Origin of the sequence: Pedobacter sp. MC2016-15 (assembly GCF_026239695.1) — a bacterium.
In the GTDB taxonomy this organism is placed as follows: domain Bacteria; phylum Bacteroidota; class Bacteroidia; order Sphingobacteriales; family Sphingobacteriaceae; genus Pedobacter.
The window spans coordinates 346,029-461,371 of the sequence record NZ_JAPIVS010000001.1 but is presented as its reverse complement, the minus strand read 5'-3'; the positions used below and the strand labels follow the sequence as shown (position 1 = coordinate 461,371).

At 42.0% G+C, this 115,343-nt stretch carries 114 protein-coding genes (2 of these 114 cut by a window edge); 81 read left to right on the top strand and 33 right to left on the bottom strand.

Annotation, left to right across the window (positions count from 1 at the left end):
* The 8 genes in view from OQY15_RS02130 to cobC are tightly spaced (at most 59 nt apart) and all read left to right on the top strand, a layout consistent with a single transcriptional unit that may run on beyond the window.
* Positions 1-238 carry the 3' portion of an ABC transporter substrate-binding protein gene (locus OQY15_RS02130; RefSeq protein WP_265787136.1) on the top strand. Its footprint begins 932 nt before the window's first position, so only the last 238 of its 1,170 coding nucleotides appear in the window; its start codon lies beyond the left edge, outside the window; it ends in the stop codon at positions 236-238.
* Between the two features lie 19 nt (positions 239-257).
* Positions 258-1,286, top strand: a complete 1,029-nt coding sequence (locus OQY15_RS02125; protein WP_265787134.1) for an iron ABC transporter permease — start codon at positions 258-260, stop codon at positions 1,284-1,286.
* Complete coding sequence (locus OQY15_RS02120) at positions 1,286-2,080, top strand: ABC transporter ATP-binding protein (protein WP_265787132.1); 795 nt, start codon at positions 1,286-1,288, stop codon at positions 2,078-2,080. Before OQY15_RS02125 ends, OQY15_RS02120 begins: the two co-directional genes overlap by 1 nt.
* On the top strand, positions 2,077-4,266 hold the full coding sequence (locus tag OQY15_RS02115; protein ID WP_265787130.1) for a TonB-dependent receptor: 2,190 nt from the start codon (positions 2,077-2,079) through the stop codon (positions 4,264-4,266). Before OQY15_RS02120 ends, OQY15_RS02115 begins: the two co-directional genes overlap by 4 nt.
* Before the next feature lie 59 nt (positions 4,267-4,325).
* Positions 4,326-4,919, top strand: coding sequence for a cob(I)yrinic acid a,c-diamide adenosyltransferase (locus tag OQY15_RS02110; RefSeq protein WP_265787128.1), 594 nt, complete (start codon positions 4,326-4,328; stop codon positions 4,917-4,919).
* 3 nt (positions 4,920-4,922) lie between these two features.
* The gene (locus tag OQY15_RS02105; RefSeq protein ID WP_265787126.1) at positions 4,923-5,429 is read left to right on the top strand and encodes a bifunctional adenosylcobinamide kinase/adenosylcobinamide-phosphate guanylyltransferase; all 507 of its coding nucleotides are present in this window, start codon (positions 4,923-4,925) and stop codon (positions 5,427-5,429) included.
* Position 5,430: 1 nt separating this feature from the next.
* A complete protein-coding gene (gene cobS / locus OQY15_RS02100) occupies positions 5,431-6,222 on the top strand; it encodes an adenosylcobinamide-GDP ribazoletransferase (RefSeq protein WP_265787124.1) in 792 nt (263 codons plus the stop codon).
* The gene (gene cobC, locus OQY15_RS02095) at positions 6,207-6,749 is read left to right on the top strand and encodes an alpha-ribazole phosphatase (RefSeq protein ID WP_265787122.1); all 543 of its coding nucleotides are present in this window, start codon (positions 6,207-6,209) and stop codon (positions 6,747-6,749) included. Before cobS ends, cobC begins: the two co-directional genes overlap by 16 nt.
* On the opposite strand, the gene OQY15_RS02090 is transcribed toward cobC, so the two are convergent.
* On the bottom strand, positions 6,733-7,554 hold the full coding sequence (locus OQY15_RS02090) for an MOSC N-terminal beta barrel domain-containing protein (RefSeq protein WP_265787120.1): 822 nt from the start codon (positions 7,552-7,554) through the stop codon (positions 6,733-6,735). The two genes, cobC and OQY15_RS02090, sit on opposite strands and share 17 nt — an antisense overlap.
* Before the next feature lie 105 nt (positions 7,555-7,659).
* Here OQY15_RS02090 and OQY15_RS02085 point away from each other — a divergent pair, with 105 nt between their 5' ends.
* The gene (locus OQY15_RS02085) at positions 7,660-8,460 is read left to right on the top strand and encodes a hypothetical protein (RefSeq protein WP_265787118.1); all 801 of its coding nucleotides are present in this window, start codon (positions 7,660-7,662) and stop codon (positions 8,458-8,460) included.
* Here OQY15_RS02085 and OQY15_RS02080 read toward each other — a convergent pair.
* Positions 8,447-9,667: a dicarboxylate/amino acid:cation symporter gene (locus tag OQY15_RS02080; RefSeq protein WP_265787116.1), complete on the bottom strand. Its 1,221-nt coding sequence runs from the start codon at positions 9,665-9,667 to the stop codon at positions 8,447-8,449. The two genes, OQY15_RS02085 and OQY15_RS02080, sit on opposite strands and share 14 nt — an antisense overlap.
* 195 nt (positions 9,668-9,862) lie before the next feature.
* Here OQY15_RS02080 and OQY15_RS02075 point away from each other — a divergent pair, with 195 nt between their 5' ends.
* The gene (locus OQY15_RS02075) at positions 9,863-11,290 is read left to right on the top strand and encodes a glycoside hydrolase family 125 protein (RefSeq protein ID WP_265787114.1); all 1,428 of its coding nucleotides are present in this window, start codon (positions 9,863-9,865) and stop codon (positions 11,288-11,290) included.
* Between the two features lie 367 nt (positions 11,291-11,657).
* Here OQY15_RS02075 and OQY15_RS02070 read toward each other — a convergent pair whose 3' ends face one another.
* On the bottom strand, positions 11,658-12,389 hold the full coding sequence (locus tag OQY15_RS02070; protein WP_265787112.1) for a DUF4397 domain-containing protein: 732 nt from the start codon (positions 12,387-12,389) through the stop codon (positions 11,658-11,660).
* A 199-nt stretch (positions 12,390-12,588) separates the two neighbouring features.
* Here OQY15_RS02070 and OQY15_RS02065 point away from each other — a divergent pair, with 199 nt between their 5' ends.
* The 14 genes from OQY15_RS02065 to OQY15_RS02000 all read left to right on the top strand — a co-directional run bounded on the left by OQY15_RS02065 (position 12,589) and on the right by OQY15_RS02000 (position 26,161).
* Positions 12,589-13,167: an RNA polymerase sigma factor gene (locus OQY15_RS02065; RefSeq protein WP_265787110.1), complete on the top strand. Its 579-nt coding sequence runs from the start codon at positions 12,589-12,591 to the stop codon at positions 13,165-13,167.
* Positions 13,154-14,485, top strand: a complete 1,332-nt coding sequence (locus tag OQY15_RS02060; protein ID WP_265787108.1) for a hypothetical protein — start codon at positions 13,154-13,156, stop codon at positions 14,483-14,485. Before OQY15_RS02065 ends, OQY15_RS02060 begins: the two co-directional genes overlap by 14 nt.
* Before the next feature lie 173 nt (positions 14,486-14,658).
* Positions 14,659-14,997, top strand: a complete 339-nt coding sequence (locus OQY15_RS02055) for a helix-turn-helix transcriptional regulator (protein WP_265787106.1) — start codon at positions 14,659-14,661, stop codon at positions 14,995-14,997.
* A 136-nt stretch (positions 14,998-15,133) separates the two neighbouring features.
* Positions 15,134-15,745: a TetR/AcrR family transcriptional regulator gene (locus OQY15_RS02050; RefSeq protein ID WP_265787104.1), complete on the top strand. Its 612-nt coding sequence runs from the start codon at positions 15,134-15,136 to the stop codon at positions 15,743-15,745.
* A 272-nt stretch (positions 15,746-16,017) separates the two neighbouring features.
* Positions 16,018-17,223: an aminotransferase class I/II-fold pyridoxal phosphate-dependent enzyme gene (locus OQY15_RS02045; protein WP_265787102.1), complete on the top strand. Its 1,206-nt coding sequence runs from the start codon at positions 16,018-16,020 to the stop codon at positions 17,221-17,223.
* 48 nt (positions 17,224-17,271) lie between these two features.
* Positions 17,272-17,724, top strand: coding sequence for a phosphatidylglycerophosphatase A (locus OQY15_RS02040; RefSeq protein WP_265787100.1), 453 nt, complete (start codon positions 17,272-17,274; stop codon positions 17,722-17,724).
* 1 nt (position 17,725) lies between these two features.
* Positions 17,726-18,097 carry a GtrA family protein gene (locus OQY15_RS02035; protein ID WP_265787098.1) on the top strand — a complete coding sequence of 124 codons (372 nt, stop codon included), beginning with the start codon at positions 17,726-17,728 and terminating at the stop codon, positions 18,095-18,097.
* A gap of 11 nt (positions 18,098-18,108) precedes the next feature.
* A complete protein-coding gene (locus OQY15_RS02030) occupies positions 18,109-20,697 on the top strand; it encodes a DUF5686 and carboxypeptidase-like regulatory domain-containing protein (RefSeq protein ID WP_265787096.1) in 2,589 nt (862 codons plus the stop codon).
* Positions 20,698-20,721: 24 nt separating this feature from the next.
* Entirely contained in the window at positions 20,722-22,059 is a 1,338-nt protein-coding gene (locus OQY15_RS02025) for a DUF4833 domain-containing protein (protein WP_265787094.1), read from the top strand.
* Positions 22,060-22,064: 5 nt separating this feature from the next.
* Positions 22,065-22,685: a sterol desaturase family protein gene (locus tag OQY15_RS02020; protein WP_265787092.1), complete on the top strand. Its 621-nt coding sequence runs from the start codon at positions 22,065-22,067 to the stop codon at positions 22,683-22,685.
* A complete protein-coding gene (locus tag OQY15_RS02015; protein ID WP_265787090.1) occupies positions 22,686-23,624 on the top strand; it encodes a phosphatase PAP2 family protein in 939 nt (312 codons plus the stop codon).
* Between the two features lie 37 nt (positions 23,625-23,661).
* Positions 23,662-25,035 (top strand): exodeoxyribonuclease VII large subunit, encoded by a 1,374-nt coding sequence (xseA, locus tag OQY15_RS02010; RefSeq protein WP_265787088.1) that lies wholly within the window; start codon positions 23,662-23,664, stop codon positions 25,033-25,035.
* Complete coding sequence (xseB, locus tag OQY15_RS02005; RefSeq protein WP_265787085.1) at positions 25,013-25,219, top strand: exodeoxyribonuclease VII small subunit; 207 nt, start codon at positions 25,013-25,015, stop codon at positions 25,217-25,219. The genes xseA and xseB overlap by 23 nt, the downstream gene beginning before the upstream one ends.
* A 24-nt stretch (positions 25,220-25,243) precedes the next feature.
* Positions 25,244-26,161 carry a hypothetical protein gene (locus OQY15_RS02000; RefSeq protein ID WP_265787083.1) on the top strand — a complete coding sequence of 306 codons (918 nt, stop codon included), beginning with the start codon at positions 25,244-25,246 and terminating at the stop codon, positions 26,159-26,161.
* Positions 26,162-26,178: 17 nt separating this feature from the next.
* Here the strand turns inward: OQY15_RS02000 and OQY15_RS01995 are convergent, their stop codons facing one another.
* Both OQY15_RS01995 and OQY15_RS01990 read right to left on the bottom strand, forming a co-directional pair.
* A complete protein-coding gene (locus OQY15_RS01995; RefSeq protein WP_265787080.1) occupies positions 26,179-26,541 on the bottom strand; it encodes a response regulator in 363 nt (120 codons plus the stop codon).
* 88 nt (positions 26,542-26,629) lie between these two features.
* Positions 26,630-26,992, bottom strand: a complete 363-nt coding sequence (locus tag OQY15_RS01990; RefSeq protein WP_265787078.1) for a response regulator — start codon at positions 26,990-26,992, stop codon at positions 26,630-26,632.
* Between the two features lie 148 nt (positions 26,993-27,140).
* Between OQY15_RS01990 and OQY15_RS01985 the strand changes: the two genes are divergently transcribed.
* From OQY15_RS01985 to OQY15_RS01975, 3 genes are all read left to right on the top strand, one after another.
* Positions 27,141-27,320: a histone H1 gene (locus OQY15_RS01985; RefSeq protein WP_265787076.1), complete on the top strand. Its 180-nt coding sequence runs from the start codon at positions 27,141-27,143 to the stop codon at positions 27,318-27,320.
* A 106-nt stretch (positions 27,321-27,426) separates the two neighbouring features.
* Entirely contained in the window at positions 27,427-28,419 is a 993-nt protein-coding gene (mgrA, locus tag OQY15_RS01980; RefSeq protein WP_265787074.1) for an L-glyceraldehyde 3-phosphate reductase, read from the top strand.
* A gap of 47 nt (positions 28,420-28,466) precedes the next feature.
* A complete protein-coding gene (locus OQY15_RS01975) occupies positions 28,467-28,853 on the top strand; it encodes an acyl-CoA thioesterase (RefSeq protein WP_265787072.1) in 387 nt (128 codons plus the stop codon).
* Between the two features lie 115 nt (positions 28,854-28,968).
* Here the strand turns inward: OQY15_RS01975 and OQY15_RS01970 are convergent, their stop codons facing one another.
* Positions 28,969-30,165 carry a C1 family peptidase gene (locus OQY15_RS01970; RefSeq protein WP_265787070.1) on the bottom strand — a complete coding sequence of 399 codons (1,197 nt, stop codon included), beginning with the start codon at positions 30,163-30,165 and terminating at the stop codon, positions 28,969-28,971.
* 143 nt (positions 30,166-30,308) lie between these two features.
* Between OQY15_RS01970 and OQY15_RS01965 the strand changes: the two genes are divergently transcribed.
* The 12 genes from OQY15_RS01965 (at position 30,309) to OQY15_RS01910 (ending at position 47,352) form a co-directional block, all read left to right on the top strand.
* The gene (locus OQY15_RS01965; RefSeq protein WP_265787068.1) at positions 30,309-31,343 is read left to right on the top strand and encodes a GTP-binding protein; all 1,035 of its coding nucleotides are present in this window, start codon (positions 30,309-30,311) and stop codon (positions 31,341-31,343) included.
* A gap of 56 nt (positions 31,344-31,399) precedes the next feature.
* Positions 31,400-33,940, top strand: a complete 2,541-nt coding sequence (locus OQY15_RS01960; RefSeq protein ID WP_265787066.1) for a M1 family aminopeptidase — start codon at positions 31,400-31,402, stop codon at positions 33,938-33,940.
* Positions 33,941-34,029: 89 nt separating this feature from the next.
* Positions 34,030-34,476, top strand: coding sequence for an antitoxin Xre-like helix-turn-helix domain-containing protein (locus OQY15_RS01955; RefSeq protein WP_265787064.1), 447 nt, complete (start codon positions 34,030-34,032; stop codon positions 34,474-34,476).
* Positions 34,477-34,485: 9 nt separating this feature from the next.
* Positions 34,486-34,959: an RES family NAD+ phosphorylase gene (locus tag OQY15_RS01950; RefSeq protein WP_265787062.1), complete on the top strand. Its 474-nt coding sequence runs from the start codon at positions 34,486-34,488 to the stop codon at positions 34,957-34,959.
* 51 nt (positions 34,960-35,010) lie between these two features.
* A complete protein-coding gene (locus OQY15_RS01945; RefSeq protein WP_265787060.1) occupies positions 35,011-35,880 on the top strand; it encodes an NAD(P)-dependent oxidoreductase in 870 nt (289 codons plus the stop codon).
* Positions 35,881-35,884: 4 nt separating this feature from the next.
* On the top strand, positions 35,885-36,793 hold the full coding sequence (locus OQY15_RS01940) for a hypothetical protein (protein ID WP_265787058.1): 909 nt from the start codon (positions 35,885-35,887) through the stop codon (positions 36,791-36,793).
* 10 nt (positions 36,794-36,803) lie between these two features.
* Complete coding sequence (locus OQY15_RS01935) at positions 36,804-37,433, top strand: methyltransferase domain-containing protein (RefSeq protein ID WP_265787056.1); 630 nt, start codon at positions 36,804-36,806, stop codon at positions 37,431-37,433.
* Between the two features lie 365 nt (positions 37,434-37,798).
* Positions 37,799-39,118: a TolC family protein gene (locus OQY15_RS01930; RefSeq protein ID WP_265787050.1), complete on the top strand. Its 1,320-nt coding sequence runs from the start codon at positions 37,799-37,801 to the stop codon at positions 39,116-39,118.
* 15 nt (positions 39,119-39,133) lie between these two features.
* Positions 39,134-42,418, top strand: a complete 3,285-nt coding sequence (locus tag OQY15_RS01925; RefSeq protein ID WP_265787048.1) for an efflux RND transporter permease subunit — start codon at positions 39,134-39,136, stop codon at positions 42,416-42,418.
* 53 nt (positions 42,419-42,471) lie between these two features.
* Positions 42,472-43,572 (top strand): efflux RND transporter periplasmic adaptor subunit, encoded by a 1,101-nt coding sequence (locus OQY15_RS01920; protein WP_265787046.1) that lies wholly within the window; start codon positions 42,472-42,474, stop codon positions 43,570-43,572.
* 51 nt (positions 43,573-43,623) lie between these two features.
* Positions 43,624-44,568, top strand: coding sequence for a helix-turn-helix transcriptional regulator (locus OQY15_RS01915; protein ID WP_265787044.1), 945 nt, complete (start codon positions 43,624-43,626; stop codon positions 44,566-44,568).
* Positions 44,569-44,787: 219 nt separating this feature from the next.
* Positions 44,788-47,352, top strand: coding sequence for a DUF5686 and carboxypeptidase-like regulatory domain-containing protein (locus OQY15_RS01910; protein ID WP_265787042.1), 2,565 nt, complete (start codon positions 44,788-44,790; stop codon positions 47,350-47,352).
* Here OQY15_RS01910 and OQY15_RS01905 read toward each other — a convergent pair.
* Positions 47,349-48,605 carry a BamA/TamA family outer membrane protein gene (locus OQY15_RS01905; RefSeq protein ID WP_265787040.1) on the bottom strand — a complete coding sequence of 419 codons (1,257 nt, stop codon included), beginning with the start codon at positions 48,603-48,605 and terminating at the stop codon, positions 47,349-47,351. The genes OQY15_RS01910 and OQY15_RS01905 overlap by 4 nt on opposite strands.
* Positions 48,606-48,655: 50 nt before the next feature.
* On the opposite strand from OQY15_RS01905, the gene OQY15_RS01900 reads away from it, so the two are divergent.
* The 3 genes from OQY15_RS01900 to OQY15_RS01890 all read left to right on the top strand — a co-directional run bounded on the left by OQY15_RS01900 (position 48,656) and on the right by OQY15_RS01890 (position 50,381).
* Positions 48,656-49,381 (top strand): DUF92 domain-containing protein, encoded by a 726-nt coding sequence (locus tag OQY15_RS01900; RefSeq protein ID WP_265787038.1) that lies wholly within the window; start codon positions 48,656-48,658, stop codon positions 49,379-49,381.
* A 121-nt stretch (positions 49,382-49,502) separates the two neighbouring features.
* A complete protein-coding gene (locus tag OQY15_RS01895; protein ID WP_265787036.1) occupies positions 49,503-50,186 on the top strand; it encodes a transporter substrate-binding domain-containing protein in 684 nt (227 codons plus the stop codon).
* Positions 50,187-50,222: 36 nt separating this feature from the next.
* Positions 50,223-50,381: a hypothetical protein gene (locus OQY15_RS01890; protein ID WP_265787034.1), complete on the top strand. Its 159-nt coding sequence runs from the start codon at positions 50,223-50,225 to the stop codon at positions 50,379-50,381.
* 22 nt (positions 50,382-50,403) lie between these two features.
* On the opposite strand, the gene OQY15_RS01885 is transcribed toward OQY15_RS01890, so the two are convergent.
* Positions 50,404-50,607: a hypothetical protein gene (locus tag OQY15_RS01885; protein WP_265787032.1), complete on the bottom strand. Its 204-nt coding sequence runs from the start codon at positions 50,605-50,607 to the stop codon at positions 50,404-50,406.
* Between the two features lie 187 nt (positions 50,608-50,794).
* On the opposite strand from OQY15_RS01885, the gene OQY15_RS01880 reads away from it, so the two are divergent.
* The 10 genes from OQY15_RS01880 (at position 50,795) to OQY15_RS01835 (ending at position 62,963) form a co-directional block, all read left to right on the top strand.
* Positions 50,795-51,577 carry a DUF1269 domain-containing protein gene (locus tag OQY15_RS01880; RefSeq protein WP_265787030.1) on the top strand — a complete coding sequence of 261 codons (783 nt, stop codon included), beginning with the start codon at positions 50,795-50,797 and terminating at the stop codon, positions 51,575-51,577.
* A 920-nt stretch (positions 51,578-52,497) separates the two neighbouring features.
* Positions 52,498-53,379: a cyanophycinase gene (locus OQY15_RS01875; RefSeq protein ID WP_265787028.1), complete on the top strand. Its 882-nt coding sequence runs from the start codon at positions 52,498-52,500 to the stop codon at positions 53,377-53,379.
* Positions 53,380-53,422: 43 nt separating this feature from the next.
* Complete coding sequence (locus OQY15_RS01870; protein WP_265787026.1) at positions 53,423-54,844, top strand: DoxX family protein; 1,422 nt, start codon at positions 53,423-53,425, stop codon at positions 54,842-54,844.
* 22 nt (positions 54,845-54,866) lie between these two features.
* Positions 54,867-56,939: a hypothetical protein gene (locus tag OQY15_RS01865; RefSeq protein ID WP_265787024.1), complete on the top strand. Its 2,073-nt coding sequence runs from the start codon at positions 54,867-54,869 to the stop codon at positions 56,937-56,939.
* 6 nt (positions 56,940-56,945) lie between these two features.
* The gene (locus tag OQY15_RS01860) at positions 56,946-58,403 is read left to right on the top strand and encodes an NAD(P)/FAD-dependent oxidoreductase (RefSeq protein ID WP_265788348.1); all 1,458 of its coding nucleotides are present in this window, start codon (positions 56,946-56,948) and stop codon (positions 58,401-58,403) included.
* Complete coding sequence (locus OQY15_RS01855; protein WP_265787022.1) at positions 58,393-59,667, top strand: putative sulfate exporter family transporter; 1,275 nt, start codon at positions 58,393-58,395, stop codon at positions 59,665-59,667. The genes OQY15_RS01860 and OQY15_RS01855 overlap by 11 nt, the downstream gene beginning before the upstream one ends.
* Positions 59,668-59,689: 22 nt before the next feature.
* Entirely contained in the window at positions 59,690-60,421 is a 732-nt protein-coding gene (locus OQY15_RS01850) for a cytochrome c (RefSeq protein ID WP_265787020.1), read from the top strand.
* Between the two features lie 110 nt (positions 60,422-60,531).
* Positions 60,532-61,815: a sulfite dehydrogenase gene (gene soxC / locus OQY15_RS01845; protein ID WP_265787018.1), complete on the top strand. Its 1,284-nt coding sequence runs from the start codon at positions 60,532-60,534 to the stop codon at positions 61,813-61,815.
* A 100-nt stretch (positions 61,816-61,915) separates the two neighbouring features.
* Positions 61,916-62,395 (top strand): sigma-70 family RNA polymerase sigma factor, encoded by a 480-nt coding sequence (locus tag OQY15_RS01840; RefSeq protein WP_265787016.1) that lies wholly within the window; start codon positions 61,916-61,918, stop codon positions 62,393-62,395.
* Complete coding sequence (locus tag OQY15_RS01835) at positions 62,379-62,963, top strand: hypothetical protein (protein WP_265787014.1); 585 nt, start codon at positions 62,379-62,381, stop codon at positions 62,961-62,963. The genes OQY15_RS01840 and OQY15_RS01835 overlap by 17 nt, the downstream gene beginning before the upstream one ends.
* A 36-nt stretch (positions 62,964-62,999) precedes the next feature.
* Here OQY15_RS01835 and OQY15_RS01830 read toward each other — a convergent pair whose 3' ends face one another.
* The gene (locus tag OQY15_RS01830; protein ID WP_265787012.1) at positions 63,000-64,193 is read right to left on the bottom strand and encodes a cation:dicarboxylase symporter family transporter; all 1,194 of its coding nucleotides are present in this window, start codon (positions 64,191-64,193) and stop codon (positions 63,000-63,002) included.
* A gap of 316 nt (positions 64,194-64,509) precedes the next feature.
* Between OQY15_RS01830 and OQY15_RS01825 the strand changes: the two genes are divergently transcribed.
* The 3 genes from OQY15_RS01825 to OQY15_RS01815 all read left to right on the top strand — a co-directional run bounded on the left by OQY15_RS01825 (position 64,510) and on the right by OQY15_RS01815 (position 66,656).
* Positions 64,510-65,463: a YafY family protein gene (locus OQY15_RS01825; RefSeq protein ID WP_265787010.1), complete on the top strand. Its 954-nt coding sequence runs from the start codon at positions 64,510-64,512 to the stop codon at positions 65,461-65,463.
* A gap of 323 nt (positions 65,464-65,786) precedes the next feature.
* Positions 65,787-66,284 (top strand): DinB family protein, encoded by a 498-nt coding sequence (locus OQY15_RS01820; protein ID WP_265787008.1) that lies wholly within the window; start codon positions 65,787-65,789, stop codon positions 66,282-66,284.
* A gap of 159 nt (positions 66,285-66,443) precedes the next feature.
* A complete protein-coding gene (locus OQY15_RS01815) occupies positions 66,444-66,656 on the top strand; it encodes a hypothetical protein (RefSeq protein WP_265787003.1) in 213 nt (70 codons plus the stop codon).
* 100 nt (positions 66,657-66,756) lie between these two features.
* Here the strand turns inward: OQY15_RS01815 and OQY15_RS01810 are convergent, their stop codons facing one another.
* From OQY15_RS01810 to OQY15_RS01800, 3 genes are read right to left on the bottom strand one after another with little or no spacing between them, the layout of a single operon-like run.
* On the bottom strand, positions 66,757-66,981 hold the full coding sequence (locus tag OQY15_RS01810; RefSeq protein WP_265787001.1) for a hypothetical protein: 225 nt from the start codon (positions 66,979-66,981) through the stop codon (positions 66,757-66,759).
* A gap of 51 nt (positions 66,982-67,032) precedes the next feature.
* The gene (locus tag OQY15_RS01805; RefSeq protein WP_265787000.1) at positions 67,033-68,037 is read right to left on the bottom strand and encodes a hypothetical protein; all 1,005 of its coding nucleotides are present in this window, start codon (positions 68,035-68,037) and stop codon (positions 67,033-67,035) included.
* A gap of 53 nt (positions 68,038-68,090) precedes the next feature.
* Complete coding sequence (locus OQY15_RS01800) at positions 68,091-68,459, bottom strand: helix-turn-helix transcriptional regulator (protein WP_265786998.1); 369 nt, start codon at positions 68,457-68,459, stop codon at positions 68,091-68,093.
* Positions 68,460-68,704: 245 nt separating this feature from the next.
* Here OQY15_RS01800 and OQY15_RS01795 point away from each other — a divergent pair, with 245 nt between their 5' ends.
* The 5 genes from OQY15_RS01795 to OQY15_RS01775 all read left to right on the top strand — a co-directional run bounded on the left by OQY15_RS01795 (position 68,705) and on the right by OQY15_RS01775 (position 71,620).
* Positions 68,705-68,914: a hypothetical protein gene (locus tag OQY15_RS01795; protein WP_265786996.1), complete on the top strand. Its 210-nt coding sequence runs from the start codon at positions 68,705-68,707 to the stop codon at positions 68,912-68,914.
* A gap of 56 nt (positions 68,915-68,970) precedes the next feature.
* The gene (locus tag OQY15_RS01790; RefSeq protein ID WP_265786994.1) at positions 68,971-70,137 is read left to right on the top strand and encodes a FecR family protein; all 1,167 of its coding nucleotides are present in this window, start codon (positions 68,971-68,973) and stop codon (positions 70,135-70,137) included.
* A gap of 151 nt (positions 70,138-70,288) precedes the next feature.
* On the top strand, positions 70,289-70,870 hold the full coding sequence (locus OQY15_RS01785; protein WP_265786993.1) for a sigma-70 family RNA polymerase sigma factor: 582 nt from the start codon (positions 70,289-70,291) through the stop codon (positions 70,868-70,870).
* 182 nt (positions 70,871-71,052) lie between these two features.
* Positions 71,053-71,268: a hypothetical protein gene (locus tag OQY15_RS01780; protein ID WP_265786991.1), complete on the top strand. Its 216-nt coding sequence runs from the start codon at positions 71,053-71,055 to the stop codon at positions 71,266-71,268.
* Positions 71,269-71,419: 151 nt separating this feature from the next.
* Entirely contained in the window at positions 71,420-71,620 is a 201-nt protein-coding gene (locus OQY15_RS01775) for a hypothetical protein (protein WP_265786989.1), read from the top strand.
* Positions 71,621-71,676: 56 nt separating this feature from the next.
* Here the strand turns inward: OQY15_RS01775 and OQY15_RS01770 are convergent, their stop codons facing one another.
* Positions 71,677-72,570 carry an AraC family transcriptional regulator gene (locus OQY15_RS01770; RefSeq protein ID WP_265786987.1) on the bottom strand — a complete coding sequence of 298 codons (894 nt, stop codon included), beginning with the start codon at positions 72,568-72,570 and terminating at the stop codon, positions 71,677-71,679.
* Positions 72,571-72,766: 196 nt separating this feature from the next.
* Between OQY15_RS01770 and OQY15_RS01765 the strand changes: the two genes are divergently transcribed.
* A complete protein-coding gene (locus OQY15_RS01765) occupies positions 72,767-73,054 on the top strand; it encodes a UxaA family hydrolase (protein WP_265786985.1) in 288 nt (95 codons plus the stop codon).
* A gap of 98 nt (positions 73,055-73,152) precedes the next feature.
* Positions 73,153-74,277: a UxaA family hydrolase gene (locus OQY15_RS01760; protein ID WP_265786983.1), complete on the top strand. Its 1,125-nt coding sequence runs from the start codon at positions 73,153-73,155 to the stop codon at positions 74,275-74,277.
* A 128-nt stretch (positions 74,278-74,405) separates the two neighbouring features.
* Here the strand turns inward: OQY15_RS01760 and OQY15_RS01755 are convergent, their stop codons facing one another.
* Positions 74,406-75,128, bottom strand: a complete 723-nt coding sequence (locus OQY15_RS01755; protein ID WP_265786981.1) for a hypothetical protein — start codon at positions 75,126-75,128, stop codon at positions 74,406-74,408.
* A 135-nt stretch (positions 75,129-75,263) separates the two neighbouring features.
* Here OQY15_RS01755 and OQY15_RS01750 point away from each other — a divergent pair, with 135 nt between their 5' ends.
* Positions 75,264-76,445 carry a M20 family metallopeptidase gene (locus tag OQY15_RS01750; RefSeq protein WP_322973274.1) on the top strand — a complete coding sequence of 394 codons (1,182 nt, stop codon included), beginning with the start codon at positions 75,264-75,266 and terminating at the stop codon, positions 76,443-76,445.
* Between the two features lie 90 nt (positions 76,446-76,535).
* Here OQY15_RS01750 and OQY15_RS01745 read toward each other — a convergent pair whose 3' ends face one another.
* From OQY15_RS01745 to OQY15_RS01725, 5 genes are all read right to left on the bottom strand, one after another.
* Positions 76,536-76,943 carry a MauE/DoxX family redox-associated membrane protein gene (locus OQY15_RS01745; protein WP_265786977.1) on the bottom strand — a complete coding sequence of 136 codons (408 nt, stop codon included), beginning with the start codon at positions 76,941-76,943 and terminating at the stop codon, positions 76,536-76,538.
* Positions 76,944-77,089: 146 nt separating this feature from the next.
* Complete coding sequence (locus OQY15_RS01740; RefSeq protein ID WP_265786975.1) at positions 77,090-77,668, bottom strand: Crp/Fnr family transcriptional regulator; 579 nt, start codon at positions 77,666-77,668, stop codon at positions 77,090-77,092.
* A 416-nt stretch (positions 77,669-78,084) separates the two neighbouring features.
* Positions 78,085-78,753 carry a glycosyltransferase family A protein gene (locus OQY15_RS01735; protein ID WP_265786973.1) on the bottom strand — a complete coding sequence of 223 codons (669 nt, stop codon included), beginning with the start codon at positions 78,751-78,753 and terminating at the stop codon, positions 78,085-78,087.
* Between the two features lie 64 nt (positions 78,754-78,817).
* On the bottom strand, positions 78,818-79,564 hold the full coding sequence (locus OQY15_RS01730; protein WP_265786971.1) for a glycosyltransferase family 4 protein: 747 nt from the start codon (positions 79,562-79,564) through the stop codon (positions 78,818-78,820).
* 22 nt (positions 79,565-79,586) lie between these two features.
* On the bottom strand, positions 79,587-80,012 hold the full coding sequence (locus OQY15_RS01725) for a hypothetical protein (protein ID WP_265786968.1): 426 nt from the start codon (positions 80,010-80,012) through the stop codon (positions 79,587-79,589).
* 151 nt (positions 80,013-80,163) lie between these two features.
* On the opposite strand from OQY15_RS01725, the gene OQY15_RS01720 reads away from it, so the two are divergent.
* Entirely contained in the window at positions 80,164-81,489 is a 1,326-nt protein-coding gene (locus OQY15_RS01720; protein WP_265786966.1) for an aspartyl protease family protein, read from the top strand.
* A gap of 48 nt (positions 81,490-81,537) precedes the next feature.
* Here the strand turns inward: OQY15_RS01720 and OQY15_RS01715 are convergent, their stop codons facing one another.
* From OQY15_RS01715 to OQY15_RS01705, 3 genes are all read right to left on the bottom strand, one after another.
* The gene (locus tag OQY15_RS01715) at positions 81,538-81,792 is read right to left on the bottom strand and encodes a hypothetical protein (protein WP_265786964.1); all 255 of its coding nucleotides are present in this window, start codon (positions 81,790-81,792) and stop codon (positions 81,538-81,540) included.
* A gap of 149 nt (positions 81,793-81,941) precedes the next feature.
* Entirely contained in the window at positions 81,942-83,246 is a 1,305-nt protein-coding gene (locus tag OQY15_RS01710) for a glycosyltransferase family A protein (protein WP_265786962.1), read from the bottom strand.
* 9 nt (positions 83,247-83,255) lie between these two features.
* Positions 83,256-83,540, bottom strand: coding sequence for a hypothetical protein (locus OQY15_RS01705; protein ID WP_265786960.1), 285 nt, complete (start codon positions 83,538-83,540; stop codon positions 83,256-83,258).
* Between the two features lie 460 nt (positions 83,541-84,000).
* On the opposite strand from OQY15_RS01705, the gene OQY15_RS01700 reads away from it, so the two are divergent.
* The 3 genes from OQY15_RS01700 to OQY15_RS01690 all read left to right on the top strand — a co-directional run bounded on the left by OQY15_RS01700 (position 84,001) and on the right by OQY15_RS01690 (position 92,442).
* The gene (locus OQY15_RS01700; protein ID WP_265786957.1) at positions 84,001-87,636 is read left to right on the top strand and encodes a SusC/RagA family TonB-linked outer membrane protein; all 3,636 of its coding nucleotides are present in this window, start codon (positions 84,001-84,003) and stop codon (positions 87,634-87,636) included.
* A gap of 11 nt (positions 87,637-87,647) precedes the next feature.
* Positions 87,648-89,042, top strand: a complete 1,395-nt coding sequence (locus OQY15_RS01695) for a RagB/SusD family nutrient uptake outer membrane protein (RefSeq protein WP_265786955.1) — start codon at positions 87,648-87,650, stop codon at positions 89,040-89,042.
* Between the two features lie 1,600 nt (positions 89,043-90,642).
* On the top strand, positions 90,643-92,442 hold the full coding sequence (locus OQY15_RS01690; RefSeq protein WP_265786954.1) for an FKBP-type peptidyl-prolyl cis-trans isomerase: 1,800 nt from the start codon (positions 90,643-90,645) through the stop codon (positions 92,440-92,442).
* Between the two features lie 423 nt (positions 92,443-92,865).
* Here OQY15_RS01690 and OQY15_RS01685 read toward each other — a convergent pair whose 3' ends face one another.
* Genes OQY15_RS01685 through OQY15_RS01675 form a run of 3 tightly spaced genes read right to left on the bottom strand, consistent with a single transcriptional unit; the run spans position 92,866 to position 94,553 of the window.
* A complete protein-coding gene (locus OQY15_RS01685; RefSeq protein ID WP_265786951.1) occupies positions 92,866-93,192 on the bottom strand; it encodes a hypothetical protein in 327 nt (108 codons plus the stop codon).
* Between the two features lie 15 nt (positions 93,193-93,207).
* Positions 93,208-93,924: a glycosyltransferase family A protein gene (locus OQY15_RS01680; protein WP_265786950.1), complete on the bottom strand. Its 717-nt coding sequence runs from the start codon at positions 93,922-93,924 to the stop codon at positions 93,208-93,210.
* The gene (locus OQY15_RS01675) at positions 93,897-94,553 is read right to left on the bottom strand and encodes a glycosyltransferase family A protein (RefSeq protein WP_265786948.1); all 657 of its coding nucleotides are present in this window, start codon (positions 94,551-94,553) and stop codon (positions 93,897-93,899) included. Before OQY15_RS01675 ends, OQY15_RS01680 begins: the two co-directional genes overlap by 28 nt.
* Before the next feature lie 212 nt (positions 94,554-94,765).
* Here OQY15_RS01675 and OQY15_RS01670 point away from each other — a divergent pair, with 212 nt between their 5' ends.
* Entirely contained in the window at positions 94,766-95,515 is a 750-nt protein-coding gene (locus tag OQY15_RS01670; protein WP_265786946.1) for a hypothetical protein, read from the top strand.
* A 16-nt stretch (positions 95,516-95,531) separates the two neighbouring features.
* On the opposite strand, the gene OQY15_RS01665 is transcribed toward OQY15_RS01670, so the two are convergent.
* Positions 95,532-95,786, bottom strand: a complete 255-nt coding sequence (locus tag OQY15_RS01665; RefSeq protein ID WP_265786944.1) for a hypothetical protein — start codon at positions 95,784-95,786, stop codon at positions 95,532-95,534.
* 171 nt (positions 95,787-95,957) lie between these two features.
* Between OQY15_RS01665 and OQY15_RS01660 the strand changes: the two genes are divergently transcribed.
* From OQY15_RS01660 to OQY15_RS01650, 3 genes are all read left to right on the top strand, one after another.
* Positions 95,958-96,521, top strand: a complete 564-nt coding sequence (locus tag OQY15_RS01660; protein ID WP_265786942.1) for a hypothetical protein — start codon at positions 95,958-95,960, stop codon at positions 96,519-96,521.
* Between the two features lie 23 nt (positions 96,522-96,544).
* Positions 96,545-97,270: a hypothetical protein gene (locus OQY15_RS01655; protein ID WP_265786935.1), complete on the top strand. Its 726-nt coding sequence runs from the start codon at positions 96,545-96,547 to the stop codon at positions 97,268-97,270.
* A 93-nt stretch (positions 97,271-97,363) separates the two neighbouring features.
* A complete protein-coding gene (locus tag OQY15_RS01650; RefSeq protein ID WP_265786929.1) occupies positions 97,364-98,926 on the top strand; it encodes a trehalase family glycosidase in 1,563 nt (520 codons plus the stop codon).
* Here OQY15_RS01650 and OQY15_RS01645 read toward each other — a convergent pair.
* From OQY15_RS01645 to OQY15_RS01635, 3 genes are read right to left on the bottom strand one after another with little or no spacing between them, the layout of a single operon-like run.
* Positions 98,921-100,123, bottom strand: a complete 1,203-nt coding sequence (locus OQY15_RS01645; protein WP_265786927.1) for a glycosyltransferase family 4 protein — start codon at positions 100,121-100,123, stop codon at positions 98,921-98,923. The genes OQY15_RS01650 and OQY15_RS01645 overlap by 6 nt on opposite strands.
* Positions 100,124-100,765, bottom strand: coding sequence for a glycosyltransferase family A protein (locus OQY15_RS01640; RefSeq protein WP_265786925.1), 642 nt, complete (start codon positions 100,763-100,765; stop codon positions 100,124-100,126).
* A 10-nt stretch (positions 100,766-100,775) separates the two neighbouring features.
* Complete coding sequence (locus OQY15_RS01635; RefSeq protein ID WP_265786923.1) at positions 100,776-101,489, bottom strand: glycosyltransferase; 714 nt, start codon at positions 101,487-101,489, stop codon at positions 100,776-100,778.
* A gap of 148 nt (positions 101,490-101,637) precedes the next feature.
* Between OQY15_RS01635 and OQY15_RS01630 the strand changes: the two genes are divergently transcribed.
* A complete protein-coding gene (locus OQY15_RS01630) occupies positions 101,638-102,504 on the top strand; it encodes a glycosyltransferase family 10 (protein ID WP_265786921.1) in 867 nt (288 codons plus the stop codon).
* Here the strand turns inward: OQY15_RS01630 and OQY15_RS01625 are convergent.
* Entirely contained in the window at positions 102,501-103,139 is a 639-nt protein-coding gene (locus OQY15_RS01625) for a glycosyltransferase family 2 protein (RefSeq protein WP_265786919.1), read from the bottom strand. The genes OQY15_RS01630 and OQY15_RS01625 overlap by 4 nt on opposite strands.
* A 123-nt stretch (positions 103,140-103,262) precedes the next feature.
* Between OQY15_RS01625 and OQY15_RS01620 the strand changes: the two genes are divergently transcribed.
* The 3 genes from OQY15_RS01620 (at position 103,263) to OQY15_RS01610 (ending at position 107,201) form a co-directional block, all read left to right on the top strand.
* Positions 103,263-104,120 carry a glycosyltransferase family 10 gene (locus tag OQY15_RS01620; protein WP_265786917.1) on the top strand — a complete coding sequence of 286 codons (858 nt, stop codon included), beginning with the start codon at positions 103,263-103,265 and terminating at the stop codon, positions 104,118-104,120.
* A gap of 22 nt (positions 104,121-104,142) precedes the next feature.
* Positions 104,143-104,856, top strand: a complete 714-nt coding sequence (locus OQY15_RS01615) for a hypothetical protein (protein ID WP_265786915.1) — start codon at positions 104,143-104,145, stop codon at positions 104,854-104,856.
* Positions 104,857-104,996: 140 nt separating this feature from the next.
* Positions 104,997-107,201 (top strand): alpha-galactosidase, encoded by a 2,205-nt coding sequence (locus OQY15_RS01610; RefSeq protein ID WP_265786913.1) that lies wholly within the window; start codon positions 104,997-104,999, stop codon positions 107,199-107,201.
* 63 nt (positions 107,202-107,264) lie between these two features.
* Here OQY15_RS01610 and OQY15_RS01605 read toward each other — a convergent pair whose 3' ends face one another.
* The 3 genes from OQY15_RS01605 to OQY15_RS01595 form a co-directional block, all read right to left on the bottom strand.
* Positions 107,265-107,522, bottom strand: coding sequence for a hypothetical protein (locus OQY15_RS01605; RefSeq protein WP_265786911.1), 258 nt, complete (start codon positions 107,520-107,522; stop codon positions 107,265-107,267).
* A 156-nt stretch (positions 107,523-107,678) separates the two neighbouring features.
* Positions 107,679-109,637, bottom strand: coding sequence for a glycoside hydrolase family 97 protein (locus OQY15_RS01600; protein ID WP_265786909.1), 1,959 nt, complete (start codon positions 109,635-109,637; stop codon positions 107,679-107,681).
* 60 nt (positions 109,638-109,697) lie between these two features.
* On the bottom strand, positions 109,698-111,221 hold the full coding sequence (locus OQY15_RS01595; RefSeq protein WP_265786907.1) for an alpha-L-fucosidase: 1,524 nt from the start codon (positions 111,219-111,221) through the stop codon (positions 109,698-109,700).
* Between the two features lie 301 nt (positions 111,222-111,522).
* On the opposite strand from OQY15_RS01595, the gene OQY15_RS01590 reads away from it, so the two are divergent.
* The 6 genes from OQY15_RS01590 to OQY15_RS01565 form a co-directional block, all read left to right on the top strand.
* A complete protein-coding gene (locus OQY15_RS01590) occupies positions 111,523-111,795 on the top strand; it encodes a hypothetical protein (RefSeq protein ID WP_265786905.1) in 273 nt (90 codons plus the stop codon).
* 543 nt (positions 111,796-112,338) lie between these two features.
* Positions 112,339-112,968 carry a DUF6266 family protein gene (locus OQY15_RS01585; protein ID WP_265786903.1) on the top strand — a complete coding sequence of 210 codons (630 nt, stop codon included), beginning with the start codon at positions 112,339-112,341 and terminating at the stop codon, positions 112,966-112,968.
* 122 nt (positions 112,969-113,090) lie between these two features.
* The gene (locus tag OQY15_RS01580; RefSeq protein WP_265786901.1) at positions 113,091-113,405 is read left to right on the top strand and encodes a helix-turn-helix domain-containing protein; all 315 of its coding nucleotides are present in this window, start codon (positions 113,091-113,093) and stop codon (positions 113,403-113,405) included.
* A 259-nt stretch (positions 113,406-113,664) separates the two neighbouring features.
* Positions 113,665-114,327, top strand: a complete 663-nt coding sequence (locus tag OQY15_RS01575) for a DUF6266 family protein (protein WP_265786899.1) — start codon at positions 113,665-113,667, stop codon at positions 114,325-114,327.
* 301 nt (positions 114,328-114,628) lie between these two features.
* Positions 114,629-115,285, top strand: a complete 657-nt coding sequence (locus OQY15_RS01570) for a peptidoglycan-binding protein (protein WP_265786897.1) — start codon at positions 114,629-114,631, stop codon at positions 115,283-115,285.
* Positions 115,282-115,343: the start of a hypothetical protein gene (locus tag OQY15_RS01565; RefSeq protein WP_265786895.1), read on the top strand. The gene runs 454 nt beyond the window's last position; only the first 62 of its 516 coding nucleotides appear in the window; its start codon is at positions 115,282-115,284; its stop codon lies beyond the right edge, outside the window. The genes OQY15_RS01570 and OQY15_RS01565 overlap by 4 nt, the downstream gene beginning before the upstream one ends.

Sequence of the window (115,343 nt, the reverse complement as noted above, 5' to 3'; positions counted from 1 at the left end):
GGGTTATGTGGATTCCAAAAAAGATATCCGCGCTACTGATGTCCGCTATGCCGACTTCAAGCCTTTCAAAACCGGTAAGATCTTTAACTATAACAAGAGGGTAAACGACCTCGGCTCAAATGATTACTGGGAGTCTGGTTCTGTAAGCCCGCATCTGATTCTGGCCGATCTGATCAGGATTCTTCACCCTGAACTTTTACCGCAACACCAGCTCTTTTACTATAAACAGCTGAACTGATTTCTCAAATTTTATAGTTTTGAATAAAGTAAAAATTACTGTTCTGCTATCACTTCTGGTGATAGCTTTTCTGCTTGATGTAGCATTGGGCTCCGTACACATCCCTGTAAAGGAAGTGATCAGCGTACTTTTTACAGCTGATTCCGTCAATGAAAGCTGGATCTATATTATTGAAAAGATCAGACTTCCGAAAGCCATCACAGCAATTGTTGTTGGCTGCGGACTCTCCGTGAGCGGTCTCCAGATGCAGACGCTGTTCCGTAACCCTCTTGCGGGGCCTTCCGTTTTGGGCATCACGGCCGGTGCAAGTCTGGGTGTGGCCCTGGTGATGTTCTCTGTGGGAAGCCTGACGAGTTTGTACACCATCCGGGAACTTGGCCTGTCTGGCAGCTGGCTGGTGATCATTGCATCCTCATTGGGCGCTGCGATCATCATGCTGCTGGTTGTGTCTATCTCTTCATCCTTAAAAGACAATGTAATTGTGTTGATTGTAGGGGTGATGATAGGCAATATCACCTTGTCATTAATCAGCATCTGGCAGTATTTCAGTGCACCTGAACTGATCAAGGATTACCTGATGTGGACTTTCGGATCTTTGGGAGGAGTAACAGGAAATCAATTGCTGATCCTGACTATTGTCATTAGTGTTGGCCTGGTGATATCTTTTCTTTCGTCAAAAATGCTGGATGCCCTGTTACTGGGCGACAATTATGCCCGCAGTATGGGGCTTACGGTAAAGCGTGCCCGCCTGATCATTGTCATCAGTACCAGTATTCTTGCCGGAGGGATTACTGCTTTTTGCGGACCTATCGGATTCATAGGCATAGCAGTACCCCATTTGTCGAGAGCCCTGTTCAATACATCGAGCCATCGCATCTTAATTCCAGCCTGCTGTCTCCTGGGAACGGTGTTGATGTTAAGCTGCGATATCATCGCTCAATTGCCAGGAAGTCAGACCGTCTTACCTATCAATGTAATTACAGCTTTAGTTGGATCACCTGTGGTGATCTGGATTATTGCGGGGCCGCGAAAACTACGGGGATTCTAATGGAACAGGCAATCTTAAACACTCATGCAGTGCATATTGGCTATCATGCCGGGAAGCACGTCGCTGGTCCGCTGAATCTGGCGCTGTTTCCGGGAGAGCTGATCTGCGTACTGGGGCCAAATGGCTGCGGAAAATCTACCTTGCTGCGCACTGTTGCAGGCTTGCAGCATCCCCTTTCCGGAGAGGTTATCCTGGCGGGGCAAGACATGGTGCAGCTAAAACCCAGGGACCTGGCAAAACAAATCAGCCTGGTGCTTACGGACGATATCCGTTCGGGAAACCTGGATGTCTACACTGTGATCGCATTGGGCCGCTATCCCTGGTCGGGCTGGCTTGGTATCCTCAGTGAGGCAGATAAAGCCGCCATAGACCATGCTGTTCAGGTTACGGGAACAGCCGGATTTCTGCACCGTAAAATCGATAGCTTGAGTGATGGCGAATGTCAGAAGGTCATGCTTGCAAGGGCTATGGCTCAGGATACCCCTTTGATTATTTTGGATGAACCTACAGCGCATTTAGATCTCCCCAGTCGTATTCAGCTGATGCGCCTTCTCCACAAACTCGCAAAAGAAACGCGCAAGGCGATACTGATTTCTACCCATGAGCTGGACCTTGCCCTGCAGGTCGCCGGTCAGATCTGGCTGATGGACAGTGCCGGACAGCTGGCGGCCGGACTGCCGGAAGAGCTGGTGCTCAATGGCGCATTCGAGCAGGCTTTTGGGAAGGACGGAATATCATTTGATATCGTCACCGAAACTACACGAAACATAAGAATCTCATACAACATTAAATGAATAAACATCTACACTTTTTATCTTTCAAAAACCTGCTGATCGCCGGAGTTTTTATGGGCAGTCCGGCATTCGCACAGGAAAAGAAAGCGGATAGTATAAAAACTAACGCCCTTGACGAAGTTGTGGTAACTTCTTTACGTACAGAAACCAAAAGGCGCGATGTGCCGCAGCATATTACCGTCATTACCAAACAGGCCATGGCACTTACCTCATCGGGAGAGGTAACTGATTTACTCAAGAAAAATTCTTCGCTGAGTATTATCCAGTACCCTGGTCTTTCTGCCGGGATTGGTATCCGCGGTTTCAGGCCACAAATCAGTGGTTTAAACCAGCGTTCCCTTTTACTGGTTGACGGCCGTCCGGCTGGTACAGTCAGTATCGCAACGATCAACCCTGCTGATATAGAAAGAATTGAAGTACTGAAGGGGCCTGCTTCGGCATTATATGGTTCATCCGCAATGGGCGGAGTAGTGAACATCATCACCAAAAAGTCTGCTGGTGATGTACACGGAAACCTATTTGCCGAATATGGTTCTTATGAGACTGCTAAACTGGGAGCCGATGCAGGTGGTAATATCACGAAGAAGCTGGATTTCAACTTGTCCTTTCTTACTTATGACAGGAACAAAAACATGAAACTCGGTAAAGGAAATCTCCTCCGCAACCTCTTTGACGCCAATAAAGCCACCAAAAACTACACAACTGGGCCGGTTGAGGTGGATGATAACCGTTCTGACGGACTCAGAAGGGATTATACCAGGCTCAACTATAATACCGGAAGCCTGCGACTGGGATATCAGATTGATGATACATGGAGGGTCGATATCAGGGGAGAACGTTTTGTCGCAAAAAACATTGAAGCCCCTAGCGATATTTTTTATGGCAATGCGCAACCCAGTACCAAAGATATTGAACGTCATAACGAGGAAGCAACATTATCCGGAAACTTCTCAAATCATAAATTATCCCTCAGAGGCTATACTTCCGAAGAGAACAACCTGAACTATACGCTTAGCTCAGGAGGAGCTAAGATTGCTCCCTATGCCTCTTTCAAAAGCGAAACGAGCTGGAAAGGGATACAGGCTAAAGACGCTTTAAGCCTTGGCAGGCACAACCTGATATTCGGCCTGGATTACAGCAGCGCATCGACCAGTTCACAATCGTTCCTGGCTACAGGAGCAGAAAGAGCACCTTTCTCGCCCAACTATAGCCTGAACTCTGCAGCTGCATATCTTCAGGGGCAGCTGAACTTTTTGGATAATCGTCTGATCATCAATCCCGGATTACGGATGGATTTAATTACATACAATGTAAAACAGACGCCCCTATTAAATACCTACGCTGGCGGAAAGCAAACCAATCCCTTTGTAAGTCCCAGTTTGGCCGCTCAGTACACCCTAATGAAATTGCTTACTGTGCATGCCAGCACCGGCCGTGCTTTTGTTACTCCTGATGCTTATAACGTAGCTGGATATTCTGAAATTCTCTCCGGAGGAAAGGCCACGGTGACCCAGGGAAATCCGGATCTTAAAAACGAAAACAGCATCTCATGGGATGCAGGATTAAGGATCGCTAAATCTGAGCTTGGCCTGAGCGCTGATATTACGTATTACAGTACTTCAGTTAAGGACAGGATTACTACGCAAAGGACCATTCCTCCGGCGACACAGCTGACGCCAGGAGGTCTTCAAATCAATAGCATCACCACCTACGTCAATGCAAATAAGGCAAATATCAACGGTCTGGAAGGAGAAGTGGCCTGGGATTTTGGACAACTGGCAGGTAAAAATTATTCACTTAAATATTTTGCCTTAGAGACCTGGACTATCAAAGCAAGGGAAGTCACTGTAGCTGCAGACGGCAGCAGAACGTTAAGAGATATCTACAATGTACCTGTATTTACTTTTAGCTCCGGACTTGAATACAATAACCTGAAAGGATTGGATCTGCGCTTGAGCAGCCGTTATGTGGGCAAGCGGAAGGATACAGATTTCAATGATCCCTTATCGCCGGAAATCGTTTACCCTGAATTCATGACCCTTGATTTTGGTGCTTCCTATACTTATCAAAAGAAACATACACTCAGTTTTCTGATGAACAATATCACCGACGAAAATTACTATGAAAAAAGAGGTTACAACCTCGCCGGCAGAAATTTCTCGGTCAGATATGGGCTGAGTTTTTAAAATTAAACCCGTAGCTTCATCGTTGTTAACAGAGGGATGAAGTTCATAAAAAAAATATAATGAAGATCTATACAAAAAAGGGAGATAAAGGTACTACAGGTCTCTTTGGTGGTAAAAGAGTGAGCAAAGATGGGGTGCGTGTAGAATGCATAGGGACATTGGACGAAGTTAATTCTACCATTGGTTTTCTCAGGGTAAAACTGGGTACTACACATGAATGGCAGCCCAAACTGCACAAGATTCAGAAAGATATGATGGATATGATGTCCCATCTTGCCCGTCCTTCAGATACAAAAAAAATCAATACCAATCCGATGCCGCTGGATGGCCCGGAATTTTGTGAAAGCTGGATTGATGAACTCGAAGGTGCAATGACGCATCCTTCAGATTATTTTATTCTTCCCGGAGGGAATGAAATTTCGGCACTATGCCATATGATCCGGACGCAGATGCGCAGAGGGGAGAGGAGGCTGGTCAGCCTGATTCAAACTGACGAAGTGGATGAAACCATTCCTGCATATATTAACAGGTTATCGGATCTGTTTTTTACACTGTCGCGTGCCGAGATGGACAAAGCAGGTGTTGCAGAAGAAAAGTGGCAGCTATTTCTCTACAAGCGTTTTAAAAATTCTGATCCCGCAGCTCAATCTTAGACTATGGTCATTTATGTAAGTGGTGGAGTAAGAAGCGGCAAAAGTGCCTACGCGCAGCAGCGGGCACAGGAATTGACTCAAGAGCCAGTATATATTGCTACGGCAAAAATATGGGATGAGGACTTCCGGCAACGGGTGAAACGTCATCAGGACGACCGTGGACAGGAATGGACCAATTACGAAGTTTACCGCGATCTGCATTTATTACCGCTGGAAGGCCGTACGGTAGTGATTGACTGTGTAACGCTTTGGCTCACCAATTTATTTATGGATCATGAGTATGATATTCATGCTGCTCTGGCAGATTTTAAACAGGAAATTGATCAGCTGACCGCATTAAATGCTACCTTCATTTGCATTTCCAATGAATTGGGGATGGGTATGCATGCAGAAACAGAAGTTGGGCGTAAATTTGCTGATCTGCAGGGCTGGGCTAATCAATATGTTGCTGCGAAAGCGAAAGAGGCTATATTTATGGTTTCTGGACTGCCATTATTTTTAAAGAAATAGCATGATCAAAAGGGAATTGAAACTTTTTTTAACGGCGCTGGCCTTTTACACCAGACTACCGGTACCAGCTTCGGTTCATGAAGATTATGCAGCCTTGTTGCCGGATGCCATCAGATATCTGCCAGTAATAGGCTGGATTGTAGGTATGGTTGCTGCAGCAGTTTACATTCTGGCAAATTACCTCTTTGGTAATGCCCTGGCGGTTTTGTTTTCGATGTTATCTACCATATTGCTCACCGGTGCATTCCATGAAGATGGTTTTGCTGACGTATGTGATGGTTTTGGCGGAGGCTGGACAAAAGAAAGAATTCTCGATATCATGAAAGATAGCCGTATCGGTACTTACGGAGCTACAGGTCTGATTTTTTTGCTCGCGATTAAATTCATTGCTACCATACAGGTCAGCACGAATGTCAATTCCATTGTTATTCTGGGGGTTTTTATGACGGCACAGTCGCTCAGTCGCCTTGCGGCCATCATCGTCACCTTCAATTATAGCTATGCCCGGATGCAGGACAGTAAGGCAGGATCTGCGTTGAAGGACGAAGCTAAATCATCCAACCTGGGGATCGCTGCTGTACTGGCATTATTGCCGCTGGCAGGTTTGATTTATTACACCGGTGAATCTTCCGTTGCTTATGCCTTACTCCCTGTAGCCTTCGTCAGTCATTATTCCGGCAGGTATTTCAATAAATGGATTGATGGGTATACAGGAGATTGTCTGGGTGCGGTTCAGCAGGTATCAGAAGTGGTCATCTATTTGTCGATCTTTCTCGCATGGAAATTTATCTGATCAGACACACGAGGCCTCAGGTCGAAAAAGGGTTGATCTACGGGCGATCGGATGTTGCCCTTGCCAGCAGTTTTTCCACCGAAGCGGCAGCTGTCCTGAAGCAACTTCCTGAAAAAATTGATGCGATTTATTCCAGTCCTTCTTCCCGTTGTACACTGCTCGCAGGAGCAATTGTAGCAGCATCCGGGTTTACTGGCAGATCTTATGTTACAGATGAAGCACTGTATGAACTGAATTTTGGCGACTGGGAAGGTCAAACCTGGGATACCATAGACAGGGCAGCATCTGAAGCCTGGATGAAAGATTTTGTACATCTCTCCCCGCCAAACGGCGAAACCATGCTCGGGATGGAACAACGCATTTCTCGGTTCTGGGACACACTCTTGCAGGAGTCGTATGATAAGGTTTGTATCGTTACACACGGAGGTGTGATCCGTATCATTCTAGCCCGTTACAGGGCAATCGGGCTCAAAGATTCTTTCTCTATCCCCGTTGCTATTGGAGAGGTTTTCAGGCTTTCGGTTTAAAGCTCTTTACACGAAGTTCGTCGCCCACACGGATCGTACCCAGTCCTTGGTGGATCAGATTCTGTCCGAACATCACCTTCTGATTCATGATGCGGTAAGCGGCCAGTGTTTTAAGAGGTTCTGCACCCTTTTCTCCTGTCTGCTGATCAATGGTAGTAAGTACACATCTTGCGCAGGGTTTTACCGCTGAAAATAGACTTTCACCCAGGTAGAATCTTTCAAAAGTATCTTCCACATGCGGCTCTCCACCAGTGAATACGAAATTAGGACGGAAGCGGTCCATCCTCACCGGTTCAGCAAGTCTTGCATTGAGGCCATCAAGCGAAGCCTGGCTGATCAACAAGCAGGGATATCCATCAGCAAAGCTCACAATTTCCTGATCGCGGGCATAACGCGGATCTACCAATCTCCTGGCATCCTCCGGCATTTGTACCAGTCGCAGGGACATTTTCATAAAATCGCTAAACCATCTACTTACTTCTTTGCTGACTTCAATACCGGTCGACTGATCGTCCCAGATGTTCACAGGAATAGGGATGCCTGTGGTTTCATCCACTGAAAAAGAAATCCGCAATGAGTGCTCTTTTTTGTGACTCACTGTGACCGTATTATCTGCGATACTTACCTGCAGCATAGCGAGTTCGAAGTGTTTTCGCTGGGTAACAAAAGTCCCTCCGTCATCGATGAGCATCCATTTCCGGTCATATTCCAGGCCCCTTTCCAGGATCCGGGATTGTTGAAGGCTGATGCCTCCCAATGATTTGATAGGATAGATATGGAGCTCGGATAAAAAGTGGGTATTCATTGTTTAAAGATACAAAAGATAATAAAACCAAAGAGATCTATTCATAATTTGCTAGCTTTGAATTGCGGAAGAAGGATAAATCTGACGGGGAGCAAATTAAAATACATGGGACTATTCGATATTTTCAAGAAGACTGAAGCACCAAAAGCGGCACAAACAGCAAAGACACCTGATACTTCAAAACCACTGCCTCAGGATAAACCTCAGGCAGTTCCGGGAGATCTCGAAAAAACGCAGATCGTGGCCACACTGCTTGAAGTACCAAGGGAAGAGAGAAATGAGCAATGGGTAAGCCAATTTCTGGCTGCCTTGCCACTGGCTGCCTTCCGTTGCGGAACACCACAGCTGATTGCGGGTCCGGATGGTTTCCCATACTTCCAGTTATTTGTGCCACAACCGGGTGAAGAATTTCAGTCCTACGTGATTGAAGAAATGATTAATGGTTTTCTTGTAGAAAGGGGATATGGTATCGTCCTTAATCCCGGGGCAGGACAGCCCGACTGGGTACTAACTTATGGTGATGTACTGAATTATCAACTCAACGGAAGTTTCTTTACCCTTGAAAGCCTTTTTAGCAATAGCAGTAATACTGAAGAAGTTGTTGCAAAAGGCGAAGAAGTAATGATAGGACAGCCTTCAGAGGCTATTCTTCCGGCACATACCAGAAAGTTGTTAAAAGATTTTTTTGAGCTCAATGGAGTTCTGGGGCCTAAAGTGATGCTGATGATGCGCAAAAATGGTGAAAATGTTAGTCAGGATCTGGCATTTAACATTACTCCGGATCTTTTTGAGTCAGAAGAACATTACAGGAATATGATGCAGACTGTTACCTGGTATCTTCCGAGACATTACTCTGTGGTGGGCCTGGATGAAAGCCATGTTGAAAATGGCTTTATGCCTTTGTAGTCAGCCAGTTTTTTCCTTCAGTAAACCTGGCCACCAGCATTGCCGCCACGGTATCGCCCGTTGAATTGAGCAGCGTTGCCATAGGATCTACCAGGGTGCCGATGATCATCGCCGGTGGAAGCGCTTCCGGTGGGAAGCCATAGGCAGAGATAAACAGCAATTCTCCTACATATCCTCCATTGGGAATTCCTCCTTCTACTATGCTCACCAGCACTGTCATACCGAGCGCCAGGACAATGGTTTCTATGCTGTCAAAGCCCTTTCCAAACAAAGCAAAGACAACAGCCATCTTAATAATTGATGAAATGCTTGAACCGTCTTTATGTAAGGTGGCTCCCAGGGGGATAGTTACGTTTGAGATATACTGAGGAATACCTATTTTTTCTGCCGCCTCGAGATTGGCCGGGATATTGGCGATACTGCTGCAGGTACCCACTGCAGTTGCTGATGGGACAATGTTATTTTTCCAGTATTTCCTGATACCTTTGATTCCTCCCGCTACAAATGCATAAAAGCTGAATAAAAAGACAAAGTAAAAAGCACCGACCCCATAATATATGCCTAAGGAACGCGCGTATGTGCCAAAAAGCTGGGGTCCAAAGATGCCCACCTGATAGGCAAAATAAGCACCAAGTCCGACAGGGGCAAGCTTCATGATGATCACGAATACGTTTTTAAAGATCTCATTACCCGATACCAGAAATGCGGAGAATGCAGCTCCGGCAGTACCGGCACGTAAGGTCGCAAAGCCGGTAAGAACAGAAAAAATGATCATGGCGAGCATGCTTTTGCGCGACAGTAATTCATAAAATTCACTGGTAGTAAAAAGCTGGGTAACCTGGTCGCCAAATGGTTTTTTATCAATTGTTTCAGTGAGTGTGGCAGCAGTCATCTGTTCATGAATTGGAAAGATCCTGACGGCAAGGATAGTCAGACAGGCTGAGATGATTACGGTGGCCAGGAAAACCAATCCCATAACGGTCATCATTTTACTCAGTTTATTGCTTTCCTTTAAACTACCGATAGCAGATGCAATCGAAAAAAAGACCAGGGGAATTACAGCGGTAAACAGCAGGTTCAGGAAAATTTCACCCACAGGTTTCAGTATGCTTACGCGCTGCCCGAATAACAGTCCTGCAATGCTACCTGCTATAATTCCCGCAAGTAGCCAGATGATTCCTTTGTAATTCGAATAAAAACTATTCATAATGCGAAGATAATCTTAAAAAGCTTCAATTAACAATTAAGACAAAGTTATACAGTTTAAATATTTATTTATTTTTTGTTTATTCTGGTTTGATTTTTGGGGTCAAAGGAGAGTTTTGGCTCGGATGTTCTTAAAATTTATATAATATTGAAGGAAATTCGGGTCATTGTAATAGTAGAAGCTTATATATCATTAATGGAAAGAAGATCTTTTGTGCAAAAGGCAGGGCTGTTAACTGCCGCTTTATTCTCGGGGAAAGTTTTATCATTCGCAGCGGAACCAGAATTTCCGGTGGTAAGGAGGGCTCAGGCATTACGCCGTTTCAATAGTAAGGCGGTGGAAAATCTGATCAATGATTTTACATCAAAAGTGAAAAATAAAGAACTTGCATGGTTATTCAATAACTGCTTTCCCAATACACTAGATACTTCTGTTACTTTTACCAATTTTGAAGACAGACCTGATACATTCCTGAGTTCCGGAGATATGGATGCGATGTGGCTTCGTGACAGCTCGGCACAGGTGTGGCCCTACCTTCCCCTGATGAGAAAAGATAAAGCACTGAAAGATCTTGTTGCAGGGGTAATTAACCGGCAGACTAAATACATACTGAAAGATCCTTATGCAAGCTCTTTCTTTAATGACCCTACCAAAACATCTGAATTTAAGGACGACCTGACCAATATGATCCCAGGCGTACATGAACGAAAGTGGGAGATTGATTCATTGTGTTATCCCATCAGGCTGGCATACCGGTACTGGCAGCAGACAAAGGATACCAGTCATTTCGATGCCAACTGGCAGGAAGCGATGAAAACAGTTCTGAAGACCTTCAAAGAGCAGCAGCGGAAGGATAACGATGGACCGTATCATTTTCAGCGGGCCACAGCATGGGCAACGGATAGTTTGGCTATGCAGGGCTTTGGTTATCCTGTAAAACCCGTAGGACTCATTTGTTCTGCATTCAGGCCCGGAGAGGATGCCACAGTATTTTCCTTTTTAATTCCTTCCAACTTTTTTGCTGTGGTCAGCCTGCGTCAGGTCGCAGAGATTTTCAGGGTAATCAAAGCAGATGAAAAAATAGCAGCTGAGATGGAAGCGCTGGCTATGGAGGTAAGACAAGCCTTGCAAAAATATGCGATTATTGAACATGAGACCTATGGCAAGGTGCTGGCATATGAGGTTAATGGTATGGGAAGTTATCACCTGATGGATGATGCCAGTATTCCCAGCCTGCTGGCGATGCCCTATCTTGGCGCCATGTCGATGAGTGATCCTGTTTACCTGAATACAAGGAAGATGGTGCTCTCGGCCGACAATCCTTTTTTTTATAAGGGAAAAGTTGCGGAGGGCGTAGGTGGTCCGCATATCGGTAAAAATATGGTATGGCCAATGAGCATTATTGCCCGTGCACTAACCAGTACAGATGAAGCAGAAATTAAACAGTGTCTGGCGATGTTGCAAAAGAGCCATGGCGACACAGGTTTCATGCATGAATCTTTTCATGTGGATAACCCACGGCAATATACCAGGGCAGCTTTTCCCTGGGTAAATGCAATGTTGGGAGAATTTCTGTGGAAGACCTATCAGGAACGACCTGATTTGCTTAATGCAGGTGCATAAAATGCAGCATAATTGTCATGTGAATATAATTAAGAACGGGGCTTAACATTAAATTAACATTAAGATAGGCATATTTGCGCATGTTCTTACAAATACTCGCCGGAGCCTTTTACCTGTTTACAATTATTGCCGCATTTAAAATGGAAACCCCATTGAAGGGGTTATTGTTTGTCCTGACTGTAATCGCAGTAAGTGGAATTCTATATCTTTTTATTCTTTTTCCCGGAATCTCGGGGATTTTGGTAACCTGCATGCTTGCAGCTTTTATTCTGAAACAAGGAAGCCGATAATAATGAACCGCCTGAAAGCACAATTCAGACGGTTCGGGCGATAAAAAATGCAGCATTACCTGCAAAGAAGCTGTGGATTATAACGCTGGATTTACCCTTGTAATTTGAAGGCGTTTCGCTGTATCAGTTGGTAACTGAGTTGCCAGACCTTTTGCCCACACTGTATAAACATCACCATCTTTTAACACAACATTTGGCAATGTCGCTACAGTCTCATTGGTAGCTGTGTTTTTTAGTGTCAGTGTAGTACTTGTTTTCGCTGGGACATACTTGAATGCAGAATATTCTCTATAGGCCCTGTTGTTAAAGGCAGTAGTGTCATCAGCCAGTGTCAGACTGTAGTTAGGGGCACCAGGAGATAAGTTAATAAAACGTACCTGAGCATTTCCTGACTTCAGGTTAGACCAGTCATCTCTCACTCTTAATACAGATACGGTGTCTCCGGAATTAGTCAGATAAAGTGAATGAAAACGGTCATTTTCAAGCGTGATCTTTTGAGTGCCAATGCTGGTAGAGTTACCTGCAACAGTTACTTTTGCTGTTTTGCTGCCCGGAGGAATCACCACGAAGTATCTTGTCACGTTTCCATACGCTAAAGGTAGGTTAGATGGCAATTTTTCATTATCCAAATAAAAATCTACCGATGTTTTAGTTGGAGAAGCATTCACTACAGAAAAGGCTGCTCTGTCCGGTATTGGCTGAGGATCATTGTGTGAGCAGGAACTTAAGATTGCAGCTCCTGATAACAGACCGAATAAAACGTAAGCTCTTCTGGATTTTTCAGATAGGAGGGTAAGATTAAATTTCATGTTTAAAAAGTTTAATTTGTAATATGTGTTCGGGGTGTAAAACGAACGGTTCTTGCATAACGCTACAGACTTTTTTGTAATTTTATAAAATGCAGGGTTTGTAGCGTTCTTGTTGCAGTATGCGTTTTACTGTCAAATGCTGCGTTCAACGCATAGAAATAATTAGAAATATTGTCAGTAAAGATAGGCTTAGCGTAGCGTGGATAAAAAAGATACAATGTTCCGGGAGATCATTGCGGCTCTGAGTGCCCGTGATGAGCGTATACAAGAACGTGTATATGTTCATTATTGGGGCTATCTCATGGGAGTATCCACCCGCTACTTCAAGGACAGGAATGTTGCCCGCGAAGTTGTGAATGACAGCTTTATTAAAGCCTTCAAAACAATGTACGATTTTAAGCATAATGGTGACCTCCTGGATTTTCAGAAGACATTTAAATCCTGGCTTTCTACCATTACCGTCCGTACAGCATTGGATAAAATACGTGCTAATAAAAGTGCGCTCACCTTTGTGGAGGAATATGATGATGTGCATGTCGGGCACGTGGATGTGGAGCAGAAACTCTTTGCAGAGGATATTTTGAAATTGATGAATGAATTGCCTGAACTTCACCGTGCTGTATTTAATCTTTACGAGATAGAGGGTTTCAGTCATGAAGAAATCGGATCAATGTTAACTATACCGGTGAGCTCCAGCCGTACTTATCTTACGCGGGCAAAACAAAAATTGAGAGAGCTTTATAAAAAAAGTATAAAAATTACAGATGGAACAGTCTAATAAAGAATTAATAAAGGAGATAGCTGATCTTTTCGAAGATTATGAGGAATCCTATGTTCCGGGCGAGTGGGAATCTTTCCAGAAACAGCAAAAAAAGAAATATCCCTTTTTACCTGCCTGGCTTAAAGTTGCTGCCGTGCTGCTCCTGATTGCTTCTGCGATTCCTTTTGGTATAAAAAAGTTTTTTCAGCATCAGGGAAATAGTGTTTCTACTGGTCAGGAGACTGTATCTGTTAAAAAGCCGTCAACTCCACTGAAAACTGCTGAACCTGCTCTGAATGTTCAGAAAAACACTTCTTACGCACAAAAGAAGGCATCACAAATCGCTGCTGCTTCTTCTGCAAATGTTCTTGCAAAAAGGCAGGCAGCACAAGGGGGGGGAGATATAAAGAATACGCAGTCTGAAACTCAAGCCGCTCCGGTATATGCAAATCAGGTGATTATACCTGTTAACCCACAAGTTTCTGCAAAGCCAGCTGAGATCATTGCTGCGTTGGAGAAAGAGCAGGTTCTGGCCCGGAATCAGGTGAATACAGCAGTTTCCGAGCCGGTCACTCCGGCTGCGAAAGACAGTACTGTACTTCCTGCTACAGCTAAATTAAGTACTGCAGAATTCTTACTTGCTGAGTCCAAAATGGCTGCAAAAAAAGAGAAAAAGAAAGCTGCGGTTTCCAAATGGGATTTTGGCCTGCAGGTAATGCCAACTGCCACGCGCACTAATGTGAACTTTGGGGGAGGGATTGTTACGGCTTATCACGTTTCTGATAAAATATCGCTGAGCTCAGGCGTCAGTCTGGTACAACTGGGCTCCGGTGAAAATGTGCCGGATGCCGGGCCTGCCATGCCTGCAAACGCTGCCTTCTCAAATGTGAGCAAAAATGCACAGGGAAGCCGTCAACTTTTAACCGTTGATGCCAGCATCAGAGCGATAGACATTCCGCTGGGTCTTGTTTATAAGGTAAATAAACACTACTATACAAGTGCAGGGGTGTCTTATTTCAATGTGATTAGTGAAAAAAGAAGTAATACTTATGCAGAAACCGTGCCCGTGAGCAGAATGAGCACTGATCCTTCTACCGGTGCAATGGAAAGTTATACTGCACTTGAAACCCAGCAGGTAGATGAGGTGGCCCCTGATCGTCCATTAAAGGGAAACGGTTATCTGGGATTTTTTAACTTCTCTATTGGTCGCCGGCAGAATATCTTTAAGCAATATAATATCCAGATTGAACCATTTATCAAGGTGCCAATTGGCAAGCTTTCTACTCAGGATCTCAACCTGATGAACAGTGGAGTTAAGTTCCAGCTTTCTTTCTGATTCATATCTTTTTCCCTTATAGGTAGCAATGGATAACCAGAAGTATACTGGTTATTTAGTGGTATAGAAATAATTCTTACAGTATTGCAATAAATTTCAATTTATTTTTGTAATATTAATGTTAATTAATTACTATTTTTATTTTCAAACAAACACCAATTAACAATTTGAAGATGAAAACACTCGGACAAAAATTTAAAATTCTCCGTCAGAAAAAAGGCCTCAATCAGATGGCGATGGCGGAATTGCTGGATATCTCCATCCCTGCCTATTCGAAGCTTGAAACCGGAATAACTGACCCTAATTTCAGCAGGATACATCAGATTGCCACTGTTCATCAGATCGATATCAGGCAATTGCTGAGCACAGGAGAAGATGAAAAGAGTGAGCAGGAGGGAGAGATCGAAAGGCTCAAACTTCGAATCGTTGAACTCGAATCCAACGTCATCCGTCTTCAGAGCAAACTCATAGATCTTTATGATAGAGAAGACCAAAGATCCAAAAAGGGATAGCTCAGAAACTTCACATTAATTTAATACGATTATCACAACAATGTCGAAATTGGTAATGGAGCTTTTTATTCAGAAAGTTTTATAATACTTTTGGACCATAATTGAATTTCGGTCTAAAGATTTATTATGATGGTGAATGGAAAAGGATGAGATTGTAATAGAGGAGATATTATCGGGAGCAAAAAAACTATTTGGCAAACATGGTTTAAAAAAAACAACCATGGAGGAGATAGCTACCGCTGCCGGTAAAGGAAAGAGTACGCTCTATTATTATTTTCCAAGCAAAAATGAGATTTTCGAGGCTGTTGTAGAAGATGAGATGAAGAATGTGGTAAAACGCATTCGGGAGGCTGTCAATGCTTCGTTGACAGCTAAAGATAAGCTCAAGGCATTTTTACAAGCGCAGATCACTTCCATCATTGGTTTTCATAGCTTTAGGGAAGTTCTTTTTGATGATTTACTGGCCAGCATGAGAATGTTGATCTGGATAAAATCAAGATATGAGCAAATCCAGATTGATATGATTAAGGAAATTCTGCTGGGTGGATGCCAGTCCGGAGAATTTAAGGAAATGTCTGCAGACCGGATGAATAAAATGTCTTTCGTTATGGTAACAGCTTTCAGAGGTCTTCACTTTCCCTTGTCAATTGAATTGTCTGAATTACAGACAAATGAATATTTCGACGAGATGATTGATATGCTGATAGCTGGTATTGGAAATGATAGTTTTAAAAAGAAAATAGAATAAATATTATGCTGACAAACATTGAATACATATCAAGTATATTCAATGTTGACAGACAAAAAAGAAAGCTGAAAACGTTAATTTCATTATTTGACAATAATATTATAGACTAAAATACGGTTATGGTCTAAGAATAATTTACTTTTGTCTATCTTAAAATTAACATATTTTTAATATATTAGATCATGTTTCATTGCGGTATTTTTAGTATCAATCTGTATATGAATAAAATAAAATTATGAATCTAGCTGAAGTAAACATTATACAATTCAGGCATGCGTAAAAAATTGGGCGATAGGATTGCAGCATTTCAGGATGCAAATGCAATTAAGGAAAAAGGATTATACCCGTATTTCAGATCTATAGAGTCAGCACAAGACACTGAGGTCATCATTGATGGAAAGAAAGTTTTAATGTTCGGGTCCAATTCTTATTTAGGATTAACAAATCACCCGAAGATCAAAGAAGCTTCCAAGGCCGCTATTCAGAGATATGGAACGGGATGTGCCGGATCAAGGTTCTTGAATGGTACGCTGGATATTCACCTGGAACTGGAGAGAAAGCTGGCTGCCTATGTAGGCAAAGAAGCAGCGGTTCTGTTTAGTACCGGTTTCCAGGTTAACCTGGGAGTGATTTCCTGTCTGCTGGACAGAAATGATTATCTGATTCTGGATGAATATGATCACGCATCCATCATTGACGGAAGCCGTCTTTCATTCTCGCGTTCGATTAAATATGCACACAATGATATGGACGATCTGCGCAAGAAACTGAGCAGGTTACCAGAAGATTCTGCCAAGCTGATCGTAGCTGATGGTATCTTCAGTATGGAGGGAGACATTGTTAAACTTCCTGAAATCGTAGCATTGGCAGAAGAGTTTGGTGCAAACATTATGATGGATGATGCACACAGTTTGGGTGTAATTGGCTTTAACGGTGCAGGTGTATCTTCTCACTTTAACCTTACAGACAAGGTAGACCTGATCATGGGTACCTTCAGTAAATCCTTAGCTTCATTGGGCGGATTTATTGCTGCCAGTGAAGAAACGATTGAATTCATCAAACACCGGGCAAGATCATTGATGTTCAGTGCAAGTATGCCGCCTGCTTCTGTAGCGAGCGTAATCGCAGCCCTGGATATTATTGAAGCCGAACCAGAACGTATTGATAAACTTTGGGATAACACGAACTATGCAAAAAAACTACTAACAGACGCAGGCTTTGATATAGGACATACAGACAGTCCGATCATTCCTGTTTATATCAGAGATAACGAAAAGACATTCCTTATTACCAATATTCTTCACAGAAACGGAATCTTCGTTAATCCTGTTGTTTCACCAGCTGTACCATCAGACTCATCGCTCCTCAGATTTTCACTGATGGCGACACATACTTTTGCTCAGATTGAGGAAGCTGTTGAAAAAATGTATGCTGCTTTTCAGGAAGTTCAGCTGATGCCTGCAAAGGTAAGTATATGACACACATAGCTGCCGGGAATGGCACGTTGGTGATTGAAAATTTTAGAAATGCTTTTTCATAAAATTACATCCACAAGCTTAGGCATAGGCTACATCGGTAAAGGGGCAGGGACTGCCGCTGCTGTTGTAACTTGCCTGGTGTGGTATGCTGCCCATCCCGACGGAAATAATTTTATACCCGCATTAATTGTCACAGTGCTGATATCGGCACTGGGCATCTGGTCCGGAAACGTTGTAGAATCCATCTGGGGTAAAGACCATAACCGGGTGGTGATCGATGAAGTAGCCGGGATGTGCATAGCATTGCTGTGGATCCCTGTTACTCCATTAAACGTTCTCATGGGACTTATACTTTTTCGATTTTTTGATATTTTAAAGCCGCTTTTTATCAGGCGCCTGGAAAACTTGCCTGGCGGATGGGGAGTGATGTTTGATGATATACTTGCAGGGGTTTATGCAAATATAGTTCTGCAGGTTATTTTAAGATTTATTCCTAACTGATATGGCGACTTTCGTAAAAGCTCAGGTCGCGTCTTTATCGGCCTCAATTATTGACTTTCTTACCACATTAGTCTGTACGCAGGTTTTTCATTTCTGGTATGTTGCTGGAAGTGTGATAGGTACAACGGCCGGTGGCGCAGTTAACTTTATGATGGGCCGCAATTGGGTGTTCGGAACAAAGGAGCGTAATATCAATGTCCAGATACTGAAATACATTTTGGTATGGACCGGAAATCTTTTACTGACCACCGCAGGGGTTTTCCTTGTTACTCATTACCTGCATGTAAATTACATCCTGTCAAAAATTATTGTCTCTTGTACAGTGGGAACAGGTTATAACTTCCTGATGCAAAAAAAATTCGTATTTATTTAACTGAGAACGCCATGAGCTTACATCGCTTCAACAAAATTATATTCACTCTTTCTTTAGTTCTTTCCTTCCTGGTATTTCAAGCATCAGCTCAAACTCCTGCACCAGTTGCCGTACCTTCCAAAACCATTGTTACAGGTGTAGTTACAGACGCCGCAGATAAAGATCCTATCCCATACGCTACTGTTCTTTTCAAAGGCACACAAATTATTACAAAAACGGATGCGGACGGTAAGTTTGTCATTTCTACCAGTGAATCACATGATCAGCTTCAAATTAGCTACGTGGGATACAAAACTGCTTTTATTCCTATTAAAGCCGGAGAAACACAGACCGTTAATGTAAAGCTGCAAAATGAATCTGAAAACCTGAAAGAAGTAACGATCACTTCCAATAAAAGGCCATCATACAGGAACAAAAACAACCCTGCAGTAGAACTGATCAGGAAGGTTATCGAAAACAAAGCGAAGAACCAGAATAAGAATTATGATCATGTAGAATATCAGCAGTACGAACAGATGTTGTTCTCGCTCAGCAATCTCTCAGATAAGTTCAAGACAAAACGTATTTTCAAAAATTATCAGTTCCTTTTCCAGGAGCAGGACTCAACAAAAATCGGAGGTAAAAATATCCTCCCTGTATTCCTGGAAGAAAAGGTTTCACAAAATTATCTGCAGAAATCGCCTGAGAAAAAGAAAACGATCTACACTGGTGATAAACACGTTAATTATGACGCGAAATTTATTGATACAAAAGGTTTAAGCAAATATTTCGAGAGGATGTATGCAGACCTCAATATTTATGAAAGTAATATCTCATTGATGAGCAATCAGTTTCTGAGCCCGATAGCGGATGCGTCTCCTACGTTTTATAAGTTTTTTATCACTGATACGGTTAAAACGAGTGTTCCTAACCTGATTGAGTTATCATTTATTCCAAGGAACAACACCGACCTTCTGTTTGAAGGTAAGATGTATATCACGATGGACGGCAATTACGCTGTACAGGATGCTTACCTGACGGTGAATAAAAATATCAATCTGAACTTTGTAAGGGCGCTGGAAGCCAAACTTGATTTTGAGAAAAATCCTGATGGACGCTACCACTTATCAAAAACAAATCTGATTGTAGATTTCGGGTTAAATAAGGCTAAAGGTGGCGGTTTTACGGGACAACGTACGGTGATTATCAAGGATTATGAGATCAACAAGCCACAGCCTGCAAGTGTATTTGAAGGACCGGCTTTAGCGACAGCTGCCGATGCAGAAAGCAAACCTGATCAGTTCTGGACAAGTCAGCGTACAGATACGACATTAAAGACAAACCTCAGTATCTATAAGAATATTGATACACTCCAAACGATTCCTTCCTTTAAAAGGACGGCAGACCTGCTGACGCTTTTCTTCGCGGGATACAAAAACTTTGGTCCTTTTGAAGTTGGTCCGGTAAATACTTTTTATAGTTTCAACAATGTGGAAGGCCTGCGCCTCCGTATTGGTGGTCGTACTACGCCTGAGCTCAGTAAACGTTATTATTTTGAAACTTATGGTGCCTATGGTTTGAAAGATGAAAAATGGAAGTATTTCCTGAGTGGTACCTACTCTTTGAATGATAAATCTATTTACGCTTTCCCGCAGAACTACATCAGGGGAAGCTTCCAGAGAGATGTAAAGATTCCTGGCCAGGACCTGCAGTTCGTACAGGAGGATAACTTCTTACTGTCATTCAAAAGAGGGCAGAACAATACCTTGTTATATAATGATTTCTATAAAATCGATTATATGCATGAGTTTGAAAATCACTTCTCTTATCAGGTGATTGCACGTAAATGGACACAACGCCCGGGAGGATCATTATACTTTAATAACTTCGAAAATAATACTGTCAATGCGGTTGATAACATTACTACCTCTGAGATCAATGTAAACCTGCGCTATGCTCCAAATGAGAAGTTTTACCAGGGGAAAATTTACAGGGTGCCAATCATCGATAAATTCCCTATTTTTACGATTAAGTATACAGCAGGACTGAAGGGCGTTTTAGGTGGACAGTACAATTATCAGAACATCATTGCCAGGGTAGATAAGCGTTTTTACCTGTCGCAATTGGGATATTCTGACGTGGCAGTAGAGGGTGGAAATACTTTTGGAAAGGTTCCTTTCCCTTTGCTCACCATTCACCGTGCTAACCAGACCTATTCATACCAGCTGGATTCGTATAACTTAATGAACTTCCTGGAATTTGTGAGTGATCACTATGCCAGTGTGAATATTGACCATAATTTCAACGGATTCTTCTTTAATAAGATACCTTTGATTAAGAAACTTAAACTGAGAGAAGCGATTTCTTTCAAGGCTCTAATGGGCGGACTCAGATCGGAGAATAATCCTAACAATGATCCGTCACTGCTTCAGTTTCCTAAAAATGATATAGGAGAGACCAGGACGTTTGAACTGGGAAGAACTCCTTATATCGAAGGTAGTGTAGGTATCGGTAATATCTTTAAGATATTACGTGTAGATATGGTGAAACGTTTTAATTACCTTGACAATCCTGAGGTTTCCGAATACGGTATCAGGGCAAGAGTTAAATTTGATTTTTAAAAGACAAGTATAAAAAATACAGTTATGCAAGCAATACCATTTCGTGATCGTCTACAGCAGGGGATCTATAAGGTCATTAACCCATTTGTGAAAGGGCTCATCCGCATGGGGCTTACACCGAATGCGGTAACTACCATTGGCCTGATCCTGAACATTGGCGTAGCGGTGATCTTTGTCTTTGGTGCCGAAGAAAGCAACAGGGGCGACCTGTCTTTTGTTGGATGGGGAGGCGCACTGGTACTTTTTGCAGGACTGTTTGATATGCTTGATGGCCAGGTGGCACGTTTAGGAAACATGAGTTCCAAGTTTGGTGCCTTATATGATTCTGTACTGGACCGTTACAGCGAACTGATTATGTTCCTTGGCATCTGCTATTACCTAGTATCGCATCACTATTTTTTAAGCTCGCTCTTCGCATTTATAGCGCTGATCGGTTCCATGATGGTAAGTTACACCAGGGCCAGGGCAGAAGGTTTGGGCATCCAGAGTAAAGGCGGACTGATGCAACGTCCGGAGAGGGTCGTAACTATTGGTATCTGCGCGCTTGCCTGTGGAATCACCGGTCATTACATTGGTGGTGGGTACAAAATATATGTACCGGGAATATCTTTCCATATTTTTGAAACGATGTCTATCTTCACGATTCCCATCACGATCATGGCCATCATGACCAATGTTACTGCGATTAACAGGTTGAGGGATGCGAAGAAAGTGATGGATGCCGCTGAGCAGCTGGAACGTGAAACCCTGGAAAAAAAAACTGAAAATAAGAGCCTGAAAGAGCAAGCTGTTCCGGTAGTTGTTGCCGGACTGATCTTCCTGGGTGCTGTCTTTAATTTCGGAAATCTCCATACAGCCTGGTCACAGACACAGGATCAGAGTAACCCATCGCCCTTAAAATTTCCGGTACCTAAAGGGATCTCACATCAGCTGTTTTACCTGCAGCGCGATCCCAATACGAATACCATTATCTATGAGCTGAATACCAGTTCTGATGGTCAGGTGGTGGAAGATAATCCTGTAAAGGTTTACTGGCTGCGCTACCAGGAGAATGGTGAGAAGAAAGATCTGGGTTATGTACAGCGCAAGTTTGCGTATGGGATAGATTCCAAATCTATCGGTAAGGATCAGTATGAACTTCGTTTTGTCTCTCATAAAAAGCTGCCATTGTATCTTGTCAAATCTGATGATGATAAAAAATATCATGTATATGTGACAGTAAATAACAAGAAGATTCAAATAGAACGTATATTTTTGCGCATAGAAGGAGGCTCCTTCTGGTTGCCGAACGTAAAGTATGTAGAGATCAAAGGATTGAACGCTGCGAATAATACTGCTATTACTGAACGGATAAAAATCTAAATACCATGAAGAAGAATTTTATTTCGAACTCCTCTGATTCTATCAGAATTTTCAAGAATGACCTTTTTGAAAGTCTTTCGAAAGTCCATTACTACGTGCCCCTGATTGTTTACATTCCGGTAATTGCTTTCCTTGGATGGAAGTCATTTTCGGATATGCATATGAGCGTGTTTTCATTCGCCGGATGGCTGCTCACAGGTCTTTTTGTATGGACCATCTCAGAATATGTGTTACACCGCTGGGTATTTCACTTTTATCCTAAATCTGAATTTGGACAGCGCATACATTTTATCTTTCATGGCGTCCACCACGATTATCCCAATGATGCCAAAAGACTGGTATTGCCGCCTTCAGCAAGTATTCCGATGGCACTGGCTTTATATTTCCTGTTTCTATACCTGTTGCCTGCGGGAACGATCTACGCTTTTTATACCGGATTTCTAATCGGTTACCTGATCTACGATATGACGCACTATGCGCTGCACCATGCTAACTTCAAAAGTCCTTTCTGGAAAAAACTGAAGCAGCACCACATGTTGCATCACTACTCAGACTCCAGCAAAGGTTACGGCGTAAGTTCTGCGCTGTGGGACAAAATCCTGGGTTCAGATTTTAATAAAAAATAAATGTCAGAACAGTTCGGGTCTAACAAACCATTCTATGCCATAAAAGACATCATGCTCATCACCCTGATGTCTGCCGTTTACCTCTGTCTTTCTTATTTTCTGGTAGGTTTTAACAGCAACCAGATCGTATTGGTGCTGCTCTTCAATACCTTGTATTATGCTTCGGTAGTGACCAGAAAGTTTATCCTTGGTTTCTCCATCTTCATCGTATACTGGATTCTGTTCGATTATATGAAGGCCTTCCCGAACTACCTTTTCAATGATGTGCACATTGCAGACCTGTATCACCTGGAGAAACATACTTTTGGTATCTTCTCTGACGGAAAACTGCTCACACCCAATGAATACCTGCGTATCCATCACTCAGCTGTGGTGGACATTATCGGGGGAATATTTTATCTGATGTGGATACCGGTTCCTCTTGCCTTTGCTGCTTACCTCTTTTTTCGCAAGAAGGAACTTTTCCTTCGCTTTTCTCTGACCTTTGTGCTGGTAAACATGACTGGCTTCGTCATTTATTATACTTATCCGGCAGCACCACCCTGGTATGTGCAGTACCATGGCTTCGTCTTCCTTGCACATACACATTCAAACCCGGCCGGACTGGTAAGATTTGACCACTTGTTGCATACGACAGTATTTGAATCGATTTACAGACAAGGATCCAATGTTTTTGCGGCAATGCCTTCTTTGCATTCCTCATATCCTGTGATCGTCTTATACTACGGTATAAAGAATAAAATGGGAGCGATGAATGTGGTTTTTGGTGTTGTCATGGTAGGAATCTGGTTTACAGCAGTCTATGCGAGCCACCACTATGTTCTGGATGTCCTGGCAGGAATTACCTGTGCAATAGCTGGTATTGCTCTCTTCAATTTGCTGATGAAACGGACCGCACTTGGGGCTTTCGTAGAAAAAATGCGTATGGTTATCGCTTAGAATTGTCTAAATTAGTGCTCTAACCACAGCAAAGAAATTGGCAGCACTACCCTCCATCAGACTATCAGAACTTACCGCACAGATTCATGACACCATCAATGGAGTTTTTGGAGCAAGAACGTTCTGGGTAATCGCCGATGTGACCAATCATACGTACAAGCCACAGAGTAATTTCCACTATTTTGAACTCGTAGAAAAAGACAAAGCCTCTGCAAAGATCCTGGCGAAGATGGGTGGCAGGGCCTGGGGAAATGCGGCAGTGAATATTTCCAACTTTGAGAAGGCAACGGGGCAGCAGTTTAAAAATGATATCAATGTTCTGGTGCAGGTGGCCGTACAGTATAATCCTGCGTTTGGTCTGCAGCTTAACTTGCTTGATATTGATACAAATTTCACGCTCGGGCAATTTGAACAGCAGCGTAAAGAAACGCTGGACCGTCTGCTAAGGGATAATGCTTCTTTTATCCGCCTGGAGAATGGTATTTTCCGTACGCGTAACAGTGATTTGCAGCTTAACCGTGTTTTGCAGCGTATAGCCGTGATATCATCTGATACTTCTGCGGGATATCATGATTTCAGGCATACGCTTGATCATAATACTTTTGGTTATCAGTTTGAGATAGATGATTATTTTGCCCTCGTACAGGGAGAAGGCAATGCAAAACAGGTGCTTGCACAATTAATTGCGGTTTTTGATTCTGGCAAGCCCTATGATGCACTGGTTATCATCAGGGGTGGGGGATCACAGATGGATTTTCTGATATTTGATAACTATGAACTTAACCGTGCTATCGCGAAATTCCCCATACCAATCATAACAGGAATCGGCCATCAGAAAAATGAAACGATAGCGGATCTGATGGCGCATACCTCTACGAAAACGCCTACAAAAGTGGCGGAGATGCTCATTGCACATAACAGGAGTTTTGAAGATGCCCTTATTTCGCTGCAGCAGCAGATGGTCATCCGGACCTTCCAGATGATGAACCATCATAAGGAACAGCTCAACAGGCTAAACCAGGTGACGATCAATTCTTCGAGGAACCTTCTTCATGAAAAACATCGGGACATCCTGAATCTTTCCGGAATGATCGTCACTAATCCCAGGATTATCATTTCCAATAAAAGAAAGGATCTGGATAATCTGGTGGCAAATTTGCGCTCGTTCAACAGGATGTATTTCATCAACCAGGCGAGGTATATTGGTCATTTTGAATCTGTTGTCAGGCTGATGAGTCCGCAGAATATATTAAACAAGGGCTTCGCCATAGTGAAAGTCGGTGGCGTGATTGTTGGTGATGGCACACATATAGAGCCGGAAACTGAAATGACAGTCACTCTCGCCACCGCAGAAATTAACACAAAGGTATTATCTAAAACATCACGTAATGGAAAAGAATTTGAACTATGAAGAAGCTTACCGGGAGCTTGCTGAAATTGCTGCCGAAATAGAGACTGAGGCAGTGTCTGTTGATGTTCTCGCAGAAAGGGTCAAGCGTGCCTCTGTGCTGATCGCCTTCTGTCAGGCGAAATTAAGATCTACCGAGACGGAGGTCAACAAAATTATAAAGCAGATGGAAAACCAACCCTTATAACTACCTTCGTTTAAAAATAAAGATATGTTAGTATACAGCGCAGAAGAAGAAGAAGCATTTTTTGATCAGATCGATCAGGTGTACGTACTGGCAGAGTCAGACCAAACTGAAGAGGCAGAGGAATTACTGCTGGAGATTGAAAGCGCAATTCCTGATCCCAAAGAGAATTGCAGCGTCGGAGCGATTATGCTCGACAGTATCTATGCTTTTTATGAGCAGACAGGTCAGCTGGAAAAAGCATTACCTTTTTTCCTGAAAGAGACCGGATTTCTGCAGGACAAAAGCAAAACAGAGGAGGTGAAAAATATAGTTCACTTCATCACAACAGGTAGCATTTATTATGCGTTGCAGGATTTAGATCATGCGAGGGTATATTTCAAAACTGCCTATAAATTGGGTAGTAAGAAGGTTTTTGCAGATTCACATCCTGATTTTCTTTTTATTGCACTGGCTGCCGATGAGGATTTTGAGGATTTTAAAAGAAACTTTGTGCCTGCAGAGGATGGAGATGACGAGCAGGACGAACTCACAGACGAACAGCAGAGCCTGATGGATGAGTACTGTGAGAAGGGTAATGCAGAAATGGATGACGAGAACTATGCTGTAGCTGCAGACTGGTTTACAAAGGCCTATGCTGTTTTGCCTGATCCAAAAGAAGATTGGGAAGCCTCAGGATATATCACTGCCTCTCTTGGCGATGCTTTATTTAATGAGGGTAAATTTGCTGAAGCAAAAGAACAGCTGCTCATAGCCCACGAGTTTTACAGTGGCGAAGAAAGTAATCCTTTTGTATTGCTGCGTCTTGGAGAAGCATATTATGAACTGGGCGATGAAAAAGCAGCGCTGGAATATTTATTGAAAGCCTATGAGATGGAAGGCGCGCAGCTTTTTGAAGATGACAAGAAATACCTGAAATTTCTGAAGAAACATCACAATATATAATGAAATGATAGCAGCGGCTAAGCAATCATTAGCTGCTGCTCAATTACAGACACGAGTAAAGAAACGTCAAAAGGTTTCGGCACCACTTCATCTGCACATATTTCCTTTACTACTTCAGCCTTAGGATGGGTAGAGAGTACGATGACAGGGATATTACTGGTATCTTCTGCTGCTTTTATAGCCTTGCATAATGCTGTACCTTCTGCTGTAGGGTGTATAATATCCAGCAAAATGGCATCCGGTCCGAAATCTTTGATATGATTAAAAACTTCTTTATCTGAACTGATCAGGTCAAGCTCATATCCCTCCTCACTAAGAATAATATCAATCAATTCAAGGATATCCTTGTTCTTCTCTAACACCAATATCTTTTTCTTCATAGGATCATTTTCATTCAGGATCAATCCGGAGGGTTTTATCCTGTGGGACAAATATATACAGAAAAAAATGATTACAATAAGAAAAATGTCACGATAAATGTTTGCTGATCAGATCCGTCAGGTCATCCAGGTTGAAAGGTTTACTGATAAATTCCTCTGCACCAGAACGTTTGATCGACTGATCTTCAGTGGCATGTGCAGACATGATGATCACGGGAACCTCTTGTGTTGCGGGTGATTTTTTTAGTTCGTGGCAGAGATCAAGTCCGTTTCCGTCGGGAAGCATGACATCCAGTAGAAGCAGGTCTGGTTTAAAGTCTTCTGCCTGCTGTCTGCGGAAGTCGGAAATGGAATCTGCGAGGGTAACTTCGTAACCCATCTCTGTAAGGATGTAACAAACTATGTATCTGATATCTTCGTCGTCTTCAACAATGTGTATCCGTTTTGTCATATAGAATTTTTAGCGTTAACTATTCAATATTGAATACGATAAAAAAAGGTTTTAGTATCACGGGAGAAAATAAAAAACATTTAAAATGAGTAAGTATGCATTTATTTCGTAAAAGTTATATATTTGGCACCATATTAAAGCTTAAAACATGGAAAAATTTACAAAATTAAAAGAACTGCTTGCTTCTGTTGAAGCTGACGTAGAGAAGTTTTACAATGCTGGAAACAGTGCTGCAGGTACAAGAGTACGTAAAGCAATGCAGGATTTAAAAGTTCTTGCTCAAGACATTCGTGCTGAAGTAACAGAGAAAAAAAATTCGGCTAAGTAAAATTAGCTCAACCTAACCTGAAGAGGGTATATCAGAACATTTGTACAGCAATCTTTCCGGTTGATCATACACTGCTTTGTTATATCCTCTTTTCATTTAATAGATTATGTCTTATATCGCGCATCCCGACCGCTATACAAATATGCAATACCGCCGCTGTGGTAAAAGCGGACTCAAACTATCTGCGATCTCACTGGGCCTGTGGCACAATTTCGGCCATGTGGATCAGTTTCAGAACTCTACCAATATTATCAAACTTGCTTTTGACAGTGGTATCACTCATTTCGACCTGGCAAACAACTATGGTCCGCCTCCGGGATCTGCCGAAGAAAATTTTGGGGCGATACTGAAACAGAATTTTGCTTCCTACCGGGATGAAATGATTATCTCTTCAAAAGCGGGATATACCATGTGGGACGGACCGTATGGCGATTGGGGATCAAAGAAATACCTGGTCTCAAGTATGGACCAGAGCCTCAAACGTATGGGGCTGGATTACGTTGATATTTTTTATCACCACCGTCCGGATCCTGAAACTCCACTGGAAGAAACGATGGCTACACTGGACCTCTTTGTGCGCCAGGGAAAAGCGCTGTATGTGGGGATATCAAATTATAAAGCTCCTGAAGCAGCAGCAGCAATCAAGCTGCTACGTGAAATGGGCACTCCTTGTCTGATCCATCAGCCTAAATATTCCATGTTTGAAAGGTGGATCGAAGAGGGCTTACTGGATGTTCTTGGTCAGGAAGGTGTAGGTTGTATTCCATTTTCGCCACTGGCGCAGGGGCTGCTTACCAATAAATACCTGCATGGTATCCCTGAAGATTCGCGGGCAGCAAAATCGACGGGCGCACTGCAGCAGGCCTCAATTACGCCGGAGGTATTAAAGCAGTTGAATGCCTTGAACACGCTGGCTTCAGAGAGGGGACAAACGCTTGCACAGATGGCACTGGCCTGGATTCTTCGTGATGCCAGGATCACATCTGTACTGGTAGGGGCGAGCAGGCCTGAGCAGCTGATGGATTCACTCAAATGCCTGGAGAACCTTGATTTTACTGATGCTGAGTTGAAACATATTGATGATACGCTTGCAGGATAATTGATATTGGCATTGACAGCCAATATTTTTTGATACAATTTATACATATGACGATAGAAGAAAAGATCAAAGCATCTGAAACGAGGATCTTTAAAGCAGTTTTTCCGAATACCACTAACCATTACGATACGCTGTTTGGCGGAACGGCGATGATGATGATGGATGAGGTGGCTTTTATCTGTGCCACGAGGTTCAGCAGACAGAAAATGGTTACGGTGAGCAGTGACAGGATAGATTTTACGCATCCGATTCCTGCGGGCAGTATAGTTGAATTAGTCGCTACAGTTAGCCATGTAGGAAATACGAGTATGAAGGTCAGGGTGGATATCTTTGTAGAGCAGATGTATTCGGAGCTGCGGGAGAAAGCAGTGAGCGGAGAGTTTTCTTTTGTTGCAGTGGACGAGCAGAAGAGGCCCACACCTATACGGAAATAATTTTTTGATAAAAAAAAGATGTGCTGATTCGCACCCCGTTCTTCATTTGATTCGATTGGTATCGATTCAAATAAATAACGCACGGTTTGAATCAGCACATTCTTTTTTTTATGGACTATAGTCCGAGCTTCCTGCTGATCGCTGCAGGGATACCACCTTTGTGCAGGAGGATCGCAGTAGTTTTGTATTTCACATAGTTTTTGGTAACATACAGATAGCCTTTGTAGTCGTTTGTTACACCCCATGAGTTTTTCACGATATAGTATTCGCGGCCATTCTGATCTTTGGCGAGGCCGATGATATGCATGCCGTGATCATCGGTAGTCTGATAGTTATCAAATGCCGCCTGACGGATCTCCTGTGTGATTTCCATCTCTGGCTTTGGAGCGCTGAAAAGCGAGGCAGTTTCTTCGGCTGTCATTTCATCAATAGGTTTTGCCGGTACATACGCTACGCCGTTTTTGTAGGAGAAAGACTTCTCACTAACATCGGTAGCCCATGCTACGGAATATCCTTTTTTCAGAGCATTGTCGATAGTTTCTGTCAGCTCATTTAGAGGAACATTGGATACCTGATCGAAAGACCAGTTATCAGGAACCAGCAAAGTGAATTTTGAATAGAACGGGTGATCGTTAAATGATGAAAGTTCAATATACTCATCCGGCTTGATGCCCACAACCTCCCTCGCGAAAGTCTGCGGTGTATAACTTTTACCATTGTAATCAAACTTCTCAGGCACCTCACCGAGGTAGGAATCGAGTACAGCTGTATAAGCTTTTTGCCAGTTTGGCGTTAAGGTTCCGTTTGCGTTTTTTACCACCGCTTCAAGCATGCCCGAAGTGATGGCACCCATCTCGGCAAATTTGTTCTTTTTCGTTCCATAATTCAGACCAGTATAATTGATCTGCGGTACAGCACCGTATTTTTTGTACATGTTAATGACATCATGCAGCGCACCGCCATCGCCTAGCGTTACTGCTCCATGCATACGCACATAGTTGATTCCTTTTTCTACATAGGCATTACGTGCGGAGAAGATCTGAGAGAGTACAACGGGTTTTTTACCCATCCTGATCATCTCAGACTCAAGGAAGGAGTTGGTAGAGTAGCTCCAGCAGGTGCCGGATGAACCCTGGTTTTGTACAGGCGTGTTTTCCAGGTTGATGATGCTGGTAAACTTAAAGCCGGAAGTGCTGTTGGCCGACTGGTTATTTTTTAGAGAGTTGACCAGATTGTCCTGGGCGAAACCAAATGAAGAGGTAAAGAGTAGTCCGGAAGCCAGGACCAAGGGCTTAATGAATGAAGTAGTCATATTGTTTTTTAATTCTGCAACCTAATTGCGTTTGTGTATCTTTGCCGGGCAATGTACATTATTTACTGTGTGTAAGAGAAAATCGAAAGGATTTTGCCCCTTGCGCAACATGAAAATTACGCATAAAAACTAGATGATAATAGATGAAAGCTAAAGAAGTAACCCTGCTGACCGGTTTTTTAGGTGCCGGCAAGACCACAGTGCTCAATGCGGTTATTGCAAAAAAGAAAGATACACGCTTTGCAATTATTGAAAATGAAATAGGCGAGGAAAGTATAGATGCGGGCCTGATCCTCCAGGGCGAAGATGACATCATGGAGCTCAATAACGGCTGCCTTTGCTGTACCTTAAATGATAATATCTATGAGCTGCTGAATAGCTTGTGGGACAGAAGGGATTCCTGGGATCACCTGATTATTGAAGCTACAGGTATAGCTGATCCGGCAAATATTGCGCATCCATTTCTTACCAGTGATAATGTAAAACGTGGTTTCGACCTGAAAAGAGTGATCTGCATTGTGGATGCGGAACTGATAGAAGACCAGCTGAAAGAACATCAGGAAGCGATTAAACAGATTGCCTTCAGCGATCTGATCCTCCTCAATAAAGTGGAGAAGGTGAGTGCTGAATATGTGAAGGAACTGCAGGCGATCCTAAAGGCCATCAATCCTTTTGCTGAAATCCTGATCGCCGAAGGGCAGAACTTCCCGGTAACCAAACTTTTTGCAAGGGAGCGTTTCGCAAATTTTTACAGCAACCCTAAGCCGGTTGCTATCCCAAAGGGAATCTTCAGCCTGAGCAATGCAACACCAGAAAAACAGCCGCTTGTGGCTTTCGGACCTTCCCATAACAGACACGAACACAGTGATATTGAGACCGTCCTGCTCAAATATAAGGAGAGTATGAACATCCAGGACCTCGAGCACCGGATGATGGTTTTTCTGATTGCGCAGTCCGCCAATGTGTATCGTGTAAAGGGCATTATATACAGTCACCAGTTCGAAAGCAGGATTATCCTGCAGACAGTAGGCAAATCGCTCGCTATCTCGCTTGGCGAAACCTGGCTGCCTGATGAGATACGTGAGACAAAAATTGTGGTGATAGGAAAAGATCTCAAATTATACGGTTTCGATAAAATGTTCAGAACCTGCCTTTATTCCCCTTCAGATATTGAATAATTGAGTTAAATTGCCACATGTTTCGTGGTTTTAAAACTGTATTTCCCATACTTTGTATGGCCTCTTTCTCTTTAGTGCTCTCCTGCTCATCGCGGAAAGCTGTCACAGATCCCCTTGTAGAACCTGGGGTAGGCCGGTCGCTCGCTATTTACCGTAAAGCAGTACTCAGCGATGTCCGGTACATGCTTGATCTGGATCTGCCTGTGCAGAAAGCAAAGCCCATTGCTGCGCATGAAACCCTGACTTTCAGCTTGAACAGTCTCAGGCTGCCCGTTCAGCTTGATTTCAAGGAAGATCCGGCAAAGATCAGCGGGATGTCCATTAACGGCAAGACTGTAGAAGTGGACTATCAAAAGGAGCATCTGCTGCTCAGGCCCGACTTGCTCAAAATGGGAGTTAACGTGGTGCAAATTGATTTTACAGCCGGGAACGGGGCACTCAACAGAAATCCGGATTACCTGTACACACTTTTTGTTCCGGACCGGGCGAGAACAGTTTTTCCGTGTTTCGACCAGCCAGATCTCAAGGCTGTGTATACGCTGACCTTACATATCCCACAGAGCTGGAAAGCCATTGCCAATGCAGAGCTGAGAGATTCCGTAATTGGCCAGAATGATAAAACCTATCATTTCAAGCCTTCAAACTTATTAAGTACCTATCATTTTGCTTTTGCAGCGGGTGATTTCAAGCTGCATAGTGCTACATTGAATCAGAAGAATACGCAATTTTTATACCGGGAGACGGATCAGGCCAAGATCACACCCAGCTTACCTGCAGTATATGCTATCCACAATTCTGCACTAAAATATTTCGAAAACTGGACGGGCATTCCTTATCCTTACCAGAAGTTTGGGTTCTTGGCTATCCCTGACTTCCAGTTTGGCGGAATGGAGCATCCCGGCGCCATCCAGTACAAAGCTTCTTCGCTATTCCTGGATGAGGGAGCTACAAAGGATCAGCTCAATTCCAGGAATACCCTGATTGCACATGAAACTGCACACATGTGGTTTGGTGACCTGGTCACGATGGACTGGTTTTCTGATGTCTGGATGAAGGAGGTTTTTGCGAATTTCATGGCAGATAAAAGTGATGAAGAGGCGGGAGGTCAGGATGCATATGCACTCAAATTCCTGATCGATCATTTCCCTGCAGCATATGCGGTCGACCGTACCAGTGGGGCAAATCCTATTCGTCAGCCCCTGGATAATCTTCAGGATGCGGGATCCCTCTATGGCAACATCATCTATCATAAAGCACCTGTGATGATGCAGCAGCTGGAGAACCTGATGGGAAAAGAACGTTTTCAGCAGGGCGTGAGAGAATACCTGCGCAAGTTTTCCAATGGTAATGCCTCCTGGCCGGATCTCATCAGGATCCTCGACCGTTATACTCCTTCTAACCTCCAGGACTGGAACAAAGTATGGGTAAACGAAAGTGGCCGGCCTGTCATCACTTACAGCCTCACTACGGAAGATTCAAAAATTAAACGTTTACAGCTCAGTCAGCGTTCAGAATATGGTCCCAGCCGTATCTGGCCGCAATCTTTTGAAGTCAGCCTTTTTTATCCCGGCAGCGTTAAAGTGATCCGTGTAAACCTGAACAAAGATCAGCTCGTACTCAAAGAAGCGGAGGGACTGCCGGAACCGCAGCTCATCCTTTTCAATTCTGCGGGTGATGGCTACGGAGAATGGCCTGTAGACCAGCGTCTGCCCGAACAGTTGTACAGCCTGCAGAAACCCCTGCACCGCGCTACAGCCTATATTTCCCTGTACGAGCAAATGCTGAGCGGCAAAGCCATCAGTCCTGCACGTCTGATTACCGTCTTTGGGAAGTCGCTCGAGAACGAACAGGAGGAGCTCAATATCAGGCTGCTCAGCAATTATCTCAGTACCCTTTACTGGCAGCTGAGTAGCCCTGCACAAAGAAAAGCCTTGTCCGGCACTCTCGAAAATCAGATTTGGACAGCCCTGTTAAAACAGAAAAGCAGCAACAATAAAAAGCACCTCTTCAAGGCTTATCAGGATATCTTCATGAGTGCCGAGGCCCGGAAGAGGATCTACCAGATCTGGGACAGTCAGCTGCCGCCTGCCGGCATCGTATTCTCTGAAGACGATTATACCAGCATGGCATTTGCACTGGCCCTGCGTGATGATGCTGATCCTGCACTGTTGGCGGTACAGAACGCCAGGATCACTAATCCTGACCGCAAGCGTCGTTTTGAATTCATCGTACCCGCAGTTTCAGGTGATAAATTAAAGCGCGATAATTTCTTTAACAGTCTGAAGTCATTGCCCAACAGGGCGAAGGAATCCAATGTGCTGGCAGCACTGTACTACCTGCACCATCCCTTACGCCAGGCATCCAGCATGCGGTATTTAAAGCAGAGCCTTGAGCTGTTGCAGGAAATCCAGTCTACCGGAGATATCTTTTTCCCGCAGTCATGGCTGCAGGCCACCTTCGGATCTTATCAGAGTAAGCCCGCGGCCGATATCGTGAGGGGATTTTTAGAAGCCCATCCCGGATACAATCCCCGGTTACGTGCTAAAATTCTGCAGAATACCGATAACCTGTTCAGGGCAGAGAAATTGCTGCATTGAGGTTGAAATGTCATATATGAACTTACAGCGAATAATTTCATCTTTGATATTGAAATTATTCGTACATTAGTATGGTAAACACAAAAGCTATGACAGTTCCACAGGTATTTCCTTTAGACAAAAGAACAGAAACCCTTCGTGTTAAGTTTGCTGCAATAGACGTGAGTGACGATATGAAGGTTTTCCAGTATGCAAGGCAGGGCCTTAAGCCGGGTCTGTTCTATGATTTTGCAGAAGCGATCAACGTTTCCAATAAGTCGCTCGCAGATATGATCAATATCTCTTCACGTACGATCAGCAACTACAAAGAGCAAAAAAAATTACTGGAACCAGTTTACGGAGAGCATCTGCTCAAACTCATCGGCCTTTATAAAAAAGGAGTAGAGCTGTTTGGTACCGTAGATGAGTTCAGCTACTGGCTCAACAAGCCCTTCTGGAACTCTAAAGAGCGTCCTATGGATTGGTTAACCACCCCCGGTGGAGTAGACCTTGTCACGGATGAGTTGATCAAAATGGCTTATGGCGATGCCGTCTGATCTTCGCTGATGGTCGTTTTTAGAATAGGGCATAAAAATTATGCAGGCACACTCCATGGTTCGGGCGTCAATGGAAGATGGGCGGCAGCAGGACGGCCGGTGATCTACTGTGCTGAAAATATTCCGCTGGCTTTTCTGGAGAATATGGTGCGCCGGCAGGGCGTAGGTTTCAATTATGATTTTAAGATCGTCTGTATCGAAATTCCGGACGACCTCCTGATCAGCAGTGTGGAAGAGCGTAACCTCGATCCCGATTGGCGCGATCCCTATGATTACAGTCATTGCCAGCCTCTGGGCAATCAGTGGTTTGATCAGTTACGGATGCCTGTACTGAAGGTGCCTTCGGCTGTGATGCCTGAATCGTACAATTACGTCATCAACACCCTTCATCCTGATTTTAAAAAGATAACCATCATTGCCGTCACAGATCTGGTTCCCGATATAAGAATTGAGGATATCCTGAAAAAATATCCGAGAGCATAACAAAGGCCATCTTCGGCGGCAAAAGAGAGAAACAAAACAAATACAATAGATATGAGTGAGAAATTGAACATCGGTTGGATCGGACTCGGCAATATGGGTACGCCAATGGTAAAAAATCTGGTTAAAGCAGGATTCGACCTTACAGTATACAACCGCAGTGCGGATAAAACAGAAGCCCTTGCCAAAGAAATAAACATCAAAGTAGCACATTCTCCTGCAGACCTTGTTGCGGCTTCTGATGTGATCTTCACGATGCTGAGTGACGACAATGCGGTAAAACAGGTCTATGAAGGTGAAAACAACGTTTTTTCTGTAGCTGCCGGCAGAGAGCTCACGATGGTGGATATGAGCACGGTATCCCCGGAGACTACAAAATACCTCGCAGGACTGTGCGCAGAAAAAGGAATCTCTTACCTGGATGCACCCGTAGCGGGCAGTGTAAAACCTGCTGAAGAAGCGCAACTGGTGATCATGGTTGGCGGTGATGAAAATGTGTATGAGAAGGTAAAACCTGCCTTTGATGCACTGGGCAAGATGTCCGTATATCTCGGTGAAAACGGGAAAGCCAATGTAGCCAAGTTGTCGGTAAATCTGATGCTGGGCATTGTAGCGCAGGGTTTGGCAGAAGCCGTAATCTTCGCGCGTAAAAATGGACTGTCGGCAGAGCAGTTGCTTCCGCTGATCAATGCCAGCGCAGTAGGGGGCGGAATGACGAAGATGAAAACTGAAAATATCATCAACAATGATTTCAAACCTGCCTTTGCGTTAAAGCTCCTCGAAAAAGATATCAGGCTTGCTACAGAGAATGGCATGGATACGCCGGTAGGGCAGTCGTTATACAGCACCTTGCAGGCAGCCAAAGCGAATGGGCATGGTGATGAAGATATGATCTCCGTGTTAAAGTTTCTCAGCGCAGAATAGAAATATGGGATTCAAGATTTTAAGGTTTATATTTTTTGGTAACTACTTCGTAGGCTTACTGGCCGTCGCCTTAACGATTGAATCCACCCTGCAGCTCGGATTACCCTTCAATTCTCTGAGCTATTATACACTGCTCTTTCTGGCACCCATTATTTATTATACCTATGCGTATATGGGTGCCAAAAGCAGCGAAAACACCCAAAATCCAAGAACGGCCTGGTATGGCAAACACCACAGGTTTATTTACTGGAGCCAGATCAGCCTCAGTGCCATCGCTTTTGTGGTATTCCTGTGGATGCTCAGCCGCGATTATATGGCCATACTGCAGCTTCCGCTGGTATACTGGATAACCGTGGCCGTTGTCATTGGTATGGCTATCCTGTACTATGGGCTGGTGCCCGTTTTCTTTTTTAACCTTAACCTCCGTAATACAGGCTGGTTAAAACCCTTCATCATCGGATTCATCTGGGCCGCTACCGCAAACCTGCTGCCGCTGATCCTGCTGAAAATAGAGTCAGCTGTAGATTTCACAGAATCCCCCTTATGGTTCTTTCTGTTTATCAAAAACTGGATGTTCTGCACCGTGAACGCCATCATGTTTGATATGAAAGATTATGAAATTGATTCCAATGCCCATCTCAAAACCTTTACGGTACGGATAGGTATCAGAAAGACCATCTTTTATATCCTCATCCCATTGCTGTTGCTCGGGATATTATCATTACTGGTCTTTGCCTATTTCCAGCATTTCGCCCCCGCAAGGATTATCATTAATCTGATACCTTTTATACTTACCCTGCTGGTGGCTTATTCAATGGATAACAAAAAGAATATTTTTTATTATTTGATAGTAATCGATGGGTTAATTATGGTCAAAGCCATTTGCGGCAGCCTGGGGATGTTACTGATATAAACGAAAAGCCATGCAGAACAACTACGACCCCATTGCCCGGTATTACGATGTGCTCAGCAGGCTGGTTTACTTTCGTGCACAGCTGAGAGCGCAGACCGATCAGCTGCACCTCATCCCGGCAAATAGCAAAATCCTCATCGCCGGTGGCGGAACAGGATGGATACTCGAAGAGATCAGTAAAATCCGTCCGGAAGGTTTGGAGATCACCTATATAGAGATCTCCGAAAAAATGCTTCAACTCTCCGGGAAACGAGATGTAAAAGCAAACCATGTCACTTATATCCACGCTGCTGCAGAAGATTTCAAAACTTCAGAAAGCTATGATGTCATCATCACCGCATTCCTCTTTGATAACTTCTCAAAAGATAAGATCAGCATCGTATTTGATATACTCAACAATACCCTCCGCGAAAAAGGACTCTGGCTCTTCTCAGACTTTTATTATACCGCCAGCGAAGGTAAGTTATGGCAAAAGCTCATGCTCAAAGCCATGTACTTTTTCTTCCGCTGCATTTCCAAAGTTGAAACCAACACCCTGATCAATACCGAAGCCATGTTTCAGCAGCATCACTATCACCAGATGCAGGTGAAAAAGTACTACTCCGGATTCATCAAATCCATAGTTTATCAAAAATCTTAATACCCTTTCAAAAAACTTATTTTAATCACATTTTAACTTAAGTGTAAAGCGAGTGTAACCACAATGTAACAGTACTATTGTAACAATCGTGCAGGTAATCTTTTTTGCAGCACCAGATGCCCTATATTAGAGAAATGGCGATTTAAACTCCTCCAGGCCACAATTATTTGAATTTAATAAGTATTGATTTGAACGGAATATGTTCCTGACCATGCTTGTCATTTACATTTGTTGTGTACTAATAACACTAAGTAGAACACCGATTTAATTTAATTGAATTAATGATGCCCCGATTACCCGTATCCACCCTTCTATGTTGTTCTTTTTTGTGCGCTAATATAGCTGTCGATGCTCAGACCTTAAATATGAAAGAGGCCATAAGTACTGCGATAGCGAATTACGGAACCATCAAGGCAAAAACTAACTACGTCAGCGCCTCTAAGGAGACTGTCACCCAATCCAAAAGAGAGTACCTGCCCAACTTCAGCCTGTCGGCGCAGAACGCTTATGGAACTGTAAACGGACAGACAGGGCCTTTTGCGCCCATCGGCCTTGGGCTCAATGCTTCATCGTCAGGGCCAACTCTGCCATCTCAGAGCTGGAATGCCGCTTTCGGAGCATTATACCTCAGCAATGTGAACTGGGAATTTTTCACCTTCGGACGTATCAAAGAGAGAATCAAAGTTTCCAAACAACAATTGCATCGTGACGAGAATGATCTGAGTCAGGAGATCTTCCAGCATGAGATCCGCGTTTCGGCTGCATACCTCAACCTGCTTGCTGCACAGCGCATCGCCAAATCGCAGCAGCGCAACCTGGAAAGAGCCATTGTATTTAAAGATAACGCAGTTGTCCGTGCTAAAAACGGACTGATCGCAGGCGTAGATTCGGCACTGGCCATCGCACAGGTTTCCAGCGCAAGGATGCTCCTTACCAACGCGATCGACCTCCAGCAGGAGCAGGCCAACAAACTAGGGGTACTTCTTGGTGTTACTGCCACAGATTTTACGCTGGATACCGCATCCATTAATCACGTGCCACATGCGATCTTATTAAAAGATACCAGCAGCAACCTCAGTCAGCATCCTACACTCAAATATTTCAGAAGCAGGGTAGATGTCAGCAATGAGCAAACCAACTATTACAAAAGGTTAATGTATCCAACCTTTACCTTCTCAGGGGTGTTACAGGGCAGGGGATCCGGTTTTGATCCTAACTATGCGACCAACCAGAATGCCTTTACACACAGTTACAGCGATGGAATCAATCCTACCAGGGGTAATTACCTGTTTGCCGTAGGGGTAGTGTGGAATTTAAGCTCCATCCTAAAGACCACCCCACAGGTCAGGGCTCAGCGTTACACCACCTACGGACTGGAGAACGAGTACAACCTCGCCGATCAGCAGCTGCATTCGCAACTGGCACTGTCTGAGACCAAGATTCAGAATGCCATGGCCAACTATATGGAAGCACCGGAGCAGGTAAAGGCTGCAGCACAGGCTTATCTTCAAAAGAGCGTCCAGTACAAAAATGGTTTAGCCACCCTCGTAGATCTTACACAGGCCTTGTTTGTACTCAACCGGGCAGAGACCGACAGAGATATTGCCTATACCAATGTATGGCAGGCGCTGCTGATCAAATCTGCCGCTGCGGGAGATTACAATCTATTTATTAACGAATTTTAAGCCGTTCCTCAAGATATGAATTTAATACGTTTCGCACTGCGCAAGCCTATCTCCATCATGGTGTTTGTTGCAGGGATGCTATTCTTCGGAATCAGCGCCATGACCAGCATCAAGGTAGATATCCTGCCACAGATGAACCTGCCGGTGATCTACATCGCGCACCCCTTTGGTGGGTATACTCCGGAGCAAATGGAAGCTTATTTCGGTAAGAACTATGTGAACATCCTGCTTTTCGCCAACGGCATCAAAAGCATTGAGACCAAGAACACACAAGGTCTGATGCTCATGAAACTCACCTACTATCAGGGAACCAATATGGCCCAGGCGGCAGCCGAGCTCAGTGCCTTGTCGACCAGGGCTCAATCGCAGTTCCCGCCGGGCTCACAGCCACCTTTCGTGATCCGTTTTGATGCCTCGTCATTGCCTGTAGGTCAGCTGGTACTCAGCAGTCCCACCAAAACCAATGATGAACTGCAGGATCTCGCCAACACCTTTGTGCGTCCATCCTTCACCGCTGTTCCCGGATTACTTGCACCGGCACCATCCGGAGGTAGCCCGCGTTCCATCGAGATCAACGTAGATCCCGGATTGATGCGTTCTCATAACCTTACTGTAGATCAGATTGTTAATGCCATTAAGGTAAACAACCAGACTGCACCTTCAGGAAACGTCAGGATAGGAGATATGAACTATATCACCCCTACAAATTATACGATCAATAAAGTAAAGGACTTTGAAAACATCCCCCTGTTTAAGGGCGCTGTGCAAAATATATATCTAAAGGATGTCGCTGTTGTGAAGGACGGTGCCGATTTAACACAGGGATATGCCCTGATCAATGGCAAGCGTTCCGTATACCTGAACATCGCAAAATCAGGCGATGCTTCTACCTGGGATGTCGTGAAAGGCTTAAAGGCCAATCTGGCAAAAATCCAGAACACCCTGCCGGAAGATGTAAAGCTTTCGTATGAGTTCGACCAGTCGGTTTACGTAATCAACTCCGTAGAAAGTCTGATCAAAGAAGGGGTAATCGGTGCGGTACTCACCGGATTGATGGTATTGTTATTCCTGGGTGACAGACGTGCGGCACTGATCGTAATCCTCACCATCCCGACGTCCATTATCTCGGGAGTACTCTTCCTCAAATTATTCGGACAAACAATCAATATCATGTCCCTCTCAGGTTTAGCCCTCGCGATTGGTATCCTCGTCGATGAGTCTACAGTAACCATAGAGAATATCCACCAGCATTTTGATATGCATAAGCCCAAGGCACTCGCCATCTGGGATGCCTGTAAGGAGATCGCCTTTCCAAAGCTGCTGATCCTCTTCTGTATCCTGGCGGTATTCGCCCCGGCATTTACCATGACAGGTATTCCAGGAGCATTGTTCCTGCCACTGGCGCTTGCAATTGGCTTCTCCATGATCGTGTCTTTCCTGCTTTCACAAACTTTTGTGCCGGTTATGGCCAACTGGCTGATGGTTGCACATCCGATCAAACATGAGAAAACCGACGACAGCATCACTGAGGATGAAGACCAGTTTAACCAAACGGGACTTAGCCTGGAATCGGAACATCACCTGGCCGACCAGAAAAAGATCCTCGTTGATAAAACGCAGTTCAATCACAACCAGAAACTGACCAAGTTTGACAAATTCAGAAATGGGTTCATGAACATCATCAACGGGATGTTCAAATACACCAAGACTGTGGTCATCACTTATATTGTACTCATCATCGGCCTTGCCGCATTGTTGCTGGTAAACATCGGGCGTGATGTACTGCCAAGAGTAAACGGCAGTCAGTTTCAGCTCAGGATGCGTGCCCCTGCAGGTACCCGTCTGGAGCGTACCGAGGAGATGTCCAACAAGATCCTTAAAGAAATCCAGAATATTGCCGGTGCAGAACACGTAGGTATATCCTCTGTGTATGTGGGGCAGCACCCTTCACAGTACTCTGTAAACCCTATTTACCTCTTCATGGGCGGTCCGCACGAAGCCGTTTTCCAGGTATCACTGAAAGAATGGGAAGGAGATATGGAAGAGTTCAAGGATGAGCTCCGTGCCCGCACCCGTAAGATGATGCCTGATGTAAAACTTTCTTTCGAACCTATCGAGATGACAGAGAAAGTATTAAGCCAGGGATCACCAACACCTGTTGAAGTCAGGATTTCAGGTAAGAATAAAAAGCTGAACGAAGAGTATGCGGGTAAGGTGCTTTCAAAATTGAAAGCCATCAATTACATGAGAGATGTACAGATTGCACAGCCATATAAATATCCTGCGCTGAACGTAAATATCGACAGGGTACGTGCGGCACAGCTGGGGGTCGACCTCAATGATATCTCCCGTTCACTGGTAGCCTCTACTTCATCATCCCGTTATACAGAAAAAAATACCTGGGTTGATCAGAAAGCAGGTTTATCCTACTCTGTACAGGTGCAGGTGCCTTTTAATCAAATGATGACCAAGGATGATATGGGCGAAATACCTGTGCTTCCAAATATGAGTAGGCCAACGCTCAGCGATGTAGCTACCATTTTGCCTGATACAACTTATGGCGAGGCCGATGACGTAGGTGCAACACCATTCCTGTCCGTTACGGCTAACATGCGTAATACCGATCTGGGAACCGCAAATAAGGATGTGAGCAAAGCCATTGCTACAATTGGCAAACTGCCGAGGGGAGTAACCGTTGAACAGATCGGTATGGGTAAAGTGCTTGATGAAACGTTGCTGAGCTTACAAAACGGACTGTTTGTGGCCATCGTGGTGATCTTCCTGATGTTATCCGCCAACTTCCAGTCGTTCCGGGTACCGATTGTGGTGCTTGCCACCGTACCGGCAGTAGTGCTGGGCTCATTGGTGGTGCTGATGCTCTGGGGTTCAACCCTCAACCTGCAATCTTACATGGGTATCATTATGTCGGTAGGGGTGTCTGTGGCGAATGCCGTGATGCTCATTACCAATGCGGAGGAACTCAGACAACAGAATGGGGATGCATTGAAATCTGCACGTGAAGCTGCAGGATTGCGCTTACGCCCGATCATCATGACCAGTGCGGCGATGGTTGTAGGTATGCTGCCAATGGCGATAGGAGAAGGAGAAGGTGGGGACGCGATTGCACCACTGGGAAGAGCTGTAATCGGCGGACTGATCGCTTCAACTTTTGCAGTACTGCTGATCCTGCCGATGGTATTTACCTGGGTAATGGGTAAAGTTCCTTTGAAATCACCGTCCTTAGATCCTGAAGATGAAGAAAGTGAACATTACATCAAAGGTTTACAGGAAGCCAAATAAAGCAACAGCACCCAGATATTTAAATAAGATTAAGAACATTAGATTATACATAGATGAACACAACGATATTCCGCCGCAGCACAGTTTTATTCAGCAGTCTTGCTTTTGCAGCTATTCTGAGCAGCTGTAGCCATAAGGAAGAAAAGAAGGACCCGGGGACAGCAGAAGTAGCCATCCCCACTTTTTCACTAAAGAAAGAAGCCATTTCCACTTCCCTGAAAATGCCGGGCGAACTGATCGCTTACCAGCAGGTAGATTTGTATGCCAAGGTGAGCAGTTTTGTGAAAACACTGAATGTGGATATAGGTTCGGAAGTGACCAAAGGTCAGCTGCTGATGACGCTCGAAGCACCGGAAACAACTTCGCAACTGGCTGCTGCAGAATCCAGGTTACGCTCGCAGGAAGCCATCTCCACTGCCAGTAAGGCTACGTACGACAGGTTGCTGGAAACAAGTAAAACTCCGGGAACCATTTCTACGAACGACCTGGATCAGGCGATAGCGAAAAGAAACTCCGACCTGGCACAGCTCAACGCAGCAAAAGCGGCCTACAAAGAAGTGGGAAGCACGATTGGCTACCTGCAGATCCGTGCGCCATTCAGCGGAGTAGTATCTGCGAGAAATGTGAACTTAGGCGCTTTTGTGGGGCCTACAGGTTCAGGATCTGCATTGCCGATCTTTACCATCCAGGAGCAGAAACACCTGAGGCTGGTGGTTTCCATTCCGGAATTGTATACCGGATACCTGACAGATGGGGATGTGGTAAGTTTCAGGGTTAAGTCTAAACCGGATGTGCTGTTTACAGCCAAAGTAAAAAGGTTATCAGGAGCCCTGGATTCGCGTTTGCGTGCAGAAAGAGTAGAAATGGATGTGCCTAACCTTGAGAAAAAGCTGCTGCCGGGCATGGTGGCAGATGTTTCTATTCCTTTGCCGGCAAATGTGAGCACTTTTATCGTACCTAAGGGTGCAATTGTAGACGGACCGGAAGGAATTTATGTGATCCGTGCAAAAGATAACAAAGCGGAGATCGTAACCATCAAAAAAGGTCGTGAAACGGATGATAAGGTGGAGATTTTTGGAGATATCGCTGAAGGTGATCAGCTCGTGACTCAGGCATCTGAAGAAATTCGTGCCGGACAACCTATCAAACCATAAAATTACAATCAAAACAGAGGGACATACTGGAATTTTGCGCAAATTTATGGCGTGAAGAAAAGTATGTCCCTCCTGGAATTCTATCAGATGTTTGCTGCAAACAGACCCGATGTGATTATTCCCAAATCTACCCTCGATGTTCCCAACGGGCATTTCAACGTTTTCAAACGTCTGGGCTACTGCACACTCAATCCTTCACCCTATAACAGAAGGGATTTTTATAAGATCTCCCTCATCCTGGGCAAGGGCGTCCTCCATTATCCGAATGAAAAAATTGTGATCGATGGCCCTGCGCTGCTGTTCAACAATCCTACTGTTCCCTATTCCTGGGAGACCACCTCCGAATTTCAGTCGGGCTACTTCTGTTTGTTCAATGATAGTTTCATGCGGCAGCATTCGCAGCGTACCAACGATTCTATGCTGCAGAAGATTCAGGATGTGCCTGTGTTTTATCTCGATGAGCTGCAGGTGATGGCTGTCAGCGCGATATTCGAGAAGATGCTGACAGAAATTGATACGGATTATCCTTATAAATATGATTTGATACGTAACTACGTTAATCTCATTATCCATGAGGCGATGAAGATGCAGCCGAGGGAGGATCCGGCAGGGAAGACGCACAATGCAGCATCACGTCTTTCATCACAGTTTTTTGAGTTACTGGAAAGACAGTTCCCAGTGTATTCTTCAGACCATGTGCTGGAGTTGCGCACGGCAAATGCTTTCGCAGAGCGATTAAATGTGCATGTAAACCACCTCAACCATGCCGTAAAAGAGATTACCGGAAAAACTACCTCGGATCATATCGCTAAGAGAATTGCCAATGAGGCGATATCTCTGCTCACCCATACCGAATGGAATGTTTCTGAGATCGGCTATTGCCTGGGCTTTGAATATCCGGCCAACTTCAACATGTTCTTCAAAAGGCAGATGACTGTCGCCCCAAAATCCTATCGTGAAGCACATCATGAGCTGAGCGGTCCGCGCAAAAGGTGAAAAAACAATTTGATAAATTCTTCGTTATCATTGCATAGTAGCAGTTGAAAAGCCTTCTTCAGGGTAATCAGCGTGATTTAACATTTTTTAACAGCTGAAAATCAACTGATACCTGTGAAATCGACTTAGGTCATTGGATTTGATGATTTTAGATCGTAGATTGTGAAATCAATATCCTGTTCAAGAATAGAAAAGACTTTTAGGCCCGGCGCGATACATATGAATGATATTAAAAAGAAGTCTTTTTATATACTTGTCTTATCAAATTTTTTCTTTTTTATCAGTGCTTCCGCCCAGAACACGATCGTAACTGGTATCATCACCGATGCTAAGGACAAATCTCCTTTGCCTTATGTGACGGTGTTGTTTAAAGGTTCACAGCTGATTACCAAAACTGATGCTGCCGGAAATTACAGGCTGAGCAATGCCGGGGCATTCACGCAGATACAGGTGAACTATGTGGGTTATAAATCCCAGGTGCTCAACATCAAAGCCAATACCACACAAACAATTGATATCAGGCTCCAGGAAGAGTCGCAAAGCCTCACAGAAGTGAAGATCAGTGGCGCCAAAAGAGCGCGGTACCGCAATAAAGATAATCCTGCCGTAGAGCTTATCCGTAAAGTTATTGAGCATAAGCCGATGAACAGGCTGGAGAGTGAGAAAACGGTGGAGTATCAGCAGTACGACTGGATGCAGTTTTCTCTCAGTAACCTCAGTGATAAGTTTAAGAATAAAAAGATATTCCGCAAATATCAGTTCCTCTTTGATGAGCAGGACTCCACAGCCGTTGGAGGTAAGAATATCCTCCCGGTTTACCTGAGGGAGCGGCTTTCCCAAAACTACTACCGCAAGAACCCGGAGAAAACAAAGGTGATCATGCTGGCGGATAAACATGTGAACTTTGATGAAAGCCTGGTGGATAACAATGCCATAGGTACATATTTCGAAAGGATGTATGCAGACGTGGATATCTACAAGAACAACATTACTTTCACCAACAGCCAGTTCCTGAGTCCGATTGCAGATGCGGCACCGGCATTTTATAAGTTTTTTATCACCGATACGGTCAAAACGCATACCCCGAATCTGATTGAGTTATCTTTCATCCCAAGGAATGAAAACGGGCTGCTCTTCGAAGGCCGGATTTATATCACCATGGATGGCAGGTACGCCGTGCAGGATGCCTTTTTAAAGACGGGCAAGGGGGTGAACATCAACTTCATCCGGGCGATGGAGGTGAAGCTGAACTTTGAAAAGGATACCGCCAGTAAGTATCATATGAGTAAAAGCCATCTGCTGGTAGATTTTGGTCTGGGAAAAGAAGGGGGCAGGGGTTTCAAAGGGGAGCGGACGGTAATCATCAAGGACTACAAATCCAATGTGGAGCATCCCGACAGCCTGTACCGCGGCGAAAGCCTGGTGCTTGCGCCTGATGCAGAAAAGCGGTCGGACCAGTTCTGGGCAGAAAACCGTCTGGATTCTTCGGCAAAGGATAAGATGAAGATCTACAGCAATATTGATACGCTGGGGCAAATGAAATCCTTTAAACGCCTGATGGATGTGGCTTCGATTCTGTTTATTGGTTACAAACAATTCGGCACGATAGACGTAGGGCCCTTTTATAGTTTTTACAGTTTTAATAACCTGGAGGGTTTCAGGCTGAGGTTCGGAGGAAGAACAACGACCGACTTCAGTACGCGCTGGTACTTCTCGGGATATGGGGCCTATGGCTTCAAGGACGAGAAATGGAAATATTATGGCAGTGCGGCGTACTCGTTGAATAACAAGTCAATTTATAAGTTTCCACAGAGTTTTATCCGTGTGAGTTATCAAAGGGATGTGGACATACCGGGCGACGAGTCTAAAACGGCGGTGCCGGAAGATAATATTGCTGCTTCGTTCCGGCGAGGCGTCAATAACCAGTTTATCTACAGTGAGTTTTACCGCGCGGAGTACATGCAGGAATATGCCAACCACTTTTCCTTCAATATTGGTTTCAGACGCTGGAGGCAAACTCCTGCAGGAACGCTGCTGTATGAGAGTTTCGACCAGAATAATCAATTGATACGTGCCGATCATATCACAAGTGCCGAATTCAACCTGGAGCTGCGCTATGCACCTAAGGAACGTTTCTATCAGGGCAAGACTCAGCGGGAGCGTACGATAGAGAAATATCCCGTGTTTGAACTGAACTTCGCCTCGGGCATGAAGGGGGCTTTCGGAGGGCAGTACGAATACCAGAACCTGATCGGAACAATTGATAAGAGATTTTATCTTTCACAGTTCGGCCGCTCAGATATGAGGCTCGAAGGAGGGTATATCTTCGGGAAGGTGCCTTTTCCGCTGCTGGATATTCACCATGCCAATCAGTCGTATTCTTATCAGGTCTACGCCTATAACCTGATGAACTTCCAGGAATTTGTGAGCGACCACTATGTGAGCCTGAATGTTGACCACAATTTTAACGGATTTATATTCAACAGGATACCCTTGTTAAGGAAACTAAAACTTCGTGAATACGCTACTTTTAAAGGGCTGATCGGCGGCATCAGGGATGAGAATGATCCAAATATTCATCGTAATCTGCTGCAGTTTCCAAAAAATGAAGAGGGCGTTGCCAGGACGTACTCGCTGGGTAAGGAGCCTTATATCGAAGGTAGTATAGGGATCGGGAATATCTTCAAGGTGCTGCGTCTGGATATGGTAAAGCGTTTCAACTATCTGGATAATCCGGGAGTATCGGAGTATGGGTTGCGGGCAAAGGTGCAGTTTGAGTTTTAAAATACTTCGTTCAGTCCTACAAAAACACCTCTGGCACCATAATTTCCTACACCGTAATCGATACACAGGTTGGAGCGGGTGTGTTTATCAAACAGGATGCGCAAACCTGCGCCCGCACCAGGTTCCCAATAATTGAACAGCTTTACGCCCGACTGGTTACTTGCTGTTTCTACGTTTAAAAAGGCTACCCCACTGATCAATTTATTCCTGGTAATGGGAAAGCGGTATTCCATCTCGTTATAAAAAAACGAAGGCCCTTTGAAACGGCTGATGGTGTAGGCGCGACCGAGTCGCTGGTTGACATCACTGCCTGTACCGGGCAACTCCAGATAGGGTACGGAGCCGTTTAGCAGGTATGATCCCCAAAGCCAGTAGGCGAGTACCTGCTCGGGGTTGTTGCGCGACAAACCCCAGTATTTCCTCACTTCAGTCTTCAGCTGTAAAGCGCTTTTTTCACTGCCCAGCCATTTCTGATTGGAACGTAGTATCAAATCCACATACAGCCCTTTGTACGGTCGGTAGGGCTGATCGCGCGTATTATACTGCAAATTGATCAGTAAGCCGTTGGCGTAATAACTATGCGGCGGATAGCCGTTTTTCATACTGTAATGATAATTGTATGTTTTGATACCTTCCGCACCATTCAGCTCTTCATCGATATCGCCATAGTAGTTAAATGTGAGTCCGGCGCCAGCGTAAAAGTTGGGCATAAAGCTGCGGTAAACGTATTCACTCAAGCGCATAAACTTATACCTGATCTGTATCTCCGGGGTTTTAAAACCGGTGCCCAGTCCATGATCCAGCACAATGGTTTTTCCGAGGTTATAACTTCCCTGGATATTCCATTTATTACCTCTGGTATAAACATTATGTGTCAGCTGCAGCAGGGCGAGCTCATTGGTAGAAATGGTGGCGAAAGCATCAAAAACTGATAAGGTGGTGTTATCGGGATCCCCAAGGTATTTCGTTCCGGATACATCGGCGCCAAAAGCGAAGCCTGTACTGGGGGTGTAGCCAATGGTGGGGAGCAGGGCAAGGCTGCCGCTCTTCTTGTTTCTGGGTGGCCTTTTCCTGAATTTCTGAAAGACCGCACGGTACACATCATTTACATCTGTTTGTCCTTCAGCCTCATGATCTACCGTATCTTTTGGTAACTTATACTTCGGGGTGGCGATCTCCTGTGCCAGTATCTGATTAAAGCCTGCAGAAAAGATAAAGACAATAAGTGCAGGCAGGCAGCGTTTTCTGAACACGGTGATCTGGTTTTATACGGTAAATATAATTAAAAAGATAACTTTGACTAGTGATACTTCAACTGAATGACCTTCCTGTAGTGCTGCTGCTGATTGCTGGTGTAGTTTTTAGCATTTACGCTAAAAAACTGACTCCTGCAGCTGCTTTCACAGGTTTGATATGTGGCTCTCTTCTTTATGCAGCTGCGGGTTATCCGGGTATCTTGATGCTGACGGTATTCTTTCTGGCTGGTACGATTGCTACAACCTGGGGCAGAAGGAAAAAGGAACTGCTCGATAAACCCGGGGATCATATACAGCGTAATGCCTGGCAGGTGCTGGCGAACGCAGGGATGGCGACTTTAATCGCAGTGCTGATGCTGCTCTTTCCAGCTTATCATTCTATACTATTGGTGATGCTCAGTGGCACTATCGCTTCCGCTATGGCAGATACGCTGTCCTCAGAGCTGGGTGTGCTTTACGGCAGCAACTTTTACAATTGCATCAGCTGGAAGAAAGACGAGCGGGGTCTCGATGGGGTGATCAGCCTGGAGGGAACGCTGATCGGTGCGGCAGGGGCGATGCTGATTGCGCTGATCTATGCGCTGAGCAATGGCTTTACTATCAGCTTTCTGATCGTTGTGATTGCTGGTATTGCAGGTAATTATTCGGACTCTTTTGTAGGTGCAAGTCTGGAAAGAAAGGGTTTGCTATCAAATGATCAGGTCAATTTTATCAGTACTGCATTCGCAGCGGTGGTAGCAGCGGTATTTTTTATGTTATTTTCCCTGGTTTAGTCTGCTCAGTGTAACAATGAAATCGATATATTGTACTTTATATGAATTTGATGTTAAATTCATTAAAATTGCCGGGATTAAAGGGTTTAGAGCCCGGTAAAACTTAAAATAGAATTAAAATATGAACCGAATTTTGAAGATTGGTCTGGATTCAGCTGCTCCTTTTCCCTTACACAGTGATTATAACTCCGCTAAGTTTGAGGGATTTGAGGTCGATATGATCTCTGCTGTTGCTGAACTGCTGGATCTAGAACTTCACTATGAGGTTTCTCTCTGGGCAACGATCCTCGAGAAATTATACAAGGGCGAGCTGGATATGATCTGCTCAGCCGTAACAATGACGCCTTCCAGAAAGATGATCCTGGAATTTAGCAAACCTTATTTACAGTTTCAGCTCTGCGCAATTGTAAATAAAGGGGTAATGTTAAACGACCTGAGTGACTTCACGAATAAAAAGATTGGGATCCGTATCGCTACAGACGCGGAAAAATATGTGATGTCTGCCTTCCCTTCAAATGTGACGGTGCATGCGGAAACTAATAATGAATTGTATAAGAAGCTGGTGGCGGGACGCATCGATGTGCTGATTGATGACTCTCCTATAGCCGGAGGTTTTCTGCATAAACATAAATCGCTGGAAATTGGTATGTTTATGCCGGGTACAGAATCTCAATATGCGATCGCCATGAAAAAAGGGGATGTGGTGCTGAAAGACCAGATCAACGGGGCATTGAATCTGCTGAAGGAGAATGGTACCTACGACAAGATTTTTAAGAAGTGGTTCAGCAATATCAGGCTGGTCTGATAATTGATAACCCTATCATATACCTATAGTAATTTCATGAACACGTACGCCTATTTATTGGACAAGAAGAAAGATAAGGACAAGGATAAGAAGTCTGATAAAAAAGATAAGTCCGATAAGGATAAAAAGAAGAAAAAGAAATGCTGCGAGAAATGGAAAAAGGGCAAACGCTGTAGCAATTGCCCTTTAGGTTAGTAATAGTTAATCAAGGTAAATTTTAGATCTGTGCTTTGATCTTTTTCATTGCATCAAGCACAATTCCGTTTAATCTTTGATCGGTCCTCAGATGACTATCATTGATCCACAGGTAGGTGTTCATCTCAATATCATATATAGCGGTTCTCGGACCATGTCCGGGACCCAAACTGTCAAAGTAGGTGTAACAATCCAGAACAGTAGCACATTTGCAGTACCAGTCCATATCCAAATCGTAATTTATATTTATTGCCAGATATCTCATTACATCGTAAAAGTAGGCATTTTGGTATTTACCTAAAAAAATATTACGCGAATCGCATTATTCCCTTGGTCAACGCTAAAAATCGGCAAACAATATCGACGCTTATTTCATTATCTTAGGTATAAACTATTAACCGGTATAGACGATTATGGAAAGAATGATTCAGGCGTTGTTTTCTACTGAAAAGGACGCATTTAAAGGTTTGCTTGCAATTCAGGAACTGAGTGCGGTGCATGATATATCATTGGGCGAATTTTATGTATTATCAAAAGATGAAAATGGTGGGGTCTCGATCCGCTCGGCAAAGGATGAAGCAGAAGGGTACAGTGCGATAGGTGGTGGTATCATTGGCGGGCTGATCGGTCTGCTGGCAGGTCCGCTGGGTCTGCTCGTAGGTATCGGGGCCGGAATGGTTGCGGGTGCTGCGGGGGATACGGCAAGGGCCGAAGGGATGTCGGATTACCTGGACAGGGTTTCTGCAAATGTGCCGAACGGGAAGTCGCTACTGGTAGCGCATGTTTGGGAGGATTGGGAAACACCGGTTGATACCGTGCTTGAGCCACTTGCAGATGAAGTGCACAGGTTTGATATCGATGAGGAGATTTATTCACCGGCATTGTCGGAAATTGAAGACTTGAATGCGAAGATCAAACATGCGGAGACGGAATTCCTGACTGCTGACGAGGCGCATCATCATGAGATGAATGAGAAGCTGCTGGATCTGAAGATCAAGCGCGAGGATTTGTTGAAGCGATTAAGCGGGAATGTAGATCATCAGGAGAAACAGTATACCACATGGGTGGAGAATGGGCATTCGCATCAGGCGGATCATGTTGATGAGGCGATTCATCAGAAGGAGAGGCATGATCGGTTGCAGAGTCGCATAGCGGAGCAAAAAGCGAGGCTGGAGCAATTGCGGAAGAATCGGTAATACTGGCTTGTTCTGGAGCGTTACAAAAAATATGACTGCTAATTTTCTCCTCAACATTTTGCGAAGAGTAGAATCTTGTTTGTTAAAAGTCAGTAGTCGTATTTTTTTGTCCGTTGCCTGAGTTTGCTCAATAGCATTACAAAAAATATGGCTGCTAATTTTCTCCTCAACATTTTGCGAAGGGCAAAATCTTGCATGTCGAAACTCAGCAGTCATATTTTTTTTGCAGGTTTTTTCAGGATTTCATGATTCAGTGACAGTTTGTTCAATAGTGTTACAAAAAATATGGCTGCTAATTTTCTCCTCAACATTTTGCGAAGGGCAAAATCTTGCATGTCGAAACTCAGCAGTCATATTTTTTTTCAGGTTTTTTCAGGATTTCATGATTTTGCAATAGTTTGCTCAAGAGTTATCAAAACATCAGTGGTCATTTACTTCGGTCATACTGATCAATTACTTCATTCACGTTCTCCATTTACAGCCGGCCGCGTCCATCAAAATTCATTAGTGGAAGGGCCACTCATGTGCTGTTCATAGCGCTTTAAGTGCATTTTTGTGTCTTTTTTCATAAAATCTATTAAAAAGGTAGATTTAATTGGTTTGTATAATATTATATACTACATTTGAAAAACAGAAGCACAAATAATTAACGTATTATCAGCAGAATCGCTATGAGCTCAACTTTACTTTTCATCAATTCCGGCCGATTCAACAGGGCAGGATCAGTAAATTCTTTTCAGCAGCAGCTGTGTTGTTGTTGATTCTCTTGTAATTACCAGAACTATTATTGTTTTTCGCAGCGCCCTGAGGGCATTGCCGAATGTATTAAACTATATGGCCATTGGCCGGGCTCCACTGTGAGCAAAATTCTGATTAAAGCAAAACGAAAATTGATGACCTCTTATCATAAACAACCGATTATGACAGCCTTTTTTAACAGCGTGGTACTGTATCTTATGGTGGCTACTTCTTCCGCTACTTTCGCGCAGCAACCCATACATATTGATACTGCTTCGGTGACTAAACATGGTCCTGAGCGCGGTTCACTACTGATTATCGGCGGCAATGTTGGCGAAACTCCATCTGTCTGGAATAAGTTTGTGTCGCTCGCAGGGGGCAGGGATAAAGCAAAGATCGTTGTGGTTACTGCAGCTGTGGGTGATTCTGCTGCGTACGACCAAAAAGATATCGAACTGATCAAAAAGATCACAGGCATTAAGAGTGTCACACTTTTACATACGGGCAGTCTGTCGGAAGCCAATTCAGAACGTTTTATCAAACCTATTCAACAGGCTACAGGTGTATACTTTTTAGGCGGTCGCCAGTGGAGGATCGCTGATGCTTATCTCAACACGCTGACGCACCAGGCATTTAATGATGTGCTGAAACGCGGAGGGGTAATCGCAGGAAGTTCGGCGGGGGCTTCAATCCAGGGCTCTTTTCTTTGGAGAGGGGATACCAGCGGACCGGATATCCTGGTGGGTGACCATACGCAGGGACTGGGCTTCCTGAAAAACTCAGCAATTGATCAGCATTTGCTGAAACGCAACAGGCAGTTCGATCTGGTAGATTTTATCCGTTCTTCCCCAAAGCTGATTGGTATCGGACTGGATGAAGCTACAGCAGTGGTGGTGCAGAAAGATACACTGGAAGTGGTAGGGAAATCTTATGTCGCAATCTATGATCATGATACGATCGTCAAGAAAAATATACCTTTTGTATTACTTCAAAGTGGTCAGAGTTATGATTTGAAAAATAGAAAGATAATAGCTCCGGTCAAAACTCCGAAAACCGCTCAATAAATTATTAACGCAATTATTTAATAACATCAATTCATAAAATAAGATGTTCAAAGATCAAATCAATAGTCAGGACAGCGCATGGAAAGGATATGAAAAGATACTTTTCAGGCTCGCTTTTATCTATTTCTTCCTGCAGGTATTTCCGCTCGACTGGAAATATTACCGCCATTTGTTTAGTATCAACTGGTTGGATGCGGGATTTGCTGAACTTTTTCAAGTGGCAAAATATACGCCTCAGTTTGTCTCCGGGAGCTACAATTCGCAGGACTGGGGACTGGCAACTTTTGCCGACTGGCTTTTTATTTTCATCGTCGCGGTTGCGGGCACGGTGATCTGGACGCTTCTGGATAAAAAAACGGAAGCTTACAGAAGGCTTTACGCATGGCTGAGGATACTGGTGCGCTACAGGCTGGGCATCGCATTGATTGCGTATGGTTTTCTGAAATTATTTGCGATCCAGGCACCGGCACCTTCACTGAGTAGTTTAAATACACCTTATGGTGATTTTACAACCTGGAAGTTGTTTTCTCTGAGCCTGGGGATTGTGCCGGGATATCAGGCTTTTCTTGGAGCAGTGGAGCTGATTGCAGGTATTTTACTGCTCTTCAGAAGGACTACGGTGATCGGGGCGACCATTATTATCTTTTTCACAGGAAATGTATTTATGTCTAACCTAGCCTATGAAGGTGGGGAGGTGGTGTACAGCTTTTACCTGGTGACGCTAGCTTTATTCCTCATCGTGTACGACCTGCAAAGGATTATCAGTTTGATTGTGTTGCATGTGCCTGTTGCTCCGGCTAAGCCTGCACTGATATGGACTGACCAGCTGAAGAGGGTACGGTTTGTATTGAAATCGGCTCTGGTGCTGGTCTTTGTAGTGATCTACGGTTTTAGTGCACATGGTGCTGCGGTTAAAGGAGGTTATCATTTTACGCATGATAAAGGTATCAAAGGATTAAAGGGATTATATACAGTGATATCATTTAAGCTGAATGGCGAGGATCGACCGTATTCACTGACTGATTCCTTGCGCTGGCAGGATGTGGTGTTCGAGAAATGGGCGACGTTCAGTGTGAAGGTTAATCATTCGGACGTAGTATCAAATGATAATATAGAAAGTGTGCCGGTAGGGCTTGAGCGTAGCTCTTTTGAGTCGACAGGCACAAGGGGTAGGGTATACTTTAATTTCAAAGCCGATACTGTACAGCAAACGTTGTCATTGATCAATACATCAGTTCATGAAAAAACGACGGCAGATGCGGCCCTTGATAAAACTTCAGCTTTATCCAGAAATGCGAATCAGGCAGCAGATGGTTTGCTGAAGTATCAGCTGGCTGCGGATTCTACAGTGCTGATCAGTGGTATAGTGAATGGCGAACAGGTTGAAGCCGTGTTGCAGAAAAATCCGAAGAAATATTTGCTGAAAGCCGCAGAAAAAGGCCGCTCAAGGGGCTTGAAATTATAAGATCATTAAAAAATTCAAAGATATGTCAGTTAACAATACTATATCTGGAAATATTGAAACTAGTAGCAGCCAGCCTGACAAAACAGGCAGAACAGGTTCTGGCTCTTCAGCCAGCAGCTCAAGTTTATCTGCAGGTGATGCTTCTGCTGAACAAGCACACGCAAATCCGTCAACAAATGCAAACAGTGCAAATTCATCTGCAGGTGATGCTTCTCCGGAACAAGCAGCTGCGAGCTCTCAAGCAAGTACAAATGCTGCTTCTGCAAGCGCTGAACCAACCAGCGCTGCTAACCAAACCAACACTGTCAACAGATCAGCAGTTGCTGCGCAAGTTCAACAGGCAGAGTCTGGCAGCAGCAGCCCGCAGAGTGCTTCTGATGCGCCGCCGCTGGTATGGAAATCTTATCAAAAGATAGCTTTCAGAATCGCCTTTATCTTCTTTATCCTGATGACGATACCGGAAAATCCGGGATGGTACACGCAGTGGTTCCAGTTCGACTGGACAAGCCTGCACTACCGTGATCTTTACGATATCGCAAGGTACCAGCCTTCCTTCATCAGAGGCGCAGGATTTTACGGTTACGGCGAATGGCTCGTCCTCCTGGCGGTCTCCACTGTTGGCGGACTCATCTGGACGGCGCTCGACAAAAAACGCAGGGAGTACAACGTCCTGTATTACTGGCTCACGGTGATCGTGCGCTACCGCGCGGCAATTGGCATCATCGGCTTTGCCTTCACCAAAGTGCTGCCCGTGCAGATGCCTTATCCTTCGACAGGAATACTGAACACCAATTTCGGCGACCTCACGGCACAAAAAATCTACTGGTTATCGATCAGTATCGTACCCTGGTACCAGGTCTTTGCCGGTGTCGTAGAACTTACCGCCGGAGTATTACTGTTCTTCAGAAAAACAGCAGTGCTCGGGGCTATCATTCTCTTTGGGGCATTGGGTGATATCGTGTATGTGAACTTTGCCTATGATGGCGGCGTGCATGTTTACAGCAGTTACTTCGTGCTTTTCGCAGCTTTTATCATTGCTAAAGAAATACCCCAAATTTATAACTTGTTTATACTGGAACGTTATACAAGACCGGTTAACTTCAATCTAAAATTCATGGCCCAATGGCTAAAAACAACCCGGATTGCCTTAAAGGCTGGAGTTATCTTTTTATTCCTTTTTGTATTCTTTTATATCCAGCTGAATAACTTCCTATATGATCCCTATAAACAGCCGGCGGCTAAAGGTGTACCCACGCTGAGAGGATACTATCAGGTTTCGGAGTTCAAGTTGAACAACCAGGTGATCCCATATTCTCCGCAGGACTCGCTTGCCTGGCAGGATGTGACTTTCGAAAACTGGACTACATTGACCTTCAAGCAAAACCGTCCGGTACAGCTCGATCTGTCAAACGGAGGCGGATCGCCAATGAGAGATATCAACAGAACTTTCGAAATCGCCGGTGTCGGTGGCGGCCGGAGGGTCTTCTATTATGAAGCCGATACTGTGAATCACATTTTGTATCTGCAGGATAAGTTCAGAGATCTTTCCGCACTGCGTGCAGGAGACAAAAACAAAAAAGGCCGTAAAGGGAATGCAGCTCAGCAGGAGCCAGGCTCCGGTACTGCTCCGCAAGTATCAAAACGCGCTCAAAAGTTATCAAATGATCAAGGTACTGACAGCCAATCTAATCAAAATGCGCAACTGTTATCAAAAGGCGCTCAACAGTTATCAAATGATCAAGGTGCTGACAGTCAATCTAATCAAAAAGCGCAACTAGTATCAAATGATCGCAAGCAGCGCAAAAAGTCAACAGCCGAGCTCGAAACGAAACAAGCCAACTTCCTCACAGATGCACAGGAATATGCGCAGGTAGACCCTGCGGGCCTCACCGGTCGCCGCCTCAAAGGCATCACTGCCGAGCGTAAACTGGAATCAGGAAGAAAAAGAATGGTGCTGCATTACAGCACTATTGATGGAAAAGACGTAATATTAAAAGGTATAAACGAAAATAAAGACTCTGTTTCTGTGATTTTACATCGTGTAAACAGACAATATGCCTTAAAACCTAGTACCTTGAGTGCAGGAAAATATTAAATGAATATAAAAAGTCAAACATACGATGCTGTAGTGGTGGGCTCAGGCCCTAACGGACTTGCCGCCGCCATCACCATGCAGCAACAAGGATTATCCGTACTGCTCATCGAAGGTAAAGACACCATTGGGGGAGGATTGAGGACGGCGGAACTGACCCTCCCGGGATTCAAACACGATATCTGCTCTGCCATTCACCCAATGGCGGTAGCTTCGCCCTTCTTTGCATCGCTGCCACTGCAGCAGCACGGACTCGATTTCATTCAACCCGGACTTGCCGCGGCACATCCTTACGATGATGGCACGGCGGCTTTTCTTTCGCATTCCATTGAGGAAACCGCTGCAGCACTGGGGCCCGACAAACAGGCTTACCTTGATCTGATCGGTCCGCTGGTGCGCGACTGGGACAAGCTGGTGGACAGCATTCTTTCACCCCTGAAATTCCCGAAACATCCTTTTCTGCTGGCAGGCTTCGGGCTCAAGGCCCTGCAGTCGGCCGAAATGATTTCCAAAAGATTCTCCACCGAGAAGGCCAAAGGACTCTGGGCCGGGATGACCGCTCACTCTATACAGCCGCTGAGTAACCTCGCTACGGCAGCAATCGGCATGGTCCTTTCCGCTGTCGGGCATGTCCACGGCTGGCCGGTGCCGAAGGGGGGATCCCAAAGCGTAGCCGATGCACTGGCTTCGTATTTCAGTTCCATCGGCGGAGAAATCCAGACCGGCTGGATGGTTAAGTCGCTCGACGAACTTCCAAAATCAAAAACGATATTCCTCGACCTCACGCCGAAGCAGATGCTGAAGCTGGCGCCGGATAAGTTCTCTGCCTTATACAAATGGCAACTCAATAACTACCGCTACGGCATGGGCGTGTTTAAGGTCGACTGGGCCCTGTCAGAGCCTATTCCTTTTCTCGCTGAGGAAACCCGCCGTGCAGGAACAGTACATATCGGCAATACCTTTGGTGAAATCGCCCGTACCGAACAGCAGTCGGCCCGCGACGTACATGCAGAGAAACCTTTTGTCCTGCTGGCACAGCCAAGTGTGTTCGATGATAGTCGCGCCCCATCCGGCAAACATACCGCCTGGGCTTACTGCCATGTGCCGAATGGCTCTGTAAAAGACATGACCGAAGCCATAGAAAAGCAGGTCGAGCGTTTTGCACCCGGTTTCAGGGATACGATTCTCGCAAAAAACACCATGAATACCGCAGAAATTGAAGCGTATAACCCTAATTATATCGGCGGAGATATCAATGGAGGTATCATTGATATCGGGCAGTTATACACCCGGCCAGCGCTGAGGTTATCACCATACCGGACTTCCGCAAAGGGAATATACATTTGTTCATCATCCACGCCTCCCGGAGGAGGTGTTCATGGCATGTGCGGATACTATGCAGCAGTGCAGGCATGTGCCGATATTTTTAATCTAAAAACCCCTAATCTCAATCCTAATGACGTCTAAAGTTACCCGTTTTACATTACATGAAGACTGGACCGTAGTAATTCTCGGTGCACTGGTCATCTTTTCTGCTCTCTTCTTTTACGTGGTGCCCGTTCCGGTTTATAAATGGAGCACAACAGCAGAGCTGAGCGGCAATGTGCTCAATGCCGGTAATCTGACCACCCTGCTGATCCAGCTGATATTCGTCATGATTGTGGGTGCCCTCGGTGCCATTATCACCGGGAAGGATGTAAAGAATTTTTTGATAAGTTTTCCTGCAATTTATGTGCTTACCATTTTGGCACTGATCATCGCCGGCAATACTTTTATTAAATCGATTAACCTCGAAGCAGTGATCTTCAGCCTTGTTGTGGGACTGATCATCGGCAACCTGTTCAAACTCCCTCAGTGGTTCAAGGACACTTTATCTACAGAGCTGTTTGTGAAAATCGGACTCGTGCTTCTGGGTACTACAGTGATCTTTTCCGATATCCTCAAAGCGGGTTCCCTGGGGCTCATCCAGGCATTGGTAGTGGTACTTTCCGTGTGGTATTTTGCCTTCTGGCTGTGTAAAAAACTGAAGGTAGACGACGAGCTGACGATGATGATCTCCAGTGCAGTTTCTATCTGCGGGGTATCTGCAGCAATTGCAACTTCCGGAGCTATCAAAGGTGATTCAAAAAAACTATCATATGTGATCTCCATGGTATTAATTACGGCGATCCCGATGATGATCTTCATGCCTTATATCGCAGCGTTTTTCAACTTCCCGCAACAGGTAACCGGTGCCTGGCTGGGTGGAAGTATCGATACAACCGGTGCTGTAGTGGCTTCGGGAACACTTGTGGGCGAAGAAGCACTCAAGATCAGTACAATCGTGAAGTTTTCACAGAATGTATTATTGGGGATTGCGGCTTTCGCGATCAGTATCTACTGGTCGTACAACAAGACCGCTAAAGGTGCAGAATCGACGGAAAAACCTACGTTAAAAGTAATCTGGGACAGGTTTCCGAAATTTGTACTTGCCTTTATCGGTGCCTCGCTGTTATTCTCTTTCTTCCTGTCACCTGCGGCGGCTGCGCCTGTAAAGGACAGCCTGAAGAACCTGCAGAACACCTGGTTTACGCTGGCTTTCACGAGCATCGGACTGGAAACCAACTTCAAGGACCTGTTCAAAAACGAAAACAAGAAACCGCTGTATGCTTTCCTTATCGCACAGTTATTCAATGTGATCGTGACACTGATTATCGCTTTCTTATTATTTGGTGACGCCGCTCCGATTTAATAATTGATAAATATAGATATCAATGTATAAAAGAATCTTGATTAACCGTTACGTGGTAGCCCTGCTGTTTTTTGTCATTTCAGCAGTGGTTATCATCGTGACTACCATCAACCGGAGCAGGTCCAAACACCCCGACAAGTTTGGGATCGGGAGGGCGGCAAAGCCGGAAGAGATAGCTGCACTGGATATCGATGTCCGCCCTGATGGCAAGGGATTACCCGCTGGTACCGGAAGATCAGCAGCCGGGAAGTTGATCTACGAAGCAAAATGTATCGCCTGTCATGGCAATGGCGAGAAAACCGAGACGCCGCTGCTGGGCGAAGCGCTCTTCCTGAATGAAGTTCCTGGAGCGGAAGGGGCAAGCAACGGAGTGGTGGCTTCTTCAGAAAAAGCTGCTTTTGCAAAGGCATCATCAGAGGTGAAAGCATCCGGTAATGCAAAGGCATCATCAAAAGGAAAAGCATCTGCTAAGAAGTCTTCAGGAGAAAAGGGCGACAGAAGTTCCAAAACTATTGGCACCTACTGGCCATATGCTACAACGATTTTTGATTATGTCAGACGCGCAATGCCTTACAATGCACCAGGCTCCTTATCAAATCAGGAGGTATATGATCTAACGGCTTATCTTTTATATCGAAATCATATCATTTCCGAAAATACAATAGTTACTGAGCAGTCATTACCGCAGATCGTGATGCCTTCAAAGAAGAAGTTTGTAGAAGACGACCGCAAAGGCGGAGCTGAATTGAGGTAATTGCGATTGCCAGAACAGGCAAATCAATTAACCCCTTGATTGCTTCGCTGATCGAAACCAGTTTAGATAACAGATTTTCCCTTTGATGAAGGGAGCAATAGATACAAAAAATGAAAGAAGAAGGGTCAGAGCACAACTTATTTACAGCGCGCAAAATCAGTCGCAGGAAGTGGTTATTGGGCGGAGCAGCAACAGCAGCCGTCGTGATGGTGCAAACCTCACTGGGTAAAATGGTGCAGGCGGCGGTCCCGGAATCCATCGTACCTCCATTGACAGATTCCACTTCGGTCAAAGAAGCGCTGATAGTTGCCGACCCGACAAAAGTTCCCGGCAGAACACCAAGTGTCTCGGGGATGCCTTCCCCATACGAGAAAGTAGAACGATTACCTACGCTGACCTCTTCGCGCACACCGCTGCAGGATCTTTACGGAACAATTACTCCATCGGCTCTGCATTTCGAGCGTCACCATGGTGGAATCCCCGATATCGACCCTGCGAAATACGAACTGGTTATTCATGGGATGGTCGACAAGCCTCTGGTTTTCAGTCTGGCAGACCTCAAGCGATTCCCTTCCGTGACCAAAACCTGCTTCATCGAATGTTCCGGAAATTACCGTTCCGGGAAGGAAGAGATGTCTCCGCAGGAAATCTGTGGTTTAACAAGCCAGAGCGAGTGGACGGGCGTGATGTTATCTACTCTTTTCCGCGAAGTGGGTGTCCGCGATAAAGCCAGCTGGTTTCTTGCCGAGGGCGGTGATGCATCAGTCATGACCCGGAGTATCCCTGTCAGCAAAGGTTGGGACGACGCCATGATCGCTTACGCACAAAATGGCGAGGCTGTACGACCTGAACAAGGTTATCCGGCACGTTTGCTCCTTCCGGGATGGGAGGGAAACACCTCTGTGAAGTGGCTTCGCAGGATTGAACTCTCAGACGCCCCTTTTATGACCCGCGAAGAGACTTCAAAATATACTGAAAGCGTCAAAGGAGGCATGATCAGGCAGTTCAGTTTCGTCATGGATGCCCGCTCGATCATCACTTTTCCATCGTTCCCCACACAGCTGGAACGCGGCTGGGTAGAGATCAGAGGCATCGCCTGGACAGGTCGCGGTAAGATCATCAGAGTGGAAGTCAGCGTTGATGACGGACGCTCATGGGTCAATGCAGAGTTGCAGGGGCCAGTTCTGGACAAAGCGCATACGGCCTTCCGCTATCTCTGGAAATGGGAGGGCAAAGAAACCGAGATCATGAGTAGAGCGATTGATGAAACGGGTTACGTGCAGCCTTCATATCAGGAGCTTGCTGCCGCCAGAGAATCCAAGGGAGGTTATCATTTTAACCCTGTTGTGCGCTGGCGGATTCCGCGATCCGGAAAAGTTGTATTGAGTACGTAAATACTGATAAATTGATCATCAAATAAAACATGTAACATTTCCATCCTCCCTGTATCTAACACGGCAGAAATTTAAAAAACATTGTATCTTCTGCTGGCTAATGCAAACATTTGATGAAATTTATCGACGTTATTCCCCACAAATCTACCGGGTTTGTTTGGGTTATACCAATGATCCTGAACATGCGAAAGACCTGCTTCAAGATACCTTTATTGCAGTCTGGCAGGGCTTACCCAGCTTCAGGCAGCAATCGCAGGTCAGCACCTGGATATTCCGGATCGCTACAAACCGTTGCCTGCGTGCGATGGAAGTCGCCAAACGCATGCCATCCGAAGAGCTTCCCTTTAATTTAGCGGAACCCAGAGTAGATTCAAAAGAAGAAAAGCTAAAGTTTCTATATCAATGTATAGCTGAACTTAATGAAACTGATCGTATTATTATTTCACTGGAGCTCGAGGGTTTAGCTCAGGCAGAGATCGCCTCTGTTGTAGGACTTAGCAGCGGAAACATCCGTGTGAAAATTCACCGTATCAAAGAAAAACTGACACAAAAATTTAAGGCTCATGGACAATTTAGATGATTTCAAAGCCATATGGCATGCGGCAGATACCAAGACCCTGCCCAGTTCAGAAGAAATGCTGAAACTGATCAGTAACTTTCGCGGTCAGAAATTGAGAAATAAGTGGTTAGTGATTATATCCTCATTGATTTTATGTGTACTGTTTATCGCTGTACTTTGCATCTTTTCTTTCAGGCTTTGGACTACCTACATAGGAGGAAGCTTAATGGCTTTGGCAAGTCTGTGGCTGGCAATAAATAACTTCAGGTCAATAAAAAGATTCAGACAACTGGATGATAGTAATAATCTTGAGTTTATTGCCTTTCTGGAGCAAACCCGCAAAAACCAGGTTTACTATTATACCAGAACTATGATATATGTCCTGGCAGGATATTCGGCAGGATACATGCTCTATATTTACGAGCTAATCTATAAATACCCTACATGGTTCACTGTTGTATATTCCACTTTTGGAATTTATGTGGCAGTGATGTGGTTTGTTGTCAGGCCACGTGCTTTTCGAAGGGATGCTGCGAGGTTAAATGCGATACAGCAAAGACATGAAAAATTATTAAATCAATTTGAATGATAGCAAAAAATTATATTCACTGACAATTTTTATTTATTAAATACCTTCTGCGGTAGCAGTAAACTCATTTTCACTTTTGGCAATTACAATTGTCGCGACGCCGTTACCGATGATGTTCGTGATCGCTCTGGCTTCACTCATAAATTTATCCACGCCGAGCAGGAAAGCCAATCCTTCAACAGGGATCTTGTGAATCGCCGTTAGGGTAGATGCCAGGATGATAAATCCACTTCCTGTAACCCCTGCGGCACCTTTGGAAGTGATCATGAGGATCCCGATGATGCTCGCCATTTCCGCAAGGGAGAGATGGACATTATACAGCTGCGCAAGGAAGATCACCGCCATGGAGAGGTAGATGGAAGTCCCGTCGAGGTTGAAAGAATAGCCTGTAGGCACCACCAATCCAACAACCGATTTACTGCAACCCAATTTTTCCAGTTTCAGCATCAGTGTCGGCAATGCCGATTCAGAAGAGGATGTTCCAAGCACCAGCAGAAGTTCTTCTTTGATATACTTCAGGAACTTGAAAATACTCATTTTATAATATCGAAGTATACCTCCCAATATAAGGAATACGAACATGAACATTGTCAGATATACGGTTCCCATGAGTTTCGCGAGGGGCACCAATGTTTCCAGACCAAACTTTCCTATGGTATAGGCCATTCCGCCGAAAGCACCCAGAGGGGCAAGGTACATCACATATTTTAATCCCTTGAAAACCAGTTTTGATAATACACTCAATTTCGCCACTGCGACCTCGCGATGTTTGGAGAAGTTCAGCACTACACCAACGATAATCGCTACAAGCAATACCTGCAGTGTGAAGTTCGACATAAAGAATTGCCCCCAGTCGAAGCCGGCTGCGCTTTGCGCCTGTGTATATTTCGAGGGATCCTGTTCCTGCAAACCCGTTTTACTGATCTTTCCAGGCTGAATCAGCACAGCAACAGCAATACCTATTGCCAGCGCGAAGGTTGTGAGCACTTCAAAATAAATCAGCGACTTCAATCCGATACGTCCAACCTTCTTCAGGTCGCCCATGCCACTGATTCCCAGCACTATTGTCAGGAAAATTATTGGACCAATAAACAGTTTGATGATGTCAACGAAGGTTTTTCCAACGATCTCCATTTTTATTGCTGTCGCCGGAGCATAGTGACCGAGTATAATGCCTGCAATAATGGCGATCAGCACCCAAAAAGTGAGGTTTTTAAAAAGGATTTTCATCTATGTGTCGAGTGTTTTTAGTTGTCTGATGAAGCCTTTGATGATTTTAATAATTACTGCCTGTGTGCTTGATAATTATTTTAATCATTTCAACTTCACCATATTGTGTTGCAGATCTGACTTGTCTGATTATATATCAAATAATAACATCGAGCTTCGTTTTTAAGCGAACTCTATTGTTTGATTATATCAATTATATCAACATGCGTTATCAGATAGGTAATAATAGCGATTTTTTAATATCTAAAAAGGCCTCCGTACTGATTATGGGCAATTATTCTTGTAATAAACCTGATAGTTTTAAGATATTTGGTTCATGAACCGAATCGACCGCCTCTCTGCGATACTTATTCAGCTGCAATCCCGCAGGGTAGTACGTGCACAGGATATTGCCGACCGCTATGAGATCAGTCTGCGCACAGTATACAGAGATATCCGATCGCTGGAAGAAGCGGGGATTCCTGTGATTGGCGAAGCGGGAGTTGGTTATTCCTTGATGGAAGGGTACAGACTACCCCCGGTCATGTTTACGCGCGAAGAGGCAACGGCTTTTATCACAGCGGAGAAGCTGGTGAAAAATCTCACAGAGTCTAATAATAGCAGCTCCTATACTCAGGCACTGGATAAGATCCGGGCAGTACTGAGGACGGCCGACAAAGATTACCTCGAACATATCGATCACCGCATAGAAGTCGTCAAGACCAACCGCGTGCCGGAAATGAGTTTGCAGCATAACCGTCTGCAAACTATTCTCGACGCTGTGGCGGCGAAGAAGATCTTGCGGCTGGACTATTTTTCGTATTTTAAGCAGGAGCGGAACGTACGTTTTATTGAGCCTGTCGGTGTTTTCTACCTCGACAACTACTGGCATCTCATTGCCTGGTGCCGACTGCGCAAAGGTTATCGTGATTTCCGTTTTGACAGGATTCTTGACATCGCCACCACTGAGGAGCATTACGAAGACCAGCATCCCTCGCTAAAAAGCTATCTCCATGATCAGCATAAAGAAATCCCATTGGAGGAAGTGACGATTCTCGTCGATCATAAAGCGTCATTACATCTCGGCGAGCAGAAGTTCTATCAGGGTTATGTAGCTGAAAAGGATACACCGGAAGGAGTGGAGATGCAATTTCTGACGATGTCGGTTGAAGGTTTTGCACGGTGGTTTATGAGTTTCGCAGACTATGCCGTTGTCTTGAAGTCGGAGGCCACGAAGAAAAGAGTGAGAGAGTTGTTTACAGGTATTTCTAAGAAGCTTAAAGCTTTGTAGACTTGCACTCTCGGCAGCATAAGATCTTCACTTGCCACAAACCAGATTACAAAACTGGCTGTCACTGGCAAATTTCGGGTGAGTTGCGGTAATGAGTAATTTACAGGTATCACTAAGAAGCTCAAACATTTTAAACTTACATTGCTCAGCGGCAAAAAGTCTTCACTTGCCACAAAACTAGCTGTCACTGGCGTATTTCAGATGAGTTGCTGACTGAGTTATTCCCGGCAATCTCAAAAAAAATCTCATTCCCCAAACACTACTGACATACAGCTGTCACCAGCACTTTGTTTCTTTGACCTATAAACCAAAAGAAACAAAATATGTCTACACCAAAAGAATTTCTGAAAGAACTCACAGACGAATCTGTTGTAACGTTCAAAATGCTGGAACGTGTTCCTGAAGACAAGTACGACTGGCGACCTCATGAAAAGAGCATGACGATGAAGCAGCTTGCTGGTCATATCGCAGAGCTGCCATCATGGGTTAGTATGGCCTTCAACAGTGATGAGCTTGATTTTCAGGCGGGCACCTATCAGCCACCAGTAATAAACAGTAATCAGGATTTACTTGCGCTTTTCAATGAATCACTGGCAGGGGCGAAGGAGCAGCTGCAAGCTGCAACTGAGGCAAGCTTATCACCAACGTGGTTGCTGAAGAGTGGCGAAGAAGTGCTGATGTCATTAACGAAGGGGGGCTTGATACGTCATGCCTTGAGCCAGACCATCCATCACCGTGCGCAACTAGGGGTGTATTTGCGCTTGCTGGACATCCCGATTCCCGGCACCTACGGTCCAAGTGCCGACGAACAGAGTTTTTAATTGATGCTTAAAAAAACACCCAGACCTGCTCGCAAGGTAAGTTTGGCTTTGAAACCTGAAATCACTGTGAAAAAATAAATCCGGCGGCGACTACTCAAGTCCCGCCTGATTTTTCCTGATCAATTTCAGAATAGGTGAATTTTCTTTTAACTTAGCGGCATGTCAGTAGAAGAATTAGAAGCATACTTTGCAGGAATCGAATTGCCCGAAAAAGTTGAATTAGAACAGGGCGTAGTTATCGAAGATATTCCGCTTTTTCTTCAGTCGCACTTCAGTTATTTGAAAAATAACGGCACCTTAAAATCTGCGGATGTATTTCTAGTACGCTTGCAGAAACTTCACGACAAAATCGAAGGTCAAAAAACCTCTTAATGATTCTAGCAACAGATGTATTTTTAATACGTCTACAGAAGCTTCATGGAAAATCGAAGCTCAAAAAACCTCTTAAAAATCCACTATTTAGCGCTGAGCTTCAGAATTTCTTTCGCTCAAGAAACTTATTGATATACTTACCAGTGACGCTGAAGATTTCTTCAGTTTGTCTTTTTGTGTAACCTAAGTTATAGATCATGTGATCCTTTAACTCGCCGATAGTTTTGTAATTCTCTGTCGCCTTGGCCCTTTTTTTCTCTCTCCGCAACATATCTGCGTAATCATCACCATAAATCATCTTTTTGATTCGATCATCTGCACTCATAGTTTTATGTTTTGTAATCATAGTATGTGTTTCTCACGATTACACCCATTTTTACTGATGAAATTTTTTGACAAATGACACAGGAACTTTTAAAGCACTTGCAGCTTGCTCATCTGTATACCCTAAATTAAGAATTAAGTGTCCTGCCAATTCAACAAGAATTTCATCTCTGCCTTTCAATTTGCCTTTTTGCTCCCCCTCCACAAGACCTTCCAACCTACCTTCATCTCTGCCTTCCAACCTACCTTCTTCTCTACCTTCCCGTCTCCCTGCCGCCACACCTTTATCCCAGGTAATCTCTCTAATTTGATCTTCGATATTCATAAAATCATTGTTTTGAGTTAATAAATGTAATTCCCTATCAAATATACCTTGTGTTTCTGAAAATTCCAAAATAACATAGAAACTAATAAAATGCAGCAGCGCGAACTCCGTTTCCTGCGGCAGGCCCTTACTCAGCAGGTATTTAATCAGTTCGATCTTGCGAGAAAGCACGGCGCAATCCCGCTCCAGGTCATACCTGATATGCCTGCAGGCTCCAGCGATCCTCGCCGCCAGAATTGCAATCGCAAACGGATTCTCATGGGCATATAACTCCTCATCTGTAGGTTCAGTAACTTTGAAAGTATGAAAGCGGTAGGAGAGCTCCGTGCCCAGGAAAGACCTTACATACTGTGCCGGGCGTTGTACATCACTTGCCTCCGTAAAAATCGCGTATGCGGAAATCTCCTTGTTATGCTTATCCATCAGGCGATAGTAATACGTGTACATCCTATGCGCGAAATCCTTTCTGTAGGCCGCCTGAAACTCAAAATGAAGGATCACCCAATCCGAGGGATCCTCCCGGAGGTAAACCTTCACCAGCTTATCTACGGTCCTGGGCGCATGCATACGATCCGTAGGTGTATACACCTGCAGCAGCTCCTTGTCCAGAAACTCCCAGCCCCGGTCCAAGTCGATCAGTAAGTCGATCCCAGGATGAATAAAGCGTATAAAATCCGGGAAGCAAGCCTTCACAAGACCCTTCCATAAAACATCTTCATTTTTAATCAGCATTTGCAAATATAACCAAATGCAAACAAATGTTAATAATAAAGAAATATATTAAACTAATTCGGGTTAAATGCAATAAACTTCGAATGCGCACGCATCTTCAGCTCAATGATATGCCTTAACACATCCGCGATCTCCAGCTGCACCGCAACCTCTTCACGCCCCAAGGGATGCGCCGCCAAGTCACCTGCAGTCAGATACTTCATGTTAATCTGCTCCTGCGTAAAGCCCAGCTCCACCAGTTCCAGTGCCGAGATCTTATAAAACCGCAGCAACTTCCTGAAGAGCCACAACGTCAGATCTGCCTGTTCCGTTTCCATATTCTGGTACGCCCGCGGAGTCGTCCCCAACTCCTTCGCTAACTCCTCGACAGACAGCCCTGCGGTCTCCCGAAGCACTTTGATATTATAAATAAGCTTCCTCATACCCCTCCTCATAAATTGTGAAAGTGATATCTAAAGTATCGAATATTCTATAATAAAAAAAATACTGAAAGAATAAATTATAGAATTATATTCCTGGTTACGATAATGCTGTTCACCACGCCCAAGCATACGTTCACCTCAGTTATACTGATGTTTATCAAAATGTCACTGCTGCAACAAAAAAATAATACCTGTCACATAGGAGAAATTCCTAATTATATAAACTCTACAGTAAACAATTGAGTATGAAACAGTCAGAGTTTACTGAAGCTGTTAATGCATATCTGGCGTGTACAGCTAACCCATGGCAGGAGTTTATTGTAGAAGACTATTACAATAGCTACGAATACTGCTTCGACATCTTCGACGCCGTGCCTGAGATACAAGTCAAGGAGATTGGCGACCGCATCTTCGCCCGCATCATGAAAAAGATCCGGGAGAGCGACGGAAAATAAAATTACATTCCGCATAGGAGAAGTGGTAACATGCATATACTGTAAAGGTATAGGCTATGAACACACCCAATAAAAAAGAATTTTTACGTCTGGTTGAGAGTTATTTAGATGGAACAGCGACAGAGAAACAGACATCTACCGTTGAAAAATATTTTGATCTGTTCTCCGCGGAACCGGATATCCTTGACAGCGTCGACAAAGCCGAAGTCAGGGTTATCCACGACCGGCTCAAACTAGCGATTGATACCAAAATTGACCAGGAAGATAAGTTTTACCCCGTTGTACCCTGGACATACCTGTCAATAGCAGCCAGTGTCGTGCTGGCTGCTACGATAGGTTTATACTTTTATCATTCCAGGCAGCCACAAGTAAAACAGTTTAGTCGGCAAGTCATGGTGGCTGATGTCGCACCGGGGGGAAATAAGGCCGTCCTTACTCTGGCCGATGGCAAGAAGATCTCCCTTACCGATGCCAAAAACGGAACCATCGCTAACGAAGGAGGAACCAGCATCCTCAAAACTACCGAAGGACAACTCATCTACCAGGGACAAAAGACATCCAACGTCATCGCCTATAACAGCGTAGCAACCCCCAATGGCGGGCAGTACCAGTTAACACTAAACGATGGCACCAAAGTCTGGCTCAATGCAGCTTCCTCTTTAAAATACCCACTCAGTTTCGAGGGTAAAGAACGCAGGGTAGAGCTCAATGGCGAAGCCTATTTCGAGGTCGCCCACAACAAATCCAAACCCTTCAGGGTAGTCACCAGTCATCAGGAAGTGGAAGTCCTGGGGACACACTTCGATATCAACTCCTACGATGATGAACCAAGCACCAGAACAAGTCTGATCGAAGGCAGCGTGAGAGTCACCAACCTGAGTTCCAATAAAAACATCACCATCCTTCCCGGACAACAATCTATCCTGAGCGCAGCGAAACCTGAGTCCGCCATTAAGGTCAGGAACATTGATATCGACGAAGCCATCTCCTGGAAAAACGGATACTTTATGTTCGATGAAGAATCACTGGAGAGCATCCTTAGGAAGATCGCCAGATGGTACGATGTGGACATCCAGTACAAAGGACTCAACGAGAAGAACAAGCTCTTCTTCAGCGGCACCTTATCCAAGTACAGCAATGTTTCCAAGGTACTCAGGAAGTTAGAACTCACGGAATCCGTGCATTTCAAAATCGAGGGGAGAACCATCCTCGTGATGCCCTGATCCGCGTTCCGGGAGTATTGACCGGGTCAAATGTCCCAGTGATATATGTAAAATAATTCGTGATTTATTATTATATTGATTAGTAGATGCTTAACTCATTTTTCGCGATCATTTTCAACTATCTGTCGTACCCGATTAAACGAGAAAGAGTATGATTAGAAGATTAGCCAAATATAAAAGCTTCAATGACAACACGCTCGTTACCATGATGGTGGAGAGCGACAGGGAGGCCTTTGATGAAATCTATGAACGATACTGGAGGAGGCTCTATAATGACACCTATAAGCGTCTCAAAAGCATTGAAAAGATCGAAGAGATCGTGCAGGATGTCTTCTCCAATCTATGGACATCCCGGGGCAAGAGAAACATCCAGAATATCTATCCTTATCTCCTCACCGCCGTGCGGTACCAGGTGTTCATGTTATACAAAAAGGGGAGGGCTACGCCCGAGTTTGAGGAACCGCTGGAGCATATGATCTTGTCTACCCTGCAGGCAGATTCCCTGTTTGCAGAGAAGGAACTGAAGGGATGCATCCGTGTATGGATGACCATGCAGCCCGATAAACGCAGGGCGATCTTCGAGATGAAGTATATGGATGAAAAAACCACCAGGGAGATCAGTGAGATCCTCGGCATTTCCCAGAAGACCGTGCAGAACCAGTTGCTCACCTCATTCTCCAGCCTGCGCGAATTCCTCGGCAAGGCCCTGATCATGATGACCCTGATGCCTTAACTTACTCAAAAAACCAGTAACATGCCTGGCACCCCATTGATAGGTGTTTTTCTGTCAACTAAACCGTTAAAATCAAATCTATCTCATTATTTTTACATCGTTTTTCTGGATGCAATAAAAAATATTTTCTTCTGGCATAGGAGATCATGTTCATTTTCGCGACCTATTATAAAACAGCTTATATGGAAAACATAGAATTTTCAGCGGCAGTAGATGCATACCTGGCAAATACTGCCAACAAATGGCAAAAATTTATGGTAGAAGACTATTGTCACTACTGCAGGTACAACTGTGACATCTCCGAAGTTGTCGAAGATGCAAAAGCAAAAGGCATCAGCGATCGCATCATGCAGCTGATTGCCAGAATGTGGGACGATTCTAAAGGTCAACAGTCCTAAAAATATCTCCCTGTCATATTGGTTGGTCTCCAGGCAGGGAGTATTTTTAATTCAAACCGCAGAAAAAAAAATATTCCTGATTTGTTTAGGAGATTTGCTCTCCATCCCACACATATATGATAAAAGGGAAACCATCTAAATCAACCAACCTATGGAAAAATTAGAATTTTCAGAAGCTGTAGATGCATATCTTAATCATACAGCTACCTCATGGCAGGAATTTATAGTCGAAGACTACTTCGATTGCTTCCAGTACGGCATCAACATCCTCGACTGCATTTCGGAGAGCCGGATTAGAGAAACTCATCAAAGGCTTTACGCTTCGATTTCGAAAAAGATAAAGAGGATTTAGAGTCCGCATAGAAAAATCTTGGAGGATGGCTCATCTGCGAAAGCGGGTGGGCTTTTTTATTTAAGCTTCCGCCTGTACTGATCCGGAGAAAGGTTCATGGCCGACTTAAATAATTTTGAGAAGTGGAACGGATCTTCATAACCAATGTTCAATGCTACTTCAGAAATTTTCAGATTTGTATTGTGAAGCAACTTGCCGGCATGCTGCATTTTTAACAGCGTAAAGTACTCCATGGGTGAAATACCCATTTCTCGTTTAAAGAGAAATGAAAATTGGGACGGAGATTTAAAAAATTCGTCCGCAAGTTCGGCCAGACAATACCTTGTCTCGATGTTATCTTTCATGAACTTGATTGCCCTGGTTGACAAATTTGGATTCTCTTCTACGCACTCCTCCACGCCATAGATCAATATGGCCAGTACCCGTTGCAATGTAAGGTTAGCATAAATTAAACGTTCTTCGGTACATCCGTTGTCCAGCGTTACAAGCAAGGAATTAACCAGCTTGTGCACCTCCAACATATCCTTTACATACACAGGTTTATTGCAGCTTTGCAGCGCTGGCTGTCTGCAGAAATTAGCGAGATCCATACCACCGAGCTTCAGCCAGTAAAAACTCCAGGGGTCAACACTATCTGCTTCATACCGATGTCTTTCATTCGGGTAAAGAATAAAAAACTGACCAGGTAAAACCAGGTGCTCTTCAAGATTCGCTTCCATGAAACCCTTCCCGTTAATACATAAGACAATCACCATTTCCGGGCAGCCATGTTCACGTAAGGTACGAAAATCTGCAGCACCTTGCAGGTATCCCATTTCTGTGATGTATAAATGGTTGGACACAGGATTGTTATAAAAACTGTGGTGCATAATTTTTTCCGGAATCGCAACCACCTTCTTTTTGGGCCCCATTCCACTTTCATTTTTAAATTGTTCATTACTGTTGCTCATAGTGTTTGTATTTAGTATCACAAAATTTATAAGATCAGTAAGATATGACATGCTCTCCGTAACCAGATCCATTTAATATAAATTTATATTGCCGATATTCACATTTATAAATACTTAACCAAATATCACCTGTATTACTCATATGCTTCAATTGAAACGGACAATGAAAACATCAAAATCCAGAAACTAATAGGCGATGGAAAAACTGCTGAAACTGCACCATCTGGATAATGTATTAGTCTTAACAGATGATATTCAAGCCGGCGAGCATAACACTTGCGGCGAAATGGAATTTTATTTTCCCCGGTCGATAGACATGGGGCATAAGGTCGCGGCCCGGTATATTGAAGCTGGTGAAAAGATTATCAAGTATGGCGTGTCCATAGGATTTGCTACCAAGATGATCCAGATGGGCGACCACGTGCACCTGCACAACATGAAAAGTGAAGTTTTACCTAAACTCATCAATACCTATGAAAACTAAACACTGGGGATTGCCAAGCCCAGTGTTTTCCAAAACCAACCTACCAACCCAACCAGGCCTTCGAAAGGAGGCCTGGTTTTACATTTTAAAACATTTTTATGGATCAAATGCGATGGAAGGGCTATCTGAGAAAAGATGGCCGCAAAGGTATCAGGAATTATGTTGCTGTAGTTTATTTGTGTGAATGTGCACATCATATTGCAACAGAAATTGCCAACAGGTTTAAGGAGCATCCTGTACAGCTGATCGGCTCCCAGGGTTGTTATCACAGTGAGTATGCGCAAAACATCCTAAACGCCGTATGTACCCATCCTAATGTGGGTGGCGTACTGCTGATATCGATGGGCTGTGATGGTGTAAATGTCAGAAAGCTGGAACAAATTGTAAGTGAATCAGGCCGGCCAGTTAATAGCATTTCCATCCAGAAAGCCGGAGGAACCAGGATGTCTCTGAGTATAGGTGTACAATGGGTAGATTGGTGTTTAGGAATTATAGATGGCGTGATGAAGGTGAATATGACAGTCGAAGATCTTATTGTCGGAACGATCAGTAGTGGCAATGATGCTACATCAGCTATGACTGCAAATCCAGCGGTAGGGCAGGCTGTAAACCATCTCATCTCCCAAAAAGGAACTGTTATTTATGCTGAGACAGACGAGATGGCCGGACTTGAGGGAGTCATCGACGAGCGGACTACTAAACCTGAGCTGGCAGAGAATCTAAAAGAATATATAGAAAAAGCTGCACGAGATCCCAGGGTATTAACATATTCTACAATAGAAGAAGAATGTATGAGTTTATACTGTCAGACGGGCGATGCAGCAATCTGCGGAATGATTAAACCCGCCCAGAGACCGACAAAGCCAGGTTTATTTTTAATTGATTTGCTCTTTGGTGATCAAAAGAAAGCGAAAGTGCCGAAGATTAATGTTTCTGCTAAAATGGTAGATATGATTGCGAGCGGCTGCCATCTGATTATTTGTACTACGGGCAAAGGTTCAGTCATTGGTTCTGCTATAGCCCCTGTGATCAAGATCTGTGCAAATCCGATGACCTTTATTCAAATGCGTGACAATATTGATATCAATGCAGGTGGAATTTTGGATGGAGACGAGACCCTCGAGGAAATCGGTGAAAAGATTTTTGTTGGGCTTCAGTTTGTAGCGTCAGGAATACCGAGTTGTGCTGAAGGTAGGGGACACCAGGAATTTATCTTACACTGACAATTCGGCTTTGACCTAAAAAAAATCATTTAAAATTTTTCCTGCTGATAGTTTGTAAAAACAAAGAGTCTGCTCGATACGAGACAGACTCTTTTGTTTCTGGTAAATTTATAAAAATGAATATATTATCAACCAACATTGTTGACCTGGAAGGTTCCAAACGCTGTTGGGCCCGTACCATCAGTAAGTCCTCTGATTACTATTGTGATTGTTTTATATCTGTTTGAAGTTGCATTAAATGTTAAGGTAGAGCGAATCACATTTGTAGCAGCATCTCTGATTTGAAAAGAATAAGTTGTTGATGATGTTTTTGCCGCATACTTTTTGAATTCAGAGACTCCCTTGTAAGCCAGCCCTGTCACTTCATTAGTAAGAGAAGAAGTGATGTTAATATTAAGCGAATTACTGTTAGGGGATAGGTTCACAAACCTAATGTAAACAGAACTATCTGGTCTGATTGCAGCAGTTTGTATAACTGGAATACTTTTTTCCACTCTATAAGTTGTGTCGATTGTTGGAGATACACCTGATATATATAATGTATTGATAGATTGGAGATCGAAAGTAGCGCTAAATAATTTTTTAGTCGTATCGGTAGAACTTACTATAGTAATGGGAGTGCTACCTGTGAATGCACCATATAGCGCATTACCTTGAAATGCAATATCCGAAGCCCTCGCATAAGCGAAACTACTACCGGCACCAGCATTGACTTTGATCGATCCTGCGCCTAAAGCAGCATTCACTACCGTAACATTTGCTGTTGGCTTGATTGTGTAATTTTCTTTTTCGCAGGATGAAATCATAAAAAGCAATGCCGCAGGGATTACGAAAAGTAATGTTTTTTTCATATTTTTTTGGTTTTGGTTTAATATGTATTGAGATTCCTGTTGGGATGTCTTAGAACTATAGTATATCCAGTACACATTCTCTCCCAAGATCATAGATATATTTATTGATATTGGTTGTGAGGTAGACAGATATTAATGCTTTATCAACCGTATATTCGTGTTATGCAAGAAACACTATTTCAAAAACTGATTCAAATTCGTAGAGATATACATGCCCATCCGGAGTTAGGTTTTCTTGAGCATCGAACATCGTCTCTTGTTCAGCGCGAACTCCAAAGTCTTGAAATTCCTTTTGAAAGCGTGGCTGAAACCGGTGTGTTGGCTACAATGAAAAAGGGAGAAGGACCAATAGTAGTCTTAAGGGCAGATATGGATGCTCTGCCCTTGAAAGAAGATACAGGACTTTATTTTAGTTCTGTTAACGACAATATTATGCATGCCTGTGGGCATGATATTCATACCACTATGCTGCTTGGTGCTGCCCATCTTTTAAAAGATCAGAATTTTGATGGTACGGTCAAGTTTCTATTCCAGCCTTCAGAAGAAGGTAATTTACGAAGTCCGCAACCAGGTAAGTCTGGTGGACAAATTATTGCAGAGACCGGTAAGCTGGAAAGTGCTAAGGCTGTGATTGGTCTGCATGTTAATCCGTTGATGAGGGTGGGATCACTGAGTTTTACAAATGGCGAAGCACTGGCAAATGTCTGCAACTTCATCATTACCGTGAGGGGAAAGTCCGGGCATGCCGGGGCACTGGAGCATGTTATCGATCCAGTCTTGATCAGCAGTCATCTTATTGTGGCTGCTCAATCTATAATTTCACATACTGCACCAACACAACCAGCTGTGCTTGCCTTCACAACTACAGAGATCCTGGGTCAGCCAGCCTATAATGTTATTCCAGAGACCGTAGTATTGAAGGGAAGCCTTCGCGTGTTAAATCTGGATACATATTCTTTAATTGTCGAAAGAATGACCAAACTCATGAAGGGTATGGAAATATCCTATGAATGCAAAATTGACATGGAATTGACCGCTTACTATCCGAGTCTATTAAATGATTCTGGTCTAAACGCTCAACTTAAAAGTGTGCAGGAGAAGTTGTTCGGCGAAAATGTAGTTAGTCAGGGGGGGCAATTGATAGCGGAAGATTTTGCTTTTTACTCGAGGCAGGTACCATCGGTATTCTACTTTTTGGGTGCTGCCGTAAATGAGGAGCAAACCTATTTTCTGCATCACCCTAAAGTGAAATTCAATGAGGATTGTATACCCTTAGGTTCCACTTTCCTTACGGAAGCTGCATTGCAGCTTCTTTAATAAACAAAGGAGGCGGGACATCCATCCCGCCTTACCCTCATGCTCATCATTCAAAAAACAATCTATAATTAACCGTGCGTAGTTAATATTTTAGAGCTCCATCAAAATCACTCCAGCCAGAGCAATCAAGGTGAGCATTATATTTACTTTAAAGTGTTTGTGCCAGCCAAGTCTTCCAAATAGTCCACCGCAGGCACAAGGATGACGATCATAAATATGAAATACTGCCCCACCAACATACAATGTAAATAGTGCCATCATAAACATTGATGCATACATACCGATAAGTCGAGTTTGAGGAATCAGTAATAAAATGATCAGCACAATTTCACTGAGAGGAAGAGTATACAATAAAATCTTGCCAAACCAACGTGGAAAGACCTGGATCATGAGTGCGTGGTTAAATTGCTTCATATCAAAAAGTTTGGAGAAAGAAGCATATGCCCAAAGTAAAATTAGAAACCCTGTAATTAAGATGATAAAAGGATGTGGATTCATAGTTTTAATCATTTAAAAGGTAAGATCAATTTTAGATTTCTGATAGATTCTATGTATCCAAGTTAAGCGAGAAATGGCAAAAAAAAAGGGACAGATGACCCAATCAAATGGTCTTCCGTCCCAGTGGGGAGGCACTAAATTAATTTTTATAGTCTTCTTGTTCTGTTTCTTATCCGGTTCAGTGTTTTCCGTGAAATGCCAAGATATGCAGCAATACTTTCTACAGATGCTTTTCTGAATAATGCGGGGCTGTCTTTCATCAGGTGCAGGTAGTGTTCCTCGGGAGAATATGCAGCAAACTCAAGAATTCTCTTTTCGCTCATTTTCTGATATTCATGCATAATTTTCCTGACATACTCATTGGTCTCCGGAAAAACTTTTAAAATCTCAGCCGTATTTTCAAAAGATATTGACAGCAGTACACTAGGCTCCAACAACTCGATATAACTCTCACATGGTAACTGATTAAAGAAGCTATTTAACGAAATCATCAATTGGCCTTCGTTCCAAAACCAAAAGGGAACTTTTTTTTCTTCTCTGTAGATTACCCCCATAGCAGCACCTTTTTCAATAAACCAGGCCCTGTTTGAGATCTGCCCTGGCTTTAAAATAACTTGACTTTTAGGGTAATATTCCCTTTTTATCATCTCACAAAGCCTTTCCTTTAGCTCAGCGCGTAAGGGATACTTTCCAGCTAACAATTTGAACAATTCCTCATTTTCCATTTCATACGATATTTTAAAATATGACACGAATTACTACTTCTAGGCTGATTCGTATGAGTATGGCCTTGCCATACTCCAAATCAAAAATAAAATAATGAATATTTTACTGGTTATGTTGGGGGCATCATGGCGTGGCTCATACAATATTAATTTATTACTGATCAACAAAATACGAAAAAATTCATTTACTTAAATTACCAAACCTGCAAAATTTCCTCACATCTATTTATCAATAATCGATTAAAGCTTATCACAAGCCTTCAATTATTACTTTGTAGCCATTATAGATGTTAAGTCGGAGACTTACGTACGATTTTCTTTGAAATTAGCTACTTTAATATTACACTTATAGCTGTTGCGATGGTTGATGTTGCTGAGATGATCATTAATATCTTGCCATCATTGATGACTTTTATTTAGACGTCCTTAAGTCTTGCATTAGAAGAGTGAACAATTGCTAGAAACCCCTCAAAGTAATCATGCGCAAAAATTTTTGCATTTTTATTTCTGACGAACAAGTTATCTTCACCTATTTCAATTTCCGGGAAGTGGTGTTTATCCCAATACGATTTCCGGTAGGCGAGGGTTGCACCTATCAGCCAGTTTTTTTTTATAGTCTGATATTTCGAAATATAGAATTTATTGTGCTTCACTGAGAAAAATTGTACTTGACTCAATCCGCAAAGGTCGACCTCATATTGAAGAATACTGTTTACCTGATAGGATATCCAATTATTGGCATACCAATCGTCATCATCCCAGTGGATAATAATACTACCAGCCGCCTTTTCACAAGCAATGTTACGTTTTGTACTAATCAAAAGTTTCTTTTCGAGGTAAAAATATCTGATGCAATATAAATTTGGGAGCATCCTGGCAATGGATTCTTCTCCATCATCAATAATTATCAATTCTTTATATGGGTAGTCCTGCTCCAGAAAATATTTGATTGCCTTCGGAATAAAATGTTGCCTGTTTGCTGTTGGCATAATGCAACTCACCATAGGGAAACTGGTATCGATTTGATTAAAATCAGGTGGCCAGTAAACCATAGGCAAGGAGCATGAGGCTGCATTGAGAAACATAACTTATTTTTTATTTAAGTTATGCAGTAAGCTGAAAATCAGATAGGGTCATCTGTTACAAATACTATCTGCGGTCCGTGTGCCAAAGATCATCACATCTTCTGGTATATTCTAATAACATTTGATCTGAGAAGCTTTGAATCAAAGATTCATGATCACTAAAGATATCCATATTAAAATGTCTATAAATCAATTGTTCAAAGCTGCTAACAATAGTTTCTGCCCTGTAATCCTTCCATATTTTTTTTTTAGCTGCTTTTCCAAAGTCTTTTCTTACGTGTTCATTGTGGTATAAGTATAGAAGTGCGTTAGCTATATCATTTATGTTTCGTTCTACAACCAGACCAGTTAGCTCATTGTCAACTAATTCTATCTGGGCATTATCCTTATGAGGTATACTAACAGTAACGACCGGAATTGCTGCTGCCATCGCTTCTGCAATCACTAAGCCAAAGCTTTCTCCAATTCTACTTGCTGCGAGGAAAACATCCATTGCCTGATAGTACTTGAGCAACTGTTTAAGGTCAGAGGTATTCTCAACGATAATCAACTTCTCCAGAATCTGAATGTGCCTGGCGTATTCCAGAATGTTAGGCGTGGCGCCAACCAGTAGGAACCGAACATGATTGTTATTTTTAGCAAATTGAGCAAATCCATCCAAGGTGATCAAATCGAATTTCGCGTCATTGGCGCGGCCGATTCTGCCTATTATAAAAAAATCTTTCAGACCGTTCTTCTTTTTGAAATACTCTATCTCAAGTTCTGTGCAAAGCATATTTGTGATATGGCAAACATCTACAGGATTAGCCAATGCTTTTCTCTTGCGTTCAAACTTATAGATCCTGATCCAAGAGCATCCGTCTAATCAGGATCATTTTAGAAACATACAGATCGTAGTCGATACAGTCATATAACGAAGAGCGAGTATGCAGACCAAAAACATTTGTTTGAATAACAAGTTTAGGTCTGTTCGCCTGGACAATGCTGAAAAGCTTTGGGTCCAGTGAACCATCACCATGCCAATGCAAAACGTCTGTATTTCGTAAATGCTCTGCCAATTTCTCATATTCGCCATTCAATATGATAACTCTAGTGCCCATTTCCTCTATTATCTGTGCTCTGACACCTCCCTCTTTCAAACCAAGGACCGTGACTTGAAAGTATTCTTTGTCAAGAAATTGACTGAAAAGCTGGATGACATATTCTGTCCCTCCCAAACCTAATTCATTACCCACCTCAAGTATTCTTATCTTATTCATTTCAACTTTATACCGATTGATTCTGAAGTAAATTAGATAATGCGCATAATAAAGAATAAGACAAAAGTCTCATAAAACTTGGGAGTTTATATGGCTATGACATACTCTTGATACCAGAGAACATATTTCAAATATTCCGAATTAGAACCAAATGAATTTTAGAAAACTATTTTTTACCTGCAGTATTTTACTTAGCTGCTTCCAGTCATCATATGCCCAGATAGCAGAATTACCTTTTATATTTAAAGGAAAACATATGTTTATTAAAGCGAGCTTTAATAACAGCGATAGCCTGAATTTTATCTTTGATACCGGAGCGACCGGGATGATGATCGATTCTGCAACAGCAGAAAGAGCAGGAATCAGTAAAGAAAGTCGTTTGCCTGCATCAGTTGCCGGATCTGGTGGAAGCCAAAGTTATACGATGGTATTAAATCAAAGCATCAATTTGGGAAAGACTGAACTTAAACATGTCAATCTTACAATGGTGAATTTTTCCTCTCTATCAACTACCTTAGGATCTAAACTTGATGGTATTATTGGCTATGAGATATTGAGCAGATACGTTACTAAAATTGATTTCGATCAAAAAAAAATATTTTTATACGATCGAATCAATGCGGTTGACACGACTGGCTATTCAAATATGCCTTTTGAGTTCAGTAAAAACATCTTAATCCCACGTTTTCCCATTTCCATTACGCTGGCAAATGGTGAATCATTCACTGGAAAAGTGATGTTTGATACTGGCAATGCTATTCCACTTCTTGTTAGCAGTCCCTTCAGTAAGTTCCACAACTTTGATAGCAAATTGGGTGAGACTACGAGATCCCTTGGAAGAGGAATGAATGCTATTACCCAGGATCAAGTGGCAGATATAAAATCTATGACATTTGGTGGATTTCACTTTGGGCCTATGAGCATAAGACTAACTATCAATGATAAAGCGGATGCGCAGGATGGTTACCTGGGAATCCTTGGCATTGAGGTGATCAGACGCTTTAACATCATTATGGATTACAAGCGTAAGTACATATACTTGCAACCAAACAGATCATATCGTGATCCATTTGATCAGGAAATGGAGAGAAAAAAGTTCAAAGCTAAAAATACTGCGTTTCTAATAAAGAATAAGACAAAACCTGGAGTAAAAACCACGAATTCTGGTTTGCAGTACAAAGTGATCAGGAGGGGAAATGGTCCTCTTCCGAAATTATCGGACAAAGTCAGTTTACATTTCAAAGCAACTCAAATTGATGGTAAGAAATTATGGAGTACATATGACGACCAGAAGCCTTGGGTACATCATCTTGATAAAGCGATGGAAGGTTTGAAGGAAGCCACTTTACTAATGCCTGTTGGATCTAAACTCATCCTTTACATTCCGTCTGATCTCGCTTTCGGTGACGATGGAGATGAAGATGTTCCTGGTGGTGCTACGGTAATCTACGAACTTGAAATTTTAAGTGTAAATTAGAGTTAAGCCAGAGGATCGCGTCAGCGCTTTGCTGAGGCGATCCTTTTCTTATTGCTGGCCTTTTAAATAAACATATTGCTTTAATCCAGGACCATCTGGCTGTGCCCTTGAGGTCACCAATGCATTAAAAATGTATTGGCGAACGTTTGATGAAATTTTTTTGGGATGGGGCGTTCCATCTTCAACATATATTGCACAAATTGCCAGGCCATCAAAACATGTTGGCCTTACGTTAACCCTAAAATAGCTTGAGGGGATATTTACATCACCTCTACCATCATATGCATACCATTCTCTAGCCATAATCTGTGAATGCTTTTATGTATCAAATAGCAAACGAAAAACTTTAGATATTGCTTACTCTATAAAGGTTTTCAGCGTCTCCTCACTGTATTCACACTTTAAGCTAGTTGCCACGGGCAAACCATCTTTAAGGACATTTTCTATCGACATTAATCAGGAATCTTAAGGAATTTAATATTTGTATTATCATCATGAGAGGTAGCTATAAATCCTTGAAAATAGTCATGTGCAAAAATTGTAGCACCATGATTTCGCACATAATCATTATCTTCTCCAACCTCTAAATTTTTAAAAGGATGTTGTCGCCAATAAGCCTTTCTGTAGATCAAACTTGCACCAGTTAACCAGGGACTTTTTGAGTTGTAATTATGCGTCATCCAGTATTTGTTGCTGGCAGGAGAGAAGAACTGGACCTGATTAATTCCGCAGATATCAGCTCCGGATTCTACCATTGCCTTCACTTGGTATGAGATCCAATCTTCTGCGTACCAGTCATCATCATCCCAGTGAACGATATACTCTCCCGAAGCCTTTGAGCAAGCAATATTTCTCTTATGTCCTAATGTACCCAATGGCTGTGTATAATAATATTTTATGCTTGGATCATCAGGAATTAGTCCTTTAACAGATTCATTACCATCGTCAATGATTATCAATTCGGTGTTGGGATAATCCTGTTTCCTATAATTTTCTATTGCATTAGGAATAAAATAGCGTCTGTTGGCTGTAGGCATTATACAGCTTACCATGGGAGTATCCTGATCATAGATAATTTTCTGAGCATCAGATTTTTTTTGGGGTGATTCCAGCATCGTCACCCATTTTGACTGCTGCAATTTCTCTTTAGGATCTTCAAATAACCTGATGCTTTTATTATGATCATGAATAATTCCAAGATATCCTTCAATATAATGATGAGGATAAATGACTGTACCAGGGCTATTGACGAAATAAATATCTTCACCTGCGTTCATCTGCCGGAAAGGATTTTTTTGCCAAAATGATTTCCAGTAAGCTAGCGTTGCACCATATATCCATGTATTATTATCATCATCATCATGATATTCCCATCGTTCATGTGTCGTACTTGAAAGGAAATGAAGATCCCGAAGGCCAGTTATATCTACTCCCGGATGAGTCACCAGTGCTTTAACTTGATTTGATATCCAATCTGCAGCATACCAGTCATCATCATCCCAATGCACAATAATTTGTCCATCAGCTTGTGTACAACAAAGATTTCTTTTTTCTCCCAGCGCTATGAGTCTGTTCACATAATGATACCGAATAGAGGGATTATTTGGAACTAATTTTGCACAGGAACTTTTTCCCGAATCCAGTATAATCAATTCAGTGTTGGGATAGTCCTGATGTAAAAAATAATCTATAGCATATGGAATAAACTGAGGCCTGTCAGCAGTAGGCATAATGCAGGAAACTTTATAGGAATCCATATCTGCTTCTTAGAAAATTGACGATTTCAGATACACATATTTTTTAGCTGCCTCAGGAACATCTGGCTCCGGAACAAGGTTCACCAAACCATTTACAATGTACTCCTGTATGTTTTTAGAAAGGGGTGAAAAAGGGGCTGAGCCAACTTCTGGCTGTGCCCCAAAAAACTCAGCGTTAATGGCACATATTGTGGGACCGTTAAGACAGGATGGAGATAGTGTTACTCTTTTGTAACTGGATGCGAGAAGGGGATCTGCGGCGACATTTGTAAAGGCATACCAGGCTCTAGGCATAATGAGAGATGCTTTTATATATCAAAAAGCTATCAAAAAACTTTAGTGATTACCTACTCTGTTAAAGGGTTTTCGGCTTCCCCCAGTAGTTCTAATTTACCATTACTATCAAGTTGTATAGAGGTCAGTTGTCCCTGAATCCGTGGATTTCATTATATGTTCCGAATAAATCAAAAGGAGACTTAGGACATGCCGGTTCTTTAATATACAATGGAAGTATTAACCTATATAATGACTTTGTACTCAAACATTCAAAATCTACCCATTGGGATCGTTGAAAGGAGGATTATGGTTTCACCCTGAACTATCTTAAGAAATTGGATCGAAAGATACCAGGAGTGTTGCGAGCACTCCTGGTTAGTGCGATTTGATTGAATATTAAATACAAACACACCGAATTGACCACAGCAGAGCAGCTTTTTTAGATTGCTTCTTAGCTATTAAAACCAGCAACAAATTTATGAAATTTTATACTAAACTCTCAGGTTGCCCTAAAGGTGGCCTGTATAAATTTTTATTAATAATGCGGCTAATTACAATTTTGATTTTTGCAGGAATCATGCATGTAAGTGCGGGCACTTATGGGCAACGGATCACGTTAAATCAAAAGGGAATTACGCTGAAACAGATTTTTAAAGAAATCAAGCGCCAGACAGGGTATGATGTGCTTTGGCAAAAAGGCAATATTGATATAACCCGGGTTATTGATGCCCATTTTAATAACACTTCGATAGCTGAGGTAATGGCTACAAGTTTGAAGGAACAAAAATTATTATTTGATATCCAAGATGAAAGTATTGTCATTAAATCCCAATACGTAACCTCTGCCATAACCAATTCATTATTGATGCAAGATTCAATAGTTTATAAAGGTACTATCACGGATGAAAATGGAAAGCCCATGGCCGGTGCTACTGTAAAAGTAAAAGATAGCAGGAAAGTCACTTATACCACACTTAAGGGAACATTTGCTATCTACGGCCCTAAAAAGGGAGGATCTTTAATCATCTCATACATTGGATACTTAACGAAAGAAATCACTTTGAGTGGAGTGGATGCTAACCAGGTAAGTATTAAGATGGTCCCTGGGAGTAATAACCTTGGAGAGGTAAATGTGGTAAGTACAGGTTACCAGGATTTGCCCAAAGAGCGTGCAACGGGATCATTTGAGGTAATTACCAAAGAACAACTACAACATAGTACTGACCCAAACTTACTGCGACGCTTGGAAGGTATTACAACAAGTATGAATTTTAACAATCAACTTACGGCAGCTAACTCAAGTAATCAACTATCAGTTCGTGGTCCCTCAACTTTGAGTAATTTAACTATTAGAGGGATAACGACACTTCCACGTGCTGCCAATGAAGATACAGGTGTTCCACTTGTTGTAATTGATGGTATTGCTACTCCATACTCTATTGATTATGTTAATCCAAATGAAGTTGAAAGTATAACAATATTGAAGGACGCTGCTTCTGCCTCAATTTGGGGATCTAGAGCTGCGAATGGAGTAATAGTAGTAAAGACTAAACGCGGTGGTTATAATAAGCCAATAACAGTATCATTCAATTCAAATTTCAATATTTCGGAAAAATTAGATTTGTTTTACAATAAATATATGAGTACCTCTGAATTTATTGATGCAGAGGTGAAAAGATTTTATAACAATAATACTAATGTTACAATTCCTACAATAGCTACTATTACAACTCCTCAGAGACGTATATCGCCAGTAGACGAAATCTTAGGTCAACAAAAAAGAGGTGAAACTACCCAAAGTCAGACCGATGCTGCATTAAATTTACTGCGTGAGAATGATATCCGAAAAGATTATACCAAATATTTTCTTCGCAGTGCACTTAGACAAAGTTACTCACTGGGCGTGGATGGAGGAAGCAAGAATATTTCGTATCGATTATCTGTAGGTTACGATAATACTTTAAATAATACGAAGCAATCAGATGCTAATAGAATAACTGTAAATTATTCAACTGGCATCCGTATATTTAAAAAGCTGGAATTGCAAACGAATATTGCATATAGTTTGCAGAATGCTAATAATCAGGCTCTCAACAATGGAATTAGTGGTACTACAAATGAGACCTTTTATCCTTATACACGATTGGCAGACAATGCTGGAAATCCATTAAGCGTACCCAAAACATATCGGAAAGCCTGGGTAGATCTTTTTGAGTCAACTTATGGCAACAAAGTTTTAAGTTTACAATATAAGCCTCTCGAAGATATTAAAGAAGGATATTATAAGAATAAATTCCAGAATATTAATTTAGGTTTAAATGCTGTATATTCATTTAACTCAGTATTTTCAGGCAACGTAGCATATAATTATAGTGCTGGGCTTGGTGAGGATAATACTTTATATAGAGAAAACTCTTTTTACATGAGAGATCTAATTAATCAGTACACAACACCCAACACCTTTGTGAGAAACCTTCCTTTAGGAGGTTTTTTAAATACGGGATTAAGACGGCCTAAGACCAACACATTAAGGGGGCAATTAAATGTAAATAAATCCTGGGGCAGCAAACATACTTTAAGTGGAATAATTGGTGTAGATATAAGTCAACTTCAGAGCAAATCTACTTTTAATAATTATTATGGTTATAACGAGGATCAACTTTCAAATGTAAATCAGCTTACATATAATACTAGGTTTTCATTATTGTATACTAACTCTTCAGGGCTTCTGTCCGCCCTGCTACCGGGACTTCCGCAGTCCTTTAGTAGTGTCACAACAAGGACAATTGGGACATATGCTAATGCAGCTTACACATATAATCGGAGGTATACTGTATCAGCAAGCATTCGTAGAGATGCTTCAAGCGATTTTGGGGTCGGAAGTAACAAAGGAGGAGTACCCTTCTTTTCGACTGGGTTGAGTTGGAATATAACCAACGAAGATTTCTATACCTGGTCATTTTTGCCTCGACTCCAATTACGTTCAACATATGGATATAACGGTAATGTAAATCCTGCAGTTAGTGCTTATCCATTGATTTTAAAAAGTCCGAGCTTTGGTGACAATGGACTACCATTTGCAACTACGCTCAGTGATGCTAGCAACTTCAAACTCAGGCCTGAGAAAACTGGGGTTCTAAATTTGGGACTCGATTTTGGCTTCAGAAACAATCGTATATCAGGAAGTATTGAATTTTATGATAAGCAAACTACTGATCTTCTTTCAGAGGGAATAGTAGATCCAACAACTGGTTACAGAAGATTAACTTATAACACTGCTAATATGCATGGTTCCGGTGTTGATTTAATATTGAATTCCATAAACTTGCAAAGAGGTAACTTTAGTTGGAGCAGCGCATTTCTATTCAGCTACAATCAGGTGAAAGTGACGAAGCTTTTTTCACCAGCTGCAGCGAATGTCACTCAAGGCTTAGTGGGTGCGCAAGCATATAATGAAGGTTATAATGTGTATAGATTATTTGCACTACGCTGGGCTGGGCTTGATCCTTCAACTGGTGATCCACGAGGATATTTAAATGGACAGGTTGTATCAATATCTGGTACTTCGGCTGGAAGTCAGGCATATAATAACATTCTTGCGGCACCCTTGTCGACAGCACGCTATTTCGGTTCTTCAGTTCCAGTGTATTTCGGTTCATTGCGCAATTCATTCAGCTATAAATCTTTTTCAATATCTGCTAACCTTTTATATAAATTGGGATATTATTTTAGAAAAACTAATCCAGTAAGTTATACCCAACTTTTCACTCAAAGGGTTCTGCAAAGATCTGAGTACACTCAACGGTGGCAGACACCAGGAGATGAGCTAAAAACTAATGTTCCATCTTTAACATTTCCAATCAGCTCCGCAAGAGATGAATTTTATCAATTCTCAGATATAAATGTTTTAAAGGCCGACCATGTAAGATTACAAGAGATCATTTGCTCATATGGTTTAAATAGAAAGGACTGGGCGGTGAAAAATTTACGTCTTTATTTCAATGTAAGTAATCTTGGAATAGTTTGGAGGGCTAATAAATATGGAATTGATCCTGATATTAATGATTATCCAACTCCCAGAACCTATAGTTTTGGTTTAAGCGCTAACTTTTAAATTTAGTTAAAATGAAAATCTTAAAATTATATTTATCCTTGATATTAATTAGCGTTTTAATGCATTCTTGTGAAAAATACCTTGATGTAAAACGCACTAATACACAAGTTCCAATCAAATCAACACAAGATTTACAATTACTATTAGATAATATGACGCTAAATCTAGGTCTATCAAATGATGGGACTTTGTCAGCTGATGATTATTACGTAGACAATAATATCTACATTTCACAAGATGTAACCAATGAAGATCGAGATTTTTATACATGGAATAATGCTGCAATTCGTAATTCTTCTTCGAGCTGGCAACATACATACTTTATAATTTACACTGCAAACCTGATAATTGAGAATAGTGATAAATTTAGAAAGAATAAAAGTGAGGACATACAAAAACTTGATATTTTGAAAGGTTCAGCATTATTTTATCGAGCGTGGGGACATTGGAATCTGGCACAATTATATGCCAAGACATATGCAGCTGGGACAGCCTCACAAGATATTGGCATCCCACTCAAAATGTCGTCAGATATAAATGAGAAAATTGTGCGAAGCAATGTTAAGGAAACCTATGATCAAGTCTTGCGTGATTTACAGGAAGCGACATCGCTATTGCCAAATACAGTAGTTATAGCAACTCGTCCGTCTAAGGCGGCTGCTTACGCTATGTTAGCTAGAGTTTATTTATCAATGGAAGAGTATAAAAGTGCTTTGGAAAATGCAACAGCATCACTGCAGATAAATAATCAATTATTAGATTTCAACACTTTAAGTAAGACTGACGCAGCACCCTTTGTTAGATATAATAAAGAGGTGTTATTTCATAGTATTTCAAGTAGTAGTCTTTTACTTGAACCTGGAACAGCGGATGCACCTATTGCGAAGATAGATCCTGGCTTAGCCGCATCTTACGAAGCAAATGATTTACGTAAAGTTTTATACATTAAAGCTAATATTGGACCATTGCATGTTGGTACATTTCGCTTTTCTGGTAACTATGATGGTTCAGTTTCATCATCATTGTTTAACGGAATTGCCATTGATGAAGTATATCTGATTCGTGCAGAATGTTATGCTCGTGCTGGTAATATTGTCTCGGGACAAGCGGATCTAAATACATTGCTTAAATCAAGATGGATCAATGGCACCTACATTAATATATCTATAGACAACGCAGATCAATTATTGAGCAAAATACTTACTGAAAGAAGAAAGGAATTATTAATGCGAGGATTAAGATGGTCCGATTTAAGACGATTAAACCGAGACAATCGATTTGCTAAAACTCTGGTAAGAACTGCACAATCTATTACATATACCTTACCGGCAAATGACAACAGATATGTTCTTCTCATTCCTACGGAAGTAATACAGAATAATAACGTCACTCAGAATTTTAGATAGTGCAGATATTTAAAAAATAATTTTGGAGGTGCCTTTAGGCACCTCCAAAATCATCTTATTGTGATTTTTTATATAGGTATGGTTTACCACCAGTTTGTGGTATTGCATTGGCTGATGTAGCCTGTGCTAAATTAATATAACTCCTAATATTAGGACTTAGGGGTGATAGTGGATTGGGCTGTGGTGCTGGTGCAAATGGGAAATAAGCATAAATTGCACACAATACAGTAGGACCAACACATTCAATAGTTTGGGAAGGTAGGTAATCCCAAGATCCAGCTGCCGTTACAGGTGTTTGACCATTATATACATACCAAGCTCTAGGCATAAAATGGACGCTTTTATAAATCAAAAAGCAATCAAAAAACTTTAATTACGCCTACTCTGTTGCAGGGTTTTCGGCATCTCCCTATTTAGATTACAAATTAAATTTAGAAATACAGAGTTTCATATTTAACTATTAACCATGCACTAATTTATGTGTAATTCTTTGGTTTTTTAGGTGCTTTCTGTCCCAAATAATAAAACTTAGACATGCTGAAAAAAACTCAATTTGCTTTAAATATTTTCTTTGCCATTACGCATTTAGTCTGCTTTCTTATATAGATAAGGTATCCCTATTTGTGGAATTGAATTGGAAGACGTAACAAGTGCAGAGTTAATATAATTTCTAATATTTGGTGATAATGGTGCAAAAGGAGTTGCAGGAGCTGGCAATACAGGAACATACACAGAAATAACACATAAAGTCGCAGGACCTTCACATCCGATAACTGCTGCGCCGTCGCAACCAAGGAGGTTCCAGGACCCAGCTGCTGTTACAGGGGTCCCACCATTATAAACATACCAACATCTCGGCATAATATTTTATGCTTTTGTGAATCAAAAAGCAATTAAAAACTTTAAATTTTGCCTACTCTATTACAGGATATTCGGCTTCCCCCTTCATTCTCACCAACCAACCCTCTTACGGATAAATTACTATCTAATACCATTATTCGATTTTCGTAATGCCACGGCACATAATATGGAACAAGAATAAATTAATGAGTTTAGTTGACACTGTTATTAATTAGATTTTTTATATAAATATGGCTTACCTGTCTGAGGTATAGCATTCGCGGAAGTACTTTGGGCAAGGTTAATATATGCCCTTATATTGGAAGATAATGGAGATAAAGGATTAGGTTGTGGTGCTTCCGCAAATGGATAATAACAACTAATGGCGCAAAGTGTAGTTGGTCCAATACACTCAATTCCGGGAAAATCTCCAATAGGTGGGATATAGCTCCAGGATCCTGCGGCTGTTACGGGTGTTTGGCCATTATATACATACCAAGCTCTGGGCATAATATAGATGCTTTTATATATCAAAAAGCTATCAAAAACTTTAATTATGCTTACTCTTTGAAGGGTTTTCGGCATCCCCCTTTAGATATATAATTGTTGACTTCAGTTTCTAAATTTATTATAACCTAATTTACTAATTATCTATGGCAAGTCTTTGGACAAAGGATACATAAAATCACGAGTGATTTGGGATAGTTTATGATTTGCCTATACATTCAATGAAGTTAAATAATCACATATCAGAAGACTTATGAAAATATTATTTAAAAGCATTTTCTTTATATTACTAACATTGCCCTTACAAGTACTTTGTCAAAAGCATTTCCCAGATGATGAGCGACTAAATGGGAACGTTAAAACTGTCGCTCTGACAGTGGGAGATTCAGTTCCAGACTTTATCATCCCAAAAATATTTAATGCGAGATATAGTTATGGCAAAATTTCGGATTTTGATAATCAATTGTTGCTGATAGATTTTTGGTCAACAAATTGTAGTGGATGTATTGCTGCTCTACCCCGTCTAGAAGATTTGCAAAAAAAAATTGGAAATAGACTGAAAATCCTTCCCGTTACATATGAGTCAGAGAGTATAGTTTCTGCATTTTGGAAAAATAATAAATATACAAAATCAAATACTCTCCCTTCAGTTGTTGAAGACAAAATATTTCAAACTTACTTCCCTCACATTGGAGTGCCGCATGAAATTTGGATTTATAACAGAAAGGTTGTTGGTATCACAACAGCCGATTATGTCGATGAACAAAATATTACACGGATACTAGCCGGCGAGAATGTTAATTGGAAGATTAAAAATGATTTTTTTAAGCACGATTATTCCAAAAAGCTTTTTGATATTGGCGGTGATGAGAGGCACCCAATAATATACACAGCTCTATCTGGTTATAAGTCCGGCATTAATACCATGGGCTTTAGCGGAGGCAGAGGTATTATAAGGAATGCATATGATCGAACATTTAGAACTTATATGATCAATGAACCAATTCATACTATGTATGTAGTAAATTGGATGTCCACATATAAAATGGGAGATCTCATTACACCATCATTGACTATTGATTCAAATCAAACCGTGTGGGAAGTTTTGGACCGCTCTAAGTATAGGTGGAATTACAAAGACAATAGGTATCCTGAAGAATGGATATTAACTGCTGGACATTGTTTTGAATCCGTAAATAAGGATAGCGGTCAAAGTGATTCAGAAATCTATAGGAAAGTCAATAAACAGTTGGATGAAATCTTAGGATTACATGTACGTTGGGAAAAAAGAACAGAAATAGTGTGGGTATTAAATGAAATTTCATCAGGAATCGCAAAAAAAGTTAAGGGAGAAAAAATTGGAATAGGGATAAGTGTTTCAGGGCTTATATCAAAATTGAATAATCAGGAAGATCATCCTTATGTTTTTGATGAAACACCAGCGGCCTCCGTCGATAGTAGGATTTCCTCTAATTTATGGATAAGAATTAATTTAGATCTACATGCAAGTTTTGAGGACATAAATATGGTTTTAAGTTCCTATGGATTGATTCTCAGGAAAGAATTGCGAACTGTCGATAAGTTAATCTTCACCGAAGTCAGTGAGAATAATAACTTTAATCAACATATTTTAAACAAATCTTCCACTAAACAAGTAAACAATGCCACACAAGAGGAGAATGAAAGATTTCTAGATGAAAACAAAGAAAGAGAAGGTGTCATTTCACTGCCTTCAGGTTTACAGTATAGGATTATTCGTGAGGGAAATGGTATTAGACCCAAATTTAATAATAAAATTAAGGTTCATTACACTGGAATGCAAGTGAACGGTAAAGTTTTCGAAACTACGTTGAAAAATGCAAAACCTGTGGAATTAAAATTAGCTGATGTGATTGATGGGTGGAAGGAAGCATTGGCATTAATGAAAGTAGGATCAAAATGGATTATATATATACCTTCCTTCCTGGGATATGGAAGTCATACAGCGCATGGAAGTTTTCCACCAAATAGTAATTTAATTTTCGAAATTGAACTTATAGAGGTGGTTAAGTAAAAATACAGATTCCGCAATAATTTAGGATGTAAGCTCTAGATGCTTTACTATTATTGCGGAATCATTACATTTATCAAACTAATACGCCTCTCATATATACATATCGCTTAGCATCCGTTGGGATCTGTGGTTGAGATACTAATGTGGCGGTACCATCAGCTATATATTGTCTAATATTGGTACTGAGGGGAGCAAGAGGATTTAGAGGTGCGATTGGGCCAGGGTAGAAAGCATAAACTGCACATACCTGTATGCCATTTACACAAGCAGGTTTTGAATTATTACTTAAAAGTCGATAATTACCTGCCGCATACTGGGCATCTGCTGTTGTTGCCCCATTGAAAACATACCAGGCTCTAGGCATAATAAAGGATGCTTTTATAGATCAAAAAGCGATCAGAAAACTTTAAATTTCAGCCTACTCTATTCTGGGTTTTCGGCATTTCCCCTAACATATTGAAAATTGGTACTATCCATTGCAGGATTAGGAGACATTCGTACCTCAAGCGGTACTGGTGGAAAGGTGGAAGAGGGTTGGCCTTTACCACTTGCCAAGGCTCGAATAATATAAAAGAGTAGTCCCGGTGTTCCTTCAATATCAGGCCTTCGTTCCGGATCTTCAGGAATTTCGTCTGCAAATATAGCATGCAAGTAAGGGCCATCGACACAATCAGGTGCTTTATTTAAGATTTTATAACTGGATGAATCACATATATCCAGCTCATTATTAATTAATTTATACCAAGGCATATTCCAATTTTAGCATTAGATCCTACTCTTTTCTGGGTTTTCGGAATCTCCCTTAAATTCAATATCCATATATTGTATCGCACGTCTCTTATGTTTTTTATTTTCAAAAGGTTTGAGTGTAGTATTACCCGAATGGAGTATAGCACAAAATCCCTCGGTATAATCATGTGCAAATATAGTCGCGTTATTATTCCAGATATAATCATAATCTTCACCTATTTGCACATCTTTAAATGGATGATCTTTCCAAAAAGATTTATGATAAGCCATAGTTGCACCTGATAGCCAGGGCCTTTCCTGGCTTCTGCCATCATAATTCCAATATTTTTTCATCAAAGGCGAATAAAAAGGAATTTGATTTAAACCACATATGTCTGCGCCGGAGCTTTCTAATGCGGCGACCTGTTTTGCAATCCATTCATAGCCATACCAGTCATCATCATCCCAATGCATGATTATTTTACCTTGTGCCAGCTGACATGCATAATTCCTTTTAAGGCCGATGCTTCCAAGAGGTTCTGTATAATGATATTTTACTCTATAATGTTCAGGTATTACTGATCTGACAGAATATTTGCCATCATCAACAATAATCAATTCCGCGTTGCGATAACTTTGATTAAGAAAGTAATCTACAGCCATTGGTACAAATAATTCTCTATTAGCTGTCGGCATAATACAAGACACGTGATGAGCACTCATAATCAGGATGCTGGTTTTGATTCTTTCCAACCCACTGGATTTTTTTTATGCTTAGGATTTTCAATAGGTTTAATACTGGTATTGTTTGCATGAAGAATTGCAACAAATCCATGAAGGTAATCTAAAGCAAAAATCTTCCCGCCAGAATTCCATACAAAATCGTAATCTTCACCCACTTGTAGGTCTACAAAGCTGTGTTCCTTCCAAAAGGACTTTTTATATGCCATTGTAGCTCCACACAACCAGGGTTTATCTTCATCGGTATCTTCATACATATACCGTTTATTCAAAGATGGAGAGAAAAAAATCACTCTATTTAAGCCTGTTATATCGGCTCCAGATTTTAATTGCGCTTCCACTTGTCTGCTTATCCAGTCTGGTGCATACCAGTCGTCATCGTCCCAGTGCAAAATGATTTCACCATTAGCTTTGTCACAGGCTGCGTTTCTTTTGATACCAATAGTACCCATTGGCTCAATATAAAAATATTTGATCCTTAGATTGTCTGGAATAATATCAAATGCTGATTCTTTTCCGTCATCCAAAATGATTAGCTCAGATCTAACGTAGTCCTGTTCTAAAAAGTATTGAATGGCCATCGGAAGATATCTCTGCCGATTTGCAGTCGGCATGATGCAGGAGACGAGTGGTTGATCCATAGAATTTTGTTTTTATAATTGTATGTTATAAAATTAAATGATAGGCTAGGTTTTTCATAGGGACACTTGTCTCATAAGTGATCGACATAAATATTTAACGCTACAAACAAGAATTTGTCTTTTGGAATATTTGCAACATTTGGGACAAATGATCCGGAATTACAAAAGAAGTTTCACTGATCGTACTTTATTGTAAATTCAATTTTAAATGAATGGAAATATTTAGAAAAACCCTATCAATTATGAGTAAAAAAATAGAAATAGACATTATCATTTTGAGTTATGCTCAAAGTATTGAACTCAAAGAGGTTACTGACAATTGTATTAAATCACTACTCTGCTCAGAAGATCCGACTAAGGTCAAATTTAATATTATCGTAGTTGAATCCGAGAGAGCAATGGGTTCATATCAATATGAATATACGACAACGATTTATCCTGATGTTGAATTTGGATATAATCTGTATATGAATAAAGGCATAGACATCTCTTCGTCGCCTTATGTCTGTATTTGTAATAATGACTTGATATTTTATGAGGGATGGGCTACCAATATTGTCAATGCTTGCGAGAAATTTAAATTGGACAGTGCATCACCTGCTTGTGGTATTTTCCACCCGCAGGAGGGTTTTAAGTTGGACGGTTCTATACATTTCGGATACAGAGTTAGAGCACATATTGCAGGCTGGTGTCTATTTTTCAAGCGCGACCTATTGAAGCAAATGGGCAGACTGGATGAAAATTACCGTTTTTGGTGTGCAGATAATGATTATGGAAATACACTTTTTATCTTAAAGCTGAGGCACGGGTTAGTAACATCTTCAAGAGTTGACCACCTTGGTAGCATCACCCTGCATGCTCAAACAGATTACAAACAGCAAGATTTAACTTATGGAGAGTTAAAATACTGGGAAAAAAAATGGAAATATCGTTTGGGCACAGGTTGGGAGATTATTAGTTAACCTCCCAGGAAACCGTTTATACATCTTTTAGATATACATACTTTTTTGTAAAAAATGGATCAAAAGGTTGCAATAACTCCGTCTCTAAACCTTTTTTAATGTAGTCTCTTAGATTATTAGATAGAGGATCCAATGGATGAATTTCCACTCCCGTAGCATAAATCGCGCATAAGTTTGCCCCACATAAATAACCCGGTTTTGCCGTGAGTCTATGATAGTTTTCAACATTAAACGGATCTCCACCCATAAATGCATACCAAGATCTTTTCATAATTTTAAATGATTTTGTATTAAAAGTAGACAAAGCATTTCTTCATACTAAGGACAGATGTCTCATTATAAATCTGGCCAAAAGTCCCTAAAATTTACTATAGCGACAAAGGGAGTTTTTTCTCGTTAACTTACGTTAATACTAAACCAGTCAAACATCAAAGGATACGCTATGAAATTATTAGAAAAAATAGACCGCCATGAAGTACTGAGAAGATGGGCAGTAGGGGAAGTGTACTCCGAATTTTTTAATCCGGCATTTGAATCAACCAGACAGGAAACCCTAACAATGTTACTTTCCGGCAGCCATTATTTAGAAAAGGAAGGAATCAGCAATGTTTTAGAGCTCAAGCAAGGTTTGGTTGATTCCATCTCATTATATATCAATTGGTATCGCGCTCTTTTAGAACTAAAAAAGTCAGATCTGGATCTGGTTTACACCTTACAGCTACCAGGTTGGAAAAGAAATACCGATGGATCCTACCTCATCTCTGACGCTGCAAGAAATCTCAACAAACTACCTTATCTCGATGCGCGGGTATCCGGAATTTACCGTGCGTTAAAAAATCAGGATGTAAAATTGGAAGGTATAACACTACTTGCTGTAGATAAAGTTGGACCCTATGTCGCAGTGGAAGGGACAGGTCGGCTCACAAGCATATACATGATACATGCACTTGACCATCTTGAAATAAGTGAAAATAATGAAGTGGAGGTTACCCTGGGATTGTATTAATGAATTCTTTAACAGAATGAACTATGAAAGGTATAACAGAAGTCGACATTATCATATTAAGTTATGCATACAATGCAGCATTAAAACTTATGACAGAAAACTGCATACATTCATTAATGGATTCTGAAGACAGAGACAAGATCAAATTTAATGTAATAGTTATTGAATCAGAACGAACGCTGGATGGCCATCAATATGAAAATTCTGTAACCTTATATCCGGATATGGATTTTGGATATAACAAATTCATGAACATCGGAATTGAGCTCACTTCTTCAAAATATTTATGCCTTTGCAACAATGATCTGATTTTCCATACAAATTGGGCAACAGAAATTCTTATAGCATTTGATACATATTATGATCTTTCCAGTGCATCACCTCTATCACCATCTCATCACGAGGGACTTGGCTTTCATTTCAATACAGGAATTTATCCAGGTTATAGAAATAGATACGAGATAGCAGGATGGTGTTTATTTCTAAAGCGTGATGTGCTTAGGCTAACTGGAAGTTTAGATGAGAACTTTACATTCTGGTGCGCAGATAATGATTATGCCAACTTGATGGCAAGCCTTCATTTGGGCCATGCTCTAGTCACAAGCTCTATTGTAGAGCATCTGGGAAGCGCTACTTCAGATGTAAATTTTATGCTCAGTAAACTTGAACTTACATCAAATGAATTTTTTTATCTGGAGAAAAAGTGGAATAGCAGGATGGGGCAGGGCTGGAAGTTAATTGCTCCTTAAGAAGACCTGCACTTGGTGTTAGACTGTTAAGGACGGTTGACGGTTTGTATTTGAGTAATTTTGGAATTACAACCAAATATCCTTTCAAAATACATGAAAACCCTTTTTCTATCAATCATTATTGCTGGCTTCCTATCAGGTATTGCTCAGGCCCAAATTTACGTGAACACCTATGTTCCAGATTCTCTGGTCTTCCGGAACACCTTCCTGAACCAAAAACCAAATCCTGCAAAAACTCCTACCTTCAGTGAAATAAAGGAAAAACTACCAGAACCTATTTGGCCCAAGCGAAGTGATGTAGTGTCATGCTACTGGAAAGCCTGGTCACTGGCATTTCGCAATGTACATCCTGTTACAAAAGAGAACGGCTTTATCGAGCCCTATATTGATCCTGCCTTTAATAAACATATTTTTATGTGGGATACAAGTTTCATGGTCTTATTTGGGAGATATGGGCACAATGCTTTTAATTTTCAGGGCAGCCTGGATAACTTTTACAATAAACAACACAAAGACGGATTTATATGCCGCGAGATTTCTACCCTGGATGGCAATGAATTATTTGAACGTTTCGATGCATCCAGTACAGGTCCCAATATCATGCCATGGGCTGAATGGGAATATTTCCAGAATTTCAATGATCAGACTCGACTAAAGAAAGTTTTTGCTCCTTTGCTGGCTTATTATAAATGGTTTAGAACCAACCGTTCCTGGCCAGATGGTTCATATTTTTCAACGGGCTGGGGATGCGGTATGGATAATCAGCCTCGTGTCCCTGAGGGGTTTCACAATGAATTCAGTCATGCCTTTATGTCCTGGATTGATACATCAATGCAGGAGCTTTTTGCAGGCAAAGTACTGATTGCTATCGCAAAAACACTAGGCCGCGAAAATGAGATCAAAGAAATAGAAGTTGAAATCCAGCAATTATCTGAATACGTTAATACCAAAATGTGGGACCAGCAAACATCTTTTTACTATGACCGGTTTCGCGATGGGTCTTTATCAAACGTAAAAAGCATAGCTTCTTACTGGGCACTGCTTGCTGAAGCGATACCTAATAATAAATTGAAAAATTTTATCGGTCACCTGGAAAATCCCCGCGAATTTGCACGCCTGCATCGTGTACCAACACTTTCCGCAGATCATCCTGTATTCACACCAGGCGGTAACTATTGGCAAGGGGGAGTGTGGGCTCCCACATCCTATATGGTATTGCGCGGCCTCACAAAATACAAGCAGGATTCTCTGGCATATGAGATTGCATTGAATCATTTGGATAATGTGGTTAAGGTCTTCAACAAAACCGGCACTTTATGGGAGAATTATGCACCTGACAGAGTGGAGGGAAAATACCAGAAAGACCTGGTCGGCTGGACGGGTCTTGTGCCAATATCTGTGCTTTTTGAGTATGTTTTTGGAATTAGACCTAATGTTCCTGCCAATACTGTTGTTTGGGATGTTCGCCTGCTGGATGAATTTGGAGTGAATAAATATCCTTATAAGGAAAAGGGACTCATCAATTTTTGGGTGGCAAGGAGAAAGAGAAGTACCGACCAGCCTGAAATTAAAGTGCAGTCTAACATCGCCTTTGATCTTCAGTTGGTGTGGAAGGGTGGAACCCGGCTATTCCATATTAAACCCGGCAGATTATAGCTGTATTTCTGGTTGCCACAAATTATGTAATCTTGAAATATACTCGTCAACCATTTCCTGTGAATAGTCTGTTAAAAGTGATCCTCCTGAATTGAGCAGGGGGATCCTCAAATGATCAAAAATTAAATTCTCCAAACTTTTGACAATACGACTCGCACGATATGCTTCTTCAACTTTTCGTTTTGATGCAGCAGAAAATGCTGATCGCAAATCTTGATGCTGATAGAGGAAAAGCAGTGCATCTGCAATCTTTGTAATGCTCCGTTCCACTACCAGACCTGTTGTACCATTGTCAACCAATTCAATCTGTGCGTTATCCTTATGTGGCGTACTGATCGTAACGACAGGGATACCGGAAACCATAGATTCAGCAATCACCATCCCGAAACTTTCTCCAAATTCACTTGCGGCCAGAAAGATATCCATTGAGTGATAATAATATAATAATTTTTCTAGATCTGCTGTATTTTCCAAAATAAGCATTTTATCCTGTATTCCTAATTGATTAACGTAGAACAAAATTTCAGGTGTGCAACCTACCAAAAGGAACTGCGCTTCTTTTACATTTTCAGCAAATGCTGCAAAGGCATCCAGAGTAATAAGGTCAAACTTCGCATTATCTGCCCTTCCTATCCTTCCAACAATAAATAATCCTTGTAATCCATGTTGCCTTTTGAATCTTTGTAATTCCCAATCTGATGGTCTTAAGCGTTCAATTTCCGGTATATCGATTGGATAGGAAAGAACCTTTCTTTTATAAGCAAAATTATCAGGCAGATGCTGGTCATAAAACATTCTCCTGACCAGGATCATTTTGGAGATGTATAAGTCGTAGTCTATGACATTATATAGTTTGGTATGTTTATAGGCTCCGAAAACATTGGTCTGCAACACCAGTTTTGGTTTGTTGTCTCGTATCACCTCAAACAGGTCCTGATCCAGCGTCCCATATCCGTGCCAATGGAACACATCTGTTTCCTGCAGCATAGTTGCTAGTTTGTTAAGGTCCCCGTCAAGAACAACCACTCGTAAACCCAGTTTCCCAATCAGTTCCCTTCTGGGCCCACCCTCACGAAGAGCAACCACTGTAACATCAAAGTATTCTTTGTTGAGATACTTGCTATATAGCTGAATGGCATATTCAGTACCACCCAACCCCAATTCATTACCGGCCTCAATCAGTTTTATTTTATGCATTTATAGGGAATTTATTTTATGTGCTGGATTCTCAAAGTACTTTCTGGTTGTATTCCGGGGATGGAGAATTGCAATAAATCCATCGATATAATCGTGTGCAAATAACTTGGCTCCGGAGTTTTTAAGAAAATCACTGTCTTCCCCTGCTTGCAGGTCTTTGAAATTATATTTTTCCCAGAATGATTTTCGGTATGCTAAAGTAGCACCATTCAGCCAGCCAGGGTAGTTGGGATTGTTTCTGTTTAGCGCCGTTCCTTTCCATAAGGTATCAGTAATCGCTGAGTAAAAGTTTACATGTTCAATGCCAGTTATATCTGCTCCTGAAGTGTTTAGAAACTGTACCTGCCTACTTATCCAGTCCTTCGCATGCCAGTCGTCATCATCCCAATGAAGAATGATTTCACCGGTTGCCCTTTGACAGGCTTCATTGCGTTTAATACCTACACTTTGTTTTTGATCAAAAAAATAGTGTTTGATACGCTTATCCGCTGGTAGTAATGAAGCTATTGATTGCGTACCATCATCAATGATGATCAGTTCTGCATCAGGATAATCCTGCTGCAAAAAGTCATTGATGGAAAAAGGGATATACCTGTGCCTGTCTGCCGTCGGCATAATGCAGTATGCTTTTGGTCGGTTCATTATCTGTTATTTATACAAGGTTAATCTGCGTTTCATATTGCTGACGGATTTGTCTGGTTGAGTTAGCATCAAGCTTATTACTTATATTTAAAAATTTTTGAAAATATATGCGTTGGGTAGCATTCTGATGATGTCGGATCAGCACATACAGGAAGGGTGCATCTGAGATACTTAACAGATAGCCCCTGGAGTCGAGCGAGTTCAGTGTAGTTACATCTTCGGAACTATTGCTGTCACCATAGGGATGCCTTACAATAAGCTCCTTTTTACAAATTAAGGTGCCCCCCCAATTATGCGCATAGGATTGATAGGCCTTGTCTTCAACCGTATCATAGATCAGTACTTTTGAGAGAATACCTGCCTGATAATAATTTCCCTGCATGCTATTAAACTGATGGGTAATCCTGTTGTAATGATAAAGGTCATCATCGTCCCAACAGCATACATACTCACCATTGCAAATCTCAATTGCTTTGTTTCTCGCCTGACCTACGGACTCGTCAGTCTCACGTTCAACGGTCAGGATATTGAGTTCAGAAATGGCCTTGATATGATTGATCAAGTTTCTGGTTTCAAATTCTTGCTTTGGATAGGAGATGACCAGTTCCCTGTTTGGATAATTTTGAGTATCGAAGCTCACAATATTCTTCAATAACATCTGCGGCCGGTTGCTGGTGATACAGATACAGGAGATTAAAGGGTGTGCAAGTCTGGTTTTCATCATGTTAAATTAAATGTTGTCTGACCAAATTATAGGGATCAATTTAAAGATCAATCAGAGTCTGAAATAGGGTCATCTGCCCCGTAATAGGGTTGTCGCTGGGGAAAAAAGATGTCAATTCTTAAATTTATGCCCTACCAAATCGCAACTTATGAAAGTCAAATTCTTCTCAGACTACGCTGCATCAGAACAACTGCTGGACAGATTCTTGGCCAACTATGATGTCTATGATGATGATCTACAGTTCACAACCGATGTTGATTATGATTATGCTGTTGCCTTTAACCGGGCGGATGGACATACCAAATCTGATGCTAAATTGATTACCGTTATACAGGAGCCAACCTTTAGTGAGGCTTTTCTACAGGGATATTCCCTAACTAACAGCGATTATCTCATTGTACATGACCGCACCTTGTTTGAAAAAGTGTGGAAGGTAACGTTGGGTAAAAATGTAATTGAATCCCCGGCATTTATGTTCTATCATGATCGGGTAGATCATAAATTTTATGATGGGGTCGAGCATATCAAAAAACAGAAAAAAATATCTATGATTGTCTCTTCCCATCACTTTAAATGGGGTAACTACCTAAAGCGGATTAATGTTCTCGACCAAATTTTAAAGTCGGATTTGGATATTGATATCTATGGCAGAAACTGGTATATCAATGATGACAGGTATAAAGGTGAGCAACATGTTGGACTTTTACCCTATGAGTATTCCATAGCAATTGAAAATTCCCATGAGAAAAACTATATATCCGAAAAGTTTTTTGACTGCGTGTTGTGCAACACTGTGCCCATTTACAATGGTGCACCTAATATCAGCGATGTTTATGATCAAAACTATTTCAGGACAATTGATCTCGATAGTCCCAGTATCATTGATGATATCAAAGCTATCATCTCAAAACCGTCACCGGGAGCTTTGGTGAATAAAGATATTTATACAAAGACTTATAACTTGTATACAAAACTCAAAGAAATTATAATAGAAACCGGTAATCATCTAAGCTAAGTATTCTTTTTGTGTTTTTTGTATTCAAATGGTTTGATTGTAGTATTGTGCTGATGGAGAATTGCTACAAATCCATTGATATAATCATGAGCAAATACTTTTGCCCCTTCATGTTGTATAAATTCTTCATCCTCTCCCTTCTGCAAATCCTTAAATGGATGTTTTTCCCAATATGATTTCCAGTAGGCCAGGGTGGCACCATTTAGCCATACTCTTGTATTTTGCATATTGCGGTTATGTGCATCGCCCTGCCAGAATATGTTTCTGATAGGAGAAAAATAATGTACATGTTTAATACCCGTAACATCAGCATCGTTAGCGATCAGAAAATCCACAGAGCGGCTGATCCAGTCCAGCGCACGCCAGTCATCATCATCCCAATGCATAATGATATCACCCTTAGCGAGTTCAATAGCATAATTCCTTTTTAGCCCGATCGTTCCCAAGGGCGCAGTGTAATAGTACCGGATGCGCTCATCCTCAGGTACCAGACTGGCAACAGAAGATTTTCCGTCATCTATGATGATCAGCTCTGCTAAGGGATAGTTTTGTTCAAGAAAATATCTGGTTGCAAAAGGGATGTATTTTTCTCTGTTCGCTGTTGGCATTATGCAGGAGACGTATGGTGCTTTCATAGTTTTTTATTGCAAGTTAGAAAGCTTTGCATCCCTGACACGGGTCATATGTCGCAAAACCCGCAAGATGATTCCAGCTAAGGGTGACAATTCATAAATTAGGTCTGACCAATATTGACGCGTATGAATGTTAGATTATTTTCTAATTATGCTTCCTCAGAAGAGCTTACAAAAAGATTTTTAGCTAACTATGCGGTATGGGACGACCAGCTCTGCTTTAAAATCAGCGAAAATTATGACTATGCAGTTGTATTTAACAGAACGGACGAGCTGATAAGCTCTTGTGCAAAAATCATTACCATTATACAGGAACCCTCATGGAGTGACGCAAATGTAGATAACCCGTTCCTGAGGACTAGTGATTTTTTGCTTATTCATGATGCCGAGCTGTTTGAGCATACCTATCAAATAGATCTTGGCGGAACTGTAATAGAAACGCCTTCTTTTATGTTTTTTCACGACAAGGTAGACAAAACATTTTTCCATTATGCTGCATCCACAAAAAAGATCAGGAAACTGTCTATAATTGTATCCTATCTGAATAAACCCCGGGGCATTTATCAGAAGCGTACCGCTTTACTGCAGAAAATTCTGGCATCAGATCTGGATATAGATATTTATGGCTGGCGTTTAAATTTAGATGATCCGCGTTATAAAGGCTTCATAGATTATAAATTTACCGGTTTATTGCCTTATGAGTATTCTATTGCCATAGAGAATTCTGAAGAGAAGAATTATGTCACAGAAAAATTTGTCGACTGTGTATTATGTAATACCATACCAATTTATCATGGAGCGCCGAATATCAATGACATTTATGATCAAAGATATTATAAAACTATTGATCTGGATAGTCCATGCATTATCGATGAGCTGAAAAGCATTGTTGCCGAACCTTCACCGTTTTCAACTATCAACAAGATGATCTATATGGATCGTTACAATCTATACAAAAAGCTAAAAGAGATTATCTTCAGGTAAGAACCACTAATCTATAATAACTATGAAAAAACACATAATTACCTACGGTGATGACGCATACCGGAAACAGCGGGAATTTTTAGCGCAGACCGCCCTGTCTTCACAATTTTTCGACAACATTCGAATTTTTACACCGGATGATATAGGACATGAATTTATTGAACAGGTAGAAGAGACAATAAAGATGCCCAAAGGTGGCGGCTACTGGTTGTGGAAACCATATATTATCAAACAAACTCTGGATAGTATTGATGAGGATGATATATTGGTCTACTGTGATGCCGGATGTATGGTGAATGATTCAGGAAGAAAAAGATTTGAGGAATATCTGGAAATGTTAAGGCTGTCCACTACTGGAACTGTAGATTTTGAATTACCACTTGAAGAGTTCAGGTTTACAAAGAAGGAGATCTTTGATTATTTTGATACACCTGCTGAAAGTATCAATTCGAATCAACTGATGGCAACAGTAGTACTTTTAAGAAAATGTGCTCACTCGGTGATGCTTGTTAATGAATGGTATGAAACTGCGTGTGATAATCCTTTTCTTTTTACAGATGAGATCATCGTCAATACGCAGCATCCCGACTATCAGGCTAACCGTTATGACCAAAGTGTTTTTAGCATTATTAGAAAGCAAAACGGATGTAACCCTATAGCTGATGAAACCTATTTTTTAGATTTTTTGAGACAAGGCTGGCCATTTCCGTTCTGGGCCACAAGGTTTAGGATATAGTAAAAAAAACTTATCAACATACTTTCTGTCAATGTACTACAGCTAAAACATTTTACCGTTTGTGTTAGGTTTCAGTCAGGAATTTACGGTTTTTTATTCCTTTTTTCTCTTTATATATTCGTCAAACCAAATGTAAAATAATGAGAAAATATTTAACAGCGTTGCTGTTATTTCAAGCCATGCTAAGCAGAGGTCAGGAGTTGAAATCATATCTGCCGGTATGGAAAGACAGTAAAAAAAACAAAATACAGGCAGATTGGCTGATCACTAAAATTACCGACCGTGCAGAAATTTTTGTCAGTGAGGATCATAAAGATATTATACTGGATAATGGCTTATTAAGAAGAACTTTCCGTTTAAGGCCCAACCTTTCCTGTACTGATTTTACCAATCTGAGTAATGGTCAACAGTTGCTCAGGGCTGTTAAAGCAGAAGCAAGGATAACTATTAATGGGAAAGATTACAATATAGGCGGTCTTTATGGCCAGCCTGAGAAAGGCTATTTAAAGATTGAATGGATAAATCAGCTGAGGTCATATGCAGGTGATTTTCAATATAAATCCTACGATATCACAACTGTTATGCCTTACCTAAACTGGAAGCCATCACCTGCCAGATGGGCTGCGAACCAACAGCAGCCCACTGGCAAGATGGTGACCTTTAATTTTGAATCCGGGACTGCTGCTCTTAAAGGCATTGTCATTAAGGTAAATTACGAATTATACGATGGTATCCCACTGGTTTGTAAATGGATCAGTATTGAAAATAGAAGTATTTCTATCATCAAAGTTGATAAGGTCGTGAATGAGATTCTGGCCGTACATGAAGAGGAATCTTCTGTTGCTGGTACTGCCACTCAGCTTAAGATTCCCCATGGTTTATATATCGAAAGTAATTATGCATTCAATAATTCGATGAATGCGCGTTTGTCAGATCAAACAACAAATTGGAAGGCTGATACAAGTTATACTTCGCAGGTGAATTATCTCCTGAATACCCCGTGTCTGCTTGAGGTGCATCCGCCGGTCGGCCCGGGTATAGAACTGATACCCGGAGCGGTCTTTAAGTCGATCAGGACGAATGAATTACTACTTGACAGTTATGACCGGGAAAGGAATGGCCTGGCACAAAGAATTTTTTACAGAACAGTTGCCCCTTGGGCCACCCAGAATCCCATCTACCTTTTCCTCAAGAGTTTTGATGAAACAGTCTTTAAAAAAGCAGTAGATCAATGCGCTGCTGCCGGGTTTGAAATGGTGATATTTAGTTTTGGCACAGCCTTTAATATGGAATACCTTTCGGAGAAAAATATTAGCTTTTGTAAGAAAATGGCTGATTATGCTCATAGCAAAGGCATTCAAATAGGGGGATATTCTTTATTAGCGAGCAGGCGCATCGATGATGAAACTGACGTTATTGATCCCAAAACAGGAAAGCCCAATGTCCATGCATATTATGCTCATTCACCATGTCTTGGAAGCAAATGGGGCCTTGAATATTTTAGAAAATTAAAAGATTTTTATAAAAGAACTGGTTTTGATGAATTCGATCAGGATGGTGCGTATCCTGGTGACGTATGTGCTTCAACCAAACACCCCGGACATAAAGGTCTGGATGATTCTCAATGGAAACAAATTGAACTTCAAAAAGACTTTTACCGTTGGTGTGCAGAAAATGCAATATTCCTGAATACGCCAGATTGGTATTTTTTGGATGGGGGGAGTAAATGTGCCCTCGGCTACCGTGAGGTGAATTTTTCTTTGCCAAGAGCACAACAAATCATATTGAACCGTCAGAATATCTATGATGCGACCTGGGAAAAGATGCCGTCTATGGGATGGGGTTTCGTGCCTTTAACAGAATATCATGGGGGAGGCGCGGCGGCCACTTTGGAGCCATTATCCGAACATCTTGATGCTTATGAACAGCTGATGATGCAATATTTTGGTGCAGGTATCCAGGCCTGTTATCTGGGAACACGAATCTATGACACCGACGATACCAAAAGGATGGTATCCCGTGTAGTAACCTGGTATAAAACATACCGGATGATTTTAAATTCACAGATCATACATTTGCGCAGGCCAGACGGGAGGGACTGGGATGGAATTTTACATGTTGACCCAAGGGGAAAGGAGAAGGCACTGGTGATGTTATATAATCCGTTGAACGAAGTAATCACAAAGAAGATCAAACTTCCTTTATACTACACCGGTTTGCATGATAAAGCATCGATTAGAGAAAAGGAAGGCAAATCAAAATCTTACCGTCTTGATAAGAACGGGGATACCTACGTTGAAGTAGCTATTCCTGCCAATGGCTATACCTGGCTGGTTGTAGAATAATTTATAACTTATTGTTAGCGATCCAGCTATGATCCTTAGCCAGATCGCTCAAATAAGTTAATCTTAATTTCTAAGTACAACTACCTTTTGTTCTGCATCGGCTGGCTGAGGAACTCCTGTTGCTATCGCATTTGCTATATGAGTAATCAATTTATGTGAAAAATCAAAAGGCTGATCTTCATATCCGTCTGCATATATTGCACAGACATTTCTACCCGTAACACATCTTGGTGTTACGGTAATCAGTTGATAACTATCTGGGCTTAATGGATTTCCATAAATGTAGACATACCATTGTTTGTGTTTATGTTTATCACCCATAATATGTTGTTTTTTAATAAAAAACTTTAAAATTTAGGTATGCGCCTACTCTGAGCAGGGTTTTCAGCTTCCCCCTTTTTAGCTAAAATTAGAGAAAACCTCAAAAATGTCAGGAGACAAAAGACACTAAAAAGCAAGATGAACTATTTTTCAATATTATTTTGTCCTGCCTGTTGAGAGGACTTTTAGATGGGCTACATATCCACCACTTCCAGCCATTTTGATCTTAATTAAACTTTTTTGATTAACTTTCCGTTTACTTTTAATGAGTTTGGATGGATCTATTTCAGCATCATTTGCATCTGCCCAGGAAGTTAATTCATAAGTTCCTTCCGGAAGAAAGTTAAGCTTTATTTTTATTTCCCTTGACAGGCTATTGGTCATTGCGCCGATGAAAAAATTTCTACCTGATCGCTTTGTCAATATAATATGTTCCCCAGGATATCCGGATAATACTTTAATATCATCCCATACTGTAGGAACGATTTTAAGGAAGTCAGCGCCAGGCTGATTAATGATGTTGTCTGGATGTTCGCAATTTACTGTTAAGGGACTTTCATAAATGACGAACTTTGACAATTCTGCACAACGGGTATTCATTACTTTTGTCGGAAGTGAACCTTCCTTAAATTGTGCTTTTGTGATGTTTAAAAAACCACCAGGTGTGTAATCCATTTGTCCTGCCAGCATGCGCGTAAAAGGTAAAGTTACATTGTGTTCTGGCAGAAGTTTGTTCGAGAATTTTGACCATTCTTCACCCATAACACCTTCGCGGGTAATCATGTTTGGGTAAGTTCGTATAATACCATCAGGTTTGTATGCGCCATGAAAATCGACCATCAAATGATGTTCTGCTGCTGCTTTTATTATTTTTTTGTACCAGTTTACCATTTCCTGGTCATCACGATCCATGAAATCAATCTTGATACCAGCAATGCCCCATTTTTCATAAAGTGCAAATGCTTTTTCAAAATTATTGGAACGATTGACATCTGAAGAATAAAGCCACAACCACAGCCTCACATTTTTCTCTTTGGCATAGTGTAATAGCTCTTGTATGTTAAGCTCGGGTGCTGCCTTGGTGATATCTGCCTCAGGTTTATTGTAAGGTCCATACCATTGCCAATCGATAATCATATATGGCCAGCCTTGCTCTGAGGCCAGATCAATATACTTTCTGATCGTGGGCATATCTTGTTTAACTTCGCCACTCCACCAATGATCCCATGCACTCATACCAGCCTTTATCCATGATACGTCATTGAGTGCACAAGGATCATTCAAGTTCTGGATAATTTCAGACTCTATCAGACTTCCTGGTGTTTTTCCAAGCATGACCACACGCCAGGGGGTGTATAGTATGTCTGAAAATCTTGCTTTGACCCCTTGTTCAGATTCACTTGGCAGAGGTGATAGCTTTGTGATCAGATCACTTTTACCACTTTCTTTTCCTATGTAAAAGCCAGGATAATTGTCAATTTTTGCTTCAGTGATTGCGGCGAAATGGGACTTATCTACCTCAATTAAAAAGGGGAGACCAGCTTTTGTTAAAGTGTCAATAGAACTCAGGCGCTTTGGTAAGAATTGCTCTTCCTGTGGAGAATTGTATTTTTTATAATCTGCAACCCAGGCTTTGGGATCTCCAGTGAAATTAAATCCCGTAAGCTCCCTGACAATACCTCTACAACCGATCATGGATTCCGGGTACAATTGGTATCTAAATGCCACCCCATCATTATAGGCTCGTAATTCAAGATTCAATTTTCTTTGCAGTCCAGATTTTTCAATAAAACTAAGTTTCAGAAATTTGTAATGATCTTTGATACTTTCATGCTTAGACTTTATTACCGGGCGCCATACTTCATTAATCTCTTTGATTTCTTGAGCAATCAATTTCAGGTCTGAACCCATGTCCTTCTCATTTTCAAATTTAAAGCCCAGAGGAGAATCCTTGATGATAACTTGATTGCTCATCTGAACCCTATAGTTAAGGGAGCTGGTATTTTTAATTTCTATCTGGATATTCCCTGAAGGAGAATTTAGTTTGAATGATTGACCAAAACATAGGGCAGGTATAATGCTTTGGAATAAACAAATGGCAACTTTAAATTTCATTACTAGTTTATATATTTGGTTATAGTGTCGATGACCAATGAAGAGATTATAATTTGTGTCTTATATTTTGATTGGTTCCTGATAGATACCAACATCACTTAGTGTGATACTGACCGGTGCAGAGATCAGGATTCTGATTTTATCGGCAGTTTGAGCGGATTTTAAACGTATAATTTTGTTCGCCCCAATACTTGTGGCTTCTGCTATTTCTTCCCACTGATTATTATTAAATATCTGCACTTTCACATTGTCAATACGCTGCCCAAGCTTAATATTTTCACGTAACTGTATGATGGAAAACTGTATAGGTTTAGAATACGAAAGTTGAACAGATGCTTTATGAATATTGTTTTTGGTCGCCCAATAACTGTATCGGTCTGTGTCCGTTAACTTAGATATGTCAAATTGTTTACCAGCACCTCTAGTATCTGACACGGAAATTTTTGCTTTTTTAGCAAGATTATTAGCAAAAACTTCTTTAAGCAAAATTCCAAATTTGGATAGAACCTCTACATCGTTTTGATGCAGCAAGCCTTCTTTGTTTGGCGATAACCCCAAATCCAATCCACCACCACGACCAACCGAAGTACAATAGATTTCGAATAGTTTTTCAACTGATTTTACATTATCATCATCATCCGCATCATAAAACCAGTTTGGGCGTAGGGGAACATCTGCTTCAAAGGGAATCCATTTCTTGCCGTTTCTTGTGCCACTTCCCAGATTCTTAGTATCAATGAAGCCGGGCATAGCGGGCCTTGTATCTGTACTTTTAAGTGTTATAGTTGACCAGCTTGTTTCAGGTGCAAAGCCTTCCTCATTTCCTACCCAGCGGACATCCAAACCTGCATCGCTGAATATCGCTGCATCCGGCTGTAGTTTTCTCGTTATTTTCCAGGTATTAAGCCAGTCATAATAACTTCCCGGATCCACTTTTCTCTGTTCTTTTTTGCCCCCGTAAAAACCGTCACCCCCATTTGCTCCATCATGCCAGCTCATGAAAAGCGGGCCATAGTTTGAGTACAACTCTTTCAATTCATTTCTATAGTCGTCAACATAAGCAGCTGAGCCATAATTCAGATTATTTCTATCCCAGGGAGAGTTGTACAACCCAAACTTCAGACCTTCCTTTTTACAGGCCATTTGGAATTCTTTTACCACATCGCCCTTGCCATTTCTCCATGAACTGGCACTGATGTTATATTTTGATACCTTGGTTGGCCACATATGAAATCCGTCATGATGTTTGGCAACAAGGATGATGCCTCTGAAGCCACCAGCTTTAGCTGCTTTAACTATTTGTCCGGCATCAAGTTTAGAGGGATTAAATACATTGGGATCTGCATCACCAAAGCCTCGTTGCTCTCCTGTAAATGTGATTGGGCCAAAATGAATTAAACAATACATTTCGGTTTCATGCCATTTGAGCTGTCTGGCAGTTGGAATTGCACCATATGGCTTAGGGGGAGTTGATTGAGCTTGCGCATGGAATGAAACAAAAAGGCTTGTCATTAATGTCAGCAGGTTTTTCTTGATTAGATTCATGTGAGGATTAAAAATAATTGGGTCTATATATGCAATCATGAATGTATTTTCGCCGGCGCTTTTAGCAACTGACGAGGAAACATGAAGCTGTCTTATTAAGAGTATGATATTTTGAGTAATCTCCTATAGGATTTATGATCTACTGAATATGGCTTATGTGACCTATGTCTGGATGCCTTTATTATGTTTTTAATAGATTGTATTGGTATTAAGCAGCTGCTGTTTACGCATTTCTGCTATAATTGCCTGATAATTATGGGACTAGCCGAAAACCCTGAAAAGAGTAGGCGTTTATTAAAGTTTTTCATATGCTTTTTGATCTATAAAAGCATTGATCATTATGCCTAGAGCTTGGTATTCATATAATGGTGGGATTCCCGCCAATGTTGCTGCAAGTTGGGATCTGATGGATCCACAAGAGCCTGAATGTTTGGGGACTTCACAGCTATGTGCACTGTCTGCATATTTTGCTGGTATCGTAGCTCCGGCACCCCATCCAAAGCCGCCGCTATCTAATAATTTAAGAGACTACATTTTGAAAGCGGCAACTACTTCTGTTCACCAAGTGCCTCAATTTGATGATCTGGGATATGTTTTGAAAAAGTCTAGCTAAATTTATTCTGTATTAACCGATTAAGGATTAACCGACCGGTGAAACTCCGGTCTGGCTCTAATCTTATAAAGTTCCAGCATAACTCATTGCAAACCCTGCTACCTATTGCAATAGGTAATATAATTTATTAAGGCATCATATGAGCTCTAATTCTCTGACACCGCACACTGCTCACTTACTTGACCAATAAATGCCGATGCATTGGAAATAGGAAATAGTACACCATTGATAAGCAGTAAAAATAATTTAAGCGTACGTCGACTAATAAATCTCCAACTGCTAAACTATGCAGTTGATTTTTCCGGCTTACCGGGTATATTTTAATTTTCTGAGGGAATGTCTTTGCTATATCTTGTAAAGTCCTTCAGAAGGCATTGGTTAGGCGTTGGGTAGCCCCCTGGTCTAAAAATTATCTTAAAAACGTCTTCTCAATACCTTCTGTCGCCATTTTCTACATACTCCAAAAACACAACTTGCATCTGTAACAACTCCATTTCCAGGCTGTCTGAGTAATAATACAATATTTCAATAAAACTTATAACTATGGCAACAGCAAAAAAGGTCGCTGATAGCTTTCGTGGAAGGCTAGGTGACACCGTGATTTACGAATTAAATGGTCAGCTAATTAAACGGCGGATTGGTAAACAAAAAAATAATCCCAGCAAGGCCCAGCTTGCTGTTAGAGCTGGAACAACCCTGGTCGCAAATCTACTCAAACCGTTAAAACCTTTCATCAACGCAGGATTTGAATTGGAAACTAAAAACACCACATTAAACCCATACAATAAAGCTACATCCCTCAATAAACTAAACGCTATCAAAGGAGTTTATCCAAATCAGGAAATAGATTACACTAATGTCATCTTAAGTAAAGGAGAAATGCCAGTGTACGAATTTGTAAATGTTGAAAGAACAAAGGATGGCTTAGTATTCACCTGGGATACATCAGAAAAAATAATTGGCACAAAACCCACCGACAGGATCATGGTAGTTGCGTACTGCCCGGAAAAAAACTTTGCTGTTTACTCCATTGATAACGTAAGGAGGAATGAGGGAACAGAGATCATCAAACTCCCCAAATATAAAGATCCATACACCATTTATGTATATTCAGCTTTTGTTTCTGCTGACAAAAAAGCTATATCAAACAGTATATATCTTGGTAACTTCTGAGATTTTTGAAATAAAACAATTTCCTTCAAAATAAATTTTGTTATTATTTACAGAATTTATAAATTCAATAGGGCGATAGAATGTAATCATAATTGTTTCATTTATTAAACAAATTTCTAATTATGTTCAAACATTTATTTTCAAAATTGGATAAGTTGATTGATTTATTAACGGGGGCTTCGACAACATTAAAAGAAATTGCTGACCGTACAAAGCCTGTAGACCAAATTACTCTAAAGACTTCAGATTACATCACACTCAAGGAGGCTGCGCTATTATTTAGGTTTAGCGTAAGGAGCTTTCAACGCTGGAACAAAAACCAGATTTATCCTGCTTACTACGTTGGGGGCCATCCCGTTTATGTTCGCCGGGAACTAGAACAATGGATCAGAGAAAATAAATCTCAAAAACATGGCTGTAAAGGTTGTGACCAGTAACTCTTTCTGAAGAATTTCTAAATTCATTACTAAAAACCAGGGACAGTTTTATGTACAAATCAGTACAAAAACTGTACTCTGGTTGCACTGTAATGTCGTAAAATGAGACAAATGTGCGACAAGAAGCGACAAGATACGACATAACAGGCTGATCACTTGTGACTTATAAAACCCCTTCCTACATTCGTTTCAACAAGTCAGAAAACTACCGGTAGTACAGGCTTGAAATAATTAATTTTTTCACTTAACATTTATCAAAATGTCAATTATCAAAAGAGGACAGGTCGGAGATTTCAATGGAAAGATCGGCCAGGTGGTAATATCTCAATGGCGAGGTCTTACCGTGGGTAAAAGCACCCCAAAAGCTTCAACAAAAGAGCCAACGCTGAAACAACTCAATCAGCGTTCAAAATTTGGTCTGGTGACCATGTTCTATGGAAATGTCTCTGAATTTATTTCCATAGGTCATGAATCGGACAACACCGGACCAACAGCGATTAACCTTGCTGTACGCAATGGCTTGAAAAATGCAATAATCGGTGTTTATCCAAACTATGCATTGGATTATTCCAAATTGCCAATTACTGGTCTTAAAGTTAAAAATGAGATTGATGGTGGATACCAGACCTCATTAGTGCCCTTGGCTCAGGGGGAATTGGAAATAAGCTGGACAATGGAAAATCCACCTTTAAATCCAATTTCAAAGCCAACAGATCTCGCAACATTTGTTTTTTACAGTCCTGTAAAGGAGAAATTTGTGATTGCCCGTGGCGCAGCGACAAGGGCAATGTTAAAGTACACCATCCAATTACCAAGACCATATATTGGTGATACCATGTATGGCTGGATGTTCTTCTTGTCCGAAGATAAAACTTATGTTTCGACAAGTGATCATCTGGGTACATTTAAGCCTATCGCTTAAATGAACCAAACCTGGCAGGCCCCATAAGCCTGCCAGGTATTTAAATCAATTATCTGATTGTATAACATTTTAAAACATTTATTATGAAAGTCTTAAGATCAATCCCGATCGCTGTGCGGTCATCATATTTTAATGTTTATAACTGGCAGCCTTTTTTATTGCTCAATCTATTAGTGGGCATTTGGATAGTGAGTTCAGCCTTCTTGCATCGCATTGATCCAACTATTGGTGTGATGGACCAAACGATCTGGTTATTAATATTGATAAGTCTCATAGGATTCTTACTCATTGTCGCCCTCTCATGGTGGTTATTGAATCAATTTCTAATGACTATTGGGCTTCCACTTTTATCGTCTATGGTTTCACAATTTTACGTTTTATCGCTATGGCAACAGTTCGTATTTTACTTGGCATCATTTGGTATACTCTTATTATCTGGTGCAATGTGTTTCATCGCTATTTGCTAAAGGAACACTCACAACCTTCGGGGGAAATTACCAATCAGTATTGCAGAGACAGATTAGTGAAACTTGCGCAGGCCGAAATAGGAGTGCGGGAGAAGACAAATGCCAATGATGGTGAACGTGTAGAGGCATATCTGAAAACCGCTGGATTAAAAAAGGGATTTCCATACTGCGCCGCCTTTGTGAGTTTTATCTATGCTAAGGAAGGATTTGCGAAACCGCGCACAGCATGGTGTCCTGATTTATTCCCTAAATCAAGAATCACAGGTCAATATTTAGCTGGCAATGTTTTGGGGATCTACTTTCCTGAATTAAAAAGGATTGCTCATGTTGGGATCATAGAAAACCTTCGGGGAGATTGGTGTAGTTCTATCGAGGCGAATACAAATCCTGGCGGAGGTAGAAATGGGGATGGTGTATATCGCCGGATCAGGCATCGAAGAACAATTCATCAGGTAGCTGACTGGATCAACAAAGAAAGGAGTGTTCCATGAAATCTTTGAAATATATCAGCCCGCTTGCTATTCTGATTGTTGGTTGCGGTTTGTTCAA

Bases quoted from the DNA above. Each gene is read 5' to 3' on its own strand.
- OQY15_RS02060 (WP_265787108.1), top strand. From the start codon at position 13,154: ATGGAACAGTCTAATAAAGAATTAATAAAGGAGATAGCTGATCTTTTC.
- OQY15_RS01895 (WP_265787036.1), top strand. From the start codon at position 49,503: ATGAACCGAATTTTGAAGATTGGTCTGGATTCAGCTGCTCCTTTTCCC.
- OQY15_RS01705 (WP_265786960.1), bottom strand. From the start codon at position 83,540: ATGCCTAGAGCCTGGTATGCCTTTACAAATGTCGCCGCAGATCCCCTT.
- OQY15_RS01820 (WP_265787008.1), top strand. From the start codon at position 65,787: ATGTCTACACCAAAAGAATTTCTGAAAGAACTCACAGACGAATCTGTT.
- OQY15_RS01750 (WP_322973274.1), top strand. From the start codon at position 75,264: ATGCTTTATCAACCGTATATTCGTGTTATGCAAGAAACACTATTTCAA.
- OQY15_RS01870 (WP_265787026.1), top strand. From the start codon at position 53,423: ATGTTCAAAGATCAAATCAATAGTCAGGACAGCGCATGGAAAGGATAT.
- OQY15_RS01880 (WP_265787030.1), top strand. From the start codon at position 50,795: ATGGAAAGAATGATTCAGGCGTTGTTTTCTACTGAAAAGGACGCATTT.
- OQY15_RS01960 (WP_265787066.1), top strand. From the start codon at position 31,400: ATGGCCTCTTTCTCTTTAGTGCTCTCCTGCTCATCGCGGAAAGCTGTC.
- OQY15_RS01975 (WP_265787072.1), top strand. From the start codon at position 28,467: ATGACGATAGAAGAAAAGATCAAAGCATCTGAAACGAGGATCTTTAAA.
- OQY15_RS01965 (WP_265787068.1), top strand. From the start codon at position 30,309: ATGAAAGCTAAAGAAGTAACCCTGCTGACCGGTTTTTTAGGTGCCGGC.
- OQY15_RS02025 (WP_265787094.1), top strand. From the start codon at position 20,722: ATGCAAGCAATACCATTTCGTGATCGTCTACAGCAGGGGATCTATAAG.
- OQY15_RS01710 (WP_265786962.1), bottom strand. From the start codon at position 83,246: ATGGATTCCTATAAAGTTTCCTGCATTATGCCTACTGCTGACAGGCCT.
- OQY15_RS01890 (WP_265787034.1), top strand. From the start codon at position 50,223: ATGAACACGTACGCCTATTTATTGGACAAGAAGAAAGATAAGGACAAG.
- OQY15_RS01640 (WP_265786925.1), bottom strand. From the start codon at position 100,765: ATGAACCGACCAAAAGCATACTGCATTATGCCGACGGCAGACAGGCAC.
- OQY15_RS01600 (WP_265786909.1), bottom strand. From the start codon at position 109,637: ATGAAATTTAAAGTTGCCATTTGTTTATTCCAAAGCATTATACCTGCC.
- OQY15_RS02040 (WP_265787100.1), top strand. From the start codon at position 17,272: ATGCTTTTTCATAAAATTACATCCACAAGCTTAGGCATAGGCTACATC.
- OQY15_RS01930 (WP_265787050.1), top strand. From the start codon at position 37,799: ATGAAAGAGGCCATAAGTACTGCGATAGCGAATTACGGAACCATCAAG.
- OQY15_RS02090 (WP_265787120.1), bottom strand. From the start codon at position 7,554: ATGAATACCCACTTTTTATCCGAGCTCCATATCTATCCTATCAAATCA.
- OQY15_RS01985 (WP_265787076.1), top strand. From the start codon at position 27,141: ATGGAAAAATTTACAAAATTAAAAGAACTGCTTGCTTCTGTTGAAGCT.
- OQY15_RS02085 (WP_265787118.1), top strand. From the start codon at position 7,660: ATGGGACTATTCGATATTTTCAAGAAGACTGAAGCACCAAAAGCGGCA.
- OQY15_RS01785 (WP_265786993.1), top strand. From the start codon at position 70,289: ATGATTAGAAGATTAGCCAAATATAAAAGCTTCAATGACAACACGCTC.
- OQY15_RS01725 (WP_265786968.1), bottom strand. From the start codon at position 80,012: ATGAATAAGATAAGAATACTTGAGGTGGGTAATGAATTAGGTTTGGGA.
- OQY15_RS02070 (WP_265787112.1), bottom strand. From the start codon at position 12,389: ATGAAATTTAATCTTACCCTCCTATCTGAAAAATCCAGAAGAGCTTAC.
- OQY15_RS01910 (WP_265787042.1), top strand. From the start codon at position 44,788: ATGAATGATATTAAAAAGAAGTCTTTTTATATACTTGTCTTATCAAAT.
- mgrA (WP_265787074.1), top strand. From the start codon at position 27,427: ATGTCTTATATCGCGCATCCCGACCGCTATACAAATATGCAATACCGC.
- OQY15_RS01765 (WP_265786985.1), top strand. From the start codon at position 72,767: ATGGAAAAACTGCTGAAACTGCACCATCTGGATAATGTATTAGTCTTA.
- cobS (WP_265787124.1), top strand. From the start codon at position 5,431: ATGATCAAAAGGGAATTGAAACTTTTTTTAACGGCGCTGGCCTTTTAC.
- OQY15_RS02050 (WP_265787104.1), top strand. From the start codon at position 15,134: ATGGAAAAGGATGAGATTGTAATAGAGGAGATATTATCGGGAGCAAAA.
- OQY15_RS01940 (WP_265787058.1), top strand. From the start codon at position 35,885: ATGGGATTCAAGATTTTAAGGTTTATATTTTTTGGTAACTACTTCGTA.
- OQY15_RS02115 (WP_265787130.1), top strand. From the start codon at position 2,077: ATGAATAAACATCTACACTTTTTATCTTTCAAAAACCTGCTGATCGCC.
- OQY15_RS01945 (WP_265787060.1), top strand. From the start codon at position 35,011: ATGAGTGAGAAATTGAACATCGGTTGGATCGGACTCGGCAATATGGGT.
- OQY15_RS01675 (WP_265786948.1), bottom strand. From the start codon at position 94,553: ATGGATCAACCACTCGTCTCCTGCATCATGCCGACTGCAAATCGGCAG.
- OQY15_RS01800 (WP_265786998.1), bottom strand. From the start codon at position 68,459: ATGAGGAAGCTTATTTATAATATCAAAGTGCTTCGGGAGACCGCAGGG.
- OQY15_RS01840 (WP_265787016.1), top strand. From the start codon at position 61,916: ATGCAAACATTTGATGAAATTTATCGACGTTATTCCCCACAAATCTAC.
- OQY15_RS01955 (WP_265787064.1), top strand. From the start codon at position 34,030: ATGACAGTTCCACAGGTATTTCCTTTAGACAAAAGAACAGAAACCCTT.
- OQY15_RS01655 (WP_265786935.1), top strand. From the start codon at position 96,545: ATGAAAGGTATAACAGAAGTCGACATTATCATATTAAGTTATGCATAC.
- OQY15_RS01830 (WP_265787012.1), bottom strand. From the start codon at position 64,193: ATGAAAATCCTTTTTAAAAACCTCACTTTTTGGGTGCTGATCGCCATT.
- OQY15_RS02030 (WP_265787096.1), top strand. From the start codon at position 18,109: ATGAGCTTACATCGCTTCAACAAAATTATATTCACTCTTTCTTTAGTT.
- OQY15_RS01805 (WP_265787000.1), bottom strand. From the start codon at position 68,037: ATGCTGATTAAAAATGAAGATGTTTTATGGAAGGGTCTTGTGAAGGCT.
- OQY15_RS02120 (WP_265787132.1), top strand. From the start codon at position 1,286: ATGGAACAGGCAATCTTAAACACTCATGCAGTGCATATTGGCTATCAT.
- OQY15_RS01715 (WP_265786964.1), bottom strand. From the start codon at position 81,792: ATGGCTAGAGAATGGTATGCATATGATGGTAGAGGTGATGTAAATATC.
- OQY15_RS01595 (WP_265786907.1), bottom strand. From the start codon at position 111,221: ATGATTGCATATATAGACCCAATTATTTTTAATCCTCACATGAATCTA.
- OQY15_RS01755 (WP_265786981.1), bottom strand. From the start codon at position 75,128: ATGAAAAAAACATTACTTTTCGTAATCCCTGCGGCATTGCTTTTTATG.
- OQY15_RS01630 (WP_265786921.1), top strand. From the start codon at position 101,638: ATGAAAGTCAAATTCTTCTCAGACTACGCTGCATCAGAACAACTGCTG.
- OQY15_RS01745 (WP_265786977.1), bottom strand. From the start codon at position 76,943: ATGAATCCACATCCTTTTATCATCTTAATTACAGGGTTTCTAATTTTA.
- OQY15_RS01590 (WP_265786905.1), top strand. From the start codon at position 111,523: ATGCCTAGAGCTTGGTATTCATATAATGGTGGGATTCCCGCCAATGTT.
- OQY15_RS01645 (WP_265786927.1), bottom strand. From the start codon at position 100,123: ATGCATAAAATAAAACTGATTGAGGCCGGTAATGAATTGGGGTTGGGT.
- OQY15_RS01570 (WP_265786897.1), top strand. From the start codon at position 114,629: ATGGTGGTTATTGAATCAATTTCTAATGACTATTGGGCTTCCACTTTT.
- OQY15_RS02035 (WP_265787098.1), top strand. From the start codon at position 17,726: ATGGCGACTTTCGTAAAAGCTCAGGTCGCGTCTTTATCGGCCTCAATT.
- xseB (WP_265787085.1), top strand. From the start codon at position 25,013: ATGGAAAAGAATTTGAACTATGAAGAAGCTTACCGGGAGCTTGCTGAA.
- OQY15_RS01635 (WP_265786923.1), bottom strand. From the start codon at position 101,489: ATGATGAAAACCAGACTTGCACACCCTTTAATCTCCTGTATCTGTATC.
- OQY15_RS02020 (WP_265787092.1), top strand. From the start codon at position 22,065: ATGAAGAAGAATTTTATTTCGAACTCCTCTGATTCTATCAGAATTTTC.
- OQY15_RS01575 (WP_265786899.1), top strand. From the start codon at position 113,665: ATGTCAATTATCAAAAGAGGACAGGTCGGAGATTTCAATGGAAAGATC.
- OQY15_RS01790 (WP_265786994.1), top strand. From the start codon at position 68,971: ATGAACACACCCAATAAAAAAGAATTTTTACGTCTGGTTGAGAGTTAT.
- OQY15_RS01650 (WP_265786929.1), top strand. From the start codon at position 97,364: ATGAAAACCCTTTTTCTATCAATCATTATTGCTGGCTTCCTATCAGGT.
- OQY15_RS01810 (WP_265787001.1), bottom strand. From the start codon at position 66,981: ATGAGTGCAGATGATCGAATCAAAAAGATGATTTATGGTGATGATTAC.
- OQY15_RS01695 (WP_265786955.1), top strand. From the start codon at position 87,648: ATGAAAATCTTAAAATTATATTTATCCTTGATATTAATTAGCGTTTTA.
- OQY15_RS01740 (WP_265786975.1), bottom strand. From the start codon at position 77,668: ATGGAAAATGAGGAATTGTTCAAATTGTTAGCTGGAAAGTATCCCTTA.
- OQY15_RS01815 (WP_265787003.1), top strand. From the start codon at position 66,444: ATGTCAGTAGAAGAATTAGAAGCATACTTTGCAGGAATCGAATTGCCC.
- OQY15_RS01605 (WP_265786911.1), bottom strand. From the start codon at position 107,522: ATGGGTGATAAACATAAACACAAACAATGGTATGTCTACATTTATGGA.
- OQY15_RS01585 (WP_265786903.1), top strand. From the start codon at position 112,339: ATGGCAACAGCAAAAAAGGTCGCTGATAGCTTTCGTGGAAGGCTAGGT.
- OQY15_RS01610 (WP_265786913.1), top strand. From the start codon at position 104,997: ATGAGAAAATATTTAACAGCGTTGCTGTTATTTCAAGCCATGCTAAGC.
- OQY15_RS01950 (WP_265787062.1), top strand. From the start codon at position 34,486: ATGGTCGTTTTTAGAATAGGGCATAAAAATTATGCAGGCACACTCCAT.
- OQY15_RS01760 (WP_265786983.1), top strand. From the start codon at position 73,153: ATGGATCAAATGCGATGGAAGGGCTATCTGAGAAAAGATGGCCGCAAA.
- OQY15_RS02075 (WP_265787114.1), top strand. From the start codon at position 9,863: ATGGAAAGAAGATCTTTTGTGCAAAAGGCAGGGCTGTTAACTGCCGCT.
- OQY15_RS01970 (WP_265787070.1), bottom strand. From the start codon at position 30,165: ATGACTACTTCATTCATTAAGCCCTTGGTCCTGGCTTCCGGACTACTC.
- OQY15_RS01685 (WP_265786951.1), bottom strand. From the start codon at position 93,192: ATGCCTTGGTATAAATTAATTAATAATGAGCTGGATATATGTGATTCA.
- OQY15_RS01660 (WP_265786942.1), top strand. From the start codon at position 95,958: ATGAAATTATTAGAAAAAATAGACCGCCATGAAGTACTGAGAAGATGG.
- OQY15_RS01620 (WP_265786917.1), top strand. From the start codon at position 103,263: ATGAATGTTAGATTATTTTCTAATTATGCTTCCTCAGAAGAGCTTACA.
- OQY15_RS01990 (WP_265787078.1), bottom strand. From the start codon at position 26,992: ATGACAAAACGGATACACATTGTTGAAGACGACGAAGATATCAGATAC.
- soxC (WP_265787018.1), top strand. From the start codon at position 60,532: ATGAAAGAAGAAGGGTCAGAGCACAACTTATTTACAGCGCGCAAAATC.
- OQY15_RS01855 (WP_265787022.1), top strand. From the start codon at position 58,393: ATGACGTCTAAAGTTACCCGTTTTACATTACATGAAGACTGGACCGTA.
- OQY15_RS01780 (WP_265786991.1), top strand. From the start codon at position 71,053: ATGGAAAACATAGAATTTTCAGCGGCAGTAGATGCATACCTGGCAAAT.
- OQY15_RS01795 (WP_265786996.1), top strand. From the start codon at position 68,705: ATGAAACAGTCAGAGTTTACTGAAGCTGTTAATGCATATCTGGCGTGT.
- OQY15_RS02080 (WP_265787116.1), bottom strand. From the start codon at position 9,667: ATGAATAGTTTTTATTCGAATTACAAAGGAATCATCTGGCTACTTGCG.
- OQY15_RS01665 (WP_265786944.1), bottom strand. From the start codon at position 95,786: ATGAAAAGATCTTGGTATGCATTTATGGGTGGAGATCCGTTTAATGTT.
- OQY15_RS01875 (WP_265787028.1), top strand. From the start codon at position 52,498: ATGACAGCCTTTTTTAACAGCGTGGTACTGTATCTTATGGTGGCTACT.
- OQY15_RS02015 (WP_265787090.1), top strand. From the start codon at position 22,686: ATGTCAGAACAGTTCGGGTCTAACAAACCATTCTATGCCATAAAAGAC.
- OQY15_RS01825 (WP_265787010.1), top strand. From the start codon at position 64,510: ATGAACCGAATCGACCGCCTCTCTGCGATACTTATTCAGCTGCAATCC.
- OQY15_RS01865 (WP_265787024.1), top strand. From the start codon at position 54,867: ATGTCAGTTAACAATACTATATCTGGAAATATTGAAACTAGTAGCAGC.
- OQY15_RS01935 (WP_265787056.1), top strand. From the start codon at position 36,804: ATGCAGAACAACTACGACCCCATTGCCCGGTATTACGATGTGCTCAGC.
- OQY15_RS01775 (WP_265786989.1), top strand. From the start codon at position 71,420: ATGGAAAAATTAGAATTTTCAGAAGCTGTAGATGCATATCTTAATCAT.
- OQY15_RS01580 (WP_265786901.1), top strand. From the start codon at position 113,091: ATGTTCAAACATTTATTTTCAAAATTGGATAAGTTGATTGATTTATTA.
- OQY15_RS01920 (WP_265787046.1), top strand. From the start codon at position 42,472: ATGAACACAACGATATTCCGCCGCAGCACAGTTTTATTCAGCAGTCTT.
- OQY15_RS01770 (WP_265786987.1), bottom strand. From the start codon at position 72,570: ATGAGCAACAGTAATGAACAATTTAAAAATGAAAGTGGAATGGGGCCC.
- OQY15_RS01625 (WP_265786919.1), bottom strand. From the start codon at position 103,139: ATGAAAGCACCATACGTCTCCTGCATAATGCCAACAGCGAACAGAGAA.
- OQY15_RS01885 (WP_265787032.1), bottom strand. From the start codon at position 50,607: ATGGACTGGTACTGCAAATGTGCTACTGTTCTGGATTGTTACACCTAC.
- cobC (WP_265787122.1), top strand. From the start codon at position 6,207: ATGGAAATTTATCTGATCAGACACACGAGGCCTCAGGTCGAAAAAGGG.
- OQY15_RS02000 (WP_265787083.1), top strand. From the start codon at position 25,244: ATGTTAGTATACAGCGCAGAAGAAGAAGAAGCATTTTTTGATCAGATC.
- OQY15_RS01735 (WP_265786973.1), bottom strand. From the start codon at position 78,753: ATGTTTCTCAATGCAGCCTCATGCTCCTTGCCTATGGTTTACTGGCCA.
- OQY15_RS01835 (WP_265787014.1), top strand. From the start codon at position 62,379: ATGGACAATTTAGATGATTTCAAAGCCATATGGCATGCGGCAGATACC.
- OQY15_RS01925 (WP_265787048.1), top strand. From the start codon at position 39,134: ATGAATTTAATACGTTTCGCACTGCGCAAGCCTATCTCCATCATGGTG.
- OQY15_RS01850 (WP_265787020.1), top strand. From the start codon at position 59,690: ATGTATAAAAGAATCTTGATTAACCGTTACGTGGTAGCCCTGCTGTTT.
- OQY15_RS01670 (WP_265786946.1), top strand. From the start codon at position 94,766: ATGGAAATATTTAGAAAAACCCTATCAATTATGAGTAAAAAAATAGAA.
- OQY15_RS01690 (WP_265786954.1), top strand. From the start codon at position 90,643: ATGAAAATATTATTTAAAAGCATTTTCTTTATATTACTAACATTGCCC.
- OQY15_RS01615 (WP_265786915.1), top strand. From the start codon at position 104,143: ATGAAAAAACACATAATTACCTACGGTGATGACGCATACCGGAAACAG.
- OQY15_RS02110 (WP_265787128.1), top strand. From the start codon at position 4,326: ATGAAGATCTATACAAAAAAGGGAGATAAAGGTACTACAGGTCTCTTT.
- OQY15_RS01995 (WP_265787080.1), bottom strand. From the start codon at position 26,541: ATGAAGAAAAAGATATTGGTGTTAGAGAAGAACAAGGATATCCTTGAA.
- OQY15_RS02045 (WP_265787102.1), top strand. From the start codon at position 16,018: ATGCGTAAAAAATTGGGCGATAGGATTGCAGCATTTCAGGATGCAAAT.
- OQY15_RS02105 (WP_265787126.1), top strand. From the start codon at position 4,923: ATGGTCATTTATGTAAGTGGTGGAGTAAGAAGCGGCAAAAGTGCCTAC.
- OQY15_RS01700 (WP_265786957.1), top strand. From the start codon at position 84,001: ATGAAATTTTATACTAAACTCTCAGGTTGCCCTAAAGGTGGCCTGTAT.
- OQY15_RS01720 (WP_265786966.1), top strand. From the start codon at position 80,164: ATGAATTTTAGAAAACTATTTTTTACCTGCAGTATTTTACTTAGCTGC.
- OQY15_RS02055 (WP_265787106.1), top strand. From the start codon at position 14,659: ATGAAAACACTCGGACAAAAATTTAAAATTCTCCGTCAGAAAAAAGGC.